The sequence below is a fragment of the Achromobacter pulmonis genome (assembly GCF_021733725.1).
Lineage (GTDB): Bacteria > Pseudomonadota > Gammaproteobacteria > Burkholderiales > Burkholderiaceae_B > Achromobacter > Achromobacter pulmonis.
Window position 1 is genome coordinate 2434165 of sequence record NZ_JAIFOT010000001.1, and the last position, 113308, is coordinate 2547472.

103 protein-coding genes and 1 tRNA gene (2 of these 104 running past the window's edge) are annotated in these 113308 nt (G+C 67.4%); 56 read left to right on the forward strand and 48 right to left on the reverse strand.

The genetic code is table 11. The features are described from left to right. From K2W61_RS11200 to K2W61_RS11230, 7 genes are all read right to left on the reverse strand, one after another. Positions 1-686, reverse strand: the start of a protein-coding gene (locus K2W61_RS11200) for an ABC transporter permease subunit (protein ID WP_175140322.1). The gene continues 775 nt to the left of window position 1, outside the view; only the first 686 of its 1461 coding nucleotides appear in the window; its start codon is at positions 684-686; its stop codon lies off the left edge, out of view. A 10-nt stretch (positions 687-696) separates the two neighbouring features. Next, complete coding sequence (locus K2W61_RS11205) at positions 697-2085, reverse strand: ABC transporter permease subunit (RefSeq protein ID WP_236755621.1); 1389 nt, start codon at positions 2083-2085, stop codon at positions 697-699. Further along, positions 2082-2792, reverse strand: coding sequence for an ABC transporter ATP-binding protein (locus tag K2W61_RS11210; RefSeq protein WP_175132960.1), 711 nt, complete (start codon positions 2790-2792; stop codon positions 2082-2084). Before K2W61_RS11210 ends, K2W61_RS11205 begins: the two co-directional genes overlap by 4 nt. Before the next feature lie 228 nt (positions 2793-3020). Then, positions 3021-4412, reverse strand: coding sequence for an MFS transporter (locus K2W61_RS11215; RefSeq protein ID WP_175140325.1), 1392 nt, complete (start codon positions 4410-4412; stop codon positions 3021-3023). A 31-nt stretch (positions 4413-4443) separates the two neighbouring features. After that, positions 4444-5592: a galactonate dehydratase gene (gene dgoD, locus K2W61_RS11220; RefSeq protein WP_236755622.1), complete on the reverse strand. Its 1149-nt coding sequence runs from the start codon at positions 5590-5592 to the stop codon at positions 4444-4446. Next, positions 5589-6242 (reverse strand): 2-dehydro-3-deoxy-6-phosphogalactonate aldolase, encoded by a 654-nt coding sequence (locus tag K2W61_RS11225; protein ID WP_236755625.1) that lies wholly within the window; start codon positions 6240-6242, stop codon positions 5589-5591. The genes dgoD and K2W61_RS11225 overlap by 4 nt, the downstream gene beginning before the upstream one ends. Then, complete coding sequence (locus tag K2W61_RS11230; protein ID WP_175132956.1) at positions 6239-7252, reverse strand: 2-dehydro-3-deoxygalactonokinase; 1014 nt, start codon at positions 7250-7252, stop codon at positions 6239-6241. The genes K2W61_RS11225 and K2W61_RS11230 overlap by 4 nt, the downstream gene beginning before the upstream one ends. A gap of 320 nt (positions 7253-7572) precedes the next feature. On the opposite strand from K2W61_RS11230, the gene K2W61_RS11235 reads away from it, so the two are divergent. From K2W61_RS11235 to K2W61_RS11270, 8 genes are all read left to right on the forward strand, one after another. After that, on the forward strand, positions 7573-8409 hold the full coding sequence (locus K2W61_RS11235) for an IclR family transcriptional regulator (RefSeq protein ID WP_175132955.1): 837 nt from the start codon (positions 7573-7575) through the stop codon (positions 8407-8409). A 117-nt stretch (positions 8410-8526) separates the two neighbouring features. Next, positions 8527-9033, forward strand: a complete 507-nt coding sequence (locus tag K2W61_RS11240) for an RNA polymerase sigma factor (protein WP_175132954.1) — start codon at positions 8527-8529, stop codon at positions 9031-9033. Between the two features lie 72 nt (positions 9034-9105). Next, the gene (locus K2W61_RS11245) at positions 9106-10125 is read left to right on the forward strand and encodes a FecR family protein (protein ID WP_236755627.1); all 1020 of its coding nucleotides are present in this window, start codon (positions 9106-9108) and stop codon (positions 10123-10125) included. A 241-nt stretch (positions 10126-10366) separates the two neighbouring features. Further along, positions 10367-13480, forward strand: coding sequence for a TonB-dependent hemoglobin/transferrin/lactoferrin family receptor (locus K2W61_RS11250; RefSeq protein ID WP_236755628.1), 3114 nt, complete (start codon positions 10367-10369; stop codon positions 13478-13480). A gap of 139 nt (positions 13481-13619) precedes the next feature. Further along, on the forward strand, positions 13620-14225 hold the full coding sequence (locus tag K2W61_RS11255; RefSeq protein ID WP_236755629.1) for a heme acquisition protein HasA: 606 nt from the start codon (positions 13620-13622) through the stop codon (positions 14223-14225). A gap of 133 nt (positions 14226-14358) precedes the next feature. After that, positions 14359-16296 (forward strand): type I secretion system permease/ATPase, encoded by a 1938-nt coding sequence (locus K2W61_RS11260; protein WP_236755630.1) that lies wholly within the window; start codon positions 14359-14361, stop codon positions 16294-16296. After that, entirely contained in the window at positions 16293-17645 is a 1353-nt protein-coding gene (locus tag K2W61_RS11265) for an HlyD family type I secretion periplasmic adaptor subunit (protein ID WP_236755631.1), read from the forward strand. The genes K2W61_RS11260 and K2W61_RS11265 overlap by 4 nt, the downstream gene beginning before the upstream one ends. Beyond that, positions 17642-18997 (forward strand): TolC family outer membrane protein, encoded by a 1356-nt coding sequence (locus K2W61_RS11270; RefSeq protein ID WP_236755632.1) that lies wholly within the window; start codon positions 17642-17644, stop codon positions 18995-18997. Before K2W61_RS11265 ends, K2W61_RS11270 begins: the two co-directional genes overlap by 4 nt. 104 nt (positions 18998-19101) lie before the next feature. Here K2W61_RS11270 and K2W61_RS11275 read toward each other — a convergent pair whose 3' ends face one another. Further along, on the reverse strand, positions 19102-20037 hold the full coding sequence (locus K2W61_RS11275) for a LysR family transcriptional regulator (RefSeq protein WP_175132948.1): 936 nt from the start codon (positions 20035-20037) through the stop codon (positions 19102-19104). 98 nt (positions 20038-20135) lie between these two features. Here K2W61_RS11275 and K2W61_RS11280 point away from each other — a divergent pair, with 98 nt between their 5' ends. From K2W61_RS11280 to K2W61_RS11300, 5 genes are all read left to right on the forward strand, one after another. Further along, positions 20136-21611, forward strand: a complete 1476-nt coding sequence (locus tag K2W61_RS11280; protein ID WP_175132947.1) for an aldehyde dehydrogenase — start codon at positions 20136-20138, stop codon at positions 21609-21611. Between the two features lie 5 nt (positions 21612-21616). Then, complete coding sequence (locus K2W61_RS11285; RefSeq protein ID WP_175140333.1) at positions 21617-22651, forward strand: NAD-dependent epimerase/dehydratase family protein; 1035 nt, start codon at positions 21617-21619, stop codon at positions 22649-22651. Between the two features lie 96 nt (positions 22652-22747). Continuing rightward, on the forward strand, positions 22748-23707 hold the full coding sequence (locus tag K2W61_RS11290) for a tripartite tricarboxylate transporter substrate binding protein (protein ID WP_236755633.1): 960 nt from the start codon (positions 22748-22750) through the stop codon (positions 23705-23707). A 500-nt stretch (positions 23708-24207) separates the two neighbouring features. Further along, a complete protein-coding gene (locus K2W61_RS11295; protein ID WP_236755635.1) occupies positions 24208-26154 on the forward strand; it encodes a hypothetical protein in 1947 nt (648 codons plus the stop codon). Between the two features lie 36 nt (positions 26155-26190). Beyond that, positions 26191-26742, forward strand: coding sequence for a hypothetical protein (locus tag K2W61_RS11300; RefSeq protein ID WP_236755637.1), 552 nt, complete (start codon positions 26191-26193; stop codon positions 26740-26742). Between the two features lie 5 nt (positions 26743-26747). Here the strand turns inward: K2W61_RS11300 and K2W61_RS11305 are convergent, their stop codons facing one another. The 4 genes from K2W61_RS11305 to K2W61_RS11320 all read right to left on the reverse strand — a co-directional run bounded on the left by K2W61_RS11305 (position 26748) and on the right by K2W61_RS11320 (position 29210). Next, on the reverse strand, positions 26748-27368 hold the full coding sequence (locus K2W61_RS11305; RefSeq protein WP_175132943.1) for a glutathione S-transferase family protein: 621 nt from the start codon (positions 27366-27368) through the stop codon (positions 26748-26750). 18 nt (positions 27369-27386) lie between these two features. Continuing rightward, positions 27387-27965: a 1,6-anhydro-N-acetylmuramyl-L-alanine amidase AmpD gene (gene ampD / locus K2W61_RS11310; RefSeq protein WP_175132942.1), complete on the reverse strand. Its 579-nt coding sequence runs from the start codon at positions 27963-27965 to the stop codon at positions 27387-27389. Positions 27966-28099: 134 nt separating this feature from the next. Beyond that, entirely contained in the window at positions 28100-28366 is a 267-nt protein-coding gene (locus K2W61_RS11315) for a PP0621 family protein (RefSeq protein WP_236755638.1), read from the reverse strand. Position 28367: 1 nt separating this feature from the next. Next, the gene (locus K2W61_RS11320) at positions 28368-29210 is read right to left on the reverse strand and encodes a cytochrome C assembly family protein (protein ID WP_175132940.1); all 843 of its coding nucleotides are present in this window, start codon (positions 29208-29210) and stop codon (positions 28368-28370) included. A gap of 106 nt (positions 29211-29316) precedes the next feature. Here K2W61_RS11320 and ffh point away from each other — a divergent pair, with 106 nt between their 5' ends. After that, the gene (gene ffh / locus K2W61_RS11325; protein ID WP_006385754.1) at positions 29317-30723 is read left to right on the forward strand and encodes a signal recognition particle protein; all 1407 of its coding nucleotides are present in this window, start codon (positions 29317-29319) and stop codon (positions 30721-30723) included. 179 nt (positions 30724-30902) lie between these two features. On the opposite strand, the gene lysM is transcribed toward ffh, so the two are convergent. The 5 genes from lysM to trmB all read right to left on the reverse strand — a co-directional run bounded on the left by lysM (position 30903) and on the right by trmB (position 33891). After that, positions 30903-31349: a peptidoglycan-binding protein LysM gene (gene lysM / locus K2W61_RS11330; protein ID WP_175140336.1), complete on the reverse strand. Its 447-nt coding sequence runs from the start codon at positions 31347-31349 to the stop codon at positions 30903-30905. Positions 31350-31395: 46 nt separating this feature from the next. After that, complete coding sequence (locus tag K2W61_RS11335; protein ID WP_175132938.1) at positions 31396-31713, reverse strand: hypothetical protein; 318 nt, start codon at positions 31711-31713, stop codon at positions 31396-31398. A gap of 225 nt (positions 31714-31938) precedes the next feature. Continuing rightward, on the reverse strand, positions 31939-32139 hold the full coding sequence (gene thiS / locus K2W61_RS11340; RefSeq protein WP_042795329.1) for a sulfur carrier protein ThiS: 201 nt from the start codon (positions 32137-32139) through the stop codon (positions 31939-31941). A gap of 10 nt (positions 32140-32149) precedes the next feature. Beyond that, positions 32150-33091, reverse strand: a complete 942-nt coding sequence (pip, locus tag K2W61_RS11345) for a prolyl aminopeptidase (protein WP_175132937.1) — start codon at positions 33089-33091, stop codon at positions 32150-32152. Next, on the reverse strand, positions 33091-33891 hold the full coding sequence (trmB, locus tag K2W61_RS11350) for a tRNA (guanosine(46)-N7)-methyltransferase TrmB (RefSeq protein WP_236755640.1): 801 nt from the start codon (positions 33889-33891) through the stop codon (positions 33091-33093). Before trmB ends, pip begins: the two co-directional genes overlap by 1 nt. Positions 33892-34037: 146 nt before the next feature. Between trmB and K2W61_RS11355 the strand changes: the two genes are divergently transcribed. From K2W61_RS11355 to K2W61_RS11375, 5 genes are all read left to right on the forward strand, one after another. Then, positions 34038-34949, forward strand: coding sequence for a LysR family transcriptional regulator (locus K2W61_RS11355; protein WP_175140339.1), 912 nt, complete (start codon positions 34038-34040; stop codon positions 34947-34949). A 180-nt stretch (positions 34950-35129) separates the two neighbouring features. Beyond that, on the forward strand, positions 35130-36323 hold the full coding sequence (locus tag K2W61_RS11360) for a CaiB/BaiF CoA transferase family protein (protein ID WP_236755641.1): 1194 nt from the start codon (positions 35130-35132) through the stop codon (positions 36321-36323). A gap of 40 nt (positions 36324-36363) precedes the next feature. Next, entirely contained in the window at positions 36364-37326 is a 963-nt protein-coding gene (locus K2W61_RS11365) for a hydroxymethylglutaryl-CoA lyase (protein WP_236755642.1), read from the forward strand. A gap of 69 nt (positions 37327-37395) precedes the next feature. After that, on the forward strand, positions 37396-38385 hold the full coding sequence (locus K2W61_RS11370; protein ID WP_236755643.1) for a Bug family tripartite tricarboxylate transporter substrate binding protein: 990 nt from the start codon (positions 37396-37398) through the stop codon (positions 38383-38385). 77 nt (positions 38386-38462) lie between these two features. Next, a tRNA-Gly gene (locus K2W61_RS11375) sits at positions 38463-38536 on the forward strand. A 1-nt stretch (position 38537) separates the two neighbouring features. Here K2W61_RS11375 and K2W61_RS11380 read toward each other — a convergent pair. After that, positions 38538-39158: a TetR/AcrR family transcriptional regulator gene (locus tag K2W61_RS11380; protein WP_175132931.1), complete on the reverse strand. Its 621-nt coding sequence runs from the start codon at positions 39156-39158 to the stop codon at positions 38538-38540. Positions 39159-39266: 108 nt separating this feature from the next. On the opposite strand from K2W61_RS11380, the gene K2W61_RS11385 reads away from it, so the two are divergent. The 3 genes from K2W61_RS11385 to K2W61_RS11395 all read left to right on the forward strand — a co-directional run bounded on the left by K2W61_RS11385 (position 39267) and on the right by K2W61_RS11395 (position 42966). After that, the gene (locus K2W61_RS11385; RefSeq protein ID WP_236755644.1) at positions 39267-40727 is read left to right on the forward strand and encodes an amidase; all 1461 of its coding nucleotides are present in this window, start codon (positions 39267-39269) and stop codon (positions 40725-40727) included. Between the two features lie 52 nt (positions 40728-40779). Then, positions 40780-41835: a DUF72 domain-containing protein gene (locus tag K2W61_RS11390; RefSeq protein WP_236755645.1), complete on the forward strand. Its 1056-nt coding sequence runs from the start codon at positions 40780-40782 to the stop codon at positions 41833-41835. Positions 41836-41910: 75 nt separating this feature from the next. Further along, positions 41911-42966 (forward strand): RNA methyltransferase, encoded by a 1056-nt coding sequence (locus K2W61_RS11395; RefSeq protein WP_236755646.1) that lies wholly within the window; start codon positions 41911-41913, stop codon positions 42964-42966. Between the two features lie 42 nt (positions 42967-43008). Here K2W61_RS11395 and K2W61_RS11400 read toward each other — a convergent pair whose 3' ends face one another. Both K2W61_RS11400 and K2W61_RS11405 read right to left on the reverse strand, forming a co-directional pair. After that, on the reverse strand, positions 43009-43581 hold the full coding sequence (locus K2W61_RS11400; RefSeq protein WP_236755647.1) for a GNAT family N-acetyltransferase: 573 nt from the start codon (positions 43579-43581) through the stop codon (positions 43009-43011). A 92-nt stretch (positions 43582-43673) separates the two neighbouring features. After that, positions 43674-44450, reverse strand: a complete 777-nt coding sequence (locus K2W61_RS11405) for a Crp/Fnr family transcriptional regulator (RefSeq protein WP_236755649.1) — start codon at positions 44448-44450, stop codon at positions 43674-43676. 138 nt (positions 44451-44588) lie between these two features. On the opposite strand from K2W61_RS11405, the gene K2W61_RS11410 reads away from it, so the two are divergent. The 4 genes from K2W61_RS11410 to K2W61_RS11425 all read left to right on the forward strand — a co-directional run bounded on the left by K2W61_RS11410 (position 44589) and on the right by K2W61_RS11425 (position 49250). Beyond that, entirely contained in the window at positions 44589-45812 is a 1224-nt protein-coding gene (locus tag K2W61_RS11410) for an ABC transporter substrate-binding protein (protein ID WP_175132926.1), read from the forward strand. A gap of 10 nt (positions 45813-45822) precedes the next feature. Next, entirely contained in the window at positions 45823-46737 is a 915-nt protein-coding gene (locus tag K2W61_RS11415) for a beta-keto acid cleavage family enzyme (protein ID WP_175132925.1), read from the forward strand. 35 nt (positions 46738-46772) lie between these two features. Next, a complete protein-coding gene (locus K2W61_RS11420; RefSeq protein WP_175132924.1) occupies positions 46773-47549 on the forward strand; it encodes an SDR family oxidoreductase in 777 nt (258 codons plus the stop codon). Positions 47550-47711: 162 nt separating this feature from the next. Then, entirely contained in the window at positions 47712-49250 is a 1539-nt protein-coding gene (locus K2W61_RS11425; protein WP_236755651.1) for an argininosuccinate lyase, read from the forward strand. 29 nt (positions 49251-49279) lie between these two features. On the opposite strand, the gene prpF is transcribed toward K2W61_RS11425, so the two are convergent. The 3 genes from prpF to K2W61_RS11440 form a co-directional block, all read right to left on the reverse strand. After that, positions 49280-50464, reverse strand: coding sequence for a 2-methylaconitate cis-trans isomerase PrpF (prpF, locus tag K2W61_RS11430; protein ID WP_175140347.1), 1185 nt, complete (start codon positions 50462-50464; stop codon positions 49280-49282). Between the two features lie 66 nt (positions 50465-50530). After that, on the reverse strand, positions 50531-53149 hold the full coding sequence (gene acnD, locus K2W61_RS11435) for a Fe/S-dependent 2-methylisocitrate dehydratase AcnD (protein WP_175132921.1): 2619 nt from the start codon (positions 53147-53149) through the stop codon (positions 50531-50533). After that, positions 53146-53856: a GntR family transcriptional regulator gene (locus K2W61_RS11440; RefSeq protein WP_175132920.1), complete on the reverse strand. Its 711-nt coding sequence runs from the start codon at positions 53854-53856 to the stop codon at positions 53146-53148. Before K2W61_RS11440 ends, acnD begins: the two co-directional genes overlap by 4 nt. Before the next feature lie 216 nt (positions 53857-54072). Here K2W61_RS11440 and ykgO point away from each other — a divergent pair, with 216 nt between their 5' ends. Continuing rightward, positions 54073-54213 carry a type B 50S ribosomal protein L36 gene (gene ykgO, locus K2W61_RS11445; RefSeq protein WP_006385796.1) on the forward strand — a complete coding sequence of 47 codons (141 nt, stop codon included), beginning with the start codon at positions 54073-54075 and terminating at the stop codon, positions 54211-54213. Between the two features lie 64 nt (positions 54214-54277). On the opposite strand, the gene K2W61_RS11450 is transcribed toward ykgO, so the two are convergent. Beyond that, positions 54278-54445, reverse strand: a complete 168-nt coding sequence (locus tag K2W61_RS11450) for a hypothetical protein (RefSeq protein ID WP_175132919.1) — start codon at positions 54443-54445, stop codon at positions 54278-54280. Positions 54446-54644: 199 nt separating this feature from the next. On the opposite strand from K2W61_RS11450, the gene K2W61_RS11455 reads away from it, so the two are divergent. From K2W61_RS11455 to K2W61_RS11490, 8 genes are all read left to right on the forward strand, one after another. After that, on the forward strand, positions 54645-55085 hold the full coding sequence (locus K2W61_RS11455; RefSeq protein ID WP_236755652.1) for a hypothetical protein: 441 nt from the start codon (positions 54645-54647) through the stop codon (positions 55083-55085). 246 nt (positions 55086-55331) lie between these two features. Continuing rightward, positions 55332-56030: a glutathione S-transferase N-terminal domain-containing protein gene (locus K2W61_RS11460; RefSeq protein WP_236755653.1), complete on the forward strand. Its 699-nt coding sequence runs from the start codon at positions 55332-55334 to the stop codon at positions 56028-56030. A gap of 251 nt (positions 56031-56281) precedes the next feature. Beyond that, positions 56282-57634: a c-type cytochrome gene (locus K2W61_RS11465; RefSeq protein WP_175140350.1), complete on the forward strand. Its 1353-nt coding sequence runs from the start codon at positions 56282-56284 to the stop codon at positions 57632-57634. Continuing rightward, positions 57627-58523: a c-type cytochrome gene (locus tag K2W61_RS11470; RefSeq protein ID WP_175132916.1), complete on the forward strand. Its 897-nt coding sequence runs from the start codon at positions 57627-57629 to the stop codon at positions 58521-58523. The genes K2W61_RS11465 and K2W61_RS11470 overlap by 8 nt, the downstream gene beginning before the upstream one ends. A gap of 73 nt (positions 58524-58596) precedes the next feature. Next, on the forward strand, positions 58597-59523 hold the full coding sequence (locus K2W61_RS11475; RefSeq protein ID WP_175133012.1) for a LysR family transcriptional regulator: 927 nt from the start codon (positions 58597-58599) through the stop codon (positions 59521-59523). Between the two features lie 106 nt (positions 59524-59629). Beyond that, entirely contained in the window at positions 59630-61045 is a 1416-nt protein-coding gene (gene tcuA / locus K2W61_RS11480; protein ID WP_175132915.1) for an FAD-dependent tricarballylate dehydrogenase TcuA, read from the forward strand. Next, positions 61032-62237 (forward strand): tricarballylate utilization 4Fe-4S protein TcuB, encoded by a 1206-nt coding sequence (tcuB, locus tag K2W61_RS11485; protein WP_272909289.1) that lies wholly within the window; start codon positions 61032-61034, stop codon positions 62235-62237. Before tcuA ends, tcuB begins: the two co-directional genes overlap by 14 nt. A 92-nt stretch (positions 62238-62329) precedes the next feature. Next, on the forward strand, positions 62330-63304 hold the full coding sequence (locus tag K2W61_RS11490) for a Bug family tripartite tricarboxylate transporter substrate binding protein (RefSeq protein WP_236755654.1): 975 nt from the start codon (positions 62330-62332) through the stop codon (positions 63302-63304). A gap of 50 nt (positions 63305-63354) precedes the next feature. Here the strand turns inward: K2W61_RS11490 and K2W61_RS11495 are convergent, their stop codons facing one another. The 4 genes from K2W61_RS11495 to K2W61_RS11510 form a co-directional block, all read right to left on the reverse strand. Continuing rightward, on the reverse strand, positions 63355-63831 hold the full coding sequence (locus K2W61_RS11495; RefSeq protein ID WP_175132912.1) for a hypothetical protein: 477 nt from the start codon (positions 63829-63831) through the stop codon (positions 63355-63357). Between the two features lie 54 nt (positions 63832-63885). Beyond that, the gene (locus K2W61_RS11500; protein ID WP_236755655.1) at positions 63886-64605 is read right to left on the reverse strand and encodes a hypothetical protein; all 720 of its coding nucleotides are present in this window, start codon (positions 64603-64605) and stop codon (positions 63886-63888) included. Positions 64606-64755: 150 nt separating this feature from the next. Next, positions 64756-65664 (reverse strand): response regulator, encoded by a 909-nt coding sequence (locus K2W61_RS11505; RefSeq protein WP_236755656.1) that lies wholly within the window; start codon positions 65662-65664, stop codon positions 64756-64758. Continuing rightward, positions 65633-69025, reverse strand: a complete 3393-nt coding sequence (locus tag K2W61_RS11510; RefSeq protein WP_236755658.1) for a hybrid sensor histidine kinase/response regulator — start codon at positions 69023-69025, stop codon at positions 65633-65635. The genes K2W61_RS11505 and K2W61_RS11510 overlap by 32 nt, the downstream gene beginning before the upstream one ends. A gap of 195 nt (positions 69026-69220) precedes the next feature. Here K2W61_RS11510 and urtA point away from each other — a divergent pair, with 195 nt between their 5' ends. Genes urtA through K2W61_RS11545 form a run of 7 tightly spaced genes read left to right on the forward strand, consistent with a single transcriptional unit; the run spans position 69221 to position 75637 of the window. Then, positions 69221-70483: an urea ABC transporter substrate-binding protein gene (gene urtA, locus K2W61_RS11515; RefSeq protein WP_175132908.1), complete on the forward strand. Its 1263-nt coding sequence runs from the start codon at positions 69221-69223 to the stop codon at positions 70481-70483. A gap of 54 nt (positions 70484-70537) precedes the next feature. Continuing rightward, positions 70538-71455, forward strand: a complete 918-nt coding sequence (urtB, locus tag K2W61_RS11520; protein WP_175132907.1) for an urea ABC transporter permease subunit UrtB — start codon at positions 70538-70540, stop codon at positions 71453-71455. 13 nt (positions 71456-71468) lie between these two features. Next, positions 71469-72590 (forward strand): urea ABC transporter permease subunit UrtC, encoded by a 1122-nt coding sequence (urtC, locus tag K2W61_RS11525; protein ID WP_175132906.1) that lies wholly within the window; start codon positions 71469-71471, stop codon positions 72588-72590. Next, entirely contained in the window at positions 72587-73330 is a 744-nt protein-coding gene (gene urtD / locus K2W61_RS11530) for an urea ABC transporter ATP-binding protein UrtD (RefSeq protein ID WP_175132905.1), read from the forward strand. The genes urtC and urtD overlap by 4 nt, the downstream gene beginning before the upstream one ends. 14 nt (positions 73331-73344) lie before the next feature. Further along, positions 73345-74037: an urea ABC transporter ATP-binding subunit UrtE gene (gene urtE / locus K2W61_RS11535; protein ID WP_236755659.1), complete on the forward strand. Its 693-nt coding sequence runs from the start codon at positions 73345-73347 to the stop codon at positions 74035-74037. Between the two features lie 28 nt (positions 74038-74065). Beyond that, complete coding sequence (gene fmdA / locus K2W61_RS11540) at positions 74066-75295, forward strand: formamidase (RefSeq protein WP_175132903.1); 1230 nt, start codon at positions 74066-74068, stop codon at positions 75293-75295. 9 nt (positions 75296-75304) lie between these two features. Further along, positions 75305-75637 carry a zinc ribbon domain-containing protein gene (locus tag K2W61_RS11545; protein ID WP_175132902.1) on the forward strand — a complete coding sequence of 111 codons (333 nt, stop codon included), beginning with the start codon at positions 75305-75307 and terminating at the stop codon, positions 75635-75637. A gap of 92 nt (positions 75638-75729) precedes the next feature. Here the strand turns inward: K2W61_RS11545 and K2W61_RS11550 are convergent, their stop codons facing one another. From K2W61_RS11550 to K2W61_RS11575, 6 genes are all read right to left on the reverse strand, one after another. Then, positions 75730-77139: an aminotransferase-like domain-containing protein gene (locus tag K2W61_RS11550; protein WP_175140356.1), complete on the reverse strand. Its 1410-nt coding sequence runs from the start codon at positions 77137-77139 to the stop codon at positions 75730-75732. 25 nt (positions 77140-77164) lie between these two features. Next, on the reverse strand, positions 77165-77305 hold the full coding sequence (locus K2W61_RS11555) for a DUF2474 family protein (RefSeq protein WP_006391468.1): 141 nt from the start codon (positions 77303-77305) through the stop codon (positions 77165-77167). Continuing rightward, entirely contained in the window at positions 77305-78312 is a 1008-nt protein-coding gene (gene cydB / locus K2W61_RS11560) for a cytochrome d ubiquinol oxidase subunit II (RefSeq protein WP_236755661.1), read from the reverse strand. The genes K2W61_RS11555 and cydB overlap by 1 nt, the downstream gene beginning before the upstream one ends. A 4-nt stretch (positions 78313-78316) precedes the next feature. Then, positions 78317-79753, reverse strand: coding sequence for a cytochrome ubiquinol oxidase subunit I (locus K2W61_RS11565; RefSeq protein ID WP_175132899.1), 1437 nt, complete (start codon positions 79751-79753; stop codon positions 78317-78319). 302 nt (positions 79754-80055) lie between these two features. Then, positions 80056-80274: a tautomerase family protein gene (locus K2W61_RS11570; protein ID WP_006391465.1), complete on the reverse strand. Its 219-nt coding sequence runs from the start codon at positions 80272-80274 to the stop codon at positions 80056-80058. Positions 80275-80327: 53 nt separating this feature from the next. Beyond that, entirely contained in the window at positions 80328-81065 is a 738-nt protein-coding gene (locus K2W61_RS11575) for an SDR family NAD(P)-dependent oxidoreductase (RefSeq protein ID WP_175132898.1), read from the reverse strand. Between the two features lie 190 nt (positions 81066-81255). Between K2W61_RS11575 and K2W61_RS11580 the strand changes: the two genes are divergently transcribed. After that, positions 81256-82167 carry a LysR family transcriptional regulator gene (locus tag K2W61_RS11580; protein ID WP_236755662.1) on the forward strand — a complete coding sequence of 304 codons (912 nt, stop codon included), beginning with the start codon at positions 81256-81258 and terminating at the stop codon, positions 82165-82167. Here K2W61_RS11580 and K2W61_RS11585 read toward each other — a convergent pair. After that, entirely contained in the window at positions 82082-83020 is a 939-nt protein-coding gene (locus tag K2W61_RS11585; protein WP_236755663.1) for an EamA family transporter, read from the reverse strand. The genes K2W61_RS11580 and K2W61_RS11585 overlap by 86 nt on opposite strands. A gap of 126 nt (positions 83021-83146) precedes the next feature. On the opposite strand from K2W61_RS11585, the gene K2W61_RS11590 reads away from it, so the two are divergent. Further along, positions 83147-84043, forward strand: a complete 897-nt coding sequence (locus K2W61_RS11590; protein ID WP_175132895.1) for a LysR family transcriptional regulator — start codon at positions 83147-83149, stop codon at positions 84041-84043. A gap of 34 nt (positions 84044-84077) precedes the next feature. On the opposite strand, the gene phbB is transcribed toward K2W61_RS11590, so the two are convergent. The 7 genes from phbB to K2W61_RS11625 are packed head-to-tail and all read right to left on the reverse strand — an operon-like array spanning position 84078 to position 93361. Further along, a complete protein-coding gene (gene phbB, locus K2W61_RS11595; protein WP_175132894.1) occupies positions 84078-84824 on the reverse strand; it encodes an acetoacetyl-CoA reductase in 747 nt (248 codons plus the stop codon). Then, positions 84814-85287 carry a hypothetical protein gene (locus tag K2W61_RS11600; RefSeq protein ID WP_175132893.1) on the reverse strand — a complete coding sequence of 158 codons (474 nt, stop codon included), beginning with the start codon at positions 85285-85287 and terminating at the stop codon, positions 84814-84816. Before K2W61_RS11600 ends, phbB begins: the two co-directional genes overlap by 11 nt. Positions 85288-85333: 46 nt before the next feature. Continuing rightward, positions 85334-86461, reverse strand: coding sequence for an ABC transporter permease (locus tag K2W61_RS11605; protein ID WP_175140360.1), 1128 nt, complete (start codon positions 86459-86461; stop codon positions 85334-85336). A 3-nt stretch (positions 86462-86464) separates the two neighbouring features. Beyond that, positions 86465-89212, reverse strand: coding sequence for a ribosome-associated ATPase/putative transporter RbbA (gene rbbA, locus K2W61_RS11610; protein ID WP_236755664.1), 2748 nt, complete (start codon positions 89210-89212; stop codon positions 86465-86467). Continuing rightward, positions 89212-90279, reverse strand: coding sequence for an HlyD family secretion protein (locus tag K2W61_RS11615; protein ID WP_236755665.1), 1068 nt, complete (start codon positions 90277-90279; stop codon positions 89212-89214). The genes rbbA and K2W61_RS11615 overlap by 1 nt, the downstream gene beginning before the upstream one ends. Then, a complete protein-coding gene (locus K2W61_RS11620; protein WP_236755666.1) occupies positions 90276-91838 on the reverse strand; it encodes an efflux transporter outer membrane subunit in 1563 nt (520 codons plus the stop codon). Before K2W61_RS11620 ends, K2W61_RS11615 begins: the two co-directional genes overlap by 4 nt. Positions 91839-91840: 2 nt before the next feature. Continuing rightward, positions 91841-93361, reverse strand: coding sequence for a PHA/PHB synthase family protein (locus tag K2W61_RS11625; protein ID WP_236755667.1), 1521 nt, complete (start codon positions 93359-93361; stop codon positions 91841-91843). A 227-nt stretch (positions 93362-93588) separates the two neighbouring features. Between K2W61_RS11625 and K2W61_RS11630 the strand changes: the two genes are divergently transcribed. Both K2W61_RS11630 and K2W61_RS11635 read left to right on the forward strand, forming a co-directional pair. Next, the gene (locus tag K2W61_RS11630; RefSeq protein WP_175132887.1) at positions 93589-94191 is read left to right on the forward strand and encodes a TetR/AcrR family transcriptional regulator; all 603 of its coding nucleotides are present in this window, start codon (positions 93589-93591) and stop codon (positions 94189-94191) included. 63 nt (positions 94192-94254) lie between these two features. After that, the gene (locus K2W61_RS11635) at positions 94255-95856 is read left to right on the forward strand and encodes an EAL domain-containing protein (RefSeq protein ID WP_336885391.1); all 1602 of its coding nucleotides are present in this window, start codon (positions 94255-94257) and stop codon (positions 95854-95856) included. On the opposite strand, the gene K2W61_RS11640 is transcribed toward K2W61_RS11635, so the two are convergent. Then, the gene (locus K2W61_RS11640) at positions 95851-96048 is read right to left on the reverse strand and encodes a hypothetical protein (RefSeq protein ID WP_175132886.1); all 198 of its coding nucleotides are present in this window, start codon (positions 96046-96048) and stop codon (positions 95851-95853) included. The genes K2W61_RS11635 and K2W61_RS11640 overlap by 6 nt on opposite strands. A 98-nt stretch (positions 96049-96146) precedes the next feature. On the opposite strand from K2W61_RS11640, the gene K2W61_RS11645 reads away from it, so the two are divergent. From K2W61_RS11645 to K2W61_RS11655, 3 genes are all read left to right on the forward strand, one after another. Next, complete coding sequence (locus K2W61_RS11645; protein ID WP_175132885.1) at positions 96147-96782, forward strand: DUF2975 domain-containing protein; 636 nt, start codon at positions 96147-96149, stop codon at positions 96780-96782. Further along, positions 96782-97015 (forward strand): helix-turn-helix domain-containing protein, encoded by a 234-nt coding sequence (locus tag K2W61_RS11650; RefSeq protein WP_175132884.1) that lies wholly within the window; start codon positions 96782-96784, stop codon positions 97013-97015. The genes K2W61_RS11645 and K2W61_RS11650 overlap by 1 nt, the downstream gene beginning before the upstream one ends. Before the next feature lie 89 nt (positions 97016-97104). After that, positions 97105-97485 (forward strand): DUF4156 domain-containing protein, encoded by a 381-nt coding sequence (locus tag K2W61_RS11655; RefSeq protein ID WP_217483958.1) that lies wholly within the window; start codon positions 97105-97107, stop codon positions 97483-97485. Positions 97486-97538: 53 nt separating this feature from the next. Here K2W61_RS11655 and kch read toward each other — a convergent pair whose 3' ends face one another. Next, positions 97539-98738, reverse strand: a complete 1200-nt coding sequence (gene kch, locus K2W61_RS11660) for a voltage-gated potassium channel protein (RefSeq protein WP_419761644.1) — start codon at positions 98736-98738, stop codon at positions 97539-97541. 435 nt (positions 98739-99173) lie between these two features. Continuing rightward, positions 99174-99989 carry a response regulator transcription factor gene (locus K2W61_RS11665; RefSeq protein WP_175132882.1) on the reverse strand — a complete coding sequence of 272 codons (816 nt, stop codon included), beginning with the start codon at positions 99987-99989 and terminating at the stop codon, positions 99174-99176. Positions 99990-100682: 693 nt separating this feature from the next. Here K2W61_RS11665 and K2W61_RS11670 point away from each other — a divergent pair. Next, positions 100683-101078 carry a helix-turn-helix domain-containing protein gene (locus K2W61_RS11670; protein ID WP_175140366.1) on the forward strand — a complete coding sequence of 132 codons (396 nt, stop codon included), beginning with the start codon at positions 100683-100685 and terminating at the stop codon, positions 101076-101078. Here K2W61_RS11670 and K2W61_RS11675 read toward each other — a convergent pair. After that, the gene (locus K2W61_RS11675) at positions 101059-102285 is read right to left on the reverse strand and encodes an acyltransferase family protein (RefSeq protein WP_336885392.1); all 1227 of its coding nucleotides are present in this window, start codon (positions 102283-102285) and stop codon (positions 101059-101061) included. The genes K2W61_RS11670 and K2W61_RS11675 overlap by 20 nt on opposite strands. 251 nt (positions 102286-102536) lie before the next feature. Between K2W61_RS11675 and K2W61_RS11680 the strand changes: the two genes are divergently transcribed. From K2W61_RS11680 to K2W61_RS11690, 3 genes are all read left to right on the forward strand, one after another. Then, entirely contained in the window at positions 102537-103067 is a 531-nt protein-coding gene (locus K2W61_RS11680) for an META domain-containing protein (RefSeq protein ID WP_236755672.1), read from the forward strand. Positions 103068-103150: 83 nt separating this feature from the next. Then, complete coding sequence (locus K2W61_RS11685) at positions 103151-103945, forward strand: META and DUF4377 domain-containing protein (protein ID WP_175133992.1); 795 nt, start codon at positions 103151-103153, stop codon at positions 103943-103945. 98 nt (positions 103946-104043) lie between these two features. After that, positions 104044-104781: a sulfurtransferase gene (locus K2W61_RS11690; RefSeq protein WP_175133993.1), complete on the forward strand. Its 738-nt coding sequence runs from the start codon at positions 104044-104046 to the stop codon at positions 104779-104781. Between the two features lie 123 nt (positions 104782-104904). Here K2W61_RS11690 and metG read toward each other — a convergent pair whose 3' ends face one another. Beyond that, complete coding sequence (metG, locus tag K2W61_RS11695) at positions 104905-106971, reverse strand: methionine--tRNA ligase (RefSeq protein ID WP_175133994.1); 2067 nt, start codon at positions 106969-106971, stop codon at positions 104905-104907. A gap of 214 nt (positions 106972-107185) precedes the next feature. Further along, positions 107186-107461 carry a hypothetical protein gene (locus tag K2W61_RS11700; protein WP_175133995.1) on the reverse strand — a complete coding sequence of 92 codons (276 nt, stop codon included), beginning with the start codon at positions 107459-107461 and terminating at the stop codon, positions 107186-107188. Positions 107462-107562: 101 nt separating this feature from the next. Between K2W61_RS11700 and apbC the strand changes: the two genes are divergently transcribed. The 3 genes in view from apbC to K2W61_RS11715 are tightly spaced (at most 3 nt apart) and all read left to right on the forward strand, a layout consistent with a single transcriptional unit that may run on beyond the window. Then, the gene (apbC, locus tag K2W61_RS11705) at positions 107563-108651 is read left to right on the forward strand and encodes an iron-sulfur cluster carrier protein ApbC (RefSeq protein ID WP_175133996.1); all 1089 of its coding nucleotides are present in this window, start codon (positions 107563-107565) and stop codon (positions 108649-108651) included. A 3-nt stretch (positions 108652-108654) separates the two neighbouring features. Beyond that, positions 108655-110547, forward strand: a complete 1893-nt coding sequence (locus K2W61_RS11710) for an autotransporter assembly complex protein TamA (protein ID WP_175133997.1) — start codon at positions 108655-108657, stop codon at positions 110545-110547. Continuing rightward, positions 110544-113308, forward strand: the 5' portion of a protein-coding gene (locus tag K2W61_RS11715; RefSeq protein ID WP_419761600.1) for a translocation/assembly module TamB domain-containing protein. Its footprint extends 970 nt past the window's final position; the window shows 2765 of its 3735 coding nt (coding positions 1-2765); its start codon is at positions 110544-110546; the stop codon falls past the right edge of the window. The genes K2W61_RS11710 and K2W61_RS11715 overlap by 4 nt, the downstream gene beginning before the upstream one ends.

Here is a 113308-nt window from a genome sequence, read left to right on the forward strand (position 1 = left end):
AGCGCCTGGGGGCGGGCCAGCAGCAAGGCGGCCACCGGCAGCAGCACCGCCGCGCCCAGCAGCACCACCGCGCGCAGCGCGATCTTGCCGCTGATCAGGGTTGCCAGCGCCAGCGGTTGCGACAGCAGCAGGCGCAGCGTGCCGTCTTCCTTTTCGCCGGACAGCAGGTTGTGCCCGAGCGCGAAGATCAGCAGCGGCAGCAGGTAGATCACCACGAACGCCAGATCGAAATGCCCGCTGAGCAGGTGCCAGGGATTCTCGATGTCGTTGTTGTGGATGAAGTTGACCTTGCTGTCGTAGGTCACCTTGAATTGCGACGGGAACAGGTCGGTCTGGCCCAGCGCCACTGGCGCCAGCGGCACGCTGGGCATGAGGGCGTAGTGCGCGCCCAGGCCGCCGCCCATGTTGGCGGGGCTGGCGGGATTGCCGAACGGCGTCGGGGTTTCGCTGCCGTCCATGATGCGTTGCAGCTGCGCCAGCTGGCTGGCGCGGTTCTGCGCGTCAGCGTGCGCCAGCGCGGCCTGGGCCTGGTCGCGCAATGCGGTTTGCAACAGTCCGTTGAAGACGGCGTAGCCCACCAGCAGCAGGAACAGCAGGCCGCATAGCCACAGCGCGCGTTCGCGCGTCAACAGGCGGAGTTCATGCCGCAGGACCATCCCGAAGCGGCTCAATTGCGTATCGTGCACCGGGAATCTCCTACAGGGCGGTCTGGCGGGCCACGGCGCGCCAGGCAAAGGCCACGCTCAACAGCAGCGCCACGGCCAGCATCATCAGGCTCAGGCGGGCCTCGCGCAGCGCCCAGCCGGCGGGCGGGGCCTGGTAGTGGAACGGCGGCACGCGCGCCCATAGCGACGGGCCGGCCTGATACGAGAAATGCTGGTGTTCCAGTGTGTCGGCGTGCGCCACCAGGTCGGCGCTGACGATGTCCTGGATCACGCGGCGCTGCCGTTCGGCGGCGGTGGTGAAATCGCGGTGATGGGCGAAGTCGGTGCCGGCCATGGCGGCCGACAGCGCGCGCACCGCCAGCAGCGGCATCAGCCAGCCGGCCGTTTCCTGCACGGTCTGCTGGCGCTCCCAGGTGTCCCACAGGCGGCCGAAGTGGCGGTCATACACGGCGTAGGCGGACTGGTCATCGAGCTTGAGCGCCAGGCCCCACTTGTTCAGCGGCACGTCGCGGCTCCAACGTTCGGTGGTGCCGAAGGCCTGCATCCAGACGCGGTCGGACGTGGCCTTGAGGTCGTCCTGCAGCGCCTGGTTGAACGCCAGGCGCGTCGGGCTGGGGTAGAGCCCGCGCGACAGTTCGGCCATGACGCGCGGCGCGATCACGGTGTTGGCGATCCACAACGCCAGCAGCACGGTGATGGCCACGCGCGACGAACGCGCGGCGGCCGATACGCCCAGCGTGACGAAGACGAAGACGGCCAGGTACAGCGCATAGCCGCCGGCCAGCACGCTGAAGCGCAGCATCGCATCGGCGCGGCCGCCAGCCAGCCATACCGCCGCGATGGCGGCCAGCGCCGCCGGCACCAGCAGCAGGGCCAGGCTCATGGCCAGCGCCGTGGCCTTGCCCCACAGCAGGCGCCAGGGCGCCACGCCCAGGCTCAGCGTCTGGCGCAGGATGCCTTGTTCGCGCTCGCCCGAGAAGGCGTTGAAGCCCAGCACGATCACCAGCAGCGGTCCCAGCGCCTGCAGGATCCAGGCGGCCGACAGGTCGCCGAAGCGCTGCAGGCCGGTGGCGTCCTGCGCCGGGCGGAACTTGACCTCGCTCTGGCGGTGCGCCTGCAGCCACACGGTGCTGCCGATGTACGGATTGATGCCGGGGTCGAGCAGGGCCAGCGTGGTGTCGGGCTTGAAGACATGCATGCCCTGGTGGGCGGCGTCGTGCGGATGGCGCGCGCCCTGCTTGAGCCAGTCGCTGTAGTCGGTGTTCTGGGCCGCGGCCTGTTCGGCGCGCGCCTCCTGCTGGTGTAGGTAGCCGACCGCCAGCGCCGTCAGCAGCAGCACCGCGACGATGCCGCCGGCCCAATACAGCCGGCCGTCGCGCAGCCGTTCGCGCAGGTCCTTGAGGGCGATCAGCAGGATCATGCGTCGGACCTCATGTGCGCCAGGTATAGCGCTTGCAGGTCGACCTCGCCGATCTGCGCGGTGTCCAGGCTTTCGACCAGCCGGCCGCGCTTCATGATGCCGATGCGGGTGGCGGTCTGGCGCGCGTGGAACAGGTCGTGGGTGGTGGCGAGGATGGCCACGCCGCGTTCGGCGGCGCGTTGCAGCAGGCGGGTGAATTCGGCGGCGGCGGAAGGGTCCAGGCCCGAGGTGGGTTCGTCCAGCAGCAGCGCGCGGGCATTCTTGGCCAGCGCCACGGCGATCCACACCTTCTGCCGCATGCCCTTGGAATAGGCGGCCACGCGCTTGTCGGCGGCCGCCGGGTCCAGGCCGACCTCGGCCAGCAATTCCAGCAACCGCGCGCGCGGCGGCGCTTCGCCCAGGGCCAGCGCGGCGAAGTAGCGCAGGTTCTCCAGGCCGCTGAGGGTGCCATACAAGTTGACCTGTTCCGGGATGTAGGCCACGTGGCGCTTGCTGGCCAGCGGTTCGCGCGCCACGTCCAGCCCGTGGATCAGGGCCTGGCCGCCATCGGGCGCGATGAAGTTCAGGAACAGGTTGATGGTGGTGGTCTTGCCGGCGCCATTGGCGCCCAGCAGGCAGTAGATCTCGCCCGGCTCGATGCGCAGGTCCAGCGGGTGGAGCGCGATCTGGTCGCCGTAGCGTTTGGTCAGGCCGATGGCTTCGAGCACTGCAAATCCTTCTTCGTCCGAAGATGCGGGGAGTTCAGGGGGGAGGGGGCCGCCAATGACGCCGTCCTGGCGCGCGGGCCGAATTGGGAATGACTATTGTTAGAGATGATATAACATAACGTGATTATATCGCCATCCATTGTTCGGAACTTTGGCGAAACCGGAGATCCAAAGCAGAAGGGCGTCCACATGGACGCCCTTCGTCATTGCGATAGCGGTGCGCGCCGATCAGGCCTCGATGCGCTCCACCTTGCCCACCAGCAGGATGTACGACAGCGCACCCAGCAGCGCCAGCGACGACACATACACGATGGCTGGCGCGAAGTTGTCCTGGGATACCAGGAAGCCGATCACGATCGGCGTGCAGATCGACGACAGGTTGCCGACGAAGTTGAAGACCCCGCCGGTCAGCCCCAGCAGACGCACCGGCGCCAGAGTCGATACCAGCGACCAGGTGATCGACGCCAGGCCGTTGCCGAAGAACGCCACCGCCAGGAAGAAGATCACCCACGGCGTGGAATCGGTGAAGTTGGCGCCGATCATCGACGTCGAGATCAGCAGGCCCAGGATGATCGGCAGCTTGCGCGCCAGGCCCACCGTGGCGCCGCGGCGGATCAGGAAGTCCGACAGCACGCCCGAGCACAGCACGCCGACGAACGCCGCCAGGAACGGCACCGACGCCAGGAAGCCCGACTTGATGAAGTCCATGCCGCGGTACTTCACCAGGTAGGTCGGGAACCACGTCAGGAAGAACCACAGCGTCGAAGTCAGGCAGAACTGGCCCAAGTACACGCCCCACAGCTTGCGCTGGCTCATCACCAGGCCCAGGTCGTTCCAGTTGAACGGGGCCTTCTTTCGCCGCCGGGCGGCCCCAAGGGGAAAGGCACCCCCTTGGGGGGCAGGAAGCCCGTCTTGCGGGCGCGCCGTGGGGGCGTCTTCATTGACGCGTTTGTCCAGGTCGACCACGCCGCCGCCTTTCTGGATCAGCTCGATCTCGGCCGCGTTGGCGCCCTTGAACTGGCGCGGCTCACGGTAGATCAGGTACCACAACACGCCCCAGACGATGCCCAGCAGGCCGGTGCTGACGAACACCATGTGCCAGCCATAGCGGTGCTGCAGCCAAGCCAGCACCGGCGTCAGGAACGCCAGGCCGACGAACTGGCCCGAGGTGTAAAAGCCGATGGCAGTGGCGCGTTCCTTTTCCGGGAACCAGGTCGTGACGACGCGGTTGTTGATCGGATAGGCCGGCGCTTCCAGCGCGCCCACGGCCAGGCGCAGCACGAACAGGATCACGAAGCTGCCGGCAAAGCCCATGAAGAACGTGGCCGCCGACCACAGGATCAGCGCGGCCGCGTACAGCACGCGCGGCGACACCCGGTCCACCAGCCAGCCGCCGGGGATCTGCATGGCGGCGTAGGTCCAGCCGAAGGCCGACAGGATCAGGCCTTCATGCACCGTGTCCAGGCCGAACTCGTCCTTGAGCGCGGGCGCGGCGATGGACAGGTTGCTGCGGTCCAGGTAGTTGATGACGACGGTGATGAACAGCATCACCATGATGAGATAGCGGCTGCGCGTCGGCCGCTGGGCGCTTTGCAGGCCCGGGTGGGTGGCGGTGGTCAAGGGGGTCTCCTCTCTTGCTTTTTCTACCGGCTTACCACTCGGCGAAGCTGCCGTCGGCGTGGCGCCAGATGGGGTTGCGCCAGCGGTGGCCGACCGCCGCGCGCTCTTTGACGTATTCCTCGTTGACCTCGATGCCCAGGCCGGGGCCCTGCGGAATCTCGACCATGCCGTTCTCGTAGGCGAACACCTCGCGGTTGCTGACGTAGTCCAGCAGGTCGTTGGCCGCGTTGTAGTGGATGCCCAGGCTCTGCTCCTGGATGAAGGCGTTGTAGCAACCGGCGTCGATCTGCAGGCAGGTGGCCAGCGCGATCGGACCGAGCGGGCAGTGCAGTGCCAGCGCCACGTCGTAGGCCTCGGCCATGGCGGCGATCTTGCGCGTTTCGGTGATGCCGCCGGCGTGCGAGGGATCGGGCTGGATGATGTCGACGTAGCCGTCGGCCAGCACGCGCTTGAAATCCCAACGCGAGAACAGGCGCTCGCCCAGCGCGATCGGCGTGGACGTCAGCGGCGCCAGTTCCTTCAGCGCCTCGTAGTGTTCGCTCAGCACCGGCTCTTCGATGAACATCAGCTTGAACGGGTCCAGCTCTTTCATCAGCACCTTGGCCATGGGCTTATGCACGCGGCCATGGAAGTCCACGCCGATGCCGACGTTGGGGCCGACCGCCCCGCGCACGGCGGCCACGTTCTCCAGGCACTTCTCGACCTTGTCGAACGAATCGATGTACTGCAATTCCTCGGTGCCGTTCATCTTCACGGCGGTGAAGCCGCGCTCGACCGCGCCCTTGGCGGCCGCCGCGGTGTCGGCCGGGCGGTCGCCGCCGATCCACGAATACACGCGGATGCGGTCGCGCACGTTGCCGCCCAGCAGTTGCGACACGGGCACACCCAGGTCCTTGCCCTTGATGTCCCACAGCGCCTGGTCGATGCCGGCCAGCGCGCTCATGTGGATGGCGCCGCCGCGATAGAAGCCGCCACGGTACAGCACCGTCCAGTGGTCCTCGATGTTGCGCGGATCCTTGCCGATCAGGTAGTCCGACAGTTCCTCGACGGCGGCGGCCACCGAATGGGCGCGGCCTTCCACCACCGGTTCGCCCCAGCCGACGATGCCGGCGTCGGTTTCGATCTTCAGGAAGCACCAGCGGGGCGGCACGATGTAGGTGGTGAGCTTGGTGATCTTCATGCTTGGGTCTCCTGGGCCGGATAGGCGCGTTGCCAGGCGGCCATGAAAGCGCGCGCGTTCCGGCCGACTTCGGTGGCCGACAGGCCGGGTTGGTACAAGGCGGAGCCCAGGCCGAAGCCGCTGGCGCCCGCCTGGGCATAGGTGGCAAGGTTGTCGGGCGTGATGCCGCCGACCGGCATCAGCGCGATCGGCGGACGCATCACCGCGCGCCAGGCCTTGAGCACGGCCGGGCCGAGCTGCTCGGCCGGGAACATCTTGAGCGCGTCGGCGCCGGCCGCCAGCGCCGCGAAAGCCTCGGTCGGCGTGGCCACGCCGGGACACGACGCCAGGCCGGCGGCCTTGGCCGCGCGCACCACGGCCAGATCGCTGTGCGGCATGACGATCAGCTCGCCGCCCGCGTCCTTGATGCGGGCCACCTCGGCGGGGTCCAGCACGGTGCCGGCGCCGACCAGGCAATCGGCCGGCAGCGCGTCGCGCATGGCGCGGATGCTGACCAGCGGCTCGGGCGAATTGAGCGGCACCTCGATCAGGCGAAAACCCGCCTGGTACAGCGCCTGCGCGACAGGCACGGCCTCGGCCGGCGTGATGCCGCGCAGGATAGCGATCAGGCCGCAATGGGCCATGGCGGTTTGCAGTCCGGTATGGGTCATGGTGGGGTCTCGGAAGTGGGGAAGGGCACCAGTCCGGCGCTGACCGCCAGGTGCCACAGGCCGCGCTCGGTGGCGTGCTTGGCCAGTTGCGGCGTGCCCAGGCCGTAGTGCCGCAGCGCCAGGATGTAGCGCTGGCACAGCGCGTCGTCGCCGCACAGCACGATGCGCGGCAGGTCGCCCTGCAGATGCAGCATGTCGGCCAGCGCGGAAATTTCATGGCCGATCAACAGGCCCGACAGGTAGTCGGCCTGCGACACCCCGGCCAGTTCGCCGGTCAGCCCCAGCGCGCGGGTGCTGAAGATCGTCGACAGCACGCCGGCGCGGCCGGCGGGCACGCCGGCCACTTTCAGGCCACGCTCGAAGGCCGCCATGTCGGACGCCCGCGCCTCGACCATGGTGCGGCCCAGAATGGTGTGGCCGCGCAGCGCGGCGTAGACCTCGCCGGTCATGAAGGTATCGAAGTGCGTGACCTGGCCGCGGCGCGTGTTGACCCATTTCGAATGGGTGCCGGGCAGGCCGATCAGCACGTTGGCGGCGGGGTCGTCGACCTGGCCGGACAGCACGCCGAACACCTGCGTTTCTTCGCCGCGCATCACATTGGGCAGGCCATGGCGCTGGATCAGGCCGGGCACGATGTGCAGCGGCGCGGCGCCGTGGCGCTCGACGCGCGTCAGCAGCGTGCCGATGCGTTGCAGGTCGACCGGCACGTCCAGGTAGGCGGCTTCCTGCCAGCCCTGGGCGCTGCCGACCATGCCGCAGGCGATCACCGGCAGGTGGGGCTCGGCCCGCAGCCAGTCGCCGCAGGCCTGCTCGAACGCCAGTTCGAAGCCCGATTGGCCGCTGGGCGTGGCGGCGCCGTCCTGCAAGGGCTGCGGCAGGCGCATGATGCCCCACGGCAGGTGGCGGGTATCGAGCGTGCGGCCGGCGCCATCGAGGCGGTAGGCGCGCAGCGAAGAGGTGCCCCAGTCCAGCGCGATGAGGGCCGCGCGGGCCGGCAATCCGGTTGTCATCAGAGTCTGTGTCTCGTCTCGGGCCGGCGATGCGCTGCGGGCGAGGACGCGCCGGGAGGCGCGGTAGTCGCGGGGGCAGGCGGTGGCCGACCTTGTTGTCGTCAGGCCCGCGCCGACGCCGGGGCGGCGGCGGGCAGGCTGCGAAAAATTCTAGATCAGCGCTTGAAAAATCTCAAAATATAGAATTATATCCCATATATAGGGAACTTGGCCTGAGGGGATAATGAAGCCGTGCCGGGGCTACGCCATGCCTTCGCCTTCTGCCTCGTCTTCCGCCTTCGCCTGCCGTTCCACCTTTGCAATAGCCGCGCCTGCCCCCCATGCCCGATTCATCGCCCGCCTCTCCTGCCTACGACCCCGACGCCACGGCCCCCGCCGGCACCCAGACCCTGATGCGCGGGCTGGGCGTGATCCAGGCCGTCGCCGCCGGGGCGCGCGATCTGAAAGACATCTGCGCCCATATCGGCGTGGCGCGCAGCACCACGCACCGGCTCGCCAGTTGCCTGGTGCAGGAACGCTATCTGCGCACGCTGCCCGGCGTCGGCTACGTGTTGGGCCCGAAGCTGATCGAACTCGGTTTCCAGGCGCGCGAAGCCTTTCCCATGGCCACGCTGGCGCGGCCTTACCTCGACGCCCTCGCGGCCGAGACCGGCGACACCATCCACCTGGCGGTGCGCGACAACGACGAAGTGCTCTACCTGGAAAAGATCCCCGGCAAGAAGGGCCTGGAGATGCGCTCGCGGGTCGGCCACCGCATGCCGCTGGCCGCGACCGGCGTCGGCAAGGCGTTGCTGCTGGACGCCGACGAGCCGCAATGGAAAGCGCTGCACCGCATCGGCGCGCCGGTGTCCTCGCGCGCGCCCGGCGGCGGCCAGACCTGGGAAGCCTTCCGCGACCGCATGCGCGACTACGCCGCCAACGGCTACGCCTTCGACCTCGAAGACAACGAGCCGTCGATCCGCTGCGTGGCCGCGCCGGTGCGCGATGCGTCCAGCGGCATCGTCGCCGCCATCAGCGTGTCCAGCACGGTGCCGTACATGTCGCTGGACCGCATGCGCGAGATGGTGCCGGTCGTGCGGGAGGCCGCCGCGCGCATTTCGGCGGAACTGGGTTGGAAGGTGCAAGGCGCGCCCACCCGGCCGCGCGCGGCCGACTGAGATAAATCTCCGACGAAATCGCATGTCGCAGCCGCCGGCCCCGCTGGGGATCGGTGCTAGTCTCGTCGCTCATCCTTGATGTCCATCATGATCGAGTAGATTGACGGCGACGAGCAAGTGGCGCCCAAACCTGATGTCGCGCGCCTGTATGCGGCTTATGCCGAGCGGCTGCGTCGCTACCTGTTCCTGAAAACCGGCGAAGCCGAACTCAGCGCCGACCTGGCGCAGGAGTGCTTCGCCCGTCTCGTCGCGCAGGAAGACGAACTGCCGTCCGACGACGCCCTGGCCTATCTGTACGCCATCGCCAACCGCCTGCTGATCGATCACCGCCGCAATCATCATCAGGCCCGCACCGAGGTCGCGTCGGACGCGTTCCTGGAAAGCGTGCGCGACCTGCGCATCGCGCCCGATGTCCACGTGCACATTCGCCGGCAACTGGCACGATTGGCGGCGACCCTGGCCGAACTGCCGGTGCGCACGCGCCAGATTTTCCAGCTTTGCCGCATCGAGGGCTTGAGCCACGCGGAGGCCGCCCGCTATCTGGATATCTCTCCCAGCTCGGTGCAGAAGCACCTGGCCATGGCGCTGGAACTGATGCGCGAACGCCTGGGAGACGACCCTTGAACGCCCGCATCCGCGACTTTTTTTACTGTTTTTCGCGGCTGGGCCGTTTATCTAGTTTATGAAGAGCCCATCATGCCCCCCGTGAACCGCTCCGGCCGCGAACGACGCCTGCGCCGACAGGCCAGCCTCTGGGCGCTGCGCCTGGCCAGCGGCGCGCTGGCGCCGGCCGAGAAGCGCCGCCTGGACCGTTGGCTGGCGCGCGACTCGCGCCACGGCCCGGCCCTGGCCGACGCCGAGATGGCCTGGGCCTTGGCGGGGCAATGCCGCGATCTGGCCCTGTTCGCGCAGCCGGTGCCCCGGCCGCAGCGCTCGCCTTGGCGCGCCTGTGTCGCGTCATGGTGGCGGGCGGGCCGCATGGCGCCCCGGCGGCGCGCGGTCGTGATGGCGGGCGTGGCCCTGGCGGTCGCGGGGTCGATCGGCGGGCCGGAGGTGGCGGCGCCCTGGCTGGCAGACTATCGCAGCGCGGTCGGTGAAATCCGATCCTTCGATCTTCCGGATGGCAGCCACGTGCTGTTGGGCAGCAACAGCGCGCTCGACGTGGAATACGACGCCACGACCCGCCGGGTCCGGCTGCTGCGCGGCGAAGCGGTGTTCGCGCCCGCGCCCACGGGCGCGGCCGAACCGCGCCGGTTCGTGGTGGCGACGGCCGGCGGCAGCATGACCGCGCTGGGTACGCGCTATGCCGTGCGTCGTCGCGATGCGGGCCATGCCTGGATCGGCGTGTTGCAGCATCGTGTCGAGGTGGCGCTGGACCGGGCGCCCGCCTCGGGCGACGCCCGCGCAACGCTGGCGGACGGAGAAAGCGCCACCTATAGCCACGCCGATGGCATCCTGCGTAACGGAAAAGCGCCCGCGCTCGGCGCCGCCTGGGCCGAGGGCTATCTGGTCTTCGATGGCGAGCCCCTGGCTCAGGCCCTGCAACGCATCGGCGAGTTCAAGCCGGGCCAACTGATCCTGGCGAATCGCGGCGCTGCCCGCCTGCCCGTGCATGCGCTGTTCCATCTGGACAATCTCGAAGGCGCGCTGGCCACGCTCTGTGCCGAGATGCATCTGAAGCGGTTGCGGTTGCCGGGAGTGGTGTTGCTGTACTGAATCCCAGCGCCCTGGACAGGGTTCGCAGAGCGCGGCACAAGCGCTGGTTGGTCTGGCATGCCCGCCTGTTCGCGGGCCGGCGCCGCACGCAAAAGTTCCGGTAAACCTAAGACGAAATCCGTTCGGTTCGTCGGCGCTTCCCTAGGGGGACTGTCCTTTTTCCAACTTTTTTTACTGTAGTTCGCTTCTCATCCGTTAATGGTAATGATGCGCGTTTGCATCGGCAGAAACTGAAGATGACATGAAGCGAAGACTGATCAATGCCCGCGTGGCGGGCCGCATGATGGGAGCAGGGCTGCTCGCAATGCCTTGCGTGGCAACCGTGTGGGCGCAGTCGCCGACGCCGGTGGTGGCGGGGCAACCCGGTCACCAGGACCGCAAGGACGCCGCCGCGCAGTCACGCTCCTTCGATGTCCCCGCCCAACCCATGGCGCAAGCGGTACTGGCGTTTGCACGCCAGGCCGGCGTCGATCTCTATGTGGGGGACGTCGATCTTTCCGCATACACAAGCGCCGCTCTCCAGGGCGCCTACAGCCCTGTCGCGGCGCTGGCCCATCTGCTGGGCAGCAGCCCCATCGGCTATCGGGTATCGGAAGGCAGCGGACGCATGAGCTTTCGGTTGGTCGATAACAGCCAGGCCGGACGTGCCAAGGTTTACTCAATGACGCCTGTCGTCGTCCAGGGCAACACCGTCAACGAGCGCGTCTACCAGGCCCCCCGCGCCGTCAGCATCGTCACGCGCGAAGAGATGGACCGCGTCCCGGTGCGCCACGCCGCCGAACTCATCCAGGACACCCCCGGCGTCGCCAGCGCCGTCAACCGCCAGAACCCCGGCCTGTCGATCAACATCCGCGGCATGCAGGACTTCGGGCGCGTCAACATGATGATCGACGGCATGCGCCAGGACTTCGTGCAGAACGGGCACATGCAGCGCAATGGAGAAATGTATGTCGATTCGGAATTGCTGTCCGAGGTGCAGGTAGAGCGGGGCGTGGTGCGCGGGGTGCATGGCACCGGCGCGATGGCGGGAAGCGTTGACTTTCGCACGCTGGATTTCGGGGATGTGCTGCGCGAAGGCAGAGATATCGGTTGGCGGCTGCGCGGTACGTCCGGGATGGGCTATCAGGGCAACGGCGTCAACTTTCTGGGCAGCGCGGCGGGCGCGGCGCGCGCGGGTGAAAACCTGGAAGTGATGGCGGCGGTGTCGCGGCGGTCGATCGGGGATTATCGGATTGGTACGCGCGGAGGAATCGAGGGCCAGAATTCAGTTTGGTTCAATGGCGGAAAAATCGAGTTCAACGATGTGAAGTTTGCCGCGCAAGAACAGGACTCCAGTCTGTTCAAGGCACGCTGGAAGCTGAGCAATGATCAGTCGCTGTTGTTCAGCTACGTTGGCACGCGAGTCGGATACTCCTACACCACTGATGCCGACATGTCGGTACAGGAGAGTGGCACTCCTTGGCGCAAGATGGGAACTTCGAAGGCTCATTCAAACAGCTACGCCCTCGATTACAAGATCAAGCCGGTGGGCAACCTTTTACTGGATTTAAAAGCGAAGATTTATAGAGTCGAAACAAATGTTGAGAATTACACGATGCCAACTTATCCAGGCTCCAGATTTGATGGCGGGTTCACAGACGCGGCAAAGATCCGAGAGAATATTGACAATGAGTACTGGGATAGCGGCACTTGTGAGAAGCCCAATAAAACTCCCTACGCGCTTGACGTTTGCAGGCAGTACGGTGTGGGCCGGAATAATCGTCTGTCTACCCAGACCCAAGGATTTCAGCTCGACAACACATCGCGTTTCATGTTCGGGGCGAGAACGCTTAGCGCCAACTACGGCGTAGAGTATTTCACTGACCATACGACTTCGAACCAGCGGTGGAATCACGACGGTCGCGAGGTGCGCCCCATTGGCACAACAGGTAAGGACGCGCTCAATCCCCAAGGCCGTCGCAGCATGGGGAGCATCTTCGCAGAGCTGAAGCTGGAAGACGATTTTTTCACAGTATCGGCCAGCCTTCGTTACGAGCGCTACGGACTCAAGGGCAAGACGCAAGTTCCCGGTAAGCAAACTATCCACCTATCCAGGCTCGACAAATTTGCAAAAGAAATGTGCGCGTATGGCGCCTTTCCAGGGCTGGCGCCGAACGAAAACCCGCGCAGTCAGGTTCAGGCTGTTTACGGGCCAGGTTGCCGTTTAGCGTTGGCTGGCGACGAATCGGCCATCGCTGCTTGGTGGGCCGATGTGCCGACGTACGTCGATCAACGTGGAAGAACGAGGAACTTCTACATACCTGGCGGACGTAGATCCACCGACTACGAAAAGGAGTTCCAGCCTGAGGATCTGAACGATCAGAACGCCTTGTATGACTACGACGTGAATCGTAGTGCAGGGATGCTGCTGCCCTCGGTGGCTGGCGCGGTTCGGCCAACCAATTGGCTGGAACTGTACGGGAGCTGGGGTAAGTCCTGGAGGCCTCCCGCCATCAACGAAATGCTGATGGTGGGCAATCATCCTAAAGACGGCTTTGCCACCATTTTCCCTAATCCGAATGCCGAGCCGGAAACTTCGCGGACCTGGGAGGTAGGCGCCAACACCATATTTCAGGACATCGCGTTGGATGGCGACAGCTTGTTGGTAAAGGCGGGTTACTTCGATACGAGGGCGGATAACTATCTTTTTTCGTCCATGGACGTCATTTTGCCCGGCTCCAACCTGGAAAGGTTGCCGTTGCCAGGCACAACGGCCTTCGTCAACAACCGCAACCGTACGAAGTTTCGCGGCTTGGAACTTGAGGGGCGTTATGAGGCTGGCTGGATCTACGGGGGGGCGAGCTATACCCATTATCTAGGTGGCCCCAACAAGTTCTGCGAAGACCTTTACTTCCTGGGGGCGGGCGAAAACAAATTCGACCGCCCGAATGCAGACGGAAGCTATTCAGTCGAGCATCAGAAAGCTCTCGCGCGTGGATATGAATCGTGGCGAGCTTGGGCTGATGATCAGGTCGTCTGCGGCAACTTCGTCTTCAACAGTGCGATCGCCAAGCCGGTGGATAAAGGCACGTTGCTGGTCGGCGTGCGCTTGCTGGAGCGCAAGCTGGACACCGGCGTGAGATTCAACTACAGCGGTGACGGTTGGTACAACCGCGATTCTGGCGGTTCCCAGGTTTGGTTTAAGTACACGACTTGGGACTGGTATGCCAGTTATCAAGCCAATGACAACGTCAAGCTTATGGCGTCAGTCGAGAACATCACCAATCGCATGTATGTCGACGGATATTCCGATGCGATGGCTCGCACATTCGCGCCGGGGCGCTCCGTTGCGTTGGGCATGGAGGTTCGCTTTTAGGCAAGTAGTTGCTCGGGTGGGGGTATGCCTACCCGAGAAAGGGACATGCGGATTTTCCGCATGTGCGACGTACACATAGTGCGGCGCTTTTTTGGGTCGGGGATTCACCCCGGCAATTGGTAATAAACGGAGCATGACAATGTCTGCACAAGTAAGCTTTATCGATATCAGCCACCTTCCCACGGGGATCACCTTGGAGAGTTCGTTGGAGCTCATGCTGGACGCGTTCCAGAATGGTGGCGTTGCCGGTGAGCACACCAACGTTCCCAATAAGGGCGGATTCTTCGGTGGCAACGCCTTCAACGGCACTGACTATGGCTATGTCAGCAAAGCGGTTGCCAACTACGCCTTCGTGGCTTCGGGTGACTTGCACTACTTCTTCCCTCCTTACAGCGGCCACGCAGGCGATGGCCCGACCGCGCACACAGTGTGGGGTTCATTGGATTCCATCACCTTGGGCGGTGGCCTGGACGGAGCCGGGCATGTGGTGGACCCGCTCATTACGTTTACTTTCGATCAGCCTATCGAGGGTGACGTTGCCGATGGACGCGGCAACGAAGTGCATGACATCGTTTGGGGCTTGATGAACGGTTCGGTTGCTGGCACGCCAGACAAGATCAGCCACATCACGAACGGAGGTTTGGTCGACGCCTTGGAACAGAACGGGATGGATATGCACATCTCCATCGCCGACCTCGTCGGCCACAACTTCGCCACCGAAGCCGACCTCGCCCTGGCGGCATAACCCTTCCGTGAGTTTCCCCGCGGCTTCTCGGCCACGCGGGTCACGGTCGTGGCGGGCCTATTCCCCGCCGCGACCGTCTTTTTGTTTATTCATTCGCGACTCCCGGCTGCCAGCCGGACAAGGACACACCACCATGCAGCAAGACCAGAAGCGCGCGGGCGCGGCACCGGAGGGAGGTGCACTGGATATCAAATCTCTGCTGGCGCGTTTCCGCACCGGCTGGGTCAGCGTGGCGGCCTTCAGCGTTGCCGCCAACCTGCTGATGCTGGCGCCGTCGCTCTACATGCTGCAGGTGTACGACCGTGTGCTGGCGTCCGGCAACGTCTTCACCCTGGTCATGCTGAGCCTGATGATCGTCGGGCTGCTGGCGTTGATGGGCGCGCTGGATTACGCGCGCAGCGCGGTCATCATCCAGATCGGCGCGCGCTTTGACGCGGCGCTGGCGGGGCGTGTGCATGAAGCGGCGTTCCAGCGCGGCCTGGCGGGCGTGCCCGCCAACGCGGGGCAGGCGGTCAGCGACCTGAACACGGTGCGCCAGTTCCTGACCGGCAGCGCGGTGTTCGCGTTCTTCGATGCGCCGTGGTTTCCGCTGTTCCTGCTGGTGATGTTCCTGTTCCATCCGTGGATGGGAACGCTGGCGTTGGCGGGCGCCGTGGTTCTGGTGGCGCTGGCGTGGCTCAACGAGCAGGTGTCGCGCAAGCTGCTGGCCGAGGCGGGCGGGCTGTCGGTGCGGGCGGGCATCGAGGCCGAAGGGCAGTTGCGCAATGCCGAGGCGATTCAGGCCATGGGCATGCTGGCGCGGCTGCGGTCGCGCTGGCAGCGGTTGCACGTGGGCTACGTTCGGCGCCAGGGGTTGGCGAGCCGCCGTTCGGCGATGATTGCCAGCATGTCCAAGACGGTGCGCCTGGCGCTGCAATCGCTGGTGTTGGGCCTGGGCGCGTGGCTGGTGCTGCAGAGCCATGTCAGCGCCGGCATGATGATCGCGGGATCGATCCTGATGGGGCGGGTGCTCAGCCCCATCGACCAGGTGATCGGCGCGTGGCGGCAATGGGCGGGCACGCGGCTGGCGTGGCGGCGCCTGCAGGACCTGCTGGAAACGTATCCGCGGCAGCCCGCCGGCCTGACGCTGCCCGAGCCGACGGGCGCGCTGCGGCTGGAGGGGGTGACGGTGACGCCGCCCGGTGCCGCGCAGCCGACGTTGGTGAACGTGTCGTTCGCGCTGGAGCCGGGGCAGGTGCTGGGCGTGATCGGGCCGTCCGGCGCGGGCAAATCGACGCTGGCGCGATTGGTGGCGGGCGTCTGGCCGGCGCGGCTGGGCGCGGTGCGGCTGGACGGCGCCGACCTGCGGCAATGGGAACGTACGCGGCTGGGAGAATGGTTGGGCTATGTGCCGCAGGACGTCGAGCTGTTCTCAGGGACGGTGGCCGAGAACATCGCCCGCTTTCCCGATCCGGACAGCGACGGCGAGGAGCTGGCGCGGCGCGTCATCGAGGCCGCCCGGCTGGCCGGGGCGCACGACATGATCCTGGCCTTGCCGCGCGGCTATGACACGCCGCTCGGCACCGGCGGCCAGGGGCTGTCGGGCGGGCAACGCCAGCGTATCGCGCTGGCCCGCGCGCTGTATGGCACGCCGCGCCTGGTGGTGCTGGACGAGCCCAATGCCAGCCTGGACGAGGTTGGCGAGCAGGCCTTGCTCGATGCGTTGGGACGGTTGCGCGAGATCGGCGCGACGGTGGTGCTGGTGACGCACCGGCCCAAGGTGCTGGCGGCCACGACCCATCTGCTGCTGCTGCGTGACGGACGCGCGCAGCGCTTTGGCGCGACCAGCGAGGTGTTGCGGCCGCCGCCGGAAGGCGCGGGCGGGACGCAGGCCCCGGCGGCCTTCCGGCCGAATGGGCCCGACGCGATGGCACCTTCTGGCCGGCCGGCGGGGGCGGCTGGCATGGCGGGCGAGGCCGGGTCCGGCGGCGCGGCGTCCGCATCGTCGGCGCGCAGGCCGGCATCGGTGACGCAGGCGTATCCCTTGGCCGGCGGGGCGTTTGCGGGCCAGTTCTCCGGAGGCAAGGCATGACCGGACGCACCGAAGGCAATCGCGTGCGGGTGTTGCGGCCCGAGCGCGACAGCGGTGAATCCAACGCGGTCGATCCGATGGCTACCGCCGGGTGGTCGGCGCGTTTCGGCTGGTGGGTGCTGGCGTTGGGCTTTGGTGGCTTTCTGGCGTGGGCCGCGTGGGCGCCGCTGGACAATGGCGTGGCGATGCCGGGCATCGTGGTGGTGACCGGCGAACGGCAGGCCGTGGACAGCATCGAAGGCGGCGTGGTCAGCGCCTTGCTGGTGGCCGAGGGCGATACCGTGCAAGCCGGCCAAGCCCTGGTGCGGCTGGACGATACGCGGGTCCGCGGCGAGGCGCGCAGCCTGCGCACGCAGTTGGCGGCCGTGACCGCCCGCGAGGCCCGTCTGCTGGCCGAGCGCGATGGTCGCGACGACCTGGCATCGCCAGCCGAGCACGCGGACGCTGACGCCATCGCTGCCCTGGAAATGGAACGCCAGTTGTTCGCCAGCCGCCGCGCGGCGCTGGCGGGCGAACTGGCCAGCATCCAGGCCACGCTGTCCGGCAGTCGCGCCCTGGCCGGCGGCCTGGAGGCAACGCTGGCGCACAAGCGCACGCAGCGCGCCCTGCTGCGCGAGCAGCTGGGCAATCTGCGCGAGTTGGCCCGCGAGGGCTATGTGCCGCGCAATCGGGTGCTGGAACTGGAGCGGTCCCTGGCGCAACTGGATGGCGACATGGCGACGGACCTGGGCACGCTGGGTCAGACGCGCCAGCAGATCGCCGAACTGGGCGTGCGCGCGCAGCAGCGGCGCGATGCGTTCCAGCGCGAAGTGCGCACGGATCTGGCGGAAACCCGGGTGCAGCGCGAACAGTTGGCGCAGAAACTGGACACGGCGCGGTTCGATCTGGCGCACAGCGAGATCCGCGCGCCGGCCAGCGGCACTGTGGTGGCCCTGGCGATCCATACGGTCGGCGGCGTGGTGCAGCCGGGTTCGCGCCTGATGGAGATCGTGCCGCGGGACCAGCCGCTGGTGGTGGAGGGGCGCCTGCCGGTGGAGTCCATCGACAAGGTGCATGCCGGCCTGCCGGTGGAGCTGATGTTCACGGCTTTTGATGCCAGCCGCACGCCGCGCCTGGAGGGGGCGGTGACGCTGGTGTCGGCCGACCGTTTCGAGGACGAGCGCGGCGGCCGGCCCTATTACCGCCTGCGCGCGGATGTGGCGCCGGGGCAGTTGCGCCGTATCGGCGACGCGCCGCTGCAAGCGGGCATGCCGGTGGAGGTGTTCGTGCGCACGGGCGAGCGTTCGCTGTTGAATTACCTGTTCAAGCCCTTGCTCGATCGCGCGCGGCTGGCGTGGGGGGATGCATGAGCCGTTTGTCGAGACGGGCCGCGGCATGGACGCTGGCGTGGGGGATGCTGCTGCCGGTGGGCGCGGGCGCACAGGCGCTGGATTTTCGGCAGGCGTACGCCATGGCGCTGGGCGCTGACCCGACCTGGCAGGCGGCGCGGGCGCGCGAGCGGGCCGATGCCGAGGAGTTGGCGCTGGGCCGCAGCGGCCTGTTGCCCAGCCTGAGCTATCACTACAGCCGGGCCCGCAACGACACCACGTCGCGCCAGCAAAGCCGTTGGGGCACGTTGGAGCAGCGGTCGCGCTATGGCAGCTATGCCTCGGGCTTCACGCTCAGCCAGCCGCTGTTCGACGCGGCGGCGTTCGCGCAGTACCAGGCGGGACGCGAACGCGCCGAAGCCGCGGGCCTGACCCTGGCGCGCGCCCGGCAGGCGCTGGCGGTGCGCGTGTTGCAGGCCTACACCGCCGTGCTGGCGGCGCAACGGGCGCTGGCGCTGACGCAGGCGCAGGGCCGTTCCCTGCAAGAGGACGCCCGCCGCAGCGCGCGCTTCGTGGCGGCCGGGCAGGGCACGCGTACCGACCAGCTTGAGATCGAGGCGCGCGCCAATGTGGTCCAGGCGCAGGAGATCGAGGCGCGGGACCAGTTGCGCGAGGCGCGCAATGCGTTGCGCGCCATCGTCGGGCCGGCGTTGGCAGATCGGCCGCTGGCGCCGGTGGACCTGGGCGGGTTGGCCCGGCTGGCGGTGGACGAGCATGATCTGGCGGGATGGCGCGCGCTGGCGCTGGACGGCAATCCGGAACTCCAGGCGCAGCGCCACTTGCTGCAGGCCAGCCGTCAGCGCTACGAAGCCGCCCGCGCCGGACACCTGCCCACCGCGCGCTTGTATGCCCGCAAGCAGTTGACCAACTCCAACGGCGAGAACCAGATCGGCCAACGCTACGACAGCGGGTCGGTCGGCATCGAGGTCAGCATTCCGCTGTACTCGGGCGGAAGAACCTCGGCGGCCAGCGGGCAGGCCCTGGCCGAGCAGGAGGAAGCGCAGCACAAATTGCAGGCGGCCACCTGGGCGCTGCTCGATGATCTGGAGCGGCAGTTCCACACCTTCGCCAGCAGCGGCCAGCGTATCGCGGCCTACCAGCAGGCGGCCGATGCCGCCGGCCTGCGCGTGCAAGCGACGCGGCGCAGCGTGCAGGGCGGCGAGCGCACCAACCTGGATGTGCTGGATGCCGAACGGCAGCGCTTCGAGGCGCTGCGCGACCTGGACCGCGCGCGCTATGACCATCTGCTGTCCTGGCTGACGCTGCGCTGGCAGGCCGGCGTGCTGGATGACGCGGACGTGGCGCGCGTGGGGACGTTGTTCGTGGCGGGCTGAGGCGGGCTTGCCACGGCGGGCCAGGGCCGGCTTGGTTCGCAATGGGCCGGGCGCGCGCTCGGGCCGGCTGGCTGGCGCTTTCCGGCCGCGTATCCGCGCCCGGTTTACTTCAACGGCGGCAATGGCAACAGCCGCCGCGAGATGGCCTGCATGGCGGTCGCCAGTTGCGCCGCCAGCGCCTGGGCGGCTGGCGATAGCGAGCGGTCGCGCCGGTGCAGCAGGCCGATGGCGCGCCGCGCCGAGGCGTCGCACAGCGGCGCGGCGCGCAGGCCGGCCAGGTTCAGTTCCGGCAATGCCAGGCGCGGCAACACACTCACGCCCAGGCCCTGGCGCACCATGCCGGCCGCGGTACCCATGTTGGTGACGTCATAGCGCAGGGCGGTGGCCGGCGCGCCGGTTTCCTCGCGCACCGCGCGGTCGAACTGCTGGCGGGCATTGGAGCCCTGCGACAACAGGATCAGGTCGTAGCGCAGCACGTCGCGCCAATGCAGCGGGCCGCGCTTGCGGTCCAGGCGATGGCCTTCCGGGTAGATGGCGCAGAAGCAGTCCTCGGCCAGCGCCGTGAACGACAGGTCCGGCGCCGGCTCGGCCAGCGCGCCGACGGCGAATTCGATCTGGTTGGTGCGCAGCATGGCCACCAGCTCGTCGTTGTGGGCCTCGACCACCCGCACCTTCAATGCCGGATGCCGTTGCCGCAGCGCGCCGGCCGCCACGGGCAGCAGCGCCAGCGCGGTGGAGGGCAGCGCGCCCAGCGTGACGTTGCCGCGCCGCACCGCCGCCAGGTCCGCCAGGCTGCGGTAGGCTTCTTCCAGGTCGGCGATGGGGCGCTGCACCCGGGCATGGAAATCCTGCCCGGCCGAGGTCAGGCTGATGCTGCGGGTGGTGCGTTCGAACAGCCGCAGGCCGAGCACGTCCTCCAGGTCCTGGATCAGCGCGGTGAATGAGGGCTGCGTCACGCCCAGTTGGTTGGCGGCGTGGGAGAACGAACCGCTATCCACCGCCAGCAGAAAGGCCTTGAGCGGCCGGTACTTGATATTCATAGCCATAAGCTAAGAATATAAGAAAAATATCGAATTGTGCCTAATAGTTGGCCGGCCGATGATGCGTCTACCGAAGACCTCTGGATTGCCCGACCCTTATGCACGCATCGAGCCACAAGCCCTTCCGGCTGGGCGCCGAATGGCGCCACAGCCAGGACGGCGACGCCGTCATCACTTCCATCAATCCCGCCGACGGCCGTGTCGCCGGCATCGTCACGCGCGCCCTGCCGCGCGACGTGGACAGCGCCGTGGCCATCGCCTGGGACGCGTTCCAGCGCCAGCCCTGGCGCAAGCTGCGCCCCGACCAGCGCGCCAACACGCTGTACGAGATCGGCCGCCGCCTGGCCGCCGAGCGCGAGCCGCTGGCGCGGCTGCAGATGCAGGACAGCGGCAAGCCGTGGAAGGAATGCCTGCACATGGTCGACAGCGCGGCCGGGCATTTCCGCTATTACGCCGCCGTCTGCGAGACCTGGCAGAACGAGATGACCTCGCCGCGCGGCGAGTATTTCTCGATGGCGCTGGCCGAGCCGTTCGGTGTGATTGCGGCCATCACGCCGTGGAACTCGCCCATCATGAACGAGGCGCAGAAGGCCGCGCCGGCCCTGGCGGCCGGCAATGCCGTGCTGCTCAAGCCGTCCGAGGAAACCCCCCAACTGGCGCTGGAACTGGCCCGCATCTGCGCCGAGGCCGGCCTGCCCGAAGGCATGCTGACGGTACTGCCCGGCCACGGCGAAGATGTCGGCGCCGCACTGGTCAAGCATCCCGGCGTGCGCATGGTGTCGTTCACCGGCGGCACCGAGACCGGCCGCGCCATCGGCGGCATCGCCGGCCAGCGCCTGATTCCGGTCGGCCTGGAGCTGGGCGGCAAGTCGCCGCACATCGTGTTCGACGACGCCGACCTGGACCGCGCCGTGGCCGGCGTGGTGTCGGGCATCTTCGGCTCGGCGGGCCAGAGCTGCGTGGCGGGTTCGCGCCTGTTCGTACAGAAGTCGATCTACGGCCGCTTCATGGACGCGCTGGTGGCGCGCACGCGCCAGGTGCGGGTGGGCCTGCCCGATGATCCGGCCACGCAGATGGGGCCGCTGGTGTCGCGCGCGCATCGCGACAAGGTGGCCGCCTATGTCGACATCGGCCGTGCAGAAGGCGGCTGCGTGCTGGCCGGCGGCGCCGCGCCGGACCGCGCCGAGCTGGCCCATGGCTGGTTCTATCTGCCCACTGTGATCGACGGGCTGGGCAACGGCGCGCGGGTCTGCCAGGAAGAGATTTTCGGACCGGTGCTGGTGGCGCTGCCGTTCGCGGACGAGGACGACGTGATCCAGCAGGCCAACGACACGCCCTTCGGCCTGGCCGCCGGCATGTGGACCGGCGACTACGCCCGCGCCTGGCGCGTGGCGCGCGAGATCGAAGCCGGCTCGGTCTGGATCAACACCTACAAGCAATCGCATATCGCCACGCCGTTCGGCGGCTTCAAGGCCAGCGGCATCGGGCGCGAGAAAGGCCTGCACGGCCTGCGCCTGTACAGCCAGGTCAAGAGCCTGTACTGGGGCATGCACAATCAACCGATGGGACTGTGAAGCACATGACGACTGACAATAAAAACGCGGCGCTGCCGCTGGCCGATGCCCGCATCCTGATCGCCGGCGCCGCCAGCCTGGTGGGCTCGCACACCGCCGACGCGCTGCTGGCCGCCGGCGTGCGCGAAGTGATCCTGCTGGACAACTTCGCCTTCGGCACGCCCGAGGCCATCGCCCACCTGCAAGGCAATCCGCGCGTGAAAGTGGTGCGCGGCGATCTGATGCGCCTGCCCGACCTGCTGGCCGCGACCGAGGGCGTGGACGGCGTGCTGCACCTGGCGGCCTACATGACGCTGGGTTTCGCGCAGACGCCGTGGCAGGCGGTGGACGTGAACATCCGCGGCGCGCAGAACATGCTGGAAGCGTGCCGCGCCAATCAGGTCAGGAAATTCGTATTCGCCTCGTCCAACGCGGTCTATGGCTACGGCAGCGGCATTGCCGGCGCGCTGGTCGAGAACGGCCCGTTCCATTCCGTCGGCGCGCCGCCCGCCGCGATCCTGTACGGCGCGTCCAAGATCATGGGCGAGCAGCTATGCCGCCAGTATTACCAGAAGAGCGGCCTGGACTATGTGGTGCTGCGCTATTCCACCGTCTATGGCGAGCGCCAGCACTACCGCGCCGCCAATTCGCTCTACATCATGGAAACCTACGACCGTGTGCGCCGGGGCGAACGCCCCGTGCTGCCGGGCGACGGCACCGACACCAAGCACTTCGTGCATGTGTCGGACGTGGCGCGCGCCAACGTCGCCGCGTTCCAGAGCGGCGCCACCGACGTCGCGGTGAACGTGTCCGGCCCCGCGCCCATCACCACCGGCGAGCTGGTGCGGCTGGTGTTGGACTACTGCAAAAGCGACCTGGAACCGGAGATCCGGCCGGACCCGCCGGGCACCGTGCGCCTGACCTCGGGCGGGGCATTTCATATTCCGCATGACCTGGCCGGGCGGCAGATCGGCTGGCAGCCGCAGGTGGACATGACCGAAGGCGTGACGCGCCTGCTGGCATGGCGCGAGGCGCAGGAAGGGAGCACGGGAACCATTTGACCCGGGGCGGCCGTCGCAGCCGTCCCGCGTGACGGGCCGGCGCGTCCGGTCCATCACAACGCATAACAACAGCAGTAACCCACACAGGAGACAACCATGTTTTTTACCCGCAAGGCGGCCGCTCGCGCCGCGCTGTCCGTGGCCGCGCTGTGCGCCGCATGGCCGGCCTGGGCCTGGCCCGACCATCCCATCGAGCTGGTGGTGGGTTTCGCGCCCGGGGGCGGCACCGACCTGACGGCCCGTTCGCTGGCGGTGTTCCTGGAAAAGGAGCTGGGCGCCACCGTCGTGGTGCAGAACAAGCCGGGCGCATCCAGCGCCATCGCGCTGTCGTACGTAGCGCGCGCCAAGCCCGATGGCTATACGCTGGCGATGACCAACATGCCCGGGCTGGTGTCGCTGCCGATCGAGCGCAAGGCCGGCTTCACCACTGGCGACTTCACCTACTTGGCCAACCTGGTGCGCGACCCCAGCGCCTTCAGCGTCGCGGCTGATAGCCCCTACCAGACGCTGGATGCCTTGATCAAGGCGGCGCGCGAGAAGCCCGGAACGATCAGCTATGGCTCGACCGGCGTCGGCACCGACGACCACCTGGCGCTGGTGCTGTTCCAGAACCTGACCGGCACCAAACTCAACCATGTGCCCTACAACGGCGCGGGGCCGCTGCGCAGCTCGGTGCTGGGCGGGCACACCGTGATCGGCGGCCTGAACCTGGGCGAAGTCATGCCCTATCACGGCAAGAACATGCGCGTGCTGGCCCAGGCCAGCGAAACGCGCTCGCCGCTGGGGCCGGACGTGCCGACGTTCAAGGAGCTGGAGGTGAACCTGGTGTTCGCCTCCGAGCGCGGCATCGTCGCGCCGAAGGGGCTGCCGGCGGATGTTGCCGAGAAGCTGCGCCAGGCCTTGGGCAAGGTGGCCGCCAATCCGGAATTCCAGGCGCAGATGAAGCAGCAGTTCACCGAGATGGATTATCTGGATGGGCCGCAGTGGCAGGAGCGGTTGAAGCAGGATGATGGGCGGCTGCGGAAGATCTGGGCGAGTACGCCTTGGGTGGAGTAGGGCGCTGGACGCTGTTGCCGCGATGGCGGTGACGTGCTCCGGTTGGCGGGACGCGGGCCAGGGTTTGGGAACTGGTCTGAATTGCGGCTTTTTTTTACTGTAAATCGCGGCTCAACCGTTTATGTCTATAGACGGTCGCCTGCGTGCCTGCGGGCGGCTAGTGATGATCTGCGATCAGGAGCCGCATCATGGGCGTACCCACACTTGGCGCTATCACCGTTGTTGGAACCTGGCCTCCCAACCCGCCGACATGGGGACCTTTCGGGGTGTGGGATTGGTACTGGGACTGGTACAGGGAGAGCGAGGGGGATTGGTACGGGAGGTGGGATGGAGAAGGGTTCGTTATTCAAGACCCCGAGCCGCGCAGCACCGCCCCTGATTCATCCGCGCCTGCCGCCGCACCTGAGCCGCCTGCTCCGGTTGTAGCCCCCGCACCTGTACCGTCCAATTGGGGAGGGCCTGCGTTGGAGTCTGGGCTGTGGTACATGGCGGAGAACGATATGTACCACTATGAGCGTTCTCTCGACATCCCCATTCCTGGCATAGATAGATTCATCGTTGAGGTGCTTCCTGGAATAAAGGACTATTACCTTTCCCACTACGCCGATGAATCCAGGCATTACCGCGATCCGGCATCCACTGGCGGCATGGCGGCATCGGTGGTCAGTGCGGTGGTGCCGGAAACAAGCAAGTTGCTGAAGTATGTTGGTCAATTGTTGCAGAGCAGTCTGGATGAGAAGGCTTTCAATACCTTGAAGTGGATGTCCCGCAAGAATAATTTTCTAATTCAAGGTTTGTTCAGTTGGAGCGCCATTCAGAAGGATATCGCCGCCGGTATATCGCCTAAGGTTGCAATAGGTTCCGAGGCGGCGCTGTTCACGTTTAATCTCGGAGCGTCATGGCTACTAGCTGGCGCGGCGGGCGCTGTTGGGCTTACGGCGACCGCGCCTGCGGCCGTTGCGGCATCCATCATCATAGGCGTCGGTGTTGCCATTGGTTCAGATCGATTTGGATTCAAGGGCTGGGCCGCCGAATTGATCGATGACGCGCTCTCGAACGTGGATGCTATGTTTATCGATCATCCTTCGAGCGTGGATGATGTCTCTTCCGACCATCACACACCGTCGGCTGGCAGCGATTTGGACATGTCGTTCCAGCCTGTTGTGTATGCGCTCATGCAGCCAAGCGCACCTTCCGCCGACGATGGATTGACACAGTTTTCCGACTATCAGATCTATCTGGCAATGCGCGAGATCATCGAACATCCGGAGGCGTATCCGGACGCGGCCGCCATCCTGCCCGATATCCTCTCAAGCATTGCAGACGCCATTCCGCCCGAAGATCTGGCAGGCGTCGATCCAGTGGACGGCGATTCGAGTTTGAGGTCTCCGCCCGAAACGGTTCGCTATGTCGCGATTGAACCCGATAACGGCCTCAAGATATACGTTGTTGATGATGACCGTTCGTATCTGTTCGTCGGCGACGACACGCCAAACAAGATGGTCGGCGGCAAGGCCATCAACTGGTTCATGCCGAAGACCGATCATGGCGGTGCCAATACGGTCATTGGCAATCCGGACGGCTACAACGTGCTGGATTTTTCGTTGAACGAAACAGGCGTCGATATCTTCATACAAGGCAATGACCGTGTGGATGATCGGATCAAGGCCCAGGCCCAACTCCACGGAGTTAGCGCTGGCTGGTTCGAAGAGCGCTTTCTTACGCGCTACAACGCCCTGAAATTACTGCGAGGATGGTTTGCATCCGAAGCGTTGAATGCCGAATCTTCCGCGCCGTTCTCCGAGGATAGTTATCGAAACATCGACTACATCATCGGCAGCCGTCATGATGACATCATCATCGGCGATGCGCTCGGCGGCATGACGATAACCGGCGGGGCGGGCAACGATACCTTCGTGCTGCATGGCGGCGGCAATCGCCTGGTGTTCAACGATGGAGATTTCGCCGCGCCAGGAAGCGGGGAAATCACCACCAAGTTCATTCACGGCCTGACAACAGGTTCGGAGGCCGACCACTTCAACGTGCAGCGATACATACCCAATTTCCCGGCGTTGCATGACTATTACGGGTTTCACCTGGATCCCGATGTGCTGGATTTTTCCAGTCTGGATGGCGACGTCAACACCGATGGCCATCAGGCGATGCGGTTCATCGGAGAACTCGCGTTTACCGGCCATGCCGGCGAGCTTAGGTACGTGACGATGGATTCCCGGGGATCGAGCGTCCCGATTCAGACGCCTGATGACAGCTACTACGTCAGTACCACCGTGCGGTTGGAAGGCGACAGAACCGGCACTGGCAAGGCGGATTTCTTTATCGAATATACCAATTACCTCAACCCGTCCAACTATAACGAACAGCATTTTGCGCAGTTGATCGGAAATATCTATCCGTTCCTCGATAACGAGAATTTCTTTTTCGGATAACCGAGTTGTTCGGACGATTTTCTATCGAGGTGGAACATGGCATTGGGACCGAGAGGGCTGTTCGAAACCCTGGAAGACGGCACCATCATCTACTACGGCAAGATGGGTTGGAACAAGCCCGGCTACATCGTCGAGGAAGCAACCATGAGGGCGATCCAGAGGCTGACTGCGGCGTCGACAGGTACGGCGATTCTGACCATTCCGGCTCTGTTTCGCGCCGGTTTTTTATGGCTGTCGCTGGCGCTGGGGATCATTCTGGTCGCGGTAACTCATATTCAACACAAAAAGCTTGTCAAAGACCTGCCGGTCTCCACGCTCCACTGCACGCCGGGGTTCAGACGGCGGTTTGTTTTGATAAGCCTGGACATGTCCTATTTCGTGCCGGTTTTGGGCCTGATCTTCGTTTGCCCATCGCTTGCGTGGATAGGTTGGAGCAGTCTGGATGACCCCGATATCAAGCCGGTATTGGCGTGGGCGGCATTGGCTGGCGGGGCTTTGGGATGGTTGTTCAGCGCCGCCATGTTGTCCGTCAAGGTCACGATGTCGGTGCGCCGCGTCAGGGCCTGGCTCAAAGCCCGCCGGAAGTGAGGTCCTTACTCCAACGGCAACGTCAACACCCCCTGCGTCGCCGGCCGCATCATCACGCGCCGATACCACGCCGACAGCGCCGGCGTGTCTGGCCGCTCGATCGGCAGCGCCAGCCAGCGGTGCGCCGAGCACACCAGGGCGATGTCGCCCATGGTCAGGTGGCGGCCGGCGATGAACTCGCGGCCTTGCAGCGCCTGGTCCAGGATCCGCGCGCGGGCATTGCTGCGCTTGACCGACAGCTCGATAGCGGCGTGGTCGCGTTTTTCTTCCGGCGTGCGGATCAGTCCCAGGAAGGCCGGGCCCATGGCGCCTTGCCATTCGGTGGTTTGCCAGTCCATCCAGCGGTCGGCGTCGGCGCGCAGACAGACGTCCTCGGGCCACAGGGTGCCGGCGCCGTAGCGGGCGGCCAGGTAGCGCACGATGGCGTTCGATTCCCACAGCACGAAGCCGCCGTCGTCGATGGCGGGCACGGTGCGGTTGGGGTTGATGCTGGCGTACTCGGGCGTGTCGACCACGCCGAACGGGCCGCCGGCCTCGATGAAGGTATGGGGCAGCGCCAGTTCGCGCACCGCCAGCATGACCTTCTGCACATTGACGGACGTCAGCCGTCCCCAGATCTTCAACATAACCATTCCTTGTAGGGGTCAGGCGGGCGGCAACTGCCGCCGCGCAAAGCCGCTGTCGCGCCCGAAGCGCGTCCAGTTGAAAGCGGGCCCCGGGTCGGTCTTGCGGCCGGGGGCGATGTGTTCGTGGCCCCAGGCGGCCGCCAGGGGATAGCGCGCGCGCAGCACCGGCGTCAGTCGGCGCAGCGTCAGGTACTGTTCGTCAGTGTAGGGCAGGGTGTCGGTGCCTTCCAGTTCGATGCCGATGGAGAAGTCGTTGCAGCGCTCTCGGCCGGCGAAGCGCGAGACGCCGGCATGCCAGGCGCGCGCGTCGGTGGAGACAAACTGCACGATGCGGCCGTCGCGGCGGATGAAGAAATGCGCCGACACCCGCAGGCCGCGCAGGCGTTCCAGCCAGGGATGCGAGCCGTGATCCAGCGTGTTCAGGAACAGGCCGGCCACTTCGGGGCCGCCGAACCGCCCAGGGGGCAGGCTGATGTTGTGCAGGACCAGCAGCGACACCTGGGCATCCCGCGGACGCGCATCGCAGTTGGGGGAGGGCTGTCGGGAAACACCCGGGGCCGGCGCCAGCCAGCCATGTCGATCCAGAAGCAGAGGCATGGGACGAAAGCAGGTTGGTATCCAACATGCATTATGCCGTGCCTTGGAAGGAGGGACGGGTGGAGGGCCGATAAGGGCTCTCCGGGCGCGGTGTGGGCGGCGCCCGGAGAGCCCTGGCGCGGCCGCGTGTCCGCCTACTTCGCCGCCGGTCCCAGCCGGGCGTGTTCCTGGCTGCACCAGGTCTGGCCGCCCAGCAGCAGGGCTTCGGAGCGCGGCAGGTGGATGCCGCAGTGGGCGCAGCGAACCATGGCCTCGGGGGCGCCGGCGGCGGGCGGGCTGGCCTTGGCGCGGGGCTTGGCGGCGGCGGGGGAATCCTGGCGGGCGGCGGCCATGCGGCCGGCGATGCGCGCCACGAACAGCACGCCGATGATGATGACGATCCAGAACAGCAGTTTGCCCACGTCAGCCTCGATGCAGAATGACTTCCAGCACGAACCGGCTGCCGGTGTAGGCCAGGATCAGGAAACCGAACCCGGTGAGGGTCCAGCGCAGCGCCACGCGTCCGCGCCAGCCCCAGATATGGCGGCCAGCCAGCAGCACGCCGAAAGTCAGCCAGGACAGCAGCGTGAAGACGGTCTTGTGGTCGAAGGGCAGGATCTGGCCGGTGAGCTTCATGGAGGCGATCGAGCCTGAACCCACGGCCAGCGTCAGCACCACGAAGCCGATCCAGATGATGCGGAACAGCAGTTGTTCCTGCACCAGCAGCGGCGGCTGCGAGTCCAGCACGCGGCCGATGATGCTGCGTTCGGCGGGGGCGTCCAGGGGGCGGTGCAGGTGGCGGTCGAGCAGCGCCATCAGCATGGCGTGCAGGGCGGCGATGGTGATCAGGCCGTAGGCGGCCAGGGCGATCAGCAAGTGCACGCGCAGCCAGGCGTTGTCGGCGTGGGGTACGAACTGGCCCTGGGGGAACAGGGCGGCCAGGCCGCTGGCCAGGGTGGCGGCCGGCAGCAGCAGCAATTGCAGGCCGTCGATGCGCACCAGCAGGCTTTCGAGCCAGAAGACGACCATGCCCAGCCAGATCGCGGCTGACAGGGCCAGCGCCCACCCGATGAACAGGTGGGGCGCTCCCAGCATGGATTGTTGCAGCCCGATGCCTTGGAGAACCAGGGCCCCCAGCAGGCACAGGCGGGCGACCTTGCCCGTCTGCTCGACTTCCCCGGCGCCCGCCAGGCGGATCCAGAGGGACCCTCCCAGCACGGCATACGCCAAGGCGGCCGCTGTGTGAAATACAATGCCAAGTGACATAGAAACCGTTGTCTGGATGGGGCCTGGGGGCGCATGCCGCCCGACAGCGCGCAATCCGCGCCTGCGGCCACCGTTCAATCAACTAGTTTAAGCGGAAACGCCTCTCATGCTCGATAACCTAACTCAACGCCTGTCGCGCGTCGTCAAGACGCTGCGCGGCGAAGCCCGCCTGACCGAGGCCAACACCCAGGAAATGCTGCGCGAAGTGCGCATGGCCCTGCTGGAAGCCGACGTGGCGCTGCCCGTGGTGCGCGATTTTGTCGCCCGGGTCAAGGAAAAGGCGCTGGGCGAAGAAGTCGCCGGCAGCCTCAGCCCCGGCCAGGCCCTGGTCGGCGTGGTTCACAAGGAACTGACCGCCCTCATGGGCGGCGACCTGGGCGCCGATTCCGGCGAACTGTCGCTGGCGGTGCAGCCGCCCGCCGTGATCCTGATGGCCGGCCTGCAGGGCGCGGGCAAGACCACCACCACCGGCAAGCTGGCCCGCTGGCTGAGCGAAGGCCAGCACACCCAGCACGGCCGCAAGACCGGCAAGAAGAAAGTGCTGGTGGTGTCGGCCGACGTCTACCGCCCGGCGGCCATCGACCAGTTGAAGAGCGTGGCGGCGCAGGTCGGCGTCGATTTCCTGCCGTCCGACCCCAGCCAGAAGCCCGAGGACATCGCCCGCAACGCGGTCGACCATGCCCGCCGCCACCACTACGACGTGCTGATCCTGGACACGGCCGGTCGCCTGGGCATCGACGAGGCCATGATGCGCGAGATCCGCGCGCTGCATGATCTGGTCAAGCCGGTCGAAACGCTGTTCGTGGTCGACGCCATGCAGGGCCAGGACGCGGTCAACACCGCCCGCGCCTTCGCCGAGGCGCTGCCGCTGACCGGCGTGGTGCTGACCAAGCTGGATGGCGACGCCCGCGGCGGCGCGGCCCTGTCGGTGCGCCACGTCACCGGCAAGCCGCTCAAGTTCGTCGGCGTCTCGGAAAAGCTCGACGGCCTGGAGCCGTTCTATCCCGAGCGCATGGCGCAGCGCGTGCTGGGCATGGGTGACATCGTCTCGCTGGTCGAGCAGGCCCAGAAGAACATCGACATCGCCGAGGCCCAGAAGCTGGCGGCCAAGATCAAGTCGGGCAACAAGTTCGACCTGAACGACTTCCGCGACCAGCTCGGCCAGGTCAAGAAGCTGGGCGACATGGGTTCGCTGCTGGAAAAGCTGCCGGCCCAGTTCCAGCAGGCCGCCGGCCAGTTGCAGGGCGGCCAGGCCGAAAAGCAGCTGCGCCGCACCGAGGGCATCCTCAATTCCATGACGGCCGCCGAGCGCGCCAAACCGGAACTCATCAAGGCTTCGCGCAAGCGCCGCATCGCGGCCGGTTCGGGCGTGCCGGTACAGGAAGTCAACCGCCTGCTGGCCCAGTTCGAGCAGATGCAGGGCATGATGAAGCAGATGAAGAAGGGCGGCATGGCCAAGATGATGCGTGCCATGGGCGGCATGAAGGGCATGGGCCGCTTCATGAAGGGCTGAGCGGCACGCGGGTACCCGGCGGCAGGGCTCGCTCGGGCCTGCCGCCGGGTACCCGCTGGCCTGCGCCCCGGAATCATCACCAAAAAAATGGCCAGGCATTGCGCCTGGCCAAATCATCGCGGCTGGCAGGGGGTTCTGCGCCGCGATACGGGCCCGCAAGGGCCCATTCCGTTTGTTGCTTACGACAGCGGCGGGATGCGCAGCACCTGGCCGGGATAGATCTTGTCGGGGCTGGTCAGCATCGGCTTGTTGGCCTCGAAGATCAGGGTGTTCTTGGCGCCCTGGCCCTTGCCGTATTGCGCTTCGGCGATCTTCCACAGGTTGTCGCCCTTCTGCACCGTGTACATCTTGGCCTCGGGCGCGGCCTGCTTGACCTGCAACTGGTTGTCCACAGCGGCCACGCCGACGGTATTGCCCAGCGCCAGCGCGATTTTCTCGGCGGCTTCGGTGTTGGCGGCCTCGCCCGTGACGGTGACCTTGTCGCCATCGACCGAGATCTGCAGGCCATCCGCGTTCAGGCCGTGCTTGTCGAGCTCTTTCTTCAGTTCATCGGGCGTTGCCGCCTTGGCTTCGCTGGCACCGAAGAGTTTTTCTCCAACGTCCTTGATGAAATTGAGCAGACCCATCGTGTTTCCTTTATCTATGTTGCGGTGAGAAAAAGAGCGATGCATGTCAGGGCGCGCGGCCCGTGAACATCTTGCGTACGATGCCGGCGATGAGCGTCAGCACGGCGCCGCCGACGCCGCCGCCGACCACGCTGCCGGCAATCGCGGAAAGGTCGAGCGCGCCGTTGCCCGCCGCGACGGCGCCGGCGCCGGCCGTGATCATCGGCGCCAGCCATGAGCCGCCGGCCAGGCCGCCGATCGCGCCGGCGATGGTGTTGCCCAGAGGCCCCAGGTTGAACTGCTGAAGCATTTTTCCCAGGCCGTTGCCGCCGGCGGCGCCGGCGACAAGCTGGATGATGAGGTTGATGATGACGGCGGTGTTCATGGTGCCTCCTCAGCCCCACAGGGCATTGTGCAACGTTAGAACAACAACACGACAACCTGACGACGGCAACGCCAGCACCAACGATTATGACTCGCCCCGTCGCCGCCAGACGAGGGGTTAACGTGTAACAGGTTGCTAGTCCCTCGTCAGATTCATGCAAAAAGGGCTGCATTGCTGCAGCCCTTTTTGCGATATTCGCGCGTTCGCGGAGAGGGCGAGATTCCCTCAGCCCCCGCCCACCGCGACCACGATCTCGATCTGGTCGCCGTCGGTCAGCGCGGTCTGCGCGTGCTGGCTCTTGGGCACGATTTCGCCGTTGCGTTCCACCGCGACGCGCTTGCCGGCATAGCCCAGCGTTTCGAGCAGTTCGTTCACCGTGGTGTCGAGCGGGAATTCACGGGCGTCGCCGTTCAGGGTGATGTGCATGTCGGTCTCCTCAGCGTTTGGCGTAGGCGTCGGTGGCGGCGATCAGGCGCGCCAGCGTGCCGGGTTCGTCGAAGGCGTGGCCCGCATCGGGCACCAGGTGGAATTCGGCCTCGGGCCAGGCGCGATGCAGGTCCCAGGCGCTGCGCGCGGGGGTGCAGGCGTCATAGCGGCCCTGCACGATGGTGCCGGGGATGCCGCGCAGCTTGTGGGCGTCGCGGATCAACTGGCCTTCTTCCATGAAGCCGGCGTGCGTGAAATAGTGGTTCTCGATGCGGGCGAAGGCCAGCGCGGCGCGGTCGGCGGCGTGGCTTTGCTGGTGGCGCGGGCTGGGCAGCAGCGTGATGGTGCTGTCTTCCCACTTGCTCCAGGCCTTGGCGGCGCGCAGTTGCTCGGCCGGATCGTCGCTCGTCAGGCGCTTGCGATAGGCCGCCACCAGATCGCCGCGCTCGGCTTCGGGGATGGGCGCCAGGTATTCTTCCCAGTGATCGGGAAACAGCCAGGACGCGCCTTCCTGGTAGAACCACTGCACCTCGGCGCGGCGCAGCGTGAAGATGCCGCGCACCACCAGTTCGCTGACGTGCCCCGGATGCGTTTCGGCATAGGCCAGCGCCAGCGTCGAACCCCATGAGCCGCCGAACACCAGCCACTGGTCGGCGCCCATGACTTCGGTGCGCAGGCGCTCGATGTCGGCCACCAGGTGCCAGGTGGTGTTGTTGTCCAGGCTGGCGTGCGGCGTCGAACGGCCGCAGCCGCGCTGGTCGAACAGCAGCACGTTGTAGCGCCGCGGGTCGAACAGTTGGCGATGCACCGGCGAGCAGCCGCTGCCGGGGCCGCCGTGCAGGAATACCGCCGGCTTGCCCTGCGGATTGCCGCAGAGTTCCCAATACACCTGGTGACCGTCGCCGGTCTCCAGCATGCCGTGGCGATAGGGTTCGATCGCGGGGTAGAGCATCAGGCGACTCGCTTGAAGATCAGGTCCCAGACGCCGTGGCCCAATCGCAGGCCGCGCGTCTCGAATTTGGTCAGGGGGCGGTAGTCGGGGCGCGGCGCGTAGCCGTCCACCGTGTTTTTCAACTGCGGTTCGTTGCCCAGCACGTCGAGCATCTGCACCGCGTAGTCTTCCCAGTCGGTGGCGCAATGGATGTAGCCGCCCGGCGCGATGCGGCTGGCCAGCAGCGCGATGAACGGCGGCTGGACCAGGCGGCGCTTATGGTGGCGCTTCTTGGGCCAGGGGTCGGGAAAGTAGATGTGGACGCCGGCCAGCGAGTCCGGCGCGATCATGTCACGCACGACCTCGACCGCGTCGTGCTGGATGATGCGCAGGTTGGGGATGCTGGAATCCTCGATGCGGCGCAGCAGCGAGCCGACGCCGGCATTGAACACCTCCACGCCGAGGAAGTTGTCGCCGGGACGCGCCAGCGCAATCTTTTCGGTGGTCTCACCCATGCCGAAACCGATTTCCAGCACCGTCGGCGCCGCGCGGCCGAAGGCGGCGGCCGGGTCCAGGCGCCGGGCGGCGTAGGGGATCGACCACTTGCCCAGCAGTTGTTCCAACGCGGCCTGCTGGCCCTGCGTGATGTGGCCGCGGCGGTGCACGAAGCTGCGGATGTGGGTGGCGCCGGGGCTGTTGGGGGCATGCGCGGTGCTGGCCAGCGCGGCTTCGGTCTGGGGGGAAACCGACGCGGGCGCGTCGGCGTTGCCGGGTATTGCGGGGGTGTTCACGGGCGGATTCGCAGAGCGGTTCGTTGTCATAGGCGGGATTGTAGTGGCAGCCCCGGCGGGCCGCCGTCCGCCTGGGGGATTAAATAGGGACTTATTACCGTGCACCCAACGGGGCCGGCGCGGGCGGCCCGCGCTATAGTGCAGCCGCGGCGCCCGCCTGGCGCCATCCGTCCGCCATGAATATCGCCCGCATCGACCTCGTCACGCTCTCGCTTTTCGTCTCGGTGGCCCGCCAGGGCAGCATCTCGGCCGGCGCGCGCCAGTCGCACCTGGCGGTGGGGGCGGCCAGCAAGCGGATCTCGGATCTGGAGGCCGCGCTGGATACCCAGCTGCTGTATCGCAATGCGGCTGGTGTCGAGCTGACCGAGGCCGGCCAGGCCTGCCTGGTCCATGCCCTGCGGGTGCTGCAGGAGGTGGAGCAGATGGCGGGCACCCTGTCCGATTTTGCCCGGGGGGTGCGCGGGCAGGTGCGCATCGCCGCCAATACCTCGTCGCTGACCCAGTTCCTGCCGGAAGACCTGGCGTCGTTCATGGAAGCGCACCCGGCCGTGCGCATCGACCTGGAAGAGCAGAACAGCAGCGACATCGTCACCGCCGTGCTGGAGAACCGCGCCGATATCGGCGTGTTCGCCGATCGCACGCCCGCGACGGGGCTGGCGACCGTGCCGTACCGGCTCGACGAGTTGGTGCTGATCGTGCCGCAGCGCCATCCGCTGGCGCGCCAGGCCAGCGTGGCGTTCGCCGATACCCTGGCCTACGATTACGTCGGCCTGCCGCCGGCCACGTCCCTGGCCACCCGCCTGGCCGATGAAAGCGGCCGGCTGGGCCGCGACATGCGGCTGCGCATCCAGGTGCGCAGCTTCGACGCCATCTGCCGCATGGTGGCCGCCACGCGCGGGGTCGGCATCCTGCCGCGCCTGGCGGCCGAGCCGCATGCGCGCTCCATGCCCATCCGCCTGATTCCCCTGGCCGACGACTGGGCGCGCCGTTGGCTGCTGCTCGGGGTGCGCGATGCCGATGCGCTGCCGGTGGCGGCGCGGCTGCTGCTGGCGCATCTGCGCGGCGCGCAGGACCCGGGCACGACCTAAGCTCAGGCCCCACGACAAAGAGGCGCCTTGCACTGGCCGGTAATCGGACGCCGGGGCCGCCGCTGCCGCGCCGGGCTTTCTCGATCCGGGAATGCCCCCTTCCCGAATCGTCCATTCCGCCACCGCGGGCGATGGCGCACACTGCCGGCCATCATCGGTTGGATGCGCCCGGGAGGCGACATGGCAGGGCAGATACTCGCCGGCATACGCGTGCTGGAACTCGGACAACTCATCGCGGGGCCGTTCGCCGCCAAGACGCTGGCGGATTTCGGCGCGCAGGTCGTCAAGATCGAGCCGCCGGGGCAGGGCGATCCGCTGCGCAAATGGCGCCTGCTGCACGAGGGCACCTCGGTATGGTGGGAGGCCCAGTCGCGCAACAAGCAATCCGTCTGCGTCGACCTGCGCCAGCCCGAGGGCCAGGACATCGTGCGCCAGTTGGCGGCCGAGGCCGACGTGCTGATCGAGAATTTCCGTCCCGGCACGATGGAGAAGTGGGGCTTGTCGTGGGAGACGCTGCACGCGCTGAACCCGCGCCTGATCATGCTGCGCATTTCGGGCTATGGCCAGACCGGTCCCAAGGCGCGCGAGCCGGGCTTTGCCGCCATCGGCGAAGCCATGGCCGGGCTGCGCTACCTGAACGGCGAGCCGGGCCGCGCGCCGGTGCGCGCCGGCCTGTCGCTGGGCGACACCATCGCCGGCCTGCATGGCGCGCTGGGGGTGCTGCTGGCCCTGTACCAGCGCGATGCCCGGGGCGGCCAGGGGCAGGTGATCGACGCGGCGCTGTACGAGAGCCTGTTCAATCTCAGCGAAAGCCTGCTGCCGGAATATTCCGTGTTCGGCGCCGTGCGCGAGCCGGCCGGCGCCTCGCTGCCCGGCATTGCGCCGTCCAACGCCTATCGGTGCCGCGATGGCTATGTATTGATCGCCGGCAATGGCGACGCCATCTACACCCGCCTGATGGCCCGCATCGGCCGCGACGACCTGGGCCGCGATCCTGAACTGGCGCACAACGATGGCCGCGCCCGCCGCGTGGCCGAGATCGACCAGGCCATCGGCGCCTGGACCGGCGAGCGCGGCATCGACGAGGTGTTGCAGGCGATGCGCGAAGCCGACGTGCCGGCGGGTCGCATTTATTCCGTGGCCGACATCGCCCATGATCCGCATTACCAGGCGCGCGGGGCCATCACCCGCCTGCAGGCCGCCAGCGGCATCGCCGTGGACATGCCGGCCGTGTTTCCGTGCCTGTCGGCCAACCCTGGCGCGGTGCGCGAGCGCGCGCCGACGCTGGGCGAGCACACCGACGCGGTGCTGGCGTCGGCCGGGCTGAGCCCGGAACAGCGCGAGGCGCTGCGGGCGCGCGGGGTGATCGCATGAGCCACTTCAATTTGCGCTGCCCGGCAGCGAGGATGCAGCCATGAACACCGGTTCCCCCGTCCTGGAAATCAACGAGGTCGGCCCGCGCGACGGCTTGCAGATCGAAGCGCGCATGGTGCCCACCGAAGACAAGATCGCCTTCATCGACGCGCTGTCCGAGTGCGGTTTCGCCCGCATCGAAGTCACCAGCTTCACCTCGCCCAAGGCGATTCCGGCGCTGGCCGATGCCGCCGCCGTGATGCAGGGCATCCGCCGCCGGCCCGGCGTGATCTACACCGCGCTGGTGCCGAACATCCGCGGCCTGGAGCGGGCGCTGGAAGCCGGGGTTGACGAGATGAACCTGGTCATGTCGTGCAGCGAGACGCATAACCGCGCCAACCTGCGCATGACCCGCCAGCAGTCGTTCGACGAACTCAGCCAGGTGCTGGTCGCCGCCGCGCGCGCCGGCGCGCCTTGCAACGTGTCGCTATCGACCGCATTCGGCTGCCCCTTCGATGGCGATGTGCCGACGGCGCAGGTGCTGGACCTGGCAGCCCGTCTGGTGGATGCCGGGGCCCGCGGCATCACGCTGTGCGACACCACCGGCATGGCTTATCCCACCCAGGTCGGCGCGCTGTGCGCCGCCGCCGCGCAGCGCCTGCCGGGCACGGCGCTCACCGCCCACCTGCACAATACGCGCGGCATGGCGCTGGCCAATGCCGTCACGGCGTGGCAGGCCGGCATCACCCGTTTCGATGCCGCCGCCGGCGGCCTGGGCGGCTGTCCCTACGCGCCCGGCGCCAGCGGCAACGTCAACACCGAGGAGCTGGTCCACATGTTCGAGTGCATGGGCGTGCGGACGGGCGTGTCGCTGGAACCGTTGCTCGCCATCCTGCGCGGATTGCCCGCGCTGGTCGGCCGCGAACTGTCCACGGCGCTGCTGCGCGCCGGGCCGCGCCTGGCCGCGCATCCGCCGCCCGCCTGGCTGGCGGAACGTTTCGGCGCCGCGCCGCCGGCGGCATAGCTTTTTTCCGATTCACACCACGCGCCCGCCCGCGGGCGCTTCCTACAAAAACAGCAAGGAGACAACCGCATGACCGCTTTCCGTCCCGTTCCCGTTCTACGCGCCTGCGCCGCCGTCGCGCTGGGCCTGGCCGCCACCGGCACCGCGCACGCGCAGGCGGATTTTCCCAACCGTCCGATCACGCTGATCGTATCGGCCGCGCCCGGCGGCACCACCGACATCGCCGCCCGCCTCATCGCGCAGCCGCTGGGCGCCGCCCTGGGCCAGAGTGTCGTGGTCGAGAACAAGCCCGGCGCCTCGGGCGGCATCGCCGCCCAGGCGGTGGCCCGCGCCAAGCCTGACGGCTACACGCTGCTGTTGCAATACTCGGGCTTCCAGGTCATTACGCCGCACGTCACGCCGACCTCCGGCTGGGACCCGATCAAGGACTTTGCTCCCGTCGCCAATGTGCTGTCCGCGCCGCAGGTCGTGGTGGTGCGCCCGGACTTGCCGATCAAATCCCTGAAGGAGCTGGTCGCGTACGCCAAGGCGAATCCGGGCAAGCTCAACTACGCCTCGTCCGGCAACGGTTCATTGCAGCAGGTCGCCACCGAGCTGCTCAACCAGATGGCCGGCACGCAAATCACGCACATCCCGTACAAGGGCACCGGCCCCGCGCTGAACGACCTGTTGGGCGGCGCCGTCGACATGACCATCACCACGCCGCCGCCGCTGCTGGGCCAGATCGCCGCCGGCAAGCTGCGCGCGCTGGCAGTCACCGGCAGCACGCGCCTGGCGTCGCTGCCGGACGTGCCCACCGCCGCCGAAGCCGGCTATCCCGATCTGATTGTCTCGTCCTGGTTCGCCATGTACGCGCCCAAGGACACGCCCGCGCCGGTGGTGGACAAGATCGCCGGTGAAATCCAGAAGATCATGCAGACCGATGCCTTCCGCAAGAAGGCGGCCGAGCAGGGCGCCGAGGCGGAATTCATGGGGCCGAAGACGCTGGGCGCCTACACCCAGTCCGAACTTGAGCGCTGGGGCAAGGTGGTGAAGGCGGCGGGCATCAAGGCCAACTGACCGCGGCAGCCGGGGAGAAAAACCCAGGCTATAATCTTCGCCTCTGCCCCGGTTTTACGCCGGGGCACGACACCCGAGCGGGTGTAGTTCAATGGTAGAACGGCAGCTTCCCAAGCTTCATACGAGGGTTCGATTCCCTTCACCCGCTCCATTCACCGACGACCAGCCGTAGCCTGCCGCGCGATGACGGCATCGACGATCCGCCGCAACTGCCGGTCGGCGTCGCGGATTGACCGGTTCTGCGCGGACACCTGCGCGCCCTCGAATATGAACGTGAGTTCGCTTGCCGTGTCTTCCGGCGACGCCAGGCCCGCCCGCTCGCACAGGCTGGCCAGCCGCCGCCATTGCCGCGCCTTGTGTTCCTCGATCAGTTTGCGGCCGGGATGTTCCGGATCGGGCAGCTCCGCGATCGAGTTGATGAACGCGCAGCCGCGGTGCGACCAGGCTCGCGCTTCGTCCGAAAAATAGGTGACCCACCCAAGGATCTGCGCGCGGGGATCGTCCGGATGGGCGGCCTCGATGGCATCGAGCGCGCGCCAGTAGTCGTCGATCACCTGGCGCAGCCATTCGGTCACCAGCACATCTTTTGATTGGAAATGGCGGTAGATCGCCATCTTCGTCGTGTTGCCGCGGGCGGCGATGGCATCGACGCCGGTCGCCCGGATGCCATCGTTGTAGAACAGCTCGCCGGCCGCCGCGAGCACGCGTTCGCGCGGCGCGGGAGTGGGGGCGGGCACGGCCTCGTTCTGGTTGTCGCTCTGTTTTCTTGTCATGGGTTCTTGACGACGATACCGATCGGTATCATCATTCGGATTCCGTTGATACTGATCAGTATCACTCAGTGGCGATTCTATGCCACCCCTGGTCGATAGGAAACAGTCATGAAGCTCTCAGAGTACGTGCAATACGACGCGGTCGGGCTTGGCGGCCTCATCGCGCAAGGCGAGGTGAGTCCCCGGGAGCTTGCCGACACGGCGCTTGGCGCGTGCGCGCGGATCAATCCGCGCATCAACGCGGTGATCGAAAGCTGGTCGCCGGACCTGGCCGACGTTGACGCCGCGAGGGACAGAAATTCGCCTCTGGCGGGCGTCCCCTTCCTGATCAAGGATGTGGGGGTCGCGATGGCCGGCAGGAAAAACGAGTTCGGCAGCAGGCTGGCGCAAGGCTTCACGGCCGCGGCCGATTCGCTGCTGATGCGGCGCTTTCGCGAGGCCGGGCTGGTGACCCTGGGGCGCACCGCGACGCCAGAGTTCGCCTGGAGCGGCACGACCGCATCCACGCTGTGCGGCCCGACGCGCAACCCCTGGAATGTGGCCCATGGCGCGGGCGGATCGAGCGGCGGCGCCGCGGCGGCGGTTGCCGCCGGCATCGCGCCGTTGGCCCATGCCACCGACGCGGCCGGCTCGATCCGCATTCCCTCGGCGGCTTGCGGCGTGTTCGGGCTCAAACCGACGCGCGGCCGCGTGTCCAATGGGTCCGGGCTGGAAGAGGCCATCAACGGCCTGGCGGCGCAGCTCGGCGTCAGCCGTTCGGTCCGTGACAGCGCCGCGCTGCTGGACGCGGTGCACGGCGCGGCCGATGGCGAGCCGTATGCGATTGCGCCGCCGGTTGGCCGTTACCTGGCGCAAGTCGGCATCGAGCCCGGCAAGCTGCGCATCGGCGTCATGCCGCAGGCCTGGGGAGGCCAGCGCACCCAGGCGCCCATCCTGGAGCGCCTCGCCGAGGCGGTGCGGCTGTGCGCCTCGCTCGGCCACGAGGTCGAAGAGGCCGAGGCGCCGCTGGGCGTCAGTTGGGAGGCGTTCGTGCATGCCAGCTCGGTGCTGTGGTCCGCCAACATCGCCGCATGGATCGACGGCATCGCGGGCGCCACGGGGCGCCAGCCCGACCTGGCAACCCTGGAGCCGCAGACGCTTGCGGTCTATCGGACGGGGCGCTCGATCGGCGCCATCGAGATGCTCCATGCCCTCGATCTGCGCAATGCCGTGACCCGCGGCGTGGCGGCGTTCTTCTCGCGCTACGACCTGCTGTTGACCCCCACGTTGCCCGACCTGGCTCCGGCCTTGGGGACCTATGCCGTCGGCGCAGACACGATGGACGGCCACCAATGGACCGACCGCGTCTTTGGCCGTTCGCCGTTCACCCCGGTTTTCAACGCCGCCGGACTGCCGGCCATGTCGGTGCCGTTGTTCCAGGACGCCGCGACCGGCCTGCCGATTGGCATGCAGTTCGTTGCGCCGGCCGGCCGCGAGGATGTGCTGTTCCGGGTGGCCGGCCAGCTGGAGCGCAGCCTGCCTTGGGCGGCACGGCAGCCAGGCGAGTGGGTGTCGACGGGGAACGATTGAGCCGGCGCGATTCAAGTACCCTATAGCCCATCCCCGTGCCAGAACCCCACGTATGCAAGACGATCTTTTCGGCGATGCGCTACCCTTGCCGCCGGCCAACACGCCGGATCATGCCAAGTCTCGTGCCAATCCCGATCTTTCCGCCCTTCGCGGCATGGCCAGGGTGCTGCCCGCTCCCGCGGGGCAGGAATGGCGCGCGCTCGCGGGCCAGTTGCCGGCGCCGTTGCGCTTTGGCGTCTCCACCTGGTCATACCCCGGCTGGGAAGGGCTGGTCTGGGACGGCGAATACGATTCGAGCACGCTGTCCCGGCATGGCCTGGGCGCCTACCACCGGCATCCGCTTTTGCGCACGGTTTGCGTGGACCGGACTTTCTGGCAGCCGTTGACGGCGAGCCAGTATGCCGGTTACGCGGGACAGGTCGACGATGATTTCCGGTTCGTCGTCAAATGCCCCTCCAGCATTACCGACGCCCAGGTGCGTGGCGAAGAAGGCAGGACGCGCGAGGCCAACCCGGTCTTCCTCGATCCGTCGCTAGCGGTCCAGGAATTCGTGCGCCCGGCGCTGGAAGGCCTGGGGGCCAAGCTCGGGGTCCTGGTGTTCCAGCTGAGTCCGCTGCCGCTGGGCTGGCTGAGTCGCTCGGCATCGCTGTTCGAGAAACTGGGGCACATGCTGGCGGCCGTGCGGGAGGCATTGTCCGCACATGAGGCCGTGATCGTCGCGGTGGAAGTACGCGACCCGGAACTGTTGGGCCAGGCGATGGTTGACACGCTCAAGGCGCATGGGGCCACTTTCTGTCTGGGGCTGCATGGCAAGATGCCGCCGATCGACGCGCAACTGCCGATGCTGCGCGCGCTGTGGCCGGGGCCGCTGGTCTGCCGCTGGAACCTGAACCGCGTTTTCGGCCCCTATGGCTATGCCGATGCGCAGAAGAAGCATGATCCGTTCAATGCCCTGCTCAGCGAGGATATCCCCACGCGCACGGTGCTGGCGCGCACGATCCGCGGCATCACGGGCGCGGGCCAGCCGGCCTACGTGACGGTCAGCAACGATGCCGAGGGCTGCGCGCCGCTGTCCATCCTGAAACTGGCCCAGGCCATTGCGGGGTAGGGCCTGCCCGGCTCGGCATGCCGGGGCACTGAGCCCGGCCGGCGGCCGTGCCGGGCGGGGTAAAATCTGCTCCCCATGCGCCACTCCGATTTCGACCAACGCCTCGCCGCCTTAGGCGCCCAGCCAGCTCATCGCGGGCGGGTCATGCGCGCCTGGCTGAGCGGGCAGGCGTTCGACAGCGCCGCGTGGCGGCGGCGCTTCGACAACTATCTGCCGCTGGCGCTGCGCCAGGCGCTGCCCGCCCTGGCGGCGGACCTGGACGGTCTGGCCCGCGTCCGTTCCGAGCATGCCGGCAATGACGGTTCGCGCCTGCTGGTCGATCTGGCCGACGGCCAGATGGTGGAAAGCGTGCTGCTGCCGCGCGATGGGCTGTGTGTGTCGACCCAGGTCGGCTGCGCGGTCGGCTGCCGGTTTTGCATGACCGGCAAGAGCGGCCTGATCCGCCAGGTCGCCAGCATGGAGATCCTGGCGCAGGTGGTGCTGGCGCGGCGCTTGCGCGCGGTCAGGAAAGTGGTTTTCATGGGCATGGGTGAACCGGCGCACAATCTGGAAAACGTGCTGGAAGCCATCAACCTGCTCGGCACCGAAGGCAACATCGGCCACAAGAACCTGGTGTTCTCCACCGTGGGGGACCCCCGTGTATTCGAGGCGCTGCCGCGGCAAGCGGTCAAGCCTGCCCTGGCGCTGTCGCTGCATACGACCCGGGGCGAGCTGCGCGAGCACCTGCTGCCGCGCGCGCCGAGGATCGCGCCACAGGAACTGGTGGAACTGGGCGAACGCTACGCCCGCGATACCGGCTACCCGATCCAGTACCAATGGACGCTGCTCAAGGGCATCAATGACGGCGACGACGAACTCGATGCGATCCCGCGCCTGCTCAAGGGCAAGTTCGGCGTGCTCAATGTGATTCCCTTCAACAGCCTGGAAGGCGACGACTACCAGCGACCCGAAGCCGAACGCATCCGCGAGATCGTGCGCACGCTGCATCGCCGTGGCGTGCTGACCAAGATCCGGAACAGCGCCGGGCAGGACGTGGATGGCGGCTGCGGCCAGTTGCGCGCCCGCGCCGTGGGAGCGGAGCAGGTGGTCGAACTGCGCCGCAACCGCGCGGCCAGGCGGGAAGCCGCGTAGACCGGCCTTGCCTGCAACGCGGTGGCGCGTCGTCGCGGCCGATCACGCGTGCGCGGGATTGATCAGCGAAGTCAGCACGTGGTCCGTCCAGGCGCCGTTGATCTTCAGATAGGCGCGCGCCATGCCTTCGCGCTCGAACCCCAGGCCCTTCAGCAGACGGGCGCTGCGGGCGTTCTCGGGCCGGTGGTTCGCCATGATGCGGTGCAGGCCGTGTTCGGTAAACATGAAATGTGTCGCGGCGACGAGGCATTCGCGCATCAGTCCGTGCCCTTCGCGATCTTGCGCGAGTGAGAAGCCGAGATGGCAGGCCTGGAAAACCCCCCGCACGATATTGGTGAAGTTGCAGGTGCCGACCAGACTGTCGTCGGTCCTGTCGAACAGCAGCAGGTGCACCGCCTGCCCGGCAGCGGTGTTCATCTCCATCGCGGCAAGCCGTTCTTCGGTCGACGAGGCGGTGTAGAACGCGTCGGACCGGGCGGGTTCCCAAGGCTGCAGGTGGGCCCGGTTGGCAAGATGGTATGCCAGCAAGGCGGGGGCATGCTGGCGAATCGCCGGCCGCAGCGACAGGCGTGGCGTGAGCAGGGGACGGGCCGGTGCCGTTGGCGCGGGGATCATGGGTCGACGGAGGGGGAGCAGCGGAAGGCGCAAAGATACCGCGGATGGGTGAACGGCGGAAATGCGTGGCGCCGGCCGCCCCGGCCGGCAGGCTATGCCGGCATGTCGGCCGGATGGTCCGCGGGTTCCCGGTTCAGCTTCGCGTGCCGGTACAGGCCCTCCCGGTCCAGGATCGTCATCCCCCGATAATGCGTCTGTAGCACGCCCAGCCGCGCCAGCCGGGTCAGGGCGGCGTTACAGCGTTGCCGCGACACGCCGCACAGGCTGGCGATTTCCTCCTGGGATATCTTGAGCCGGCCGTTGTTATCGGAATGCTGCTCGGCGTTCAGTTGCGCGGCGACGGCGCGGGCCACGGTGGTGTCGACGTCCAGCAGCACGTTGCCGGTGTAGCTGGCCATCAGCCAGTTGACGCGTTGCGCCAGGTGGGTCATCAGCGCCTTGGTGAACGCGATATTGTTGTTCCACAGGCGCTCGCAGGTGTCGCGCGGCAGGATCACGACCTGGCTGGGCCGTAGCGCCACCACTTCGTATTCGAACGGCTCACGGCGGATCATGGTGGCCTCGCCGAACCAGCTGCCGGTGCTGAAGCCGGCCAGCGACAGCGATCGGCCGTCCGAGCCGCGCGACGACCATTTCACCAGGCCGTCCACCACGCCGTACCAGCCCAGCGACTTGGACCCCTCGCGGAACAGGCGTTCGCCCGCCCGCAACGACACCACCCGCAGTTCGGCCCGCACCATGTCGCGCTCCAGGCGCGGCAGGCCGTTGTACCAGGGCACGACGGCCAGCATCCGGTCCACCGGGTCTGGCTTGGCCCGCCGCTTCGGGCTGGCAGGTTCATGGCCGGTTCCGGCTGCCGGTGCGCGCATGGTTGTCCCCGTTCCGCCGTGGTGAGAGCGCCCAGGTAAACCCTAGGGCGCTTTGTCAACATGATGACTGTTCGCATTTGGGGCCAGTCCGAGAATATTCGGGGCCCCAGAGCCAAAAAACCATAAGAGGAGACAGGTATGTTGTCAATGCCACGCAGGTTTTCACGCGCTGTCCTGGCCGGCGCCATCGCAGGCGCGCTATTGCAAGCGGGCGCGGCCCAGGCGCAGATTTCCGACGATGTGATCCGGATCGGCTTCATTACCGACATGTCGGGCGTGTATTCCGGCCCCGATGGCCCTGGCGGCGCGGAAGCCATCAAGATGGCGATCGAGGAGATGGGCGGCGAGGTCAACGGCAAGAAGATCGAGCTGTTGACGGCCGACCACCAGAACAAGGCGGACATCGCCTCGGCCAAGGCGCGCGAGTGGTTCGATCAGCGCGGCCTGGACCTGCTGATCGGCGGCACCAATTCGAGCACCGCGCTGGCCATGTCCAAGGTGGCGGCCGACAAGAAGAAGCCCATCATCGTGGTGGGGGCGGGCGCGCCGGCCCTGACCAACGAACAGTGCACGCCGTACACGCTGAACTATGCCTACGACACCGTGGCGCAGGCGCGCGGCACCGGGGGCGCGGTGGTGAAGGCGGGCGGCAAGAGCTGGTACATCCTGACGGCCGACTACGCCTTCGGCCATGCGCTGCAGGCCGATACCACCAAGGTGGTCGAGGCCGGCGGCGGCAAGGTGATCGGGTCGGTCAAGCATCCGCTGTCGACCAGCGATTTCTCATCGTTCCTGTTGCAGGCGCAGGCCAGCAAGGCCGAAATCCTGGCGCTGGCCAATGCCGGCGCCGACGCCACCAATGCGATCAAGGCGGCCAATGAATTCGGCCTGACCAAGACGATGCGGCTGGCCGGCATGATCATGTTCATCAATGACATCCATGCCATGGGCCTGCAAACGGCGCAGGGCATGTACCTGACCGACAGCTGGTACTGGAATGCGTCGGACGAGACGCGGGCCTGGGCGCAGAAGTTCTACGAGCGCCGCAACGCCATGCCGTCCTCGCTGCAGGCGGCCGACTATTCGGCGGCCATCCAATACCTGCGCGCGGTCAAGGCCACTGGCACGGACGACGCCGACAAGGTGCTGGCCTACCTGCGCGGGAACAAGCTCAACGACGTGTACATCAAGAACGGCGTGGTGCGCCCTGACGGCCGCGTGGTGCATGACATGTACCTGTTGCAGGTCAAGACGCCCGAGGAATCGAAGGCGCCCTGGGACTACTTCAAGGTGGTGCAGACCATCGACGGCAACGAGGCCTTCACCACCAAGGCCGAAACCCGCTGCGCCCTTTGGAAATAAGAGAACCGTCATGGCAAAACGCAAAGTGATCGTCACCATTGCCCCCACCGGGGGCATGGCGTTCAAGAGCCAGAATCCGCACCTGCCGACCCAGCCGGCCGAGATCGCCGAGGACGTCTACCGCTGCTACAACGCCGGGGCCAGTGTGGTGGCGTTGCATGCGCGCCGTCCCGACGACCAGGCCACCTGCGATGCGGCGATCTATCGCGACATGAACCAACGCATCCGCGAGCGCTGCGACATCGTGCTGAACAACTCCACTGGCGGCGGCGTGCATGGCGACATGGTCAAGGAGACCACGCCGGGCACCTGGGAGATCCTGTGGGAAGAGCGGCTCAAGGGCATGGACGCCGGCGCCGAGATGTGCACGCTGGACGCCACCACGCTGAACCTGGCTTTCGGCGACCGCGAATATCTGATGAACACGCCCTTGACCCGCGCGCGCGAGCTGGCGGCCGGCATGAAGGCGCGCGGCATCAAGCCCGAGTGGGAGGTGTTCAGCCCGACGCACATCCTGCAGGACGCGACCACGCTGATCAACGAGGGGCTGGACGAGGCGCCGCATTTCATCAACCTGGTGATGAACGTGCACCGCAACTTCCAGAACGCGATGCCGTTCTCGCCGCGCCACTTGCAGATGATGGTGGACCTGCTGCCCAAGAACAGCATCTTTTGCGTCAGCGGCATCGGGCCGTCGCAGCTGGAAGCCAACATCAGCGCACTGCTGCTGGGCGGGCATGCGCGGGTGGGGCTGGAGGACAACCTGTATTACCGCCATGGCGAACTGGCGACCAACGTGCAGCTGACCGAGCGCATCGTGCGCATCATCCGCGAACTGGACATGGAACCCGCGACGCCCGCCGAGGCGCGCGAGATCATGGGCTTGCCGCTGCGCAGCGGCGTGCGGCCGGAATTCGCGCTGTAGGCCATGATGCGGGGTGTCTCTAGGAGGGTAGCCTGATGATCGAATCGTTGAAGGGCAAGCGGGTCCTGATCACCGCGGGCGCGGGGGGCATCGGCCTGGCCATCGCGCGCAAGTTCCTGGCCTCGGGCGCGCAGGTGCATATCTGCGATGTGGCCGCGGAAGCGGTGCAGGCAGCGGTGCGGGCGCATTCCGGCTTGAGCGGCAGCGTCACGGACGTGGCCGATGAAGCCCAGGTGCTGGCCATGTTCGGGGACCTGGCGGGGCGCTGGGGCAAGCTGGACGCGCTGGTGAACAACGCCGGCGTCTCGGGCCCCACCAGCCGGCTCGAAGACACGGATCTGGCGGCCTGGCAGGCCACGCTGGACGTCAACCTGACGGGGACCTTCCTGTGCGCGCGCAGCGCGGTGCCGCTGCTGCGCGAGGCGGGGGGCGGGGCGATCATCAACATCTCGTCGGTCGCGGGCCGGCTGGGCTTTTCGCTGCGCAGCCCCTACAGCGCCAGCAAGTTCGGGTTGGCCGGGTTGACGCAGACCTGGGCGATGGAGCTTGGGCCGTCGAACATCCGCGTCAATTCGGTGCTGCCGGGCGTGGTGGCGGGCGAGCGGGTCGAACGCATCATCGCCGCGCGCGCGGCGGCGGCAGGCGTCAGCAACGACGCCATGCGCGCGCAACTGGTGGAAAAGGTATCGCTGCGCAAGATGACCCAACCCGAGGACATCGCCAATCAGGTGGCGTTCCTGTGTTCGGACGAGGGGGCGATGATCAGCGGCCAGAGCATTTCGGTTTGCGGCAACGTCGAATACCTGGGGTGACGCGGCTGCGCCGTGGCGCGCGCGGGCGCGCCGAGCTCAAGGGGGCGGGATATCCGGGTCATCCCTGAGCCGCCGGCTTGCATTTCGGGACGCGAAACGGGCAAAAATGGTGTCTGATACAGGGGGTTGCCTTAGTGATTTTCCCCTCATAACGAGAACACCATGAGACATTTCCTGCCCGCCCTGGGCGCTGCCCTTGTTTTGTCCCTCGGCACCCACGCCGCCTCGGCCCAGCAGGCGCCCGCCGCCGCCAAGCCGCCGCACGATCCTTTTTTCTGGCTGGGCGAGATCAACAAGGCCACGGCCGTGATCAATACCGACCAGGGACTGCTCGACAAGTCCATGGCGCCGCGCCTGGCGGCGGGCGTGGCCAAGGTGATCCATGACGGCAACCAGCCGGGCGCCAAGCGGCCGGCCACGGTCATCACCTTCGAGCCGCTGCTGATCAAGGCGGCGGGGGAGGATGTCACGCTGCTGCACGCCGGCCGTTCCAGCCAGGACATGCACGCCACCTACCGCAGCGCCATCCTGCGCGACAAGCTGCTGGAGCTGGCCGATCAGCTCAATGCCACCTCGACCACGCTGGTGGAACTGGCCGCCAGGCACCGCGCCACCATCGTGCCGAACTACACCAATGGCGTGGCGGCGCAGCCCAACAGTTATGGCCACTATCTGCTGGGGCAGGCCGCCGGAATGGCGCGCGATGCCCAGCGCATCCGCGAGGCCTACGCGCGCATCGACCGCTCGCCCATGGGCACCACGGTGCTCAATGGCACCAGTTGGCCGCTGGACCGCAAGCGCATGGCGCAGTACCTGGGCTTTACCGCGCTGGTCGACAATGCCTATGACGCCTCGCAGATCTCGTCGATGGATCAGCCGGTGGAAGTGGCGTCGATCGTCACCAGCATCGCGCTGCGCACCGGCAACTTCGTCGAAGACGTGATGACGCAGTACGCGCAGCCGCGGCCCTGGATCCTGCTGGAAGAGGGCGGCGGCAACACCTATGTGTCCAGCGCCATGCCGCAAAAACGCAACCCGGGCCTGCTCAACGGCACGCGTAGCGACGCCTCGACCGCGGTGACGCTGGCCATGGGGCCGGTGATCCAGACGCACAACATCACCCCGGGCATGAGCGATCCGAAGGACGTCAAGCAGAACTCGGCGATGGTCGATGCCGGCATTTCCGCGCTCAAGCGCTGGGACCGCGTGCTCAAGGCCCTGGTGATCAGCCCCGAGCGCGCGCTGGAGGAACTGAACAGCGACTGGACCGCCTCGCAGGAACTGGCCGACGTGCTGATGCGCAAGTACAAGCTGCCGTTCCGCGACGGCCATCACTTCGCCTCGGAGGTGGTGAGTTACGCCAAGGCCAACAACATCAAGCCGCTGGACTTCCCCTACGACCAGGCACGGCGCATCTACGCCGAGGCGATGAAGGGCTCCAAGTATCCGAACGAACTGCCGATGAGCGAGGCCGAGTTCCGTTCGACGCTGGACCCGGTGGCTATCGTCAAGAACCGCGCCACCATCGGCGGTCCGCAGCCGGCGGAAATGGAGCGCATGATCAATGAGGCGCGCGCGCAACTGGCCGCGCAGGACAAGTGGATCAAGGCACGCCGCGCGCACATCGCCGACTCGCTGGCCAGGCTGGATAAGGATTTCGACGCCCTGGCGGCCAGCGCGCCGGAAGACAAGCGCCAGTAAGGCGCGGCCGGCGTGCGCCGGCCCGCGCCTCAGAAGCCGGACTGCGGCACGTGCACCCGGCCTTCCATCAGCACGCGCGCGCTGCGGCTCATGATGGCCTTGGTGACGGTCCATTCGCCGTCGATCAGCTGGGCCTGGGCGCCGACGCGCAGCGTGCCCGAGGGATGGCCGAAGTTGACCTGGTCGCGCTGTCCGCCGCCTGCGGCCAGGTTGACCAGCGTGCCCGGCACGGCGGCGGCAGTGGCGATGGCGACCGAGGCGGTGCCCATCATGGCGTGGTGCAGCTTGCCCATGGACAGGGCGCGCACCAGCACGTCGATGTCGCCGGCGCCGATCGGCTTGCCGCTGGAGGCCGTGTAGGCCTTGGGGCGGGCCACGAACGCCACCTTGGGCGTGTGCTGGCGCGCGGCCGCTTCCTCCAGGGTCTTGATCAGGCCCATGCGCAGGGCGCCGTGGGCGCGGATGGTCTCGAAGCGCGCCAGCGCGGCGGCATCGCTGTTGATGTCGTCCTGCAGCTCGGTGCCGGAGTAGCCCAGGGCTTCGGCGTCCAGGAAGATGGTGGGAATGCCGGAGTTGATCATGGTGGCCTTGAAGGTGCCCACGCCGGGCACTTCCAGGTCGTCCACCAGGTTGCCGGTGGGGAACATCGAGCCGCCGTCGCCTTCTTCGGCCGGGTTCATGAATTCCAGTTGCAGTTCGGCGGCTGGGAAGGTCACGCCGTCCAGTTCGAAGTCGCCGGTCTCCTGCACCGCGCCGTCGGTGATGGGCACGTGGGCGATGATCGTCTTCTGGATGTTGGCCTGCCAGATGCGCACCACGGCGATGCCGTCGTGCGGCACGCGGGCCGGATCGACCAGGCCATTGGTGATGGCGAAGGGGCCGACGGCGGCCGACAGGTTGCCGCAGTTGCCGCTCCAGTCAACGAAGGCCTGGTCGATCGAGACCTGGCCGAACAGGTAGTCGACGTCGTGTTCCGGCCGGCTGCTCTTGCCGATGATGACGGTCTTGCTGGTGCTGGAGGTGGCCGCGCCCATGCCGTCGATCTGTTTGCCGTAGGGGTCGGGGCTGCCGATGACGCGCAGCAGCAGCGCATCGCGCGCCGGGCCGGGCACGCGGGCGGATTCGGGCAGGTCGTCGAGCTTGAAGAACACGCCTTTGCTGGTGCCGCCGCGCATGTACGTGGCGGGAATCTTGATCTGGGGGGCATGGGCCATGGGGGGCAGTCCTGATGTCTTGGGTGGGGAAGGCGGGCGCCTTGGCGCCCGCCATGCGAAGGTGCGTCAGCCGGCCTGCTTGGCCGCGCCGGCGGCCGATTCGGCTTCCAGGAAGTCCTGCGCGAAGCGTTGCAGCACGCCGCCGGCCTCGTAGATCGACACTTCTTCCGCAGTGTCCAGGCGGCAGGTCATCGGCACTTCCAGCGTTTCGCCGTTGCGGCGGTGGATCACCAGCGTCAGGTCGGCGCGCGGCTTGCGCTCGCCCGTCACGTCGTAGGTCTCGGTGCCGTCCAGCGCCAGCGTCTTGCGGTTCACGCCCGGCTTGAATTCCAGCGGCAGCACGCCCATGCCGATCAGGTTGGTGCGGTGGATGCGTTCGAAACCTTCGGCGGCGATGGCCTCGACCCCGGCCAGGCGCACGCCCTTGGCGGCCCAGTCGCGCGACGAGCCCTGGCCGTAGTCGGCGCCGGCCACGATGATGAGCGGCTGCTTGCGGTTCATGTAGGTCTCGATGGCTTCCCACATGCGCATTTCCTGGCCTTCGGGTTCGACGCGGGCCAGCGAGCCCTGCTTGACCGTGCCGTCGGCGTTCCTGACCATCTCGTTGAACAGCTTCGGATTGGCGAAGGTGGCGCGCTGCGCGGTCAGGTGGTCGCCGCGGTGGGTGGCGTAGGAGTTGAAGTCCTCTTCCGGCAGGCCCATCTTGTGCAGGTATTCGCCGGCGGCGCTGTCCATCAGGATGGCGTTGGACGGCGACAGGTGGTCGGTGGTGATGTTGTCGCCCAGGACGGCCAGGGGGCGCATGCCGCGCAGGGTGCGTTCGCCGGCCAGCGCGCCTTCCCAGTAGGGCGGGCGGCGGATGTAGGTGCTTTGCGGGCGCCAGGCGTACAGCGGATCGACGGCGGCATCGCGCTCATTGCGCAGGCCGAACATGGGCGCGTAGACCTTGCGGAACTGCTCCGGCTTGACGGCGGCCTTGACCATGGCGTCGATCTCTTCGTCGCTGGGCCAGATGTCCTTGAGGCGGATCTCGCGGCCGTTGGCGTCCGTGCCGAGCACGTCGCGTTCGATGTCGAAGCGGATGGTGCCGGCGATGGCGTAGGCCACCACCAACGGCGGCGAGGCCAGGAAGGCCTGCTTGGCGTAGGGGTGGATGCGGCCGTCGAAGTTGCGGTTGCCGGACAGCACCGCGGTGGCGTACAGGTCGCGGTCGATGATTTCCTGCTGGATCTTCGGATCGAGCGCGCCGGACATGCCGTTGCAGGTGGTACAGGCAAACGCCACCACGCCGAAGCCGAGCTTTTCCAGGTCTTCGGTCAGGCCGGCTTCGTCCAGGTACAGGGCCACGGCCTTGGAACCGGGCGCCAGCGAGCTCTTGACCCACGGCTTGCGCGTCAGGCCGGCGCGGTTGGCGTTGCGCGCCAGCAGGCCGGCGGCGATGACGTTGCGCGGGTTGCTGGTGTTGGTGCAGCTGGTGATGGCCGCGATGATGACGGCGCCGTCGGGCATCTGGCCCGGCTGGTTCTCGACCGTACCGGCGATGCCGCGCTCGGCCAGGTCGGCCACCGGCAGGCGGCGGTGCGGGTTGGACGGGCCGGCCAGGGTGCGCACCACGGTCGACAGGTCAAAGCGCAGCACGCGCTCGTATTCGGCGGTCTTCATGCTGTCGGCCCACAGGCCGGCGGTCTTGGCGTAGGTTTCCACCAGGGCGATCTGCTCGTCCTCGCGGCCGGTCAGGCGCAGGTAGTCGATGGTCTGCTGGTCGATGGCGAACATCGCGGCGGTGGCGCCGTACTCGGGCGCCATGTTCGAGATGGTGGCGCGGTCGCCCAGCGTCAGGCTGGCGGCGCCTTCGCCGTGGAATTCCAGGTAGGCGCCGACCACTTTTTCCTTGCGCAGGAATTCGGTCAGCGTCAGCACCACGTCGGTGGCGGTGATGCCGGGGCCGGCGCGACCGGTCAGTTCGACGCCGATGATGTCGGGCAGGCGCATCCACGAGGCGCGGCCCAGCATCACGTTTTCGGCTTCCAGGCCGCCCACGCCGATGGCGATCACGCCCAGCGCGTCGACGTGCGGGGTGTGGCTGTCGGTGCCGACCAGCGTGTCGGGGAAGGCCACGCCGTCCTGCGTGTAGATCACCGGCGACATGCGTTCCAGGTTGATCTGGTGCATGATGCCGTTGCCCGGGGGCACCACTTCGATGTTGCGGAAGGCCTGCTTGGTCCAGTCGATGAAGTGGAAGCGGTCTTCGTTGCGGCGGTCTTCCACCGCGCGGTTCTTGGCGAAGGCGTCGGGGTCGTTGCCGCCGTATTCCACGGCCAGCGAGTGGTCGACGATCAACTGCACCGGCACCACCGGGTTGACCTTGGCGGGGTCGCCGCCCTTGTCGGCGATGGCGTCGCGCAGGCCGGCCAGGTCGACCAGCGCGGTCTGGCCGAGGATGTCATGACAGACCACGCGCGCCGGATACCACGGAAAGTCCAGGTCGCGGCGGCGTTCGATCAGCTGTTTGAGCGCATCCGTCAGCAGCGCCGGATCGCAGCGGCGCACCAGGTTCTCCGCATGCACGCGCGAGGTGTAGGGCAGGCGGTCGTAGGCGCCGGGGGCGATGGCGTCCACGGCGGCGCGCGCATCGAAATAGTCCAGGCGGGTGCCTTGCAGGGGCTTGCGATAGGATTTGTTCATGCCTCGGTGCGCTTCAGGTTGCCCTGAGCGATCTGTTTTTCAATGTTGAGACGGGATGCGCGGATGTGGCGGCGCATCAGGAGTTCAGCCAACTCGCCATCGCGGTCGGCGATGGCGTCGAGAATGCGGTGGTGCTCGGCATACGACTGCCGCGGGCGGTTGGGGGTGGTCGAGTACTGGATACGGTACATCCGCGCCAGTTGATAGAGTTCGTCGCACAGCATGCGGAACAGCATCTGGTTGCCGCTGCCTTTGACGATACGGTAGTGGAAGTCGTAGTCGCCCTCCTGCTGGTAGTAGCCGATGCCGGCCTGGAAGGCCTCGTCCTTTTCGTGGGCGTGCAGCACCTGGCGCACCTGCTCGACCTCGGCCGGCGCCATGCGCTCGGCCGCCAGGCGACAGGCCATGCCTTCGAGCGATTCGCGGATTTCGTAGAGTTCGGCCAGTTCCTGCGGACTGAGCGATACCACCCGGGCGCCGGCATGCGGTACCCGCACCAGCAGCCGCTGGCCTTCCAGGCGGTGCAGCGCCTCGCGCAGCGGGCCGCGGCTGACGCCATGCTCGCGCGCCAGTTCCGGTTCGGAGATTTTGCTGCCGGGGGCGATCTCGCCCTTGACGATGGCGGCCTGGATCTTGCGGAAAATCTGTTCCGCCAGGGTCTCGCTGTCGTCGGGCAGGGCGCCGGGAAGGGTCAGCACTTTGCTCATGGTGTCAACAATCGGATGTTTTTCCAGGCGAAAACCCGGTTTTGGACGCCGTTCGGCGTTCGATTGTCAACAATTTACCCTTGGTCCGAGAGCGCTGCAAGCGGCGTTGGTAATCCCGGCGTGACAATAGTAATGTTATTACATATCATTTACGGTCTGGCTGCCGCCTGCGATGGGCGGCCAGACCCGTTCCACCCCCTTGCCGGAGCCTTCCGCATGAAAGTCCTTTCCTCGCTCAAAGACGCCAAGACTCGCCATCGCGACTGCCAGGTGGTCAAGCGCCGCGGGCGCATCTACGTGATCTGCAAATCCAATCCGCGCTTCAAGGCGCGCCAGGGCGGGGCCAAGCACAAGTAGCCGGGCAGCCTGGCCTGGGCCGGCTGCCGGACCGTGGCCGACGGTTCATGCTGCCCGGAGGCGGTCAGGGACCGGTGTCCGGATAGTTCGGACCGGCATCGTGGAAACCGCCGCTGCTGTACGGGTTGACGGCGCCCGGATGGGGCGGGCCGCCTGGGCCCAGCGAGGAACAGCCGCCCAGGATCAGCAGGGCGGCCAACAAGGCAAATGCGCGTATGGGGGTGGCATGCATGGTCATCTCCGGTGGCCGCCCCTCGGCGGCCACATGCAGCGTATGGTGCTGTTGCCAGTTTACGCCCGGCGCGGGGGGCGTGGTTTGTGCGGCTTGGGAGGCGCACGCCGGGTAATGTCGCCCAGTGGCCGCGTGCGCGGGCGACGCGGGGCGGCTTTGTGGCATGCTGCGGGCTGCCCGCCGTTTACCGGTTTTTCCCATGTCCAGATTGCTGTCGCGCCTGTGCGATTTCCTGTTGCTCTTCGCCACGGCGTCGTTGTTCGGCGCCTGTCTCACCGCCAAGCTGCGCACGGGCAGCTATGGGCTGGAAATTCCCCAGGCGCCCTATATGTACGAGCGCGCCGATTTCTTCCTGGATGCGATATTCGCCGGGCTGGTTGCGACGGCGGCCCTGGCGCTGGCGGAGCGGTTGTCGCGCGCCACGCTTTCGTCGCCGGGGCGCGCCGTGCGCTTCGCCGTGGCGGCGTTGCTTGCCATCTATCTCGGGCCGCCGGACCCGCGGCTGTTCGGCAACACCTGGGCGCCCTGGGAGGCGACGGTCGAGCTGTTCCTGGGCCAGTGGGATATCGCGCTGCCGCTGGCGTTGGCCGCCGCGGCCGTACGCGGCCTCCTGCGGCGGACGGCCGGATCGCGGCGCTAGCCGCGCAACCTGCGATCCAGCTCCCGCACGGTCTGGTACAGCACGCGCGTGTCGTCCAGCCACTGCGCCATCGGCTATGGCCCGATCCAGACGGTCTGGGCGGATGGCGGCACGGCGCGCTGAACGGCGGCCGCATGACGCTTGCAGGCGGGTGATTTGCGCTACATTTGCCCGACGCGCCGCCGGCCGGCAGCCGCCGCGAGCGCGGCCCCTCATCGCCACCCGGATCTCCAGGAGTCCTCCCGCATGTCCTCCCTAGACTCGTTCGCCATCACCCGGAAATGGCCTGCCCGCCATCCCGACCGCATCCAACTGTATTCGCTGCCCACGCCCAATGGCGTCAAGGTGTCGATCCTGTTGGAAGAGCTGGGCCTGCCCTATGAACCGCACCGCGTCAGTTTCGATTCGCAGGACCAGTTTTCGCCGGAATTCCTGTCGCTCAGCCCGAACAACAAGATCCCCGCGATCCTCGATCCCAATGGTCCTGACGGCAAGCCGCTGGCACTGTTCGAGTCCGGCGCCATCCTGGTCTACCTGGCCAGCAAGACCGGCCAGCTCATCCCCGCCGATACCGCCAGCCGTTTCGAGACGCTGCAATGGGTGATGTTCCAGATGGGCGGCATCGGCCCGATGTTCGGCCAACTGGGCTTTTTCCATAAATTCGCTGGCAAGGACTACGAGGACAAGCGTCCGCGCGACCGCTACGTGGCCGAATCCAAGCGCCTGCTGGGCGTGCTGGACAAGCGCCTGGAAGGGCGTGACTGGGTCATGGGCGAGCAATACACCATTGCCGATATCGCCATCCTGCCGTGGGTGCGCAACCTTGTCGGTTTCTACGGCGCCGGTGATCTGGTCGAGTTCCCGCAGTTCAAGAATGTCGCCCGCGTGCTGGAAGCCTTCGTGGCGCGTCCGGCCGTGATCAAGGGCCTGACGATTCCGGCCTGAGGGCCTGCGTAGGCGCCGGTCCGGCAGCGCATCGCGGTGCGCCGGACCGGATGGATCCCGCTTCCGCACAATGGCTTCCCTGTTAACTAGTCTGAGGAATCGGACCGGTTTGCGCCACGTCAAACAACGTGGGCGCACTCATGCCTCTTGGTCATATGCTTATTACTGAAAGGCGTAAGCTGCCTCCATAAGCTGGACCACGCAGTACGAACCCCCGACGTGCGCGCTGGCCGGCGGCAACGGAGGGTTGAATGAAGCATTTCGGGATCAAGGCGGTGGCGCTGCTGGCGCTGGCGGGACTGGGCGGCGGTATCGGCGGCGCCCATCTGTTGACCGCCATCCGCAAGACGGACAGCACGGTCGTCGTCGATACGCAGGATCGAAGGCTGGCCGAGGCCGGCGCCTACATCGCGCGCACCGCCGACTGTGTCGCCTGTCACACCGCGCCGGGCGACAAGTCTTTCTCGGGCGGCCTGGCAATGCAGACGCCGGTGGGTACCCTCTATTCTTCAAACATCACGCCCGACAAGGCCGCCGGCATCGGCGCATACAGCTACGCCGATTTCAAGAACGCGGTGCAGTACGGCATCCGCAAGGACGGCGCGGCGCTTTATCCCGCCATGCCCTATCCGTCGTACGCCATCATGCCCGACGCCGACATCCAGGCGCTCTACGCCTATTTCATGTCGCAGGTCGAGCCGGTCGACAAGCCCAGCGCCGATTCCACCATTCCCTGGCCGTTGAACATGCGCTGGCCCATGGCCTGGTGGCAGTTGCTGTTCGCCGGCAAGCGCGACTTCGCCGCGCCGGTTGGCGCGGACGAGAAAGTGACGCGCGGCGCCTACCTGGTGGAGGGCCCGGGCCATTGCGGCGCCTGCCATACGCCGCGCGGCCTGGCCTACCAGGAAAAGGCGCTGTCCCTGGCCGACGGCGATGCCTTCCTCTCGGGCGCGGTGATCGACGGCTGGCGCGCCAAGAGCCTGCGCGGCGAAGCCCGCGGCCTGGCCTCCTGGCGCGCGGACGACATCGCCCTGTTTCTCAAGACCGGCCGCACCGACAGGGTGGCGGTGTTCGGCGCCATGGCCGACGTGGTCGAGCACAGCACGCGCTATTTCACCGATGACGACCTGGCCAGCATCGCGGCCTACCTGAAGCAGCTGCCGCCGGCGCCGGGCAAGGCGCCGGTGTTCCCAGCCAAGGCGGACACCACCACGGCGTCGTTGCTGGCCGGCCGCTATGATTCGCGCGGCGCGGTGATCTACATGGAGCACTGCGTCATCTGCCACCGCGCCGACGGCCAGGGCATGCCGCGCATCTTCCCGGCGCTGGCCGGCAATTCGGCCGTCTTCGCGCAGAACCCGCAGTCCATCATCCAGATCACCCTGGAGGGCGGCGGCATGCCGGCCACCGAGCACGACACCATGGCCTTCGCCATGCCGCGCTTCAACCACCTGAACGATCGGGACATCGCCGACGTCATCAATTTCATCCGCACGGCCTGGACCAACCAGGCGCCGCCGATCGCCAGCGACGAGGTGGCGCACATCCGCGATTTCCTGGCCGGCAAGAAGCCCAACATCGTGTCGGGAGGCAAGCATGAATAACCTGCACAAGATTGCCGCCGCGCTGGCGCTGGTGGCCGCGGGCGGCACGGCCGCGCTGGCCGCCACGCCCGCGCCGGCGGACACCCAGACCTTCGCGGTGCTCGACAAGGATGGCAAGCGGCTACCCGACTACACCATTCCGTCCGACACCCTGATCGACAGCGCGCCCAACGCCGAGCAGATCCGCTACGGCCAGCGGCTGCTCAACGAAACCCGCCGCCTGCTGCCGCACAACACCGGCGCCAGCCTCAATTGCAGCAGCTGCCACGTGCAGCAGGGCAAGAAGCCGTTGGGCGCGCCTTACATCAATTCGTTCAACTCGTTCCCGCAGTTCAATCCGCGCGCCGGCCGCGATGTCACACTGGCGGACCGCATCAATGGCTGTTTCCAGCGTTCCATGAACGGCAAGCCGCTGGACAAGGATTCGCCCGAAATGGCGGCGATGCTGGCGTACATGAAGTGGCTGGCGCAGGACGTGCCGCACGGCGCCAAGGTGCAGATCAAGAACGCCTGGCCGATCGATACCAAACTGGTTCCGGATCCGGCGCGCGGCAAGCACCTGTACGCGGCGCAATGCGCCTCCTGCCATGGCGCGGCCGGCGAGGGCAAGCGTGACCGCGCGGGCAACATCGTGTTCCCGCCGTTGTGGGGCGACGAGTCGTTCAATATCGGCGCGGGCCTGGCGCGCACCTACAAGGCGGCCGCGTTCATCCGCAACAGCATGCCGATGGGCGTGAACACCCATGGCAATTGGGGCGAGGGCAAGGTGTTGTCCGACCAGGACGCGGTCGACGTGGCGGAGTACTTCACGCATATGCCACGGCCGGATTTCCCACCCAAGGACAAGGACTGGCCGGACGGCAAGAAGCCCAAGGACGCGCGCTACTGAGGCCCGCCGGGAGCGGGCCGCCGGCTCGCCCCGCAGCCTACAATCGGCGGATCTTCCTTTGTCCGGGCCCGCCATGGAACTGCGCCAGCTTCGTTATTTCGTTCGTGTCGTCGAAGCGGGCAGCATTGGCCGCGCGGCCATGTCGCTGGGCATGGTGACGTCCGCGCTCAGCCAGCAGATCAGCCGGCTCGAAGGCGAACTGGCCACGCGGCTGCTGCAACGCAGCGCCAGCGGCGTGGTGCCCACCGACGCCGGGCTGGCGTTCTTTCGCCAGGCCCAACTGGCCCTGCGCCATGCCGACGATGCGGTCCAGGCCGCGCAGCAGGCGCGCCTGGCCGGCCACGTCAGTGTCGGCCTGTCGTCCACCACCGCCTCCATCCTGGGGGCGCCGTTCGTGCAGGCCATGAACGTCCGCTATCCGGATATTCGCCTGCACCTGGTCGAGGCGCTGTCGGGCCACCTGGCCGATATGCTCAACGGCCGTCAGCTCGACCTGGCCATCGTGTTCCATGCCGAGGCGGCGCGGCGCTGGAGCGTGACGCCGTTGCTGGACGAGCCGCTGTACCTGTGCGCCGGGCGCGGCATGGCCGGCCTGCCCGCCGGTCCGAACACCCGCCTGGAGGAGATCGCCGGCCTGCCGCTGGTGCTGCCCAGCGGCCGCCACGGACTGCGCGCCTCGGTCAACCAGGCCTTCCAACAACTGGGCCTGGCGCCCCGCGTGGTGGCCGAGGTCGATGGCCTGGCGTTGCTGATGGATGTGGTGCAGCTGGGCTACGCCGCCACCATCCAGCCCAGTTCCGCCACCGCCCGCATCGCACCCGGGCAGCTGGTCATGGCGCGGATCGACGACGCCAACCTGTTCCGGCCCAATCTGCTGGCCAGCCTGTCGGATGACGAGCTGTCACCGGCGGCGCTGGCCGCGCGCCTGGTGCTGGCCGACGTGTCGCGCACCCTGGCGCGCGAGGGCAAGTGGGCGGTGAGGGCGCTGCACACCGGCTGAGCGGATGCCGCGCCCTTCACGAATCATGAAGACCTGTTGACGCCGCGCTGATATCGCGGCGCGCGGCGCCAGCCTACAGTCCGTTCCTTGATCCGGGAACGATGACATGGTCGATGTATTGGTGATAGGCGGGGGCAATGCGGCGCTGTGCGCGGCGCTGATGGCGCGCGAGGCGGGCGCCAGTGTATTGCTGCTGGAAGCCGCGCCGCGCGCATGGCGCGGCGGCAATTCGCAGCACACGCGCAACCTGCGCTGCATGCATGACGCGCCGCAGGACGTGCTGGTGGACGCCTATCCGGAAGAGGAATACTGGCAGGACCTGCTCAAGGTCACCGGCGGCCAGACCGACGAGAAGCTGGCGCGGCTGGTGATCCGCGAGTCCGCCACCTGTCGCGGCTGGATGCGGCGCCATGGTGTCAATTTTCAGCCGCCGCTGTCGGGCGCGCTGCACGTGGCCCGCACCAACGCCTTCTTCATGGGCGGCGGCAAGGCGCTGGTCAATGCCTATTACCGCAGCGCCGAGGCCCTGGGCGTGCGCATCCGCTATGACGCGCCGGTGGACGCGCTGGAACTGGAGGGCGGCCGTTTCAAGGCCGCCCGCATCGGCGCCGAGCGCATCGAGGCGCGCGCCTGTGTGCTGGCGGCCGGCGGCTTCGAATCCAACCGCGAATGGCTGCGCGAGGCCTGGGGCCAGGACGAGCGCGGCGAATGGCCGGCGGACAACTTCCTGATTCGCGGCACACGCTACAACCAGGGCGTGCTGCTCAAGTTCATGCTGGACGCGGGCGCCGACCGCATCGGCGATCCGTCGCAGTCGCATTGCGTGGCCATCGACGCGCGCGCGCCGCTGTACGACGGCGGCATCTGTACCCGCATCGACTGCGTCTCGCTGGGTGTGGTGGTCAATCGCGAGGCGCGCCGTTTCTACGACGAGGGCGAGGATTTCTGGCCCAAGCGCTATGCCATCTGGGGCCGCCTGACGGCGATGCAGCCGGGGCAGATCGCTTATTCCATCATCGATGCCAAGGCCGTCGGCCGCTTCATGCCGCCGGTGTTTCCCGGCGTCACCGCCGATTCCGTGCCCGAACTGGGGCGCCGCCTGGGCCTGGACCCGGTGGCATTCGAGCACACCATCCGCGAATACAACCAGGCCTGTCGCGCCGGCACCTTCGACCACACGGTGCTGGACGACTGCCGCACCGAAGGCCTGGCGCCCGCCAAGACCCACTGGGCCCGGCCCATCGACACCGCGCCGTTCTACGGCTACGCGCTGCGGCCCGGCATCACCTTCACCTACCTGGGTCTGAAAGTCGACGAAACCGCCGCGGTGCGTTTCGACGGCGTGCCCAGCGACAACCTGTTCGTGGCGGGCGAGATGATGGCCGGCAACGTGTTGGGCAAGGGCTATACGGCAGGGGTCGGCATGTCCATCGGCACCGCCTTCGGCCGCATCGCCGGCACCCGCGCCGCCGCCGCCGCTCAACGTACCCACCGCAACGGAGCCCAGCATGCGGCAGCTTGAGACCCTGGCCCGCGAGGCCGAATCGTTGGCGCAGTCGACGCCGGCCATGATCGAACAGCCGGTGCGCTGGCATGGCCGGGGCGCCGCCGCCCTCAGTCAGGACGAAACCGAGGTGGCGCGGGTCATGCAGATCTGCAATGCCTGCCGCTACTGCGAGGGCTTTTGCGCCGTTTTCCCGGCGATGACCCGGCGCCTGGAGTTCGGCAAGGCCGATCTGAACTACCTGGCCAACCTGTGCCACAACTGTGGCGCCTGCCTGCATGCCTGTCAGTACGCGCCGCCGCACGAGTTCGCGGTGAACGTGCCGCAGGCCATGGCCAAGGTGCGGTTGCAGACCTATACGGAATACGCCTTCCCGGCGGCGCTGGGCAAGCTGTACCGGCGCAACGGGCTGACGCTGTCGCTGGCCGCGGCGGCCGCCTTGGCGCTGTTCCTGGCCCTGACCGTGATGCTGACGGGCGGCCTGTGGCACGCGCCGCTGGCGGGCAATTTCTATGCGGTGTTTCCGCACAACACGCTGGCGCTGATGTTCGGCGCGGTGTTCGGCTTCGCCATGCTGGCGCTTGGCATCGGCGCGGCGCGCTTCTGGCGCGATGTCAGCCCAGGGGCGGCCAGCGGCGCGGCGGTGGCCGAGGCCGCGCACGACGCGCTGCGCCTGCGTTACCTGGATGGCGGCCATGGGAAGGGCTGCAACAACGCCGACGACGCCTTTACGCTGTGGCGCCGGCGCTTCCACCACTTCACCTTCTACGGCTTCATGTTGTGCTTTGCCGCCACCTGCGTGGCCACGCTCTATCACTACCTGCTGGGCGAGCAGGCGCCGTATCCGTTCTGGAGCGCGCCGGTGCTGCTGGGCACCGCGGGCGGCATCGGCCTGTTGATCGGGCCGGCGGGACTGCTGTGGCTGAACCTGAAGCGCCACCCGTTGCAGGGCGACGCGGCGCAGAAGCCGATGGATCGGGGCTTCATCGCCTTGCTGCTGTTGACCAGCGCCACGGGCCTGGCGCTGCTGGCCGGCCGCGATACCGGCGCCATGGCGTTGTTGCTGGCGGTGCATCTGGGCGTGGTGATGGCGCTGTTCCTGACCCTGCCTTACGGCAAGTTCGCGCACGGCATCTACCGCTGCGCGGCGTTGCTGAAGTGGTCGATCGAGAAGCGCCAGCCCGACACCCTGCGCACGGGCGCCGACTGAGGCGATTGCCTGCCGCCGCGCGCGGGGCCCACGCGTTCGCATGACGGCGCCCTCGAAGGCGCCGCGATTCCAATATTCTTCAGGAGACTTGCATGTTCCCTCATTGCCTTGCCCGCCTGGCGCTCGCCGCCTGTCTCGTGTCAGCCCTGCCGGCGGCCCACGCGCAGTCGTTTCCCGCCAAGCCGATCACCCTGGTGGTGCCGCATTCGGCCGGCGGCACCTCGGACATCCTGGCGCGCACGGTGGCGGCCGAGGCCGCCAAATCGCTCGGCCAGACCATCGTGGTCGACAACAAGGGGGGCGCCAACGGCACCATCGCCGCCAAGCAGGTGGCGTCGGCCGCGCCGGATGGCTATACGCTGTTGCTGGCGACCGCCAGCACCCATGGCATCAATCCCTCGCTGTATTCCCGCATCTCGTACGACGCGGTCAAGGACTTCAAGCCGGTCACGTTGCTGGCGACCGTGCCCAATGTGCTGGTGGTCGGCCCCAATCTGAAAGTGAACAGCGTGCAGGAGTTGATCGCCTACATCAAGAGCCAGGGCGATCGCATCAACATGGGCTCGGCCGGGGCCGGCACGCCGGGCCACCTGGCCGGCGAGATGTTCAAGCGCGAGGCGGGGCTGCAGTTCACGCATGTGCCGTACAAGGGCGGCAGCCCGGCCATCACCGACCTGATCGGCGGCCAGATCGACTTCATGTTCACCACGATTCCGGGCGTGCTGCCGCACGTGAAGGCCGGCACCCTGCGGGCGCTGGCGGTGACCTCGCCGCAGCGCTCGCCCGCCCTGGCCGGGATTCCCACCATGGCGGAGTCGGGTCTGGCGGGTTTCCAGGCCCTGTCGTGGCATGGGGTGGTGGCGCCAGCGGGCACGCCGGATGCGGTGGTGGCCCGCCTGAACGAGGCCTTGAGCGGCGCGTTGGCCGCGCCGGCGGTCAAGCAGCGCCTGATGGAGGAAGGGGCGCAGGCGTCGACGCTGCACACCGCGGCCTTCGGCAAGTTCATCCAGCAGGAGATCGCGGCCTGGGCGCGGGCAGTGAAGGATTCCGGCGCCACCGTGAACTGAGCCCGGCGCCGACGCAGCGCGGCATGGCCGCGCCCGTCAGGCGGGGGCGTTCAGCGCGCCTGATAGGCGTCGCACAGGGCCAGGTATTCGTCGCCGCTGATTTCCAGCGCCATCGCTTGGACCAGCACCCGCTTGCGGTCCGGCAGCGAGGTCTTGAGCTGGATCTGCCGCGCGGTGGGGATGCCGACGTAGGTCTGATTGACGTAAGTGTTTTCGTTGATGGCGTGCCACGGAATGACGGCGCCGTCCGTCAGCCGCAGGCCTTCGCGCGTGAAAGTGATCACCGGCTTGGCGGGGCCGAAGGCGCGCATCAGGCAGCGGATCACCAGCCAGACGCCGATGGCCGCGATGGCGGCGAAGAACGCCATGCCGCCGAGATTGTCCCGTGCGCGAACGGCCATGGCGCCGAACGCCAGCGCGGCCACCGTCCAGATGACGGCGCCGGTAATGAGGCGGTTGCGCGAGTAGTACACCGGGCGGTCGGCCAGGGTCTGGGCTTGGTGCGAGGTGGAGCTGTAGATTTCCATGTCGAGAGGTTGCGTGCGAAAGGAGGAGGGGCCGCCAGGGGCGGGATTTCGGCGTCAGGCGGGCAGATAGTGCCGCAGGCAGGCCAGCAGCACCGGCTCGTTGTCGATGCCGGAGCGGTCGACTTTGTGGGTCTTGCCTTGGGCGACGATGATCAGCGTCTCGTCGGTTTCCATGCCTTCGCTGTCGGATTGCGTGCGGATGGTGTCGATGCTGGACCATGGAATCGGCCGGCCCTTGTAGACCAGGCCGGCCGTGTTCATGCCGAGCGTGCCGAAGTCGACGGTGGCGCCGGCGTCGATGCGGCGTCGGGCGTCGGCTTCGAGATTGCCGCCCACGCGCGCATCCAATTGCTCCAGCAGCGCCTCGGCATGGTCCCAGATCGCCAGGCGCAGGCGTACGCGCCGGCCGTCGGCCAGCGTCAGCAGCAGGTGATCGCGGTTGTGCCGATGGCGCATCGAGGCGATGTCGGCGTAGGGCACCGTAAGCGTGCCCAGATGCAGCGCGCACTCATCCAGCGTCAGCGCGGCCGGCGCGCGCCACCACGCGACCAGGTCGACGCCGCGCCACAGCAGATAGCCCACGGTGGGCAGCGTCAGGAAAAAGACCAGCCACATGGCGCGATAGCGCAGCATCTCGACCAGCAGGCGGCGCGGCAGCAGCCAGATGTCGATGACGGCCAGCAGTTGCGCGGCGAACAGATAGAGCAGCGCCGCCGCGCCCAGGTAGCAACCCAGCGCGTGGCGCGGAAGAACACGAGGAAATGAAACCGTCATGGGAGTCGGACCGCGACGCGGCACCGTCCTGAACTTTGAAGGTTTCGCACTCTAAGGCGATGGCCGGCAGCTCGGGGTTTCCATCTGTATCAATATCGCGGATTTCATGTCGCCATCCGCGTGCCGGGCATCGACCTGCCGCGCGGCGCTTCAGAACGTTTCCCCCTGCCGCACCGCCAGCGCCGCCGCCGCCGCGCGGGTTTCCACGCCGAGTTTGACGTAGATGTGTTCCAGATGCTTGTTGACCGTGCGGGGCGCCATGCCCAGGATCTCGGCGATATCCCGATTGGTCTTGCCCTTGGCCAACCAGCGCAGCACGTCGGCCTCGCGCGGCGTCAGGCCGTAGGCCGGCGCCAGGGGCGCCGTTTCCTGCAACAGCAGCAAGGTCTCGCCGCTGCGCCGCGATGCCGACAGGCTCAAGGTCAGGCGGCCCCGCCCGGCGACGATCTCCAGGGGCGCGGCGGCCGGCCCGGCCGCCAGATTGCCCGCCACCCAATCCGCCAAGGGCACCGGCAGCTCCGCCGCCTCCTCCGCGCACCCGAAATACGCCGCCAACCAGAGCCGTGCCTTGCCGGTCTTCCAGATCGGCCGCCCGCGCGTATCCAGCGCCACCACGGCACGCGCCGCCGCATCGATTGCATCGAAGGCCGCCGACAGGCTGCGCGCATTGCGCAGATGCGTCTGCAGCCTGGCCACCACCACATCCGGGTCCAGCGGCTTGGTCACATAATCCACGCCGCCCACCCGGAACCCTTTCAATACGTGCTCGGGCTCGGTCAGGCCCGTCATGAACACCACCGGCACCTGGCCCGCCGCCGGATGCGCCTTCAGGCGCGCGCAGGTCTCGAACCCATCCATCCCCGGCATCACCGCATCGAGCAGCACGATGTCGGGCACCACGAAGTCCACCCGTTCTATCGCCGACTGGCCATCGGTTGCCACCAGCACCTGATAACCCGCCTCATCCAGCGCGGTGGAGAGCATTTTCAGATTGTCCGGCGCATCATCGACCAGCATGACGAGGTTTTTATCGGGCGTGGGCATGGTGACGCTGTACATGGTGTTTGAGCACCTGATTGAACTCACTCAGTTGAAACTCGCCCGCCAGCGCCCGCAGGTGCGCCGTCAACTCACGCGCCTCGGCCCGGCGGCCCTGTATTTCTTCCAGCTTGGCCTGTATGCCCTTGATGTAGCCCATGGCCCCCAGTTCCAGCAGCGCCTCGGCATCCTCGCGTTCCAGCGCCACCCGGTGCAGATCGCCCGCCGGCAGTGCCGCCTCCACCTGGGCCACCTGCCAGTCCAGCTTGAGCAAACTGCCGAGCTGGTTGAGCAAGTCTTCGTACATCACCGGCTTGGCGATGAATGCGTTATGCCCGCTCTGCGCCGGGTCTTTCGGATCCAGCCCCAGGATATTGGCCGACAGCATCACAATGGGCACGGCCACGCCCGCTTCGCGCAAGCACCGCAGCACTTCCCATCCCGTCATGTCCGGCATCGAGACGTCCATCAATATCAGGGCCGGCCGCAGCGTGTGCACGCAGGCCAGGCAAGCCGCGCCGTGCGGCGCCTCATGCACCTCAAAGCCCAGCGGCTCCAGCAGATCGCGCACCAGGCGCCGCTGCGAAGGCTGATCATCCACCGTCAGGATCCGCAGCCGCTCTCCGCGATAGCCCACCACCAGCCCCGAGGGGCGGGCATCGCTGCGCGGCGAGCGCACCTCCGGCAAAAACAGCTTGAGCGTAAACACACTGCCGCGGCCGACCGTGCTGCGCACCGTCAACTCGCCGCCCATGATGCCGGTCAGCATGCGGCAGATGGTCAGGCCCAGGCCGGTGCCGGAATCGGCTTGCTCAGCCGCCGCCCAACTGCGTTCAAAGGGCAGAAAGATGCGTTCCAGGTCCTCGGCCGGTATGCCCCGGCCGCTGTCCTCCACTTCGAACAGCACCATATCGGCCGCCGACTTCACGCGCATCGACACCCGCCCGGCCGAGGTGAACTTCAGCGCATTGCTCAACAGATTGATCAGAATCTGCCGCAGCCGCTTCTCATCGATATGCACGATGGATGGCAGTTCCGTCGCCTCGTAGCAAAAGGTCAGCCCTTTCAGCGCGCTCTGCGGCCGGAACATCTGCACGATCTGCTCCAGGAACTCCGGCAGGCGCAGTTCACTGTTCTCCAGCCTCAGCCTGCCCGCCTCGATGCGGGCAATGTCCAGCAAGCCATCGATCAGGCCAATCAAATGCTTGCCGCTGCGGTGAATCACATCGATGGCCTCGCGCCGCGCCGGCGGCAAGGCCGGGTCGCGCTGCAGAATCTGGGCGTAACCCAGGATGCTGTTCAAGGGCGCGCGCAACTCATGGCTCATGCCGCCCATGAAACGGCTCTTGGCAAGATTGGCGCTTTCGGCCGCCTCCTTGGCCTGCTGCAACTGCGCGTCGGTCTGTTTGTGCGCCTCGATTTCGCGCAGCAGCAGATGGGTCTGGCGATCCGATTCCTCTTGCGCCACGCGCCGGCTCTCATGCGCCAGCACCAGCCACCAGGCGGCTACGCCGCCGATCAGCGACAAGGCGGCATACAGCTTGAAGAAGGTGGGCCGCAGACCCGAGGGGTCCAGGCCGGCCCGCATGTGACTGGCGTACTCCTGGTAGTAGATCAAGCCCAGAATGCCGGCCAGCAGCGTCCCCATCCCCGCCACGATCAAGAGGTAATGGCCCAGGCGGCTATGCAGCAGCGGCGTGATACGCGCCGGCAACAGCCGGCCCAACACCGCCTGCACCTGGTCCTTCAAGCGGCCTTGCTGTTTGCAGCGATCCTGGCAGCGCGCATCCAGCGTGCAGCACAAGGAACAGATGGCGCCGTTATAGGCCGGACAATGGGCCATGTCCGGCTGTTCGAAACGGTTGGCGCAGATCACACAGACGTGATCCGATCCGGCGACGTCGACCGGTGTGCGCGCCAGGTTGTAGCGTCCCCGCGTGCGCCAGGCGATCACCGGCGCGCAGACAAAGGCCGCCAGCAAGGCCACGAAGGGCGACAACGCCTGCGCCAGCGCGCCCGCGGTGCCCGGAAACACGCCGGCAAAGGCCAGCAGGCCGAGTGTCATGGCGATCAGCATGCTGCCCACCCCGACCGGGTTGATGTCATACAGATAGGCGCGGCGAAACTCGATGCGGTCCGGCGACAGGCCCAGGGGCTTGTTGATCACCAGGTCCGCCACCAGCGCGCCGATCCAGGCCAGCGCAACGTGCGAGAACACTGCCAGCACATGCTCCAGCGCGCCGAACACGCCCATCTCCATCAGGACCACGGCGATCAGCACGTTGAACACCAGCCACACCACGCGGCCCGGATGGCTGTGCGTGATGCGGGCAAAGAAGTTGGACCAGGCCAGCGAGCCGGCATAGGCATTGGTCACATTGATCTTGACCTGCGAGACCACCACAAAGGCCGTCACCAGCGCCAGCGCGAGCGCGGGGTCGCTGACCACATAGGTATAGGCCGCCAGATACATATGGGTGGGGTCGCCGGCTTTGTCGGCCGGCGCGCCCAGCGACAAAGCCAGCCAGGCCAGAAAGGCGCCGCCCAGGATCTTGGCCGCGCCCGGCAGGATCCAGCCCGGACCCGCGCAGACCAGGGCGAGCCACCAGCGCCGGCGGTTGGCCGCCGTGCGTTCGGGCAGAAAGCGCAGGAAGTCGACCTGTTCACCGATCTGCGTCACCAGCGAGGCGGCCACCGCCACCGCCGAGCCAAACATCAGCAGGTTGAAGCTGCCGCCCCGGCCGTCATGGCCCGGAAACCGCAGAAATTCCCCCAGCGTTCCGGGATCGCGGAAGGCGATGAAGGCATAGGGCAGGAGCAGCAGCACCAGCCAGAGCGGCTGCGTCCACGACTGCAGCCGGCTGATGAAGGTGATGCCATAAGCCACCATGGGCAGGATGACCACGGCGCACAGGAGATAGCCGATGGACAGCGGCAAGCCGGTGGCCAGTTCGATGGCCAGCGCCATGATGGCCGCCTCCAGCGCAAAAAAGATAAAGGTAAAGGAGGCGTAGATCAGCGAAGTGATGGTCGAGCCGATATAGCCAAAGCCGGCCCCGCGCGTCAGCAGATCCATGTCCAGGCCATGGCGCGCGGCGTAATAGGCGATCGGCAAGCCGGTCAGGAAGGTGACCAGGGCCACGGCAATGATGGCCCAGAAGGCGTTCACAAAGCCGTAGTTCAGCGCCAGCGCGCCGCCGATCGCTTCCAGCGCCAGGAAGGACACGGCCCCCAAAGCGGTATTGGCGACGCGGAACTCCGACCATTTGCGAAACGACACCGGCGTGAAACGCAGGGCATAGTCTTCCAGCGTCTCATTGGCGACCCAGGTGTTGTAGTCGCGGCGGATCTTGACAATGCGTTGAGGCGCGCTGGCTGACAAATCGGGCTCCGGGGGGGTAGGGGATACGTCATTGAACGTAGTTGCCGTTGTAACGCCGGGGGGCCGGCCTGCCTCTACGTCAATCAACGTATGTTGCACTGCGTCATAGGCCCCTAGTATGCCCTCACCCTCCGGGCTGCGGCATGTGCCGCGCATGCTCGGTTTCCCTGGTCGTGATCCACTGAGGAGTCATCGATGTCTGGCAAACCCCCTTTTGATACTGCCCCGGAACTGCCCTCGCGCCGGCGCCTGGCCCTGGCTTTTGCCTCCCTGCCGCTGTTGGGCATACCGGCGCTGTCGCGCGCGGCCGCCCCGGCCACCTCGGCCATCAACACTACCGGCCTGGCCATTACCGACACCGAAGTCACGGTCGGCCAGTTGCACTCGGCGACCGGCACCATGGCCATCAGCGAAACGGGGTCGATTCAGTCCGAGCGTCTGGCCATCGAGCAGATCAACGCCATGGGCGGCATCCTCGGCCGCAAGATCAAGATCATCCAGGAAGACGGCGCCTCCGACTGGCCGACTTTTGCCGAAAAGGCCCGCAAACTGCTGGTCAGCGACAAGGTCGCCACCGTGTTCGGCTGCTGGACCTCGGCCTCGCGCAAGGCGGTCCTGCCGGTATTCGAGAAAGAAAACGGCCTGCTCTACTACCCGACCTTCTATGAAGGCCTGGAACAGTCCAAGAACGTCTTCTATACCGGCCAGGAGGCCACGCAGCAGATCCTGTCCAGCCTGGACTGGCTGGCGCGCGAGAAGAAGGCGCGCTCCTACTACCTGATCGGCTCCGATTACATCTGGCCGCGCACCTCGAACAAGATCGCCCGCAAGCATATCGAGAACGTGCTCAAGGGCGAAGTGGTGGGCGAGGAATACTACCCGCTGGGCCACACGCAGTTCGGCTCGCTGATCAACAAGATCAAGCTGAAAAAGCCCGATGTCGTCTTCGCCGTGGTGGTGGGCGGCAGCAATGTGTCCTTCTACAAACAGCTCAAGGCCGCCGGCGTCACCAGCGGCAAGCAAAAGCTCCTGACCATCTCGGTGACCGAGGATGAGCTGCTGGGCATCGGCGGTGAAAACGCCGAAGGCTTCTGGTCGTGCATGAAGTACTTCCAGAGCCTGGACAACGCCAACAACAAGAAATTCGTCGAGGCCTTCAAGGCCAAGTACGGCGCCAATGCCGTCATCGGCGATGTGACCCAGGCGGCCTATCTGGGCCCCTGGTTGTGGAAGATGGCGGTGGAGAAGGCCGGCAGCTTCGATGTCGACAAAGTGGTCGCCGCCTCGGCCGGGCTGGAATTCAAGGAAGCGCCCGAAGGCTACGTCAAGGTCGACCCCAACCACCACCTGTGGAGCAAGACCCGCATCGGCCAGATTCGCAAGGATGGCCAGTTCGACGTGATCTTCGAAACCCCGGAGCTGATCAAACCCGATCCCTTCCCCAAGGGTTATCAGTAATCACCTCGATCCGGGCGCCGCGCGCGGCGCCCTTTCCACTGCCGGGAGCCATTCATGGAATCCTTCTCCGATCTCGGGGCCATCCTGCTGATGCAGGGCTTCAACGGTCTGTCGGTCTTCAGCGTGCTCTTGCTGATGGCCTTGGGCCTGGCGATCATCTTTGGCCAGATGGGCGTCATCAATATGGCCCATGGCGAGTTCCTGGCGGTGGGCGCCTACTGCACCTATCTCTGTTCCGAACTGGTCCAGCAATACGCGCCCGGCCTGATGCCGGCCTACTTCTTCGTCGCCATCATGCTGGCCTTCGCCGTGACCTTCAGCCTGGGCTGGCTGGTCGAGTGGCTGATGATCCGCCATCTCTACCGCCGGCCGCTGGATACGCTGCTGGCGACCTGGGGCCTGTCGCTGGTGCTGCAACAAACGCTGCGCTCGCTGTTCGGCCCGCGTGAAGTCAGCCCCACGCTGCCCGACTGGCTGATGGGCTCCTGGCAACCGCTGGACGGCGTGGACATCCCCATCAACGGCCTGTTCGTCATGTCCATCAGCATTCTGCTGACCGGCGCGCTGCTCTTGGCCTTGTATCGGTCGACCTGGGGCCTGCACGTGCGCGCCACGGTGCAAAACCGCGCCATGAGCGGCGCGGTCGGTATCGATACGAAGCGCGTGGACCGCGTGACGTTCTCGCTGGGTTGCGGGATCGCCGGCATTGCCGGCGCGGCCTTCACGACCATCGGTTCCACCGGTCCGACCAGCGGCTCGCTCTATATCGTCGACACCTTCCTGACCGTGGTGTTCGGCGGCGCGGCCAGTCTTTTCGGCACCATCGCCTCGGCTTTTGTCATCGCGCAGACCCAATCGATCTCGGAGTTCTTCATGACGGGTTCGATGGCCAAGGTGCTGACACTGTCGGCCATCGTGATCATTCTGATGCTGCGCCCGCAAGGCCTGTTCAGCATCAAGGTACGCAAGTAGGAGGCCGCGCATCATGCAGAAATTTTTTCGCAACGTCGTGGGTGGGCGCGAAGGGCTGGCCGGGCTGGCGATTCTGGCGCTGCTGCTCTTTGTGGTGTTTCCGCTGGGCCTGGACGTCTTCCGGCTCAATCTCGTCGGCAAATACCTTTCTTATGCCTTTGTCGCGCTGGGCCTGGTGCTGTGCTGGGGCTATGGCGGCATCCTGAGCCTGGGCCAGGGAGTGTTCTTCGGCTTGGGCGGCTATTGCATGGCCATGTTCCTGAAGCTGGAAGCCTCGACGCCCGAGGCTACCCGGATTCAGTCCACGCCCGGCATCCCGGACTTCATGGACTGGAACCAGCTGACCGCGTTGCCGTGGTTCTGGGTGCCCTTCAAGAGCTTCTGGTTCACCCTGATGGCGGTGCCGGTGCTGCCCTGCCTGCTGGCGTTGATCCTGGGCGTGGCCATGTTCAAGCGCCGCGTCGGCGACACCTACTTCGCCATCGTGACGCAGGCCGTGGCGCTGATCCTGTCGGTGCTCATCATCGGCCAGCAGGGCTGGACCGGCGGCGTCAATGGCATCACTGATCTGAAGACGCTGCTGGGCTGGGATATCCGCACCGACAGCGCCCGGCTGATCCTGTACTTCGTCAACGGCGCGCTGCTGTTCGCCTGCATCCTGTTCGGCCGTTACCTGCTCTCGTCCAAACTGGGCAAGCTGTTGATGGCCATGCGCGACAAAGAGGAACGGGTGCGTTTCTCGGGCTACGACGTCGCCAGCTTCAAGGTCTTCGTCTTCTGCGTGGCCGCCGTCTTCTCGGCCATAGGCGGAGCCATGTTCACCTTGCAGGTCGGCTTCATGTCGCCTTCGTTCGTGGGCATCGTGCCCTCCATCGAAATGGTCATCTTCGCCGCGGTCGGCGGCCGCCTGTCCCTGCTGGGGGCGGTCTACGGCACGCTGCTGGTCAACTTCGGCAAGAGCTATTTCTCCGAGAGTTTTCCGCAGCTCTGGCTGTTCCTGATGGGCGGCCTGTTCATTGCGGTCGTGATGGCCTTTCCCAACGGGCTGGCCGGCCTGTACAACCAATACACCCAGAAACGCCAGGCACGCAAGGCATTGCGCCGTCAGGCCGATGGCGCCACGGAGGCAGCATGAACCCCTCAGCGTTCGCGTTGTACATCGAAGGCCTGACCGTCTCGTTCAACGGCTTTGTCGCCGTCAACGACCTCAACCTGTATGTCGATCAGGGAGAGCTGCGCGTGGTCATCGGTCCCAATGGCGCCGGCAAGACCACGCTGCTGGATCTGATCTGCGGCCGCACCAAGGCCACCGCCGGCTCCATCCGCTTCAAGGACACGGAACTGACTGGCCTGGCCGAGTATGAAATCGTGCGCGCCGGGGTCGGCCGCAAATTCCAGACGCCCTCCATCTATGAAACCCTGTCCGTCCGCGAAAACCTGGAAGTGTCGTTTCCGGCCGGGCGCAGCGTGCTGGGCGCGCTGACCTTCAGACGCAGCCCGGCGGTGCTCGAACGGGTCGAGCAGGTGGCCGAGGAGATCTTTCTCGCCGATCAACTCGACCGCTCGGCAGAGCTGCTCTCGCATGGCCAGAAGCAATGGCTGGAGATCGGCATGCTGCTGATGCAGGAACCCGAGCTGATGATGCTGGACGAGCCGGTGGCCGGCATGAGCGTGTCCGAGCGCGAACGCACCGCCGACCTGCTCAATCGAATCAGCCGCAATCGGTCGCTCATCGTGATCGAGCATGACATGGAGTTCGTCAAGAACATCGCGCACAAGGTCACGGTGCTGCATCAGGGGCGGGTATTGGCCGAGGGCAGCATGGACAAGGTGCAGTCCGACCCGCGCGTGGTTGAAGTCTATCTCGGCCACTGAGGCCAGGAGGCAGTATGTTCAATATCGCTGGCCTGGCCTCAGGCTATGGCCAAAGCAAGGTCATCCACGGTGTCGACCTTGCCGTGGCTCCCGGTGAAATCGTCGCCGTGATGGGCCGCAACGGCATGGGCAAGACCACGCTCTTCAAAACCATGATGGGCATGCTGCCCGCCATGCACGGCTCGATCTCGCTGGACGGCAAGGCGCTCGAACGCCTGGAGAGCCATCAGCGCGTGCGCAGTGGGGTGGCTTACGTGCCGCAGGGCCGCATGATCTTCCCGACGCTGACCGTCGAAGAGAACATCCGCACCGGCATGCGCGGGCGGGCGCTGCGCAACACCATTCCGGAGGACATCTATGCCCTGTTCCCGGTGTTGCACGACATGCGCGGCCGGCGTGGCGGCGATCTGTCGGGCGGGCAGCAACAGCAGCTCGCCATCGCCCGCGCGCTGGTCACCAATCCGCGCGTGCTGCTGCTGGACGAGCCCACCGAGGGGATCCAGCCGTCCATCATCAAGGACATCGCCCGCAGTCTGCTGGAGATCCGCAAGCTGCGCAATCTGGCGATTGTGGTGTCCGAACAAGTCTTGAGTTTCACCATGCAGATCGCCGACCGGCTCATCGTGATCGACAAGGGCCGCTTCGTGCACGAAGACCCGCGCGAGCGCGTTGACGAGCAGACGATCAGCAAATACCTGTCTGTCTAAGTCGTTGTCCATCTCAAAGGAGCATGACATGCCCGAAACCCTGATCAAGGTCGATCTGGCCCAATCCCCCTACGAAAACGAAGGCGTGCACAATCGCTGGCATCCCGATATTCCCATGGCGACGTGGGTCAGACCGGGCGATGATTTCGTGCTCGAAACCTACGACTGGACCGGCGGCGCGATCAAGAACGATGACGATGCCTCCGATGTGCGCGATGTGGACTTGTCCACGGTGCACTTCCTGTCCGGCCCGGTCGGTGTCGAAGGCGCCGAGCCTGGCGACCTGTTGGTGGTGGACCTGCTGGATATCGGCGCCAAGCAGGAGAGCCTGTGGGGCTTCAATGGTTTTTTCAGCAAGAACAACGGCGGCGGTTTTTTGACCGAGCACTTTCCCTCGGCGCAGAAATCGATCTGGGATTTCGAAGGCATGTTCACGACCTCGCGCCATATTCCCGGCGTGCGCTTCGCCGGCCTGATCCATCCGGGCCTGATCGGCTGCCTGCCGGATCAGGCGCTGCTGGACAAGTGGAACGAGCGTGAACAGAAGCTGATAGACAGCGATCCGCAGCGCGTTCCGCCCCTGGCCAATCCGCCGGCGCCCAAGACGGCGCACATGGGCAAGCTCAAGGGGGCCGAGCGCGATCGCGCCGCCGCCACCGGCGCGCGCACGGTACCGCCGCGCGAGCATGGCGGCAACTGCGACATCAAGGATCTGTCGCGCGGTTCCCGGGTGTTCTTCCCGGTGTACGTCAAAGGGGGCGGCCTGTCCGTGGGCGATCTGCACTTCTCGCAGGGCGATGGCGAGATCACCTTCTGCGGCGCCATCGAGATGGCTGGCTGGGTGCATATGCGGGTGTCGCTCATCAAGGGCGGCATGGCCAAGTACGGCATCCGCAATCCCATCTTCAAGCCCAGTCCCATCACGCCCAACTACAAGGACTACCTGATCTTCGAAGGCATTTCGGTCGATGAGGGCGGCAAGCAGCACTATCTGGACGTGCACATCGCCTATCGCCAGGCCTGCCTGAATGCCATCGAATATCTGAAGAAGTTCGGCTATTCGGGCGCGCAGGCGTACTCGATATTGGGCACGGCGCCGGTGCAGGGCCATATCAGCGGCGTGGTGGACATTCCCAACGCCTGCGCCACGTTGTGGCTGCCGACCGAGATCTTCGAGATCGACATCCAGCCGAATGCGCTGGGCGAGGTGCCGCAGATACAGCGTGGCATGGACATGCCCATCGCCAAAGACCTTTGAGGAGCCGGCATGCCGCTCTATGACTATCGCTGCCAGGACTGCGGCGAGTTCTCCGTGCTCAGGCCCTTGTCGCAATGGCGCGATCCCGCGCCGTGCCCCGATTGCGGCAGCGCCTGCGAGCGCTGCGTCAGCGGCGCGCCGGCGGTATCGGCGCTGTCTTCGGCCATCAACCGCGCCCGCGCCGTCAACGAACGCGCCGCCCATGAGCCCCGCAGCACCCGCGGCGGCCATGGCATGGGGTGCGGTTGCTGCTCGGGCGCCAAAGCCACTGGCCGGACACGCCAGACGGCCGACGGCGGCAAGACCTTCGCCGGCGCCCGGCCGTGGATGATCAGTCACTGAAAGCGGGCCGCGATCGTCGCCGGCTCCGAAAGGGGAGGGGCTGACCGAGCAGGGCGGCGGCGCGGTCGCGGATTGCCGGCCGCGCGCGCCATTCATGTCGCCATCAGTTTGCCCAATGTCGCCATGCCCTGTTCCATCGCGTCGTTCCAGGGATGCCCGTAGTTGAGCCGCAGGAAATTGCCGAACGCGCCGGATGGCGAGAACAGCGGCCCCGGCGCGATGCTGATGCCGTGGCCGAGCGCCGCGCGGTGCAGGCGCAGGGTGTCTATGCGCGTGGGCAGTTCGACCCAGGTGAAGTAGCCGCCCAGCGGCCGCGTGGCGCGCGTGCCCTCGGGAAAGTAGCGCGCCACCGCTTGCAGCATTTCGCCCTGCTGCAGGGCCAGCGTCTGGCGGAATTGGCGCAGGTGGCGGTCGTAGCCGCCTTGCGCCAGGTAGGCGGCGATGGCGGCCTGCGTCGGCGCGGCGGTGGCCAGGCTGGTGGTGAGCTTGTTGCGCATGATGGCGCGGGTGTAGCGCCCGGCCGCGACCCAGCCGACGCGGTAGCCCGGCGCCAGCGTCTTCGAGAACGAGGCGCAGTGCATCACCATGCCGTCGGTGTCGAAGGCCTTGGCCGGCCGCGGCCGGTTGGCGCCGAAATACAGCTCACCGTAGACGTCGTCCTCGATCAGCGCCACGCCGTGGCGCGTCAGCAGCTTGACCAGCGCTTCCTTCTTGGCCTCGGGCATCAGGCTGCCGAGCGGATTCTGGAAAGTCGTCATCAGCCAGCAGGCGCGCGGCTGGTGCTGAACGATGGCCTGTTCCAGCGCCTGCAGGTCGATGCCTTCGCGCGGATGCGTGGCCACTTCGATGGCGTGCAGCTGGTTGCGTTCGAGCGATTGCAGGGCGGCGTAGAACGTGGGCGATTCTACGATCACCGCATCGCCGGGCCGCGTGACCGCGCTCAGGCACAGGTTGAGCGCATCGAGCGCGCCGTTGGTGATGATGATGTCGTCCACCGGCACCGACAGGCCGTCGGCCAGGTAGCGCAAGGCGATGGCGCGGCGCAGCGCAGCATCGCCGGGACTGAGGTCGTCGATCGATCCCCACGGGTCCAGTTGCTGCACGGTGGCCGCCATGAAGCGCGCCAGCCGGCCATAGGGCAGCAGCGATGGGCTGGGAAACGCGGAGCCGAACGGCAGCATATCGCGCCGCAAGGTGGCGTTGAGCACCTGCAGCACGTTGTCGCTGACGTCCACCGGGTGGCGGCCGGCGGCGGCGCTGGACAGATCGTCGGGTTCGGGCAGCGCGGCCTGCGGGGCGCGCAGCACGTAGTAGCCGGAACGGTCGCGCGCGCGGATCAGGCCGCGCGCTTCCAGCAGGTAGTAGGCCTTGAACACCGTCGACGGGCTGACGCCCCGGCTGGCGCTGGTCTGGCGCACCGAGGGCAGGCGGTCGCCCGCCCGCAGCAGCCCTGAGAGGATCGAGGCGGTGATTTCTTCGGTCAGCCGTTCGTAGCGTTTCATGAGGGGGGCCGGGGAGTACGGCGGTTCAGGTCGACATGCCGATGGCGCGCATCACCAGCCGCAGCGCGCCGGCGGCCAGGCCCAGCGCCGCCACGCCGCCGGCCCAGATCAACAGCAGCCACAGCAACCGGCTGCGCCAGGAAGGCAGGGAGGTCGGCGCGGCCATCAGTGAAACGCCTCGCCGGTGCGCACCTTGCCGCGGAACACATAGTAGGACCAGGCGGTATACATCAGGATAATCGGAATGATGGCGAGCGCGCCGACCAGCGCGAAGCCCAGGCTCTGCGGCGGCGCGGCCGCGGTCCAGATCGACACGTCGGGCGGGATCACGGCGGGCCAGATGCTGATGCCCAGGCCGCTGTAGCCCAGGAACACCAGGCACAGCGCCAGCACGAACGGCCCCGCGCCGGGCGTGCCGCGCACGCGCCGCATCAGGTCGATGCCGGCGGCCGCCACCAGCAGCGGCACCGGCAGGAACCAGAACATATTGGGCAGGCTGAACCAGCGCTGCGCGATGTGCGGCTGCGCCAGCGGCGTCCACAGGCTGAGCGCGGCGATCACCGCCAGCAGCGCCAGCGTCAGCGGCCGCGCCAGCGCGCACATGTGGCGGTGCAGGCGGCCTTCGGTCTTCATGATGAGCCAGGTGCAGCCCAGCAGCGCGTAGGCCGCCACCAGGCCCATGCCGGTGAACAGCGAGAACGGGCTGATCCAGTCCCACGGCCCGCCCTGATAGGCGCGGCCGACCATCGGGATGCCCTCGATGTAGGCGCCCAGCGTCACGCCCTGGAAGAAGGTGGCGCACAGCGATCCCAGCACGAAGGCGCGGTCCCACAGCGCGCGGTGGCGCGGGTCGGCCTTGAAGCGGAACTCGAACGCCACGCCGCGAAAGATCAGCCCCAGCAGCATGAACACCAGCGGCAGGTGCAGCGCGCTCAGGATCACCGAGTAGGCCAGCGGAAACGCCGCCAACAGCCCCGCGCCGCCCAGCACCAGCCAGGTCTCGTTGCCGTCCCACACGGGGGCGACGGTGTTGACCATGGCATCGCGCTCCTCGGCGTCGGCGATCAGGGGAAAGAGGATGCCGATGCCCAGGTCGAAGCCATCCATCACCACGTACATCATCACGCCGAACAGGATGATGACGGCCCAAATCAATGCAAGGTCGATGCCCATGGCGTCAGGCTCCTTTGAATCCGGGTTGGGCGGACGTCGCGTCCGCCGAGGTGGACGCGGCCGAGAGCGGCCGCGACGGTTGGCGCGGCTCGCCCGGGCCGCCGGACAGCGGCGCGTGGCCGGGCGCCGGGGTCGGGCCCATGCGGATCAGGCGCAGCATGTACGACACGCCGGCGCCGAACACGAACAGGTACACCGCCACGAACAGCGCCAGCGTCAGCGTCAATTCGCCCAGGCCGTGGCGGGTGGCGGCGTCGGCCGTGCGCATCACGCCGTAGACGATCCACGGCTGGCGGCCGATCTCGGTGACATACCAGCCGGCCAGGATCGCCACCAGGCCGGACGGCCCCATCCACAGCGCGAAGCGTTGCAGCGCGCGCGACTGGTACAGGCGGCCGCGCCAGCGCGCCCACAGCGCCCAGCCGGCCAGCAGGATCATCAGCATGCCCAGGCCCGCCATGACACGGAATGACCAGAACACCACGGTGGCGTTGGGACGGTCCTCGGGCGGATACGATTTCAGGCCGGGAAACTGGCCGTCCCAGCTGTGCGTGAGGATCAGGCTGCCCAGGCGCGGCAGGTTGAGCGCGTAGCGGGTCTCCTCGCGTGCCATGTCGGGAATGCCGAACAGGGTCAGCGGCACGCCCGCGCCGGGCTCGTTGTCCCAATGGCCTTCGATCGCGGCGATCTTGGCGGGCTGGTGCCTGAGCGTGTTCAGGCCGTGGAAGTCGCCCACCAGCGCCTGCAGCGGCGCGCAAATCGCCAGCATGGCCATCGCCATCGCGAACATCTTCTTCACGGCCGGGCCGCGGTCGCCGCGCAGCAGATGCCAGGCGCCGGACGCGCCCACCATCAGCGCGGTGGCCAGAAACGCGGCGATACCCATGTGCGCCAGCCGGTAGGGGAACGAGGGGTTGAAGATCACCGCCAGCCAGTCGGTCGGCACCACGCGGCCGTCCAGGATCTCGTAACCCGCGGGGGTCTGCATCCAGCTGTTGGACGCCAGGATCCAGGTGGCCGAGACCAGCGTGCCCAGCGCCACCATGATGGTCGAGAAGAAGTGCAGGCCCGGGCCCACGCGCGACCAGCCGAACAGCATCACGCCCAGAAAGCCGGCTTCCAGGAAGAACGCGGTCAACACTTCGTAGGCCAGCAGGGGGCCGGTGATGCTGCCGGCGAAATCGGAAAAGAAGCTCCAGTTGGTGCCGAACTGGTACGCCATCACCAGGCCGGACACCACGCCCATGCCGAAGTTGACGGCGAAGATCTTGGTCCAGAAGTGGTAGAGGTCGCGGTAGACGGTGTTGCGGGTGCGCAGCCAGCAGCCTTCGAGCACGGCCAGGTAGCTGGCCAGGCCGATGGTGATGGCCGGAAAGAGGATGTGGAAGGAAATGGTGAACCCGAACTGTATCCGGGCAAGTAGTAGCGCGTCGCTATCCATGGCGGGTGATTCCTGACTTCAAGGCCCGCGCGATCCTGCCGCCGAGGGGCGGCGCGCGCGGACAGGCCGATGCCTGCCGCGCCAGAATAGGTCCGTGACACTGTGCAGTACAGATTCAGACGGCGACGAAAAAAGCGGATCAGTTTGGCGCGGCGGTCACGCCTCGATCCGGATTCCCATAGGGAAAACGAGGTGGATGCGATGAGGGGGGCAGATGACGGCGTTACAAAAAAAACGGCGCAGCGGTGAGGCTGCGCCGCTCGATCCGGCCGCCGCGCAGGGGCAACTGGCGGCGGGCCCCGTCAGGTTGCCTGCGCGGCGCGCTGTCGCTGGCGCAGCGCCGTGACGGTTTCGCCGGCCACGCCCCAGCTGTCGGTGTCGACTTCCTCGATGACCACGAACGTGGCCTGCGGGTCCTTGCCGAGCACACGGACCACCAGGTCGGTGGCGCCCTTGATCAGCTCGGCCTTCTGCTCGCGTGTGGCGCCTTCGCGGGTGATCTGGATGTTGATGTAAGGCATGCGGATTCCTCGATGTAGGCCGGCGCGCGCGCCGGCGGGGCTTGTCAAAGGGCTTACCAACGACCGGCCGCGGCGCCGCCATCGACGGGCAGGATGGCGCCGGACGTGAACGACGAATCGGTCAGGTACAGCACCGCATCGACCACGTCGCGGGTGTTGCCGCGGCGGCCGGACGGCGACAGGCGGTCCAGGAAATCCGTGTCGCCGCCGTCATGCATGGGCGTCTCGATGATACCCGGGGCGACCGCGTTGACGCGGATGTTGTGCGGCGCCAGTTCCAGCGCCAGCGCTTCGGTGGCCTGGTTCAGGCCGCCCTTGACCAGGACCGGCAGCAGCGCGGGCACCTGTTGCTGCGGTTGCAGCGCGATGCTGGCGGTGATGTTGACGATGTGGCCGCCGCCGTGCGCCGCCATGTGCGCGGCGGCCTGCTGCGACGGGTAGAAAAAGCCCTTGAGGTTGGTGCTGAACAGCGCGTCGGCGTCGTCGGTGGTGTACTCGCCCAGCGGCTTGGCGATGAAGATGCCGGCATTGTTGACCAGCACGTCGACCTTGCCGAAGGCCTGCGTGGCGCGTTCGAACAGGGCGCGCGCGGTGTCGGGGTGGCCGATGTCGCCGGCCACGCCCAGAAAGCGCGGCGGGTTGCCCAACTGGCGGGCGGCGTGGGCCAGGCGTTCGGCGCTGCGGGCATTGCCCACCACGTTGTCGCCGCGCTCCAGGTAGGCGCGGGCGATGGCCAGGCCGATGCCGCTGGAGGCGCCGGTCACGATGATGGTCTTGGTTTGCTTGGACATGTGTGGACTCCGAGATAAGAGGGGGTAGCGCCACTCTACTTATGACTCGAAACGTGATAAACACACCAAATATCAAATCAATGAATGCACCATGTAATGAATTGGGTGGCCGCGCTTCGGCCGGTTCGACGCGCGGCCGAACCGCCGCGGTGAACCCCGCGCGCGGTTCCGTCATGCACGAGGACATGTCATGCAGCGCCGTTTTGAAGACCTGATGCTGGGCAGCGTCGAACTGTTCTGTCTGGCGGCCGAACTGCAGAGCTTCACCGCCGCCGCCAATGCCGCGGGCGTGACGCCGGCCGCGGTCAGCCGTTCCGTGTCGCGGCTGGAAGAGCGCCTGGGTGTGCGGTTGTTCGTGCGCACCACGCGCCAGATCCGCCTGACCGCCGCCGGCCAGCGCTACGTGGAGCAATGCCGTTCGGCCCTGGCCCTGTTGAACGAGGCCGAGCGCGAGGTCACCGGCCAGCAGGCCGAGCCGGCCGGCAAGCTGCGCATCAGCCTGCCGACGCCGTATGCCCATCACCGCGTGCTGCCGCTGCTGGGCGAGTTCCGCCAACGCTATCCGCTGGTGCAGGTCGACGTCCACATCAGCAACCGCAACATCGATTTTGCCGAGGAAGGCTACGACCTGGCGATCCGTGGACGCCTGCCGCCCGATTCCAACCTGGTGGCGCGCAAGCTCGAGGACGCGGAGGTGGTGCTGGTCGCCGCGCCCGGCTATCTGCGGCGGGCGGGCACGCCGCGTACGCTGGAGGACCTGCGCGAGCACGACTGCATCCAGTTCGAACTACCCAGCACCGGCCGCGACATCCCATGGATCTTCATGCGCGATGGCCGCCAGATCGAGCTGCCGACCACCGGCGGCACCCGCTGTTCGGGCGACGTGCTGGGCGGCGTCAGCCTGGCGCGCCATGGCGCCGGCTTGTTCCAGACTTATCGCTTCGTGGTGCAGGACGACCTGCGGCGCGGCGATCTGCTTGAAATCATGCCGGCGTTCGGTGGCGCCTCGCGCGCATTCACCCTGCTTTATCCCCATGTGCGCCATGTGTCGCTGCGGGTGCGGACGTTCGTGGATTTTCTGCTGGAACGCCTGCGCCCGTGAGCGCCGCGCGCCGTTGCACGCGCTGGCTCAGCCACACGCTGGCCACCACGATCGCCATGCCGGCTGTCTGCGCCGCGCTCAGGCGCTGGTCCAGCAGCGCCCAGCCCAGCAGCACCGCCGACACCGGGCTTAAAAAGCCCAGCGACGACACCACCGCGGGCTCCAGCCGCGCCAGGCCGCGGAACCAGATGACGTAGGTCAGCGCGGCGCCGATGAGTCCCAGGTAGGCGATGCCCAGCACGTTCAGCATGGTCGGCGCGGGCAGCGCCGGTTCGGCCAGCAAAGCGAGGGGCACGAGCAGCACGCCGCCCGCCGTCAATTGCCAGGAGGTGAACGTCAGCGCCGACACCGGCGGCTGCCAGCGGCGGCTCAGCACGGTGCCCAGCGCCATTGACGCGGCGCTGGCCAGCCCGGCGGCCACGCCCACCGGATCGAGCGCCGCTTTGGGGCCGAGCACCAGCAGCGCCACGCCGCCGATGCCGGCCAGCGCCGCCAGCACCGCCAGCCCGCGCACCGGCGACCCAAGCAAGGCGCGCGCCAGCAGGATCACCACCAGCGGCTGTATCGCGCCCAGGGTCGCGGCCACGCCGCCCGGCAGGCGGTAGGCGGCCACGAACAGCAGCGCCCAGAACACGGAGAAGTTCAGCGCGCCCAGGATCGCGGTGCGCAGCCACCAGATGCCGTGCGGGAGCTGGCGCACGGCCAGCAGCAGCAGGATGCCGGCGGGCAGGGCGCGCAGCATCACCACGGTCAGGGGATAGCCCTGCGGCAGCATCAGGGTGGTGACGACGTAGGTGCTGCCCCAGATGGCGGGGGCGGTGGCGGTCAGGAGCAGGTCGGTGCTGCGGTTCATAAGGCGTTCCTTCAGGCGGGCGCGCGTGGCGCCAGAGGCAGTACCGACAGGCTAATTGAATCGCTTCATGGCGATAATATGCATTTCAATCGTTAGATAATTCACCGCTGGTAAATAATAGCGCCCATGGACCATCTCACCGCCCTCAAGGTCTTCCGCCAAGTGGTCGAGCAAGGCGGCTTTGCCGCCGCCTCGCGCCAGGTGGGGTTGTCGCCCGCCGCCGTCAGCAAGAACATCGCCGAACTCGAGGCGCACGTGGCGGTGCGCCTGCTGAACCGCACCACCCGTCGCATGAGCCTGACCGAGGCGGGGCGGCAATACTACGAGCAGATTGTCCGCGTCCTGGATGACCTGCACGAAGCCGAGATGTCCCTTGGGCCATTGCAGCATGAACCCACCGGCACGCTGCGCGTCAGCGCGCCCATGTCGTTGAGCCTGACGCTGTTGTCGACCGCCATGCCGCGCTTCCTGGCGCGCCATCCGCGCCTGTCGCTGGACCTGCATCTGGAGGATCGTCGCATCGACCTGGTGCGGGAAGGATTCGACGTAGCCATCCGGGGCAGCGACCGGCTGGAAGAATCGAGCCTGGTGGCGCGCAAGCTGATGACGCTGGAACATGTGCTGTGCGGTGCGCCGGCCTATCTGCGCGAGCACGGTGAACCGCAGCAGCCCGCCGACCTGCGGCGCCTGGAGTGCGTGCGCTTCACGCTGTCCGGGCATGCCGATGAATGGACCTTCCAGCGCGGCGGCCAGCTCGAACGGGTGCAGGTGCGGGGACGCTACAAGGTCAATTCCAGCCTGGCGGTGCGGGATGCGTTGCGCGCCGGATTGGGCGTGAGCCTGGTGCCGCGCGTCTACGTGCAGGCCGACCTGGAAAGCGGCGCGCTGCGCCGTGTGTTATCCGACTGGACGCCGGCGAAAACCGACGTCTACGTGGTCTATCCCTCGCGCCGCCACATGGTGGCGAAAGTGCGCGCGCTGGTCGACTTCCTGATCGAGGAAATGGCGTCGCCGGCAGCCTGAGGCCGGCGGCGGCGCCAGCGTTGCGCGGCCCGCATCAATACATGTGCTGCCCGCCGTTCATGGCGACATTGCTGCCGGTCATGAACGCCGCCGCGTCGCTGCAGATAAATGCCACCAGCGCGGCGATTTCGGCGGGCTGGCCCAGCCGGCCCAGCGGGATCTGCGGCAGGATCTTCTCCTTGAGCACGTCCTCGGGCACCGCCTCGACCATGCGCGTGGCCAGGTACCCCGGCGATACGGTGTTGACCGTGACGCCCTTCCTGGCCAGCTCCAGCGCCAGCGACTTGGTGAAGCCATGGATGCCGGCTTTCGATGCGGCGTAGTTGGTCTGGCCGAAAGCGCCCTTGGAACCGTTCACCGACGAGATGTTGACGATGCGTCCCCAGCCGCGGTCGGCCATCGGCCCGCACAGGGGTTGCGTCATGTTGAACATCGAGTCGAGATTGCTGTGCAGGACGTCGTGCCAGTTTTCGTAGCTCATCTTGCGCAGGCTGGCGTCGCGGGTGATGCCGGCGTTGTTGACCAGGATGTCGATCTGGCGGCCATCGTCGGCCAGGCGCCGCGCCAGCGCCTGGCATGCATCGTAGTCGGCCACGTCGATCTTGACCTGGTCGAAGCGGCGTCCCTGGCGGGCCTCCTCGTCGATCCAGGCCCGGGCGCCGGCTTCGTCCGAGTGATAGGTGACGATGACGTCGTGGCCGGCGTCGTGCAAGGCCAGGGCGATGGCGCGTCCCAGGCAGCCGGTGCCGCCGGTGACGAGCGCGGTGCGTTTAGTCGCCATGGCGTGCTCCGAACTGGCTGGCTTCGCGCATGGCCGAGCAGGCCGAGGTCATCTGGTCGAAATAGGAGGACCACATGCGCGTCAGCGGCGATTCGGCCAGGCCGCCGCTGGCCGCGGCCGAGGCGCTGCGCAACCAGCCGCTGACGGCTTCGCTGACGCCCGCGGCCAGCGCCGCCTGGTCTTCCAGCGCGGCGTGGGTGATGGCCTGGCTGGCCTCGAGCTGGCTCTGCCATTGCTTGCGCGTGACCTCGCCCAGCGCGGGAGCGATGTTCTGCCAGTTGCCGTCGAGTTTGAGCGGCGCCAGCGTTGACAGGTACTGGCCGGTGCCGTCGCTGGCCAGGCGCTGGCCCAGTTGCAGCCAGCGCTGCTGGCTCTCGCGCGCCAGTTCGCCCAGGCGTTGGCAGTAGGCGGCGTTGGCGCCGGCGAGGTCCTGGGGCGTGGAAGCGGTTGTCTTCTTCATCATGCGTCCTTTTAAGAGTGAGTGGTAAGGGGCAACGAATGCACAGGCCTCACGCCATCTGGCTGAGGGTCTTGCGGAAACGGGTCAACGAGAAGGCGAACAGGACGCTGCCGATCAGCGCCAGCGCCAGGAACGGTTGCCAGACGACGCTCAATCCCGCGCCGCGAAAGAGAATGGCCTGGCCGAGTTCCACGAAATGGGTGGTGGGGGCGGCCAGCATGATGTTCTGCACGAATTCCGGCATGCTCTCGCGCGGCGTGGTGCCGCCGGACAGCAGTTGCAGCGGCAGCAGCACCAGCACCAGCAGCATGCCGAATTGCGGCATGCTGCGCGCAAGGGTGGCCATGAAGATGCCCATGGAGGTGGTCGCGAACAGATGCAGCGCCACTCCGGCCAGGAACAGCGCCACCGATCCCTCGACCGGCACGTGCAGCAGGCCACGCACGACGAATGTCAACGATAGCGCAGCGGACACCAATACCACCAGCCCCATGGACCACACTTTCGCCAGCATGATCTCGGTGGGAGTAACAGGCATGACCAGCAGGTGTTCGATGGTGCCGTGCTCGCGTTCGCGGATCAGGGCCGCGCCGGTCAGGATGATGGACAGCATGGTGACGTTGTTGATGATCTCCATCAGGCTGCCGAACCACGCCTGGGTCAGATTCGGGTTGAAGCGCATGCGCACCGCCAGGTCCACCGGCAGTTCGGTCGGCTTGCGGTAGCGCTGGACGAATTCGTTGATCTCGTCGGTGATGATCTGCTGGATGTAGCTGCTGCCGGTGAACGCCTGGCTCATGCGGGTGGCGTCCACGTTCAGTTGGATCTCGGCCGGCCTGCCGGCCAGCACGTCGCGCTGGAAATTGGGGGGCACGTTGACCACGAAGGTATAGCGCCCGGCGTCCATGCCGGCGTCGGCCTCGGCCAGGTTGACCATCGCCGGCCGGGTGAAATGCGGCGGATAGAACGCCGAGGTGATGCGCGCGGACAGGGGCGAGGCGTCCTCGTCCACCACCGCGATCGCGGCGTTGTGCAGCGATTCGGGCACGGCGGTGGCGGCCGTGTAGATCATCAGCGTGAACGACACGCAGATCAGCACCAGCATCATCGGGTCGCGCGCCAGGCTCCACAGTTCCTTGACGCCCAGGCGGAAGATATTGGCGGCATGTCGCGGCATGGCTCAGGTCTCCTGCTTTCTCAAAAGGAGTGTCGACGCGCCCAGGATCACGGGAATGGCGACCAGCAGCGGCCAGAACGATCCCTGCAGATTGGAGAAGTCCAGCGCCTTGCTGAACACGCCGCGGCTGATGGTCAGCATGTGCGTGGCGGGGTAGACCTGGCCGATCAGCTTGCCGGCGCCTTCCAGCGACGATACCGGGTTGAGCAGGCCGGCGAACTGCACCGCCGGCACCAGCGTGCCGATCATGGTGAAGAACAGCGCGGCGATCTGGCTGCGGGTGAAGGTCGAGGCCAGCAGACCGATGGCGGTGGCCACCACGTTGTAGATAAAGGCCGCCGCCAGCAGGGTGGCGAAGCTGCCGGTGATCGGCACTCCGAACAGGGTCACGGCCATCAGCGCCATCAACAGGAAATTCAGCATCGCCAGCGCCACGTACGGCGCTTGCTTGCCCAGCAGGAATTCCAGCCGCGTCACCGGGGTGACGTACAGGTTGATGATCGAGCCCAGTTCCTTCTCGCGCACCACCGCCAGCGCTGTCAGCATTGCCGGCATCATCAGCAGCAACAGCGGAATCACGGCCGGCACCATGGCCGGCAGGCTGCGCACATCCGGGTTGTAGCGAAAGCGGGTTTCGATGCCGACCTGCTGGGTGGCTGCCGCGCCCAGGCGTTCGCGCGCCTGTTGCTGCAGCCAGCCCTGGTGCATGCCGAGCACGTAGCCGCGGATGGTTTCGGCGCGCTGCGGCATGGCGCCATCGATCCACACGCCGATCTGGGCCTTGCGGCCGCGTTCGGCGTCGCGCGCAAAGCCCTGTGGAATCTCGATCGCCAATGACAGTTCGCCGCTGCGCATGCGCGCGTCCATGTCCTGGTAGCTGGTGATGGGGGGCTGCTCGATGAAGTAGCGCGATCCCGCCAGGTTCAGGCTGTAGTTCTGGCTCAGCGCGGTCTGGTCGCGGTCCATGACGGCATAGCGCAAGTCTTCGACATCCAGGCTGATGCCGAAGCCGATCACGAACATCAGCAGCAGCGACCCGGCCAGCGCCAGGGTGGCGCGCACCGGGTCGCGGCGCAGTTCCAGCGCCTCGCGCCACATATAGCTGTACATGCGCTGCAGACTGAAGCCGCGCATCTCTTGGGCCGGTTCCGCGGCCTCCTGCGTCGGCCCGGCCGCTGCCGCCGCGCCGGGTCGGGTGCCCGCGCCGGCGTCGACCAGATAGGCGATGAAGGCCTCTTCGAGCGTGCTGGCGCCGCGCATCCGGGTGATCTCGTCGGGCGCGGCGCTGACCAGCACTTTGCCCGCATGCATCAGCGACATGCGGTCGCAGCGCTGGGCCTCGTTCATGAAGTGGGTCGAGATGAAAATGGTGACCTGGTCCTGCCGCGCCAGCGCGATCAACAGGCGCCAGAAGTTGTCGCGCGCCACCGGGTCCACGCCCGAGGTCGGTTCGTCCAGGATCAGCAGCTCGGGCTTGTGCACCATGGCCACCGCCAGCGACAGGCGCTGGCGCATGCCCATGGGCAGTTTCTCGGGCAGTTCGTCCAGCGCTTCGCCCAGATCGAAGCGCGCTACCATTTCGTCCACGCGCGCCGGGATGTGCGCCTCGGGCACGTGGAACAGCCGCGCGTGCAGCACCAGGTTCTGGCGGACGGTCAGCTCGCCATAAAGCGAGAATGCCTGCGACATATAGCCGACACGCCGGCGCGTATCGAGATCGCGCGGGTCGACTTCGGTGCCGAACAGCCAGGCGCGGCCCTCGCTGGCCGGCAACAGGCCGGTCAGCATCTTCATGGTGGTGGACTTGCCGCAGCCGTTGGAGCCGAGAAAGCCGAAGATCTCGCCCTTGCGGATACGGAAGTTGACGTGGTCCACCGCGACGAAGTCACCGAAGCGCATGGTCAGGTCGCGCGCCTCGATGGCAATGGGCGCGTCGTCGCCCAGCGCCAGCGGCGTGATCTCGACGGGCTTGTGCCCGCGCCGTTTCTCCTCGGGCAGCAGGGCGATGAAGGCGGCCTCCAACGATCCCGTGCCGGTGCGCTGACGCAGTTCGTCCGGGGTGCCGGTGGCCAGCACGCGGCCGTCGTCCATGGCGATGAGCCAATCGAAACGCTGCGCCTCGTCCATGTAGGCCGTGGCGACGATCACGCTCATGCCCGGGCGGTCGCGCCGGATCTGGTTGATCAGGTCCCAGAATTGCGCCCGCGCCAGCGGGTCGACGCCGGTGGTGGGTTCGTCCAGGATCAGCAGGTCGGGGTCGTGGATCAGCGCGCAGCACAGGCCCAGCTTCTGCTTCATGCCGCCGGACAGCTTGCCGGCCGGGCGCGACAGGAACTCGGCCAGGCCGGTGCTTTGCGTCAGGCTGTCGATGCGGCGGCGCCGCTCGGCCGCGCCATGGCCGAACAGGCGGCCGAAGAACTGCAGGTTCTCTTCCACCGACAGGGTGGGGTAGAGGTTCTTGCCCAGCCCCTGCGGCATGTAGGCGATGCGGGGGCAGACGTCATCGCGGTGGCGCTTGTCGGCCATGTCGCCGCCCAGCACCTGGACCGTGCCGGTCTGCACCGCGCGCGAGCCCGCGGCCAGCGCCAGCAGGCTCGACTTGCCCACGCCGTCCGGGCCGATCAGGCCCACCATGCGGCCGGCCGGGATGTCCAGCGAAATGGCGTCCAGCGCCAGCGTCTTGCCGTAGCGCAGCGATACCCCCGACAGCTTGACCACCGGAGCGGGGGAGGCCGTCGTGGTCGCGGTCATCACGGCACCTTGACTTCAAGGTTGGCGGGCCACTGCGCATCGGCGTCCAGCTTGAGCCAGGCCACGCCGGGCAGGCCGGTCTTGACCTGGCGCAGGTGCTGGCGCAGCAGCTCGGGGTCGATCTGCGCCTTGACGCGGAACATCAGCTTCTGCCGCTCGGTGGCCGTCTCGACCGTCTTGGGCGTGAACTGCGCGGTGCTGGCCACGAACGATACCTTGGCAGGAATCACATATTGGGGCGCCGCGTCCAGCACGATGCGCACGTCCTGGCCCAGGGCGACGCGGCCGGCGGCCTGCTCCGGCAGGAAGAACGTCATGTAGACATCGGCCAGATCGACCATATTCAGCACCTTGCCGCCGGCGCCCAGCACCTCGCCGGCCTGGGCCACGCGATACTGCACGCGGCCGTCGCGCGGGGCGCGCAGTTCGCTGTCGGCGATATCGGCCTCGATGCGGGCGATGGTGGCCTGCGCCGCGTCGATCGCCGAGCGGGCGCCCACCTGCGCGGCGCGGGTGGCGTCAATGGCGGCCTGCGCCGCGTTGACCTGCGCGCGTGCGGCGTTGACCGCGGCCTGCGCGCTGCGCACCCGGGCGCGGTCGTCGTCCAGCTCCTGAATCGACGAAGCGCCTTCCTTGGACAGGGTCTCGGACCGCGCCAGGCGCCGGCGCGCGGCGTCCAGTTCGCTTTCGCGCTGCACCACCACGGCCTCGGCGGCGAGCTTGTCGCTTTCGCGTTGCGCCACCTGCGCGGCGGCGCTGGCGGCGTTGTTGACGGCCTGCTGGTACTGGGCGCGGGCCTCTTCGCGTTGCGCCTGCAGCGTGTCGATCTGCATGCGGGCCAGCGGCTGGCCGGCGCTGACGAAATCGCCCTCGGCCACCAGCACGTCCTGCACCCGTCCGGCCAGTTTGGTGGCAACGTCGACCTCGGTGGCCTCGATGCGGCCATTGCCGCTGATGAAGCCCGGGCCGGGGCCGGTGTCCGACAGCATGCGCCAGCCGTAGTAGCCGGCGGCGGCCAAGACCACGATCGCGAGCAGGGGAATCAGTTTTCGGGTGGGCAGCTTCATGGTGCGTATCCTGTATTGATCGGCGCGGGAGCGGTGGCAGCGGGAGCCGCACCGGCGCGGTCTGGCGTCGCGCGCCCCGCCGACGGGGCGGATGCCGCTTGCGGCGAGGGGGCGGCCGGCGTCGCCACGCGCGTGCCGCCGCCAAGCGCGGCATACAGCCCGACCCGTGCCGCCAGCAGGGCGCGGCGCGTCTGCACCAGCGCCTGCTGCGCCGCCAGCAGGTCGCGCTGTGCGTCCAGCACCTCCAGGTAGGGCGAGGCGCCGTGGTCGTAGCGCAGCTTGGCCAGGCGCGCGCGCTCGCTCTGCGCCTGCACGGTGGCGCGCAATACCTGCACCTGTTCGGCCAGCCAGCGGCGTGCCGACAGCGCATCGGCCACATCCTTGAAGGCGCTCTGAATGGCGCGTTCGTAGCCGGCCACCGCCTGGTCGCGGCGCACCTCGGCCAGGTCCAGATTCGCGCTCCGGCGCCCGGCGTCGAACAGGGGCAGGTCGAGGCTGGGCGCGAAGTTCCAGGCGCGGCTGCCGCCGCCGAACAGGCCATCCAGTTCGGCGCTGGCGGTGCCGAACGCGCCGGTCAGCGTGATGCGCGGAAAGAAGGCGGCGCGGGCCGCGCCGATGTTGGCATTGGCGGCGCGCAGTTGGTGTTCGGCGGCAACGATGTCGGGCCGGTTGGCCAGCAGGTCCGAGGGCAGCCCGGCTGGCAGGTCGCGCATCACGCTGTCGTCGTCCAGGCCCGCGCGCGGCAGCGGCAGGGCCAGCGGCTCGCCGGTCAGCAGTTCCAGCGCATGGGCTTGCGTGGCGCGGGCCTGCTCCAGCTCGGCGCCGAGCGCCCGCGCCTGCTGCCATAGCGTTTCGACCTGGGTCAGGTCCAGCTTCGAGATCGATCCCACCTCGAAGCGGCGGCGGAAGATGCGCAGCGATTCCTCGCGCGAGGCAATGGTGGCGCGGGTCAATGCCAGCCGTTCGTCCAGTTCGCGCAGCGACAGGTAGCTGTCCGCGACCTGCGTCACCAGGCTGAGCGTGGCTGCCTTGGCGGCCGCGTCGGAGGCAAGGTAGTTCTCCAGCGCAGCATCCTTGAGGCTGCGCACGCGGCCCCAGAAGTCCAGTTCCCAGGCCGCCATGCCCACGCCTACCTGGTACTGGCTGGTCACTTGCGGCTGGCCGGTGAGGTTCAGGTCGCCCGGCGTGCGGGCGCGGGCGCCTTCGGCCTGCGCGCCGATCGTGGGGAACTGGTCGGCGCGCTGGATGCCGTAGAGCGCGCGCGCTTCCTCGACACGCAGCAGGGCCACGCGCAGGTCGCGGTTATACGCCAGGGCGGCGTCGATCAGGCCCTGCAGCACGGGGTCGGTGAAGTAGTCGCGCCAGCCGATCTGCGCCGCGTCCCGCGCGGTGGCGCCGGGCGTGGCGGAGGCGGCCTGGCCGGGATAGACGGCGGCCACCGGCGCCGCGGGCCGGACGTATTGCGGCGCCATCGATACGCAGCCCTGCGCCAGCAGCGCCGCCAGGATGGCCGGCGCCAGGCGGGCGGCGCGCCGCAGCGGAAGGGGGCGGCGGGTCATACTCATTTCTCCGTGACGTAAATGCCCGGCGCATCGTCCAGCGCCGGATAGCCCTTGCGCGCGGCGCCGAGGCCGGGGGGGCTGACCGGCTTGCCAGAGCGCGCGTCCAGCCAGGCGAGCCAGTGCGGCCACCATGAGCCCTCGTGCGGCGCGGCGCCGGCCAACCAGGCGTCCGGCGTCAAGGCCGGTTCACCGGCCGCGCGCAAGCGGCTGCGGAAGTGCCGCCGCGGATGCCCTGGCTCGCTGACGATGCCGGCATTGTGGCCGCCGCTGGTCAGCACGAACGTCAAGGGCGCCGGCGCCAGGCCATGCAGCTTGTAGACCGAACGCCACGGCGCGACGTGGTCGGTTTCCGTGCCGACGCAGAATATCGGCAGGCGCAGGTCCTGCAGCCGCACCGGACGGCCGTCCACGAGATAGCGGCCGGAAGCCAGGTCATTGTCCAGGTACAGGTGGCGCAGGTATTGGCCATGCATGCGCGCCGGCATGCGGGTGGAATCGGCGTTCCAGGCCTGCAGGTCATTCATGGGGCGGCGCTGGCCCAGCAGATATTCCGAGATCATGGGCGCCCACAGCAGTTGCTGCGCGCGCAGCAACTGGAACGCGCCGCTCATCTGGCGCGCGGGGAAGTAGCCCAGCGCCGCCATTTCCGTCTCTATCAGCGCCACCTGGTAGGCGTCGATGAACAGGCCCAACTGGCCGGGCTCGCTGAAGTCGGTCTGCGCCGCCAGCAGGCTCAGGCTGGCCAGGCGCCGGTCACCGTCGCGCGCCATGGCGCTGGCGGCCATGGTCAGCAGGGTGCCGCCCAGGCAGTACCCCACCGCGTGCACCGCAGCGCCGGGCACGATCGCCTCGATCGCCGCCAGCGGCTCGCGCACGCCCAGGCGCAGGTAATCGTCCAGGCCCTGGTCGCGGTCGGCGGGCGTGGGATTCTTCCAGGACACGCAGAACACCGTATACCCCTGATCGACCAGATAGCGGATCAGTGAGTTGTGGGGCGACAGATCCAGCACGTAGTACTTCATGATCCAGGCCGGCACGATGAAAATCGGCTGGGGGCGCACGCGCCCGGTGGTGGGCCGGTACTGGATCAGTTCGGCCAGGGCATTGCGCAGCACCACCTTGCCCGGCGTGGTCGCGACCTCATGGCCGGGGCGGAAGTGTTCGGCGCCGACGGGCGGCTGCCCGCTCCATTGCCGCACGCCGTCTTCCCAGGCGTTGTAGGCGCCGCGCAGCAGGTTGACGCCGCCTTCGCTCAGGGTCTGGCGCCACACCAGGGGGTTGGTATAGGGATTGTTGTCGGGGGCCAGCGGTTCCAGCCACAGGCGCGCCGCGAACGCCGCCAGTTGGCGCTGGTGCGCGTCCGTCAGCGGCAGGGCGCCCGCCCACGCATCCCAGCCCTGCTGGGCCAGCTCGAAACCCTGTCGCCACAGCGCGAACGGCCACTGCTGCCAGGCCGCATCATCGAACCGGCCTGCGGGTCGCGCATGCTGCTGGGGGGGCGCTGGGGGCATGATCGGCATGGTGGCTCCGGGATGCAAGAGCGGCGGGAGTGCCGCTCGAGGAACGGTTTGTCGCGCAACCGGGCGATGGCCCTGGGGTCGGACAAATCCGACTTCTTGATCATTGTGCCGCCGCCCTCCTGGGCTCTCCTTGATCAGGATCAAGATAACGACTGACCGGTCGGTTTTTAATGGAGGGGTCGGCGCGCGGCATGGCCACGCGTCGATTCGCACAGGGAGCAGTGGTGATGAGCACGCAACGTTTGCGTCTGCCTCCGACCGTGCGCGTCGAGCAGATTCTTGACGCCGCGCTGCAGGAGTTCTCGGCCGCCGGCTATGCCGGCGCACGGATGGATGACATCGCCTTGCGCGCCGGTTTGTCCAAAGGCGGCCTGTACGCGCATTTCGCCAGCAAGGAAGAGGTGTTCGAAGCCCTGCTGGCGCGTTATCTGAGTCCGCCGCGGATCGATGCCCGCGCCCTGGTTGACGGGTCGGACACGCCCCGTCAACTGGCCGAGCGTATCGTCAATCACCTCCATGCCAGCCTGGCGAATCCGGCCATGATTACCGCCATGCGGCTGCTGCTGGCCGAGAGCGCGCGCGTGCCGCACCTGGCGCGACGCTGGCGCCAGGCGACCGTCGACGCGCATCTGGCCGATATCGCGCAATTGCTGGCATTGGCCCGCGAGCGCGGCCTGTGCGGCGATGGCCCGGCGCTGCGGCACCCCTGGCTGCTGCTGTCGCCGGTGGTGCATGCCATCTTCATGGCAATGCTGCCGGGACCGGACGAGCGTCTCAACCTGCCCGAACGGCGCGAGGCGCATGTGGCGATGATCTGCCACTTGCTGTAATGGCAGCCATCCTGGATGCGGGGTGCGCAGCGGATGCGTCACCCTGTATCCTTGCGTCACTCCATGACTGAACGCAGCGAGGACGATGTGCCTACCTCAGGAATGACGGTCCGCGTACCGTCCTGGCGCTATTTCCCGGTGGCCCTGGCCCTGGTGCTGCCCGCGCTTGGCTGCATCGGCTGGAGCTGGCTGTACGCATTGAACAGCGAACGCGCGCAGGCCGCCACGGTGGGGCGGATCGTGCGGGTCCAGACCGAGCAGATCCTGACGCACGCCCTGGATATCCTGCCGCGTGTCACCGCCTTGGCCGCGCAGCCTTGCCCGGCCGTGCATGCCAGTCTGTTGCGTTGGGGGACGCTGAACCCGTATTTCCGCTCATTGCTGCTGGTCCGGCGCGATCGCATCTATTGTTCCTCCGTGCTGGGCGACGTGGACTATGACACCGGCACTTTCCCGCGCTGGCCGGTCGGCACGCCGCCGACGCAGTGGTTTGTCAGCGTGACGGGGACGCCGCTGGCCCCCGAGCGGCCGGCCCTGCTGCTGGGCATGGCCGGGGAGGACGGCCGTGGCGGGGTGGTGGTGATCGATGGCCGCTACGTGCAGGATCTGCTCAACGCGGTGTCGTCGCTGGGGGCCTACCAGTTGGAGGTGACGCTGGGCCGGGGCGCGCCTATCCGCAGCGAGGCCTGGAGCGCGGCGGCTTCGGAGCGGCTGTTCGCATCGTCCGAGCCGATTGCCGGTCGCGATGACCTGAGCGTCACGGTGATGGCGCCGGCCGAAACCGTGGTGCGGGCCTGGCAGCAATTGTTGATCGCCTATCTGCCAGTGGCCTTGCTGTGCGGCGCGTTGCTGGCCTTCGGCGCCTACCGCCTGCAGGTGAGCCGGCAATCGTTCAAGGAACAATTGCGGCGCGCCATGCTGGCCGGGGAATTCCACGTTGAATACCAGCCGGTGTATGGCAAGGTCACCGGCCGGTGCGAAGGCGTCGAGGCGCTGATGCGCTGGCACCGCCCGGGAGTGGGCCCGGTGCGGCCCGACATCTTCATCGCGGCGGCCGAGGCCGAGGATATGATCGTGCCGCTGACGCAGCATCTGCTCAAGCTGATCCAGCGCGACATGCAGGGCTGGGCGACGCCGCCGGATTTCCACATCGCCGTGAATGTGGCGCCCGAACACCTGTCGAGCACGACGCTGGTGGCGGATATACAGGCGTTTCGCGCCGCCATCCGGCCCTCCCTGATGGTGCTGGAGATCACCGAGCGCAGCCTGATCACCGACAACGGCCAGGCCCGCGCCAACCTCGACGCGCTGCGCGCGCAGGGCGTGTTCGTGGCCATCGACGATTTCGGCACGGGCCATTGCTCGCTGTCGTACCTGCAGAAATTCCCGGTCGACTACCTGAAGATCGACAAGGGTTTTGTGCACGCCATCCAGCCCACCGGGGAAGAGGCGCCGGTGCTGGACGTGATCATCACACTGGCGCATCGCCTGGGCCTGGCCGTGGTGGCCGAAGGCGTTGAAACGCCCGAGCAGTTCAACTATCTGACGCAGCGCGGCGTGGCGTTCATTCAGGGTTACCTGTTTGCCCGGCCCATGCCGGCGGCCGATTTCGTGCGGTGGTATGCCGAGAAAGCGGCGCAGCCGCCGGTGCCCGCGGCGTCATAGCGCGCGCAGCGGCAGGTTCAATAACGAAAAGCGGTTTCCCAGCGACCACAGAACCCCGCCGCGCCCGCCTGGCGCGAAGGCCGCGCCGCGGCAGGGCCGTTCGTCCGGGTCGGCAGCGTGGCCGCATGGGGCTGAAAACACGAAGTACAGCAGCACGGCGAGCAGCAATGCCAACGCCAGGGAGAGGCGCATGATTTTCCTTTTTCAGGATAAAAAATTATTGTAAAACGATAATTTGTTGCTACACTACAGCAACTTAGTTTCCTCAGCAATGTCATCCGGAGACCGCCATGACAACCGCGCCGACCTCTTCATCCGCCCCGCAGACCTCGCCCCCCGCCAGCGGCGCGCGGCGCCTGGCCCGCATTCGTGGGCTGTCGCGCTGGATGCGCGGCCTGCTGGTCGTTGCCGCGGTGATCCTCGTCGCGGCGCTGGTCGGCATGTGGTTCTTCACGCCCGAGGCCGTGCTGGCCCGCGGCCTGTATTCCTTTCTCGGCGTCACGGCGCCGGCCTATACGGAACCGGCCGCGCCTGTCGCGTTGCCGCGCCTGCACCTGGGGCCTGCGTACCGGGTGCTGGGCTTTGTCTTGTTCGGGGTGGTGGCGGCGTTGGCGTTGCGCGCCATTGCGCATGCCCATGCGATGTTTTCCGACTTCAGCCGCGGCGATGTGCTGACCGTGACCTCGGCCCGGCACCTGCGTGGCATCGCCTTGCTGGTCACGGTGTTCAGCGTCGCCGTGCCGGCCTTGAAAACCGTGTTGATGTTGGCGCTCACGCTGGCCAACGGGCCGGGCGGGCGCTACATGATGGTCGGCATCGACGTCAGCGACATCCTGCTCGGCTTGCTGGGCGGCCTGTTGTTCACGCTGGCCTGGGCCATGGAAGAGGCGGCCCAGGTCGCGGAAGAGAACCGGGGATTCATCTGATGGCGATCATCGTACGGCTGGATGTGATGCTGGCGCAGCGCAAGATGAAGGCGCGCCAACTGGCCCAGGAGATCGGCATTACCGAGCCGAATCTGTCGCTGCTCAAATCGGGCAAGGTCAAGGGCATGCGCTTCGATACGCTGGAGCGCATCTGCGAAGTGCTGCAGTGCCAGCCCGGCGACCTGCTCGAATATCAACCGGGCCCGGCGCCGGGCGACGCGGACCCCGACTGACGCCGCTTCCACTTTGCCAATTTCCGCCGCGCGCCCGGTCCGAAGCCGGGCGCCGGGTTCCCACGTCTTCTCGATGGATGCCTGCTGTCATGCAAACCTTGTTCGCGCTGTCCCGCGATACGCTGCGTATCGCTTCCCTCATGGCCTGCGCCGCCACGCTGGCGGCCTGCGCACCCACCGCGCTGGCGCCCGGCGCCGCCGCGAGCGTGCGCATTACCCACAACGAACCCGGCAGGGAATGCGTCTTCCTGGGCGATGTGACCGGCAGCCAGGGCAATTTCCTGGCCGGCGCGATCACCTCCAACGCCGACCTGGAGACCGGCGCGCGCAATGACTTGAAGAACCGCGCCGCGGCGATGGGGGGAAACGTGGTGTATCTGTTGACGCAACGCGCCGGGCAGACCGGCGGCAAAGATCACCTGGAACAGACCAATGTCACGCTGTCGGGCAACGTCTATCGCTGTGGCTGACGGGCGTTGACCGTGACGGCGCCGCGCACTCGGCTCGGCCCACGCCGGCCGCCTCAGCCCGCCTTGGCGTGGGGCGTGGCCTTGGCGAAGAACAGGTCGGTGATCGACTGGCTGTCCAGCGGCTCGCCGGTGATGGTGCGCGCCAGCAGCTCGGCGCCCAGCAATTGCACCGAAAACACCAGGTCGGGCTGCACCCGCCGGATCTTCTCCAGGTGCTTGCTGGTGTTGACCAGGGCCACCGTCTTGGCGCCCTGTTCGCCGCTGGCCTCCTTGGCGGCCAGCACGATGAACGCGTTCTCCGCGTCGTCCTCGCGTAGCGCCAGGACGTAGCGCGCGCGGGCGACGCCAGCGCTGCGCAGCACCTCGACGCTGGAGGGGTCACCCTCGATCAGGTCGGTGGCGGCGGGGTATTCCTGTGGCAGGCCCGGGGGCACGATGACGGTGACCTCGTCGCCACGGCGGCGCAGGCCGTCGTAGACGCTCATGGCCAGGGGCGTGGCGCCGGCGATGATGATATGGTTTTTTCTCATGGCGATGGAAAACCGGCCCTTCACCAGCCGCTTCAGGTTGCCGCCTATCACCGGGCCGGCGATAGCGCTGATGGAGGTAGCGAAGACGGTGATGCCAAGAATGATAATCGACGCGGTGAACAAGCGCGCCGCGTTGCTGTGAGGAGTGATGTCGCCATAGCCTACGGTCGACATCGAGACGATGGAGAAATACAGGGCGGTGGCCGCGTCCTCGATCGGCGGCTTGAATTCCTCGCCAAGGTAGAGCGTGCCGAAGACTGCATAGATCAGCAGCGACAACATGCTGACCAGGGCGAACAGCGAGCCGGCGGTGACGCTGGCACGGTCGAAGCGGCGCCAATAGGCGATCAGCGCGATCACCAGCACCAGCGTGTAGACACCCAGGCCGATGCGTCCGCTTTCGCCCAGGATGGCGAAGGTGCCCACGCCGATCAACAGCACCAGCGAGAAGGCCCAGGCGATGCGCGCCTTGAGGATCAGGCCGAGGGCGATGACCTGCAGGCCGACGCCCAGCACCAGCCGGGGGATTTCCAGCAGGCCCACCACCTGCATCAGGTCGCGCCAGTTATCCAGCGCCAGCCAGAAGGAGTACTCGCGCGCGCGCACCTCGCGCAGCACCGGGTGCATGAAGGCATAGCCGTCCAGCGCCACCAGGACGGCAAGGCACCAGTTGGGGGGAACGAGGGCGAGCAGGCGGCGTAGGCGGCGCGCAAGGCTGGTCAGGGGATTGGGCATGTCAGGGGATCCTTTGCCAGCATTCTATCGGTCCACGCGGCGGCCTTGCTATATCTGATATGTATAGAAGGCTATCAACAAAGAATTACTTGAATTGCGCCTGGCGTCCTAAACTTCCTTCATCACGCGGCTATCCGGAAGGAACGCCGCTGATACGGGCGACAAGCCCGCCAGTTGTAGCGGCGGACGAAATCCCCGGGCGTTATCACGCTGCAGCTTGGGCGGGGACTAGAGACCCTGGCCGGGCTCACGGCCAGCCCGTGCGTGAGCAGTATGAGGCACGAATGTTGGAATCGCGTGATCCAGGTAGAAGGCATCAGTGCCGGCTGATGACTCCAGGCTCACGTGTTGTTTTAGCGCGGCGTCTTACCTTCGGGGCAGCGCCGCGTTTTTTTCGCCTGCCGCCAGCCAATCGTTAGCGTATCAGTAAGTTGACGCGTTCGCATCCACGGCGGCGCGCCGCCAGCTTCCCAGTCCGTCCGGACGGCTCTCCTCCCCCCCCTCCCGCGGTTCCAGTTCCAGCGCGATATCCGCCGCGAACATGTAGCCCCAGCCATGTACCGCCCGGATCGGCAGCGTCATGTGCTGGGCGGCGGCCTTGCGCCGCAGGCGGCTGATCATCACGTCGACGAAACGGCGCCGCGTGATGGCGCCATCCGCGTCTTCGGCGCCGTCCGGGTAGAACGCGTCGCGGCTGACCTTGCGATCAGGCGCCTGGACCAGGCGCGTCAGGAAATCGCGCTCGCCCGTGGTCAGCCCCAGGCGGTGGCCGGCGGGGCTGATCAGCGTCCAGCCTTTGTTGGCGAGCCGCCAGGATTCCTGCAGCGGTTCCTCGGGCGTCGGCTCGGCGGCCGGATCGGACAGATCCAGGCCGACGGCGCGCCGTACCAATGCCTGCAGCACCGCCGCCAGTTCCAGCCCGGTCACCTCCGGCGGCAGGCAGGCGTCGGCGCCGCAAAGCAAGGTGCGGATGCGGTTTTCCTCGCTGCCGAACGGCGCGATGGCGACAATACCCAGTCCGCGGTCGATGGCGCGCAGGCGCACCGCCGCATTGTGGATGTCGGGCAGGGGGGCTTCCAGGATGATCAATGGGCTGGGCCGGCGCGAATAGCGGTCGTAGACGTCGGCCAGGTCGTGGCAGCGCCGCACGCCGAAGCCCAGATGGGACAGGGCTTCGACCAACCGGGCATGGCGGGCGTCGGCCTGGCCCAAGAAAATGACATCCAGGGTGTTGTTCATGGATGCCCGCCTGTGCTTGCGCCTGCGACCGCCCGATCCTTGCGTGTCATGCCCGTCTCCCTGTGCTGCGCCACGATGTGGCGGCATCTGGCGATGTTGTCTGATGGCGGGCGAAGGTCTTGAACTATTGATCCGAGTCTGGGCCGCGGCAGAAGCCGCGGTCGCGGTCTGGGCGGCGCTTGGCTCGAGCGCGCTGCGCTCTGGCCGCCGATGGTCCGATTCCGCATGGAAGTCACGCCCGTGTTTCATTTAAACACGGGCGTGTTTTTTTGTGAAGATACGTTTCTGTAGTTTCTACTGGTAACAGTGCCGAGAGCGGATATTCCGGCGAAGCGCTTGAAACGCTGTTTGTTTACGCGATTGCGACGACAGGATATTAAGTATTACCGATACATTATTTTCTATTTTTGCATGATGAAAGGTCATAAACTCGGGCGCGGTTTTATCGTGGCGGCTGTCCGCCGCCCAACCGGGCGAAGGCCTCGCTGGGGGCCTGCGGTGCAAGCGCAAGTCAATGATAGAAATGGATTTTTTCGATAGGGCCAGGGCCGTGGACGAGGTCCTGCAAGCCATGCGCCTGACGGGCCGGGAGAGCCTGCCGCGATTTACGGATTAGCCCCCGGAATTGGGGTGTAATCGGTTTATTTGGCGGCAGTATTGAGATGTTTTAATCAAATAAATAAATTCATATTAATGTCTCAGGTTGATCGATTGGACACGTTTAGCCATCGTCTGCGCAATGCAAGAATGCTTCAGGGATGGACACAGAAGGACTTGGCAGTCGCAAGCAACCTGTCGCAGAGCGCCATTGGCAACTACGAAAGCGGCCAGCGCCTGCAGCCCTCCAGCGAGGCCCTGATCAAGTTGACCCGCGCATTGCGGGTCAATCCCATGTGGCTGAGCACCGGCGAGGGGCCGATGCTCAATCCCGGTTACGCCGAAGCCGTCACCCGCGCCGGAGAGCATCCGGAGCCGCCGCCCTGGCCGTTTGAAACCGTGTCGTACGCCACCTACGCGCGCTTGAGCCAGCAGGAAAAGCGCCAGATTGAGCAGGTGCTGGCGGCCTATATCAAGGCACGCGGCGAATAGTCGACGGCGCGTGCCGTATCGGCGCGGTGCCGCCCGAGGCGCGCGGCCGCGCGCGTGCCCCGGCCGCGGGCGTCGCATCGGCCGCTAGCGGGGCGCGGGGCAAGCCTGCGGCCGAGGGGCGCGGCCCGGCCGTCGGCTGGCCGGCCGGCGAGGCGCCGCGCAGGCGCCGCCGCAACCGCTCCACCGGTTCGGCGACCAGCACGTTCAGCAGCGCCGCGAAGCCGATGCTGCCTGCCACCACCAGCGTCATGAACATCATCGGCTGGCGCAACTGCGTACCATCGAGCAGCCAGCCAAAGAACACGATGACCAGCGCGTGGCAGATATAGATCGGATAGCTCAGCTCACCAATCGCCTTGTCCAGGCGATAGCGCGCCTGGAACAGGAAAGCCAGCGGCATCAGCGCGGCGAACAACAGCACCGCCAGCCCGTCGCGCACCGTCGGCGGCAAGGCGATGGAAAAATGCGCCAGCGCGTACAGCAGCAGCAGCGCGGTGCCGAGTTCGGGCAGGCGCCTCAGGCGCGCGCTCCACGCCTGCCAGCGCGGCAGCAGCACCTGGTGCGACAGCGAGCCGGCCAGGAACAGCGCCAGTTCGGTCGGAAAGAAGCGATAGGTCCAGGGGTCGCTCCTGCCGATGCCGCTGGCCACCAGCGCCACGCGCAATGCCAATGAGGCCAGAAGCAGGAGCAGCAGGCGTCGTGGCGAATGCAGCACGAAGGGCGCGATCAGGTAGAAGCTCAATTCCACGCCCAGCGTCCAGGCCTGCGGCACCAGCAGGCCCTGGTACAGCGGCACGTCGCTGTGCGCGAAACTGCCGGTAAAGGCCAGCGCGCCGTGTTCGATGCCGAAGAACATCAGCCAGTCCTGTCCCAGGATCAGCAGGTTCGACAGCGCCAGGTACACGGTTGCGGTCAGCGGCAGGCCGTCATAGATGCGCCAGAACGGCGACTCGCCGGCGCCGGCGTACGCCAACAGCGTCAACGCGGCCACCACCAGGTAGACGGGATACAGACGCAGCGCGCGGTTGGCGTAGAACCGGCCCGGCGCGCCCTGGTAGTGGTCGGTGGCGGTAAGCACGTAGGAAATCAGGAAACCCGAGATCACGTAGAAAAGCTGCACCGCCAGGCGTCCGCCCACCAGCCGGTCGGTGGCGGCGCCGCCCAGGTGGTCCAGTACGACAGACAGCGCCAGCAAGGTTCTCAGCATGCCCATCGCCGTGTCTCCGGAAATTGTTGTCGTCGCCCGAGGCTGTTGCCGGCCAGGCGCGAAGCGTCAATCGATTCTGCGCGCCCGGGCGGCCCGCCGCCATGCGGCATTCGATGCAACCCCTCCGGCGCGCGGTTTAGCGCGCCCGGCGCGATGTGCTGCTTTGGGATTCGGCTGTCGGGATGAGGCGCGGGACGGGGCCTGCCCAGGGCGGTTACAGTCGAGGGAGTGTCTTTTCTGGAGGGCTGTCCATGTCTACTTTCCTGTCTTCGCGATATCGCCTGGCCGGTGTCTGCGCGCTGGCCATGGCGCTGGCGGGCTGCGCCGGATCGACCGCAGGCGCGCGTCCCCAGGGCGCCGCTGCCGCCAACGCGGCCAGCAGCGCCGATTCGCTGGCCCAGACCAGCTGGGAGCTGGTGCGCTGGACGCAGCCTGGCGGCGCCCTGCGCGAGATTCCGCACGGCGACAATGGCGAACCGATCCGCCTGACATTCCTGGCGCAAGGCAGGCAGTACCGGACCGAAGGTTTCTCGGGTTGCAACCGCTACATGGGCAGCTACCAGCTCCAGGGCGGCAAGCTGTCGATCGAGGCGCACGCCGCCACCCGCATGGCGTGCGTGCCGGCGGCCCGCGCCGCGCTCGAGAACGACTATCTGCGCGGCCTGGGCGCGATCGACTCGTTTACGCTGGACAGCGGCGGCGCGCCGCGCCATTTGAGCTTCAATCTGCGCGGTGGCGACGTCCTGGAATTCGAGCGCCGCCAGGATCCGCCGACGCCGTGAAACCGGCGCCGCGCCTACAATGGACGCTACCGCGCCGTGCGGCAAGCGTGCCGGGGCGCCCTGGTTTTCCACGGGAGATATCGATGTTCTTGTCCTCTTCCTGGCGCTGGATCGCGCCTTGCGCGCTGGGCCTGGTGCTGGCGGCCTGCGCGGCGCCGCCGCGCGGCGCGGACGGGCGCGACCCGCGCTTCCAGCCGGCCGCCGCCTCCGACGTGCTGGCGCAGACCAACTGGGAGCTGGCACGCTGGACCCGCCCGGGCGGCGCGCTGCGCGAGATCCCGCATCCGTCGTCGCATTCGGTGCCGTTGACCATCGGCTTCATCCATGACCAGGGCGCCACGCGGGCCACCGGCTTTGCCGGCTGCAACACCTACAGCGCGCCCTACACGGTGGCCAACGGCCAATTGATCATCCCCTCCGGCCCGGTGGCGACCATGAAGGCCTGCGCGCCCGTGAACATGCGGCTCGAACAGGAATTCCTGGCTGCGCTGACGCGCATCACCGCCACCTCGTTCGACAACACCAGCAATCCGCAGCGCATGACCTGGGCGCTGAGCAACGGCGACACGCTGGATTTCGGCCGCCGCCTCGATCCGGTCGCCGGCGGTCAGGTGGGCGCGACCAAGCTGGTCTACGTCAACGCCGAACGCGTGCCCTGCAACGCCGGCGCCGGCCGCGCCATGTGCTATCAGGTGCGGGACACCCCGACGCAGCCGTGGCAGCTCTGGTACGGCGACATCACCGGCTTCGATTTCCAGCCCGGCATCCGCTATCGCCTGCGCGTGGTCGAGGTCAGGGACCCGAATCCGCCGGCCGACGCCTCGGGCTTGCGCTGGGTGCTGGACGCGGTGGTGGAACAGGAAATCGTGCGGCGCTGAGCCGGTGCGCTGCAGGCCCGCGCTTGACCCGCGACAAGCGGGCCGCGCGGGGCAGCGATTACTATTACGGCCTTCGCCGCTTTCCGCCTTGCTTTGCCATGTCTTCCGTCGTCAATATCGCCGCCTACAAATTCGTTTCGCTGGACGCGTTGCCCGAGCTGCGCGCGCGGCTGCTGGCCGAGGCCGGCGCGGCCGGCCTGAAGGGCACCATCCTGCTGGCCGGGGAGGGCATCAACCTGTTCCTGGCGGGCACGGCGGACGGCATCGACACCTTCCTGCGGGGCCTGCGCGGCGACGCCCGGTTTGCCGATCTCGAAGTCAAGTTCAGCCACAGCGCGCAGGTGCCGTTTCGCAAGCTGCTGGTCAAGATCAAGCGCGAGATCATCCGCATGGATCACCCGGCGATCCGGCCCGAGGCCGGCCGTGCGCCGGGCGTGGACGCCAGGACGCTGGCGCGCTGGCTGCAGCAGGGGGCCGACGACAGCGGGCGCCCCGTGGTCATGCTGGACACGCGTAATGCCTTCGAGGTCGACGAGGGCACCTTCCGCGATGCCATCGACTGGCGCATCGACCGCTTCACGCAGTTCCCGGCGGCGGTGCAGGCGCACCGCGCCGAGCTGGCGGGCAAGACCGTGGTCAGCTTCTGCACCGGCGGCATCCGTTGCGAGAAGGCGGCCATCTACATGAACGAGGCCGGCATCGAGAACGTCTACCAGCTCGACGGCGGCATTCTCAAGTATTTCGAGGAAACCGGTGGCCCAGGGTTCGACGGCAAGTGTTTCGTGTTCGACGAACGCATTTCGCTCGATCCGGCGCTGGCGCCGAGCAAGGACTGAGATCGCCGCGACTGATTGCGCCATTCGCTGCCGAGCGCCCGGCGCGGCGCGACCGTCACGACAAAAAAATGAGCCCGCCGATCGGCGGGCTCATTTCATTGGGCGGGTGCGCGGATCGGACGATCAGCGCACGCGCATGCCGGGCTTGGCGCCGGGGAACGGCTCCAGCACGTAGATGCCGGCGTCGACGGCCTCGTCAGCATGGCTGGCGGCCAGCACCATGCCTTCCGAGACGCCGAACTTCATCTTGCGCGGGGCCAGGTTGGCGACCATGACGGTCAGCTTGCCGATCAGGTCTTCCGGCTTGTAGGCCGACTTGATGCCGGAGAAGACGTTGCGGTGGCGGCCTTCGCCCACGTCCAGCGTCAGGCGCAGCAGCTTGGTCGAGCCTTCGACGTGTTCGCAGTTGACGATCTGCGCGATGCGCAGGTCGACGCGGGCGAAGTCGTCGATCGAGATGGTTTCGGCCAGCGGTTCGCCGCCGGGGATCACGGCGGGGGCGGCGGGCGGCTCGAACAGGTCTTCCAGCATCTGCGGCTCGACGCGCTGCATCAGGTGCTTGAACGGCGCCACGCGCTGCGGCAGCACCGCGGCATCGGCCCAGGTGAAGTCGGCGTCGGCGCCGAACAGCTCGCGGGCGACGCGCTCGGCCAGGGCCGGCAGCACCGGCGCCAGCATCACCGACAGGGCCTTGAAGCCGGCCAGCGAGCGCGAGCAGATGTCCTGCAGCGCGGCCTTCTGCGCGGCGTCGGCGCTGGCGATGCCCTTGGCCAGCACCCACGGCTGGGCCGTGTCGAAGGCCTGGTTGATGCGGTCGGCGTAGGCCATGATCTCGCGGATGGCGCGGTTGTATTCGCGCGCCTCGAAGGCGGCGCGAATCGACTCGGCCTGCGCGGCATACTCGGCCGACAGCGCGGCGGTGTCGCCCGCATAGGCCAGGGCGCCGTCGAAGTGCTTGGTGATGAAGCTGGCGGCGCGGCTGGCGATGTTGACGTACTTGCCGACCAGATCGCTGTTGACGCGGGCGATGAAGTCTTCCGGGTTGAAGTCCACGTCCTCGACCCGGGCGTTGAGCTTGGCGGCGATGTAGTAGCGCATCCATTCGGCATTCATGCCGAGTTCCAGATAGCGCAGCGGCGAGATGCCGGTGCCGCGGCTCTTGGACATCTTTTCACCGCTGACGGTGATGAAGCCGTGCACGTTGACCGCGTCCGGCGTCTTGCGGCCGGCGAACTTCAGCATCGCGGGCCAGAACAGCGCGTGGAAATAGACGATGTCCTTGCCGATGAAGTGCACCTGCTCGGTGCTGCCGGCCGGATCGAGCAGGGCGTCGAAATCCAGGCCCTTGACCGCGCAGTACGACTTGAGCGAAGCCAGGTAACCGACCGGCGCGTCCAGCCAGACATAGAAGTACTTACCCGGCGCGTCCGGGATCTCGATGCCGAAATACGGCGCGTCGCGCGAGATGTCCCAGTCGCCGAGCTTGGCTTCGCCGTCCTCGGCGCCCAGCCATTCACGCGTCTTGGCCAGCATTTCGGGCTGCAGGTGCTTGCCGCCGCTGGCGTTGCTGCCGGTGGTCCATTGCTGCAGGAATTCGACGCAGCGCGGGTCCGACAGCTTGAAGAAGAAGTGATCCGACGACTTCAGCACCGGCGTGGCGCCGGTCAGGGCCGAGTAGGGGTTGATCAGGTCGGTCGGGGCGTAGACCGCGCCGCAGACCTCGCAGGAGTCGCCGTACTGGTCCTTGGCATGGCACTTGGGGCATTCGCCCTTGATGTAGCGGTCGGCCAGGAACATGCCCTTGACCGGATCGTAGAACTGCTCGATGGAGCGGGTTTCGATCAGGTCCTGCGCCTTGAGCGCGCGGTAGATGTCCTGCGACAGCGCGACGTTCTCGGGCGAATCGGTGGTGTGCCAGTGGTCGAAACGGATGTGGAAACCGTTCAAGTATTGCGGACGCTCGGCGGCGTAGCGCGCCACCAGCGCCTGTGGCGTGATGCCTTCTTTCTCGGCCTTGAGCATGATCGGCGCGCCGTGCGCGTCGTCGGCACCCACGAAGTGCACCGTGTGGCCCGCCATTCGCATCGAACGAACCCAGATGTCGGCCTGGATGTACTCCATGATGTGGCCGATGTGGAAGGATCCGTTGGCGTAGGGCAGCGCAGTGGTGACAAAGAGAGTGCGAGACATGGTTGTCGGTCGAGGTTGAGGGGAAAAATGGGTTGGCCGGCCATTTTAGGGCAACGGCGGGGAGACGCCCGGCGCAGAGGGGGGCGGCCCCCCAAAACGAAGCAACCCGCCGGTCGCGCGCGGCGCGTCTGGCGGGTTGTATCGCGGTGAGCCGGGAGACCGGCCGCTGGCGCGTGAGGCGGCGGCGAGGCGGCCGCAGCCGGTGCGGCCGCGCTTAGCGGACTTCGCGGGCCTCGACGTCGATCACGTCGCCGCGCGGCTGCGTGGCGAACGGGGCGCTGGCGGGCTGGAACGGGCTGGGACGGGCGCCCTGGCGCTGGCTCCAGTAGGCGCGCACGCCGAAAGGCTTGCCGCGCACCTTGGCGACCACGTACAGGATCGCCACGGCGATCGCCGTGGACAACATGAAGACCAGCGCCATCGCCATGCCGATCAAGGCCAGGGCGGCAAATAGGACGGCTCGGAAGAAGCGGATAAGAGTATTGGTCATGAAGGTCGGATGCAAAACGCAGCGAAAGGTTCCCGTGTATCCGCTATCCTTTAGGGGATGGCGGCCCGCAGACGCCGCGCTGCCTACGGAACCATAGTGACATGAGTATAACGATAGAACACATCCGCGCCGCGCTGCGCGGCGCGCAAGACCCGAATACCGGCCTGGACCTGGGTGTTTCTGTAAAAGATCGTGACATTCGAATCGACGGCGGCCGCGTTGGCGTGGCGCTGGAACTGGGTTATCCGGCCGACGCCGCGCGCGATCAGGTGCGCGCCATCGCGGTGGCGGCGCTGGCCGCCGCCGGCGCGCCCGGCGCCGACGTGGACATTTCCTGGAAAGTGGCCGCGCACGCGGTGCAAAAAGGCCTCAAGCCGCTGCCCAATGTACGCAACATTATTGCGGTCGCTTCCGGCAAGGGCGGCGTGGGCAAGAGCACCACGGCCGTGAACCTGGCGCTGGCGCTGGCCGCCGAGGGCGCCCGGGTCGGTTTGCTGGACGCCGACATCTATGGCCCCAGCGTGCCGACCATGCTGGGCATTTCGGGCCGTCCCGAGAGCCTGGACAACAAAAGCATGGAGCCGCTGACCGGCCACGGCCTGCAGGCCAACTCCATCGGCTTCCTGATCGACGCGGACGCGCCCGCCATCTGGCGCGGCCCCATGGTCACCCAGGCGCTCGAACAACTGCTGCGCCAGACCAACTGGCGCGATCTCGATTACCTGATCGTCGACATGCCGCCGGGCACCGGCGACGTGGCGCTGACGCTGGCGCAGAAAGTGCCGGTAGTGGGCGCCGTCATCGTCACCACGCCGCAGGACGTGGCGCTGCTGGATGCGCGCAAGGGCCTGCGCATGTTCCAGAAGGTCGAGGTGCCGATCCTGGGGGTGGTCGAGAACATGGCCATCCACATCTGCTCGCAGTGCGGCCACGCCGAGCACATCTTCGGCGAGGGCGGCGGCCAGCGTATGGCCGCGCAGTACGGCACGCCCTGGCTGGGCAGCCTGCCGCTGACGCTGGCGATCCGCGAGCAGACCGATGCCGGCACGCCGACCGTGGTGGCGGACCCAGGCAGCGAAGCGGCCGGGTTGTACCGCGCCATCGCGCGCAAACTGGCGGCGGGCGTCGCGGCGCTGCCCCGTGACATGGCCGGGAAGTTCCCGTCCATCGTCGTGCAGCAGCCGTCTTGACGCATGCAGTGGGCGGCCCGGGCCTTCTTGGCTGGACTTTGCGTAGTGGCGGGCGAGGCGATGGCCAAGCGCCCGGAGATCATCGTGGACCCGGGCGGCGTGCCGCCCGCCGCGTTGCAGGCGATCACCGAGGCGGTGGACGCCATTGCGCGCCTGGCGGAAGACCAGGACGGCGGCGAAATCAATCGCCTGCGGCGCCGCGCGCGTGACGCCACGCTGGCGGCGCTGGCCACCCAGGGCTATTTCTCGCCCACCGTCACGCTCGAGGCCGGCACCGACATCGGCGGTGAAACCTGGGACATCGGCATCGTGCCCGGCAAGCGCACCACGGTGTCGTCGGTCGACCTGACGTTCACCGGCCGCATCACGCGGCCGGAATACGCGCAGCGGGTGCAGAAACTGCGCGACGACTGGCTGCTCAAGCCTGGCCAGCCTTTCATCAACGCCGACTGGAACAGGGCCAAGTCTTCATTGCTGGACGAAGTCTCGGTGCGTGATTTCATGCTGGCGCGCATGACCGCCTCCGAGGCCGACGTGCAGGCCGACGCGGCCTCGGCGGCCTTGCGCGTCACCATCGACAGCGGGCCGCTGGTACGCATGGGCGAACTCAGCACCGAAGGGCTGGAGCGGGTGCCGCCCAAGCTCATCACCCGTTATGTGCGTTACTCGCCGGGGGCGGTCTACGACCAGAACCGCCTCGACGAATGGCAGCAGGACCTGCAATCGACCGCGTTTTTCCGGGGCGCCTTCGTGTCGGTGCGCCAGCCGGGCAGCGCCCAGCAGCCCGTCGAACCCGCCAGCGACCGGGCCCGCGCGCCCGGCGCGGCCGACGTGGCCGAATCCACGCCCGCCGGAGATCCTGCCGTGTCCGGCGCCTTGCCGCCGCCGCCAGCCAAGTACGATTCCGACGGCGAGGTGACCCTGCCGCTGCAGGTGCGCGTGGTCGAGGCGCCGCCCAAGCGCCTGTCGGTTTCGCTTGGCGTCGACGACGAGGCCGGCGTGCGGCTGGAATCGCTCTATCGCCAGAACGTGGTGTTCGGCCAGCCGGTGACCATGGAATCCGGTTTCAGCGTCGACCGCCTGCAGCAACGCGTCTACACCGATTTCCTGCTGCCGCCGACCGAGCGCGGCTACAAGGACTCCATCGGGGTGCTGGCGCAGCATTCCGATATCCAGGGGTTGGACGTGACCCGCTACGCCCTGGGCGCCACCCGCAGCCAGGAGCGCAAGGGCGCCGGCGACAGCCGCGTCACCTACGAAACCCGCTGGGGCCTGCTGCTGGCGCAGGACCACGTCAAGATCGACGGCGGCGATGAATACACGCTGCCCACGCTGACCGCCACCGGCGAATGGCTGCGGCGCGATGTCGACAACAAGTACGACCCGCGCGAGGGCAACCTGATCGCCCTGGGCGGCGGCGTGGGGGTGACGCTGGATACCGGCGAGCCGTACACCCGCGCCCGTTTCCGCGCGCAGAAGTGGTGGCCGATCGGCAAGCTGGACGTGCTGACCGTGCGCGGCGAGGTTGGCCGCGTCTGGGCCAACGGCAATGTGCAGGTGCCGGACGATTTCGGTTTCCGCACCGGCGGCGCGCGCTCGATCCGTGGCTACAAGTACCAGAGCATCGGCCTCAAGCGTGACAACGCCACCGTGGGGGCGCCGGCGCTGGTGGTCGGCAGCGTTGAATACGATCACTATTTCAATGAGCGCTGGGGCATGGGGGTGTTCCTCGACGCGGGGGATGCGGCCCAATCCTTTGGCGACATGTCGCTGGCGCTGGGTTACGGCGTGGGCGCGCGGGTGCGCACGCCGGCTGGCCCGCTGTTCCTGGACGTGGCCTATGGCCAGCGCGAGCGCGACCTGCGCCTGCACTTTTCGCTGGGGATCGCGTTTTGACGGCGCTGCGTCGATTCCTGCGGCGCCTGCTGGTGTGGTGGCTGCCGGGGCTGGCGATGCTGGCGGTGCTGGCGTGCAGCTTCATCTTCTGGCTGCTGGCCTCGCAGACCGGGACGCGCCTGCTGCTGACCACCGCGGCGCAGCAGCTCGATGGTCAGGCGCTGGCGGTGCGCGGTTCGATCCTGCGCGGCCTGAACGTCGGCCGGCTCGACCTGAATGTGGACGGTACCCGCATCGGCATCAGCGACCTGCGCCTGCGCGTGCATTGGCGCGCGCTGGGCAACCGCTTGCTGCACGTGCGCGAGATCGCGGCGGGCAAGGTCGAGGTCGCGCTGGCCCCCAGCCAGGAGGCGCCCGCCGACACGGGTGGCGACGAGCCCTTCACCCTGCCGTCGCTGCCGGTGGACATCGCCGTGGACCGTCTGGCGCTGGGCGAGTTTCACCTGCTGCGGGACGGCCAGCCGTTGCCGGTCGAGCTGGGCGACCTGAGCGCCACATTCGCCGCCGGCAGCCACGGCGCGCAACTGCGTATCGCTCACCTGCGCGTGGGCCACGAGGTCGGCCAGGCGCAGGTGAGCGGGCAGGCCGAGTTGTCGGGCCTGGCCGATCCCTGGCCATTCGCGGCGCGGCTTGACGTGACGGCGCGCGGGGCGGGGCCGGATTCGCCGCTATGCCAGGCCGACCAACTCAGCGGCAAGTTCGCGCCGCCAGCAAAGCCGCGGGCCCAGGATGCCAAGGCGCCGGCGCCCGTGACGGCCGGCAATCAGGCGCCGGCCGCGTCGGCGGGCTCGCCGCCGGTGGCCTCCAGGAACCCGGCCGCGAACGGCTTCGTCGGTCCGCCGGCCCCCGCCTGCCAGGTGCTGCTGCGCGCGGACGCGGCCGGCTCGCTGGAGGGTATCCAGGCCAAGCTCGATGGCACCGGCGCCGGCCTGGCCCTGAACGTGGCGGCCGAGCTGGCGCCGCGCACGCCGCTGGTGCTGCGCAGCGCGCGGGCCGATGCACGGCTGCCGGACAATTCGACCCTGGCGGCGCGCCTGGACCTGCAGGCCGTGGATGGCCGGCCGGGCCGCGACCGCATCGCCGGCAGTCTCCAGGCGCGCCGGCTGGATCTGTCCGCCTGGCTCGGCGCCGCGGTCCCGCCGGCGGTGGTCAGCGCCACCGCACAGTTGAGCGCCGAGTTCGAGAACCTGAGTCAGTTGCGCCAGGCCGCGATCGACCTGCGTTTCGAGGAGGGCGCGCGCTGGAACAGGCAGACGCTGGCGGGCACGGCCAAAGCCGAGCTGGATATCGACGCGCCCGCCGCCGCTGCGGTCCCGCCTGAGACGGGCGTCAGGCCGGCGCCCGGCGGCCCTGCCGGCGCTGGCGCGGCGGCGGCCGACCTGCTGGCGGGCTTGCGCATCCATGGCCTGGACCTGGACCTGAAGCTGGGTCCGAACCGGGTTCGCGCGCAGGGCGAAGTGGGCGGCACCGACGGCGCGCTGACGCTGGACGCGCAGGCGCCGCGGCTGGACGCATTCTGGCCCGGTATCCCGGGAGGCGCCGAGCTCAAGGGCAAGCTCACCGGCGCCATCGGCGCCCACAAGGGCGAATTCACCGCCGGCTATCGCCCGGCCCGGCCACGCCCCGGCGTGCTGGGCGAGTCGCCGGCCCAGGTCGGCATCGCTTTCGCCGGCGGCTGGGGCAAGGGGCCGGCGGACGCGGCCGATGCCTCCCTGGCCGGCTGGCGTGGCACGGTCTCGCGGCTGACGGCCGGCAGTGCCGGCTTCACGGTCTCGGTCGAGCGGCCGGTGACGCTGTCGTTCCTGCCGGCGGCGCGGGCGCCGCAGTGGCAGTGGCAGGTCGGCCAGACGGTGCTGGGCGTGGCCTTGCCGGGCAAGGAAAAGCTGGTCATTGCCCATCAGGGCTCGCGTGGCGGCGCCCGGCGCTGGGAAACCGCCGGGTGGGCCGACAACCTGGTCATCACCGCCGCCATGGCGCGCCAGGTGATCGCCGCGGTTGATCCGGAGGCGGCGGCGCGGATGAAGAAGGGTCCCAAGCGTGTCAACGCCGCCGTAGCCGAGAGCCAGCGGCGTATCGCGCTGGACGCCTCCTGGGATCTGAAATTCGACGGCCGCCTGGCCGGCCGTGCCCGCATCGCGCGCCGCGATGGCGATCTGCTGATTCCGGGCGACCCGCCGGTGCCGCTGGGCGTGAAGTCGCTGGTGCTGGACCTGAGCGCCACGCCCACGTCGGCCAACGCCAGCCGCCTGGATGCCCGGCTGGACCTGGCCACGGACAAGATGGGCAAAATCGCCGGCAGCGGCAGCGCGCTGCTGGTGGCCGATGCCCAGGGGGGCATGGCGCTGGACCCGCGCCAGCCGATCCGCGCCAGGCTGGACGCGGATATCGCCGATCTGGCCTGGGTCGGCTTGTTCGTCGGCGATTCCATGGAAATTGGGGGCCAGGTCAAGGCCAACCTGGAGGCGCAGGGCACCCTCAACGGCACATGGCGCGCCAGCGGCGCGATCCGGGGCGACAAGCTGCGGGTGGTGCGCATCGACGACGGCGTGCGCCTGATCGATGGCACGCTGTCGGCGCGCCTGGACGGTGACAAGCTGGTGCTGGACAGCCTGCGCTTTCCGGCCTCGCTGCGAGTCATGCCGGCCGAATGGCGCACCAAGGAGTGGATCACCAGCGATCCCGGCGCCAAGGGCGGCTACGCCGAAGCCAAGGGCCAGTGGAACCTGATCGACGGCGGCGGCAGCGTGCGCCTGACGCTGTA

Coding starts and splice junctions, on each gene's coding strand:
- K2W61_RS11410 (WP_175132926.1), top strand. CDS start 44,589: ATGTTGTCAATGCCACGCAGGTTTTCACGCGCTGTCCTGGCCGGCGCC.
- pip (WP_175132937.1), bottom strand. CDS start 33,091: ATGCTCTACCCCGCGATCGAACCCTATCGCCACGGCATGCTGGAGACC.
- K2W61_RS11450 (WP_175132919.1), bottom strand. CDS start 54,445: ATGCATGCCACCCCCATACGCGCATTTGCCTTGTTGGCCGCCCTGCTG.
- K2W61_RS11670 (WP_175140366.1), top strand. CDS start 100,683: ATGTCTCAGGTTGATCGATTGGACACGTTTAGCCATCGTCTGCGCAAT.
- K2W61_RS11495 (WP_175132912.1), bottom strand. CDS start 63,831: ATGGAAATCTACAGCTCCACCTCGCACCAAGCCCAGACCCTGGCCGAC.
- K2W61_RS11570 (WP_006391465.1), bottom strand. CDS start 80,274: ATGCCTTACATCAACATCCAGATCACCCGCGAAGGCGCCACACGCGAG.
- acnD (WP_175132921.1), bottom strand. CDS start 53,149: ATGAACAAATCCTATCGCAAGCCCCTGCAAGGCACCCGCCTGGACTAT.
- K2W61_RS11575 (WP_175132898.1), bottom strand. CDS start 81,065: ATGTCCAAGCAAACCAAGACCATCATCGTGACCGGCGCCTCCAGCGGC.
- ffh (WP_006385754.1), top strand. CDS start 29,317: ATGCTCGATAACCTAACTCAACGCCTGTCGCGCGTCGTCAAGACGCTG.
- K2W61_RS11335 (WP_175132938.1), bottom strand. CDS start 31,713: ATGAACACCGCCGTCATCATCAACCTCATCATCCAGCTTGTCGCCGGC.
- thiS (WP_042795329.1), bottom strand. CDS start 32,139: ATGCACATCACCCTGAACGGCGACGCCCGTGAATTCCCGCTCGACACC.
- K2W61_RS11380 (WP_175132931.1), bottom strand. CDS start 39,158: ATGACAAGAAAACAGAGCGACAACCAGAACGAGGCCGTGCCCGCCCCC.
- prpF (WP_175140347.1), bottom strand. CDS start 50,464: ATGGCCCATGCCCCCCAGATCAAGATTCCCGCCACGTACATGCGCGGC.
- K2W61_RS11500 (WP_236755655.1), bottom strand. CDS start 64,605: ATGACGGTTTCATTTCCTCGTGTTCTTCCGCGCCACGCGCTGGGTTGC.
- K2W61_RS11285 (WP_175140333.1), top strand. CDS start 21,617: ATGACGACTGACAATAAAAACGCGGCGCTGCCGCTGGCCGATGCCCGC.
- K2W61_RS11640 (WP_175132886.1), bottom strand. CDS start 96,048: ATGCGCCTCTCCCTGGCGTTGGCATTGCTGCTCGCCGTGCTGCTGTAC.
- K2W61_RS11555 (WP_006391468.1), bottom strand. CDS start 77,305: ATGGCCGCGCCGACCTCCCTGCCTTCCTGGCGCAGCCGGTTGCTGTGG.
- lysM (WP_175140336.1), bottom strand. CDS start 31,349: ATGGGTCTGCTCAATTTCATCAAGGACGTTGGAGAAAAACTCTTCGGT.
- rbbA (WP_236755664.1), bottom strand. CDS start 89,212: ATGACCGCGACCACGACGGCCTCCCCCGCTCCGGTGGTCAAGCTGTCG.
- K2W61_RS11470 (WP_175132916.1), top strand. CDS start 57,627: ATGAATAACCTGCACAAGATTGCCGCCGCGCTGGCGCTGGTGGCCGCG.
- K2W61_RS11275 (WP_175132948.1), bottom strand. CDS start 20,037: ATGAATATCAAGTACCGGCCGCTCAAGGCCTTTCTGCTGGCGGTGGAT.
- K2W61_RS11300 (WP_236755637.1), top strand. CDS start 26,191: ATGGCATTGGGACCGAGAGGGCTGTTCGAAACCCTGGAAGACGGCACC.
- K2W61_RS11395 (WP_236755646.1), top strand. CDS start 41,911: ATGCGCCACTCCGATTTCGACCAACGCCTCGCCGCCTTAGGCGCCCAG.
- K2W61_RS11400 (WP_236755647.1), bottom strand. CDS start 43,581: ATGATCCCCGCGCCAACGGCACCGGCCCGTCCCCTGCTCACGCCACGC.
- K2W61_RS11665 (WP_175132882.1), bottom strand. CDS start 99,989: ATGAACAACACCCTGGATGTCATTTTCTTGGGCCAGGCCGACGCCCGC.
- K2W61_RS11465 (WP_175140350.1), top strand. CDS start 56,282: ATGAAGCATTTCGGGATCAAGGCGGTGGCGCTGCTGGCGCTGGCGGGA.
- K2W61_RS11590 (WP_175132895.1), top strand. CDS start 83,147: ATGGACCATCTCACCGCCCTCAAGGTCTTCCGCCAAGTGGTCGAGCAA.
- K2W61_RS11305 (WP_175132943.1), bottom strand. CDS start 27,368: ATGTTGAAGATCTGGGGACGGCTGACGTCCGTCAATGTGCAGAAGGTC.
- K2W61_RS11225 (WP_236755625.1), bottom strand. CDS start 6,242: ATGACCCATACCGGACTGCAAACCGCCATGGCCCATTGCGGCCTGATC.
- tcuA (WP_175132915.1), top strand. CDS start 59,630: ATGGTCGATGTATTGGTGATAGGCGGGGGCAATGCGGCGCTGTGCGCG.
- K2W61_RS11370 (WP_236755643.1), top strand. CDS start 37,396: ATGACCGCTTTCCGTCCCGTTCCCGTTCTACGCGCCTGCGCCGCCGTC.
- K2W61_RS11635 (WP_336885391.1), top strand. CDS start 94,255: ATGACTGAACGCAGCGAGGACGATGTGCCTACCTCAGGAATGACGGTC.
- K2W61_RS11425 (WP_236755651.1), top strand. CDS start 47,712: ATGAGACATTTCCTGCCCGCCCTGGGCGCTGCCCTTGTTTTGTCCCTC.
- urtA (WP_175132908.1), top strand. CDS start 69,221: ATGTCTGGCAAACCCCCTTTTGATACTGCCCCGGAACTGCCCTCGCGC.
- K2W61_RS11270 (WP_236755632.1), top strand. CDS start 17,642: ATGAGCCGTTTGTCGAGACGGGCCGCGGCATGGACGCTGGCGTGGGGG.
- K2W61_RS11405 (WP_236755649.1), bottom strand. CDS start 44,450: ATGCGCGCACCGGCAGCCGGAACCGGCCATGAACCTGCCAGCCCGAAG.
- K2W61_RS11550 (WP_175140356.1), bottom strand. CDS start 77,139: ATGAAACGCTACGAACGGCTGACCGAAGAAATCACCGCCTCGATCCTC.
- K2W61_RS11475 (WP_175133012.1), top strand. CDS start 58,597: ATGGAACTGCGCCAGCTTCGTTATTTCGTTCGTGTCGTCGAAGCGGGC.
- K2W61_RS11710 (WP_175133997.1), top strand. CDS start 108,655: ATGCAGTGGGCGGCCCGGGCCTTCTTGGCTGGACTTTGCGTAGTGGCG.
- K2W61_RS11650 (WP_175132884.1), top strand. CDS start 96,782: ATGGCGATCATCGTACGGCTGGATGTGATGCTGGCGCAGCGCAAGATG.
- K2W61_RS11585 (WP_236755663.1), bottom strand. CDS start 83,020: ATGAACCGCAGCACCGACCTGCTCCTGACCGCCACCGCCCCCGCCATC.
- ykgO (WP_006385796.1), top strand. CDS start 54,073: ATGAAAGTCCTTTCCTCGCTCAAAGACGCCAAGACTCGCCATCGCGAC.
- phbB (WP_175132894.1), bottom strand. CDS start 84,824: ATGGCGACTAAACGCACCGCGCTCGTCACCGGCGGCACCGGCTGCCTG.
- K2W61_RS11355 (WP_175140339.1), top strand. CDS start 34,038: ATGAATATCGCCCGCATCGACCTCGTCACGCTCTCGCTTTTCGTCTCG.
- K2W61_RS11680 (WP_236755672.1), top strand. CDS start 102,537: ATGTCTACTTTCCTGTCTTCGCGATATCGCCTGGCCGGTGTCTGCGCG.
- K2W61_RS11620 (WP_236755666.1), bottom strand. CDS start 91,838: ATGACCCGCCGCCCCCTTCCGCTGCGGCGCGCCGCCCGCCTGGCGCCG.
- K2W61_RS11260 (WP_236755630.1), top strand. CDS start 14,359: ATGCAGCAAGACCAGAAGCGCGCGGGCGCGGCACCGGAGGGAGGTGCA.
- K2W61_RS11280 (WP_175132947.1), top strand. CDS start 20,136: ATGCACGCATCGAGCCACAAGCCCTTCCGGCTGGGCGCCGAATGGCGC.
- K2W61_RS11630 (WP_175132887.1), top strand. CDS start 93,589: ATGAGCACGCAACGTTTGCGTCTGCCTCCGACCGTGCGCGTCGAGCAG.
- urtD (WP_175132905.1), top strand. CDS start 72,587: ATGAACCCCTCAGCGTTCGCGTTGTACATCGAAGGCCTGACCGTCTCG.
- K2W61_RS11205 (WP_236755621.1), bottom strand. CDS start 2,085: ATGATCCTGCTGATCGCCCTCAAGGACCTGCGCGAACGGCTGCGCGAC.
- apbC (WP_175133996.1), top strand. CDS start 107,563: ATGAGTATAACGATAGAACACATCCGCGCCGCGCTGCGCGGCGCGCAA.
- K2W61_RS11505 (WP_236755656.1), bottom strand. CDS start 65,664: ATGTACAGCGTCACCATGCCCACGCCCGATAAAAACCTCGTCATGCTG.
- K2W61_RS11265 (WP_236755631.1), top strand. CDS start 16,293: ATGACCGGACGCACCGAAGGCAATCGCGTGCGGGTGTTGCGGCCCGAG.
- fmdA (WP_175132903.1), top strand. CDS start 74,066: ATGCCCGAAACCCTGATCAAGGTCGATCTGGCCCAATCCCCCTACGAA.
- K2W61_RS11295 (WP_236755635.1), top strand. CDS start 24,208: ATGTACCACTATGAGCGTTCTCTCGACATCCCCATTCCTGGCATAGAT.
- K2W61_RS11625 (WP_236755667.1), bottom strand. CDS start 93,361: ATGCCGATCATGCCCCCAGCGCCCCCCCAGCAGCATGCGCGACCCGCA.
- K2W61_RS11455 (WP_236755652.1), top strand. CDS start 54,645: ATGTCCAGATTGCTGTCGCGCCTGTGCGATTTCCTGTTGCTCTTCGCC.
- K2W61_RS11235 (WP_175132955.1), top strand. CDS start 7,573: ATGCCCGATTCATCGCCCGCCTCTCCTGCCTACGACCCCGACGCCACG.
- K2W61_RS11565 (WP_175132899.1), bottom strand. CDS start 79,753: ATGGATAGCGACGCGCTACTACTTGCCCGGATACAGTTCGGGTTCACC.
- K2W61_RS11645 (WP_175132885.1), top strand. CDS start 96,147: ATGACAACCGCGCCGACCTCTTCATCCGCCCCGCAGACCTCGCCCCCC.
- K2W61_RS11675 (WP_336885392.1), bottom strand. CDS start 102,285: ATGCTGAGAACCTTGCTGGCGCTGTCTGTCGTACTGGACCACCTGGGC.
- metG (WP_175133994.1), bottom strand. CDS start 106,971: ATGTCTCGCACTCTCTTTGTCACCACTGCGCTGCCCTACGCCAACGGA.
- K2W61_RS11385 (WP_236755644.1), top strand. CDS start 39,267: ATGAAGCTCTCAGAGTACGTGCAATACGACGCGGTCGGGCTTGGCGGC.
- K2W61_RS11390 (WP_236755645.1), top strand. CDS start 40,780: ATGCAAGACGATCTTTTCGGCGATGCGCTACCCTTGCCGCCGGCCAAC.
- K2W61_RS11600 (WP_175132893.1), bottom strand. CDS start 85,287: ATGATGAAGAAGACAACCGCTTCCACGCCCCAGGACCTCGCCGGCGCC.
- K2W61_RS11420 (WP_175132924.1), top strand. CDS start 46,773: ATGATCGAATCGTTGAAGGGCAAGCGGGTCCTGATCACCGCGGGCGCG.
- K2W61_RS11365 (WP_236755642.1), top strand. CDS start 36,364: ATGAACACCGGTTCCCCCGTCCTGGAAATCAACGAGGTCGGCCCGCGC.
- K2W61_RS11245 (WP_236755627.1), top strand. CDS start 9,106: ATGCCCCCCGTGAACCGCTCCGGCCGCGAACGACGCCTGCGCCGACAG.
- tcuB (WP_272909289.1), top strand. CDS start 61,032: ATGCGGCAGCTTGAGACCCTGGCCCGCGAGGCCGAATCGTTGGCGCAG.
- cydB (WP_236755661.1), bottom strand. CDS start 78,312: ATGGGCATCGACCTTGCATTGATTTGGGCCGTCATCATCCTGTTCGGC.
- dgoD (WP_236755622.1), bottom strand. CDS start 5,592: ATGAAGATCACCAAGCTCACCACCTACATCGTGCCGCCCCGCTGGTGC.
- K2W61_RS11690 (WP_175133993.1), top strand. CDS start 104,044: ATGTCTTCCGTCGTCAATATCGCCGCCTACAAATTCGTTTCGCTGGAC.
- K2W61_RS11615 (WP_236755665.1), bottom strand. CDS start 90,279: ATGAAGCTGCCCACCCGAAAACTGATTCCCCTGCTCGCGATCGTGGTC.
- K2W61_RS11655 (WP_217483958.1), top strand. CDS start 97,105: ATGCAAACCTTGTTCGCGCTGTCCCGCGATACGCTGCGTATCGCTTCC.
- K2W61_RS11460 (WP_236755653.1), top strand. CDS start 55,332: ATGTCCTCCCTAGACTCGTTCGCCATCACCCGGAAATGGCCTGCCCGC.
- K2W61_RS11605 (WP_175140360.1), bottom strand. CDS start 86,461: ATGCCGCGACATGCCGCCAATATCTTCCGCCTGGGCGTCAAGGAACTG.
- ampD (WP_175132942.1), bottom strand. CDS start 27,965: ATGCCTCTGCTTCTGGATCGACATGGCTGGCTGGCGCCGGCCCCGGGT.
- K2W61_RS11490 (WP_236755654.1), top strand. CDS start 62,330: ATGTTCCCTCATTGCCTTGCCCGCCTGGCGCTCGCCGCCTGTCTCGTG.
- K2W61_RS11545 (WP_175132902.1), top strand. CDS start 75,305: ATGCCGCTCTATGACTATCGCTGCCAGGACTGCGGCGAGTTCTCCGTG.
- urtB (WP_175132907.1), top strand. CDS start 70,538: ATGGAATCCTTCTCCGATCTCGGGGCCATCCTGCTGATGCAGGGCTTC.
- K2W61_RS11255 (WP_236755629.1), top strand. CDS start 13,620: ATGTCTGCACAAGTAAGCTTTATCGATATCAGCCACCTTCCCACGGGG.
- K2W61_RS11700 (WP_175133995.1), bottom strand. CDS start 107,461: ATGACCAATACTCTTATCCGCTTCTTCCGAGCCGTCCTATTTGCCGCC.
- K2W61_RS11360 (WP_236755641.1), top strand. CDS start 35,130: ATGGCAGGGCAGATACTCGCCGGCATACGCGTGCTGGAACTCGGACAA.
- K2W61_RS11580 (WP_236755662.1), top strand. CDS start 81,256: ATGCAGCGCCGTTTTGAAGACCTGATGCTGGGCAGCGTCGAACTGTTC.
- K2W61_RS11290 (WP_236755633.1), top strand. CDS start 22,748: ATGTTTTTTACCCGCAAGGCGGCCGCTCGCGCCGCGCTGTCCGTGGCC.
- trmB (WP_236755640.1), bottom strand. CDS start 33,891: ATGACAACGAACCGCTCTGCGAATCCGCCCGTGAACACCCCCGCAATA.
- K2W61_RS11230 (WP_175132956.1), bottom strand. CDS start 7,252: ATGACAACCGGATTGCCGGCCCGCGCGGCCCTCATCGCGCTGGACTGG.
- K2W61_RS11440 (WP_175132920.1), bottom strand. CDS start 53,856: ATGAGCAAAGTGCTGACCCTTCCCGGCGCCCTGCCCGACGACAGCGAG.
- K2W61_RS11250 (WP_236755628.1), top strand. CDS start 10,367: ATGAAGCGAAGACTGATCAATGCCCGCGTGGCGGGCCGCATGATGGGA.
- urtE (WP_236755659.1), top strand. CDS start 73,345: ATGTTCAATATCGCTGGCCTGGCCTCAGGCTATGGCCAAAGCAAGGTC.
- K2W61_RS11415 (WP_175132925.1), top strand. CDS start 45,823: ATGGCAAAACGCAAAGTGATCGTCACCATTGCCCCCACCGGGGGCATG.
- urtC (WP_175132906.1), top strand. CDS start 71,469: ATGCAGAAATTTTTTCGCAACGTCGTGGGTGGGCGCGAAGGGCTGGCC.
- K2W61_RS11320 (WP_175132940.1), bottom strand. CDS start 29,210: ATGTCACTTGGCATTGTATTTCACACAGCGGCCGCCTTGGCGTATGCC.
- K2W61_RS11685 (WP_175133992.1), top strand. CDS start 103,151: ATGTTCTTGTCCTCTTCCTGGCGCTGGATCGCGCCTTGCGCGCTGGGC.